This is a genomic window from Cellvibrio sp. ATLC23 (assembly GCF_057196725.1).
Window position 1 is genome coordinate 115343 of the sequence record NZ_JBXUOS010000006.1, and the last position, 115343, is coordinate 230685.

Sequence of the window (115343 nt, forward strand, 5' to 3'; positions counted from 1 at the left end):
ATGTCACCCTGCAAACAGGTTTGGCTGCAGGTAGTTATTGCAACATAATCAGCGGTGATTTTGTCAATGGTGCCTGCACCGGCGCAAGTATTACCGTTGCTGCCAATGGCACCGCTACATTCAATGTTGCAGGCAAAAGTGCTGCTGCTATTCATGTGCAAGCAAAAAATGGCGGCGTAGTTGGCAACAACTGTGTGTATTCTTCAATGAAATTGCGCGGCACATTTAATAATTGGGCAAGCGCTGATATGTCCTGCACTACTGGCACCTGGGTTGGCACTGCAACATTTTCCGGTACTAGCACCGGCCGCTTTAAATTTGATGCTTACGGCAACTGGGTTAACAACTGGGGCAATAACAACAATGATTTTATTGCCGATGCCAGCGGTAACGATATTCTTGTTGCCACTCCAGGCACTTACACCATCAGCTTTAACGATGCGAGCTTGCAATACGCGATTACACCAAACAACACCAGCAGCTCCGCAGCAAGTTCTATTAGCAGTGTTTCAAGCATTGCATCCAGTTCCGCAGCAGCCACTGTCAGCGTGAATTTCACCTGCAAGAATGGCACTACTTATTCAGGGCAAAGCGTGTACGTGGTGGGCAACAATACTGCATTGGGTAATTGGGCAACCGGTGCCGCAGTTAAGTTAAACCCGACGAGTTATCCAACCTGGACAGGCACCATTCAATTGCCCGCCAATACGGCAGTTCAATGGAAATGTTTAAAGCGCGAAGAAAATAATCCGGCTGCTGGTGTCGTCTGGCAGAGCGGCAGTAACAATACACTCAACACCGGAAGTGCGAGCAACACGCAGGGAACCTTTTAACTGCGTACTAAACGCTGTTTAACAACGGCGACATCAAAAAAATTAAACCAAGTCAAGGCGACTGAATAATTCAGTCGCCTTTTTTATAAAACGAAAGTCACACCGTCAAATTAATTTCTTGCACCACACCCACTTTGCCATCTTCGGTTAAATAAATGCCGGAGTTTGCCACTTCACCGAGCGAATTATTTTGTGGATCTTTTAATTGAAACGGTGATGACACATGGCCGAGAAAAATCGCGCCGATATTTTTATCACCCAGCGCCGCTAATTGCGTCGAGCCATCTTCATTGATCATCCAGATACGCAACTGCTGATAAATGCTATCGCCTTCATCGATAAAATGATTGCCATCTTCATCGTATGCCGCCAGCTCGGCAAAACCGCGACCACTGCTGGGGCCAAATAATTCACTGCCGTTATTGATGTTGCCATCGCCATTGCGATCCAGCGCCAAATAACCGCTGCCGGGGCGCAGGCTAGCAATTTGCTCGGTAGTGCCGTCATTATCCAAATCAAACGCAAAACGGGTCTGGCTCAGGGATGCACCCAGCCCATCAAAATTAATCACCAAGGGGTCGACTTTTTTGCTGCCCGCTTCAATGGTGATATTGGACTCTTGCACAAATTCGCGGCTCATGTTCATTGCGACAGTGAAATCGATTTCACGGCCATCGGCACTACGCACTCGCCCTACCGCCTGAAAACGCATGGACTCCTGCTCCTGATATCGTTCATGCCGTTGATAGATTAAACCGGGGCCGGCACTGCGCGCGGTAACTGCCTGCGCAGGTGGGGATGAATCTACGCTCAAGGTTTGCGTTTTGCTTTCCCGGCCAACTTGAAGATCGGCCGGAGTACTCATATGCAGATCTTTGCCGGTGATGGATTTATACATCGCCTCAATAATCATCTTATTCAAGCGATCACGGGAATCCATTGGCGTGCTTAGATCCAGCTGCTCTGCTCGGCGATGCATCGCCAGTAAAGAACCAGCGCGCGATAAATCCACCTCTACGTCAGGCGTTTCTGGTAGCTCCGCCTTAACGGGAGCAGGACGCTCCGGTTGATCAAACCAAAACTCCAAATGCTCTGTAACACTCTGTTGTTCGCGATAATCCCGCTGTGCAGCCATGCCAATCAAGGCGTTAGAAATAATCATAATGCCGTCCGTCTTTATCAAAACCAAAGAAGAGCCCCATACAAAAGAGTGAGGGCTAATCTCTATAGCGGCAAAAGCGTTGTTTTTTTGAGCGGAATTTATCGGAAAAATTAGGCGGGTTGGTTATGAGCGGGAATCGCCTCACCACTGGAATTGTATAGACGGTTAATTGCGCGCAAGCGCCAGTTGGTTTTTATAACGCTGATGCAGGATGTTTACACGAAATACGTAGGTTTTGGTTTCTTTGTAAGGCGGCACACCGCGATACTTTTCTACAGCACCCGGCCCGGCATTGTAAGCGGCGGTCGCCATAGTAATACTGCCGTCAAAACGCTCCAGCATGCGCGCCAAATATTTCACTCCACCATCGATATTCTGTGCTGCATCAGAGGCATTGCTTACCCCCATATCTTTTGCCGTTCCGGGCATCAATTGCATCAACCCCATAGCGCCCTTGCGTGAGCGTGCCAGCGGATTGAAATTGGATTCGGCGTGAATAATCGCGCGCACCAATGAGGGATCAACTCCGTACCTGCTCGCAGCTTGAGTAATCAAATAGGTAAATTCAGTCAGGTAGAGTTTGGTACCGCGCCAATCCACCCGCGACAAAGGATTACAGGCATAACAGGAGTTGTACACAATCACTTCGTAAGCCGCTTTTTTGGGCTGACGGTCTGAGTAGGCGACAGTGCCGCCTTTCTGATATTTAAAAAAAGTAAAGGGTTGCACGGACTTTTTGCTCGCCGCAGCCTCCGCCGCTAATCGCTCTTGCTCCTTGCGCGCTTTTTCTTCGGCGGCAGTTTTTTCTGCAATGCGCCGGACATGGGCTTCAAAATCCGCAAGGCTGGACTCTTGGGCAGTATCCTCAGCTGTGGTGTTAACTGCATCTACCGCCCATACGCCCGCGCTGGACAAAGCCAGAATCAGGGAAGCAGATGACAACCAAACTCTATACACAACAGACACCATCACCAAGAACTGGGCAGACAAGACCACAATAAATCTGGCCGGGAGATTGAGTGTAGCCCAATAAACGGGATGCTTTTGTCACCAAAATCCATTTTCGTGACTTAATCCAACTTCTCAGCCCATCTCAAATCAGGATTCAAGCCATACATCACGCACCCAGTGCCAAACCGAGGGCCAAGTCTCATCGGTCAATTCACCATCGCGCCAGAACACCACTTCTCCGTCTTGCTCGACACAATAGTAAGTGCCATTGACTTCACACAGCGGCATTAAATAGCGCGGCACGCCCTGTTCCCAGGCCACTGCCGTCACTTCAGGTAAATAGGTATGTGAATAGGGGTCAGCAGCGGTAACTGGCTCGATGGAACCGTACACCACATCGCTCGCTTCCAGTAAAAAGGTGCGCATTTCACGGGGGATTGGCAATAACAATTCTTCTTCAATTTCGACCAGCCGATCTTCATCGGGCAATTCCAGCGGCACTGGCACCATTTCATTGTGATCACGCAGCAACTCAAGAACTTCATCGATATCGGAATTGGAACCGGACATAACATAACCTGAAGATGACAAAGGGAGGGGGAATATAGCCCGAAGCGATTCTTGATAACAAGAACTTAGCATTAATCCAACTGACTCACGTGGCGATTAAGCGGCATCTACACTAAGGTTTATTAGATATTTCGCTACCCAGTCGCTATCCTCCAGCGCAGCCGCTGCGCGCCACACGGAACCCTGTTATGTACACCCGTATTTTTGATCGATCAATACTAACCGGATTATTTATTGCACTTGCACTGCTACAACTTCCGCTTAGCGCGCATGCACAAAACAGCCGCAGTGGCTTTTTGGATTTTAATGTCTACCCCTATTTATCCGATGTCGATGACGACAGCGTAGCCACCATCAATGCCGCCGCGCAATTGCCCAATCGCTTTGAATATTTCAGTCTGACCAATTTTGGCAATCAAAAAACAGCGGATGAATTGAGCGATACCACGACCTATTACACCGAACAAAATGTGCGCTGGCGGATCAGCGAACAATCGCCATTGGATTTAACGCTGCAAATGAATTTTAGAACCGGTGTCGACAATGATCGCCACCGTTTAGGCGTGCGCTGGCGCTTAAACGACAGTGCGTATTTAAAAACATTATTTGAGCGCATGAATTTAAAATATGCGATCAATGCTCATGTAATTCAATTTGACGATCAACCGGGAAATGCCTGGCAACTTGAACACAGCTTTATGATGAAATTCCCCTGGTTATCACCACGTTTATATCTCGCCGGTTTTATTGATCACACCTTTGGCGAAACACTTGCGGGTAACATTCCTGATGACCCTGTAGTAGCCGAAGCACAACTAGGGTTTAACATTATTGAGCAGCTTTATTTTGTTACTGAATACCGCATCAACCAATATCGCCGTTCCGACGTCAATAATCTCGCGGTGGGCATGCAATATAAAATTGTATGGTGATTACTATTGTCTCGCGAATGGTATTAGTGCGCATCAAACAGCGACATTTGGTTCTCCACCAATTGCCCTAGCGACTCATCCATAAAATGCAAAATACTGTCGGCGACGGGGGCGAGCTGTTTGGTCACATAATGTTGATAATCAAACGGGCTCTGGCGCAAGTTCATATCCACCTCATAGGAGCCAACCGGCTCCGGCCCATTAGTGGTAATCACATAACTGATCCAATCGCCACGGCGCAAACGCACACCAGTTAACTGCTCGTATTTGCGCGCTGCCTGCACATGGGGAGGCACATTTTTTTGGTATTCATGCAGATGACGGCGCAACCGCTTGCGATAAATCAATTCCACATCGCGTTTCCCCGCCAACACTTCAGCGTTAATCGCGCGCACAAAATCCAGATAATCTTCACCATCAAATACTTTGCGGTACAGCGTCATTTGAAATTCTTTGGCCAGCTGGGTCCAATCGGTACGCACATTTTCCAGCCCTTTAAACACCATATCGCGCTGACCATTCACCTCTATCAAACCCGCGTAACGTTTTTTAGTGCCTAATTCAGAGCCGCGAATAGTCGGCATTAAAAAACGCAGGTAATGGGTTTCGTATTGGATTTCCAAAGCACTTTTGATATTAAATTCAGCACGCAAGGTCTGCTGCCACCAGGCATTTAATTCTTTGGCTAAACGCGCGCCGATCTTATGGCACTGCTCCGGCGCCTTAGGCGTTTTACCCACGCAGTTATTTTCCAGCCAGACAAACAGTGAATCCGTATCGCCATAAATCACCGCATAGCCCTGTTGCTCAATCCAATCGCGGCTGCGCTGGATAATTTCGTGGCCACGCAGGGTGATGGAACTGCACACACGGGGATCAAAAAAGCGGCAGCCAGTAGAACCCAAGACACCGTAAAACGAATTCATAATAATTTTGATGGCGTGGGAGAGCGGCGCGTTTTTATGTTGCTTGGCACGATCGCGCGCCGCCGAAAGCTGCTCAATCACTGCCGGTAAGATATGCCCCTCGCGGGCAAAATAAGCCTCATTAAAGCCGGCCAGTGTTTCAGTTTCATCGAGCTGATTGTGCTGCGCTAACCAAAATGCACAAGGGTCAATTAAGAACGTGCGGATAATGCTCGGGTACAGACTTTTAAAATCCAGTACCAATACATTGTCATAAATACCGGGGCGGGAATTCATCACATAGCCGCCGGGGCTGATAACATCAGATTCCAACTCGCCTAAATTGGGCGCGACATAACCGCGCCTATGCAAACGCGGCAAATACAAATATTCAAATGCCGCCACAGAGCCGCCGATACGATCCAACAACAAGCCCGTTAATTGACTGCGCTCCAGCGCAAAGGCAAGCAACTCTTGCTGGGCAAAAATTTTCCACACCAATTCACAGTCGTGCAGGTTGTATTCAGCCAGCGCTAGCTTATCGGTTTTAAACAACTGGGTAATATCACCGCCGCGATTACTGCCAGTAATTAATTTACTTTCGCCCAACAACTCCTGCGAAATATTTTGCAGTGAATAACTTGGAAATTGATGATTAGCCGCTTTAAGTAATTCGATACCGTCGAGCGCCACACGCCCCGGAATTACCACAAAACTGCGCCCGCCATCGCCTTCTTCATGGCGCCAGTGAATGGATTGATTAGCGCGACCTAACTGCAGTTCCATTTTTAAGCGCTGGCAAATATTTTCCAACACCAACAAATCAAACTGCACCAGATTCCATCCGATCAAAATATCGGGATCGACCTGTTGCAGAAATACAAAAAATTGCTGCAAACAAGATTTTTCATCTGCACAAAAAATCACCAGCTCCGTATCAGCGCCCTGCCCCACCATAAACACCCGCTTGCCCTGCTCACACCAAACGCCGATGGAATAGAGCTGTTTGGCATCCATAGAGGTTTCAATATCAAGCGAGAGCATGCGCAAAGCGGGTCGCCAGAGTGATTGTTCATCGGCCAACGGCGTAATGCGAGGGTTAAGCAGCGGCTGTGGTAGTCCAGCGGAATGAGTAGAGGCAGAGTGAACAGAGGGCGATTGATCCGGCAAACCCAACTGCGCACCTGCGGTTACAAACCGCTCCATCAAATAGCGCTCCGGCGGGCGAATATCGCTCTCCCAAAATGCAATCTCGTTCTGCCGAAAAATATCTTGTGCATCACGCGCAGTGCGGTGATTTTTAAAATAGAGCGCGTTAACCGGTTTATTCAGAAAGGTTTTTAATTCAACTTCCGCCATACGCCAGTGGCGCAAACGCTTAATCAACACCTGAATTTGCGCTGCATCTTCACGCAACACAAAAAACACTACCTCCTGCCCGGTCACCTGCGTCCAACAACTGCCGGTTTCTGTCGCCCACCACAAATCGAGCACAACCCCCTCACGGGTATCGCGCCATTGGCGGGTTAATAAAAAGACGTTGATCATAAAAGCACAGAAACTGGTTAATTAACCAGTATTATCCTGCATTAGAGGATGGGGATGCAATCGGGATTAAAAATGCAGAAATGAATGGGTGATGTTTTTATCTGGGATACAAATCAAACATCACCGATCTTTTAATAACTCCTGACGTTGTTGTTCATAAGTTTGGTAGTCAGGGGCTAAACGATCCAAACACTCTTTGCGTTGAACTCCACTCAAAATTTCGCATTCGTTGCGATTACTCACTTGAACCGAGTTATAAATTTGTCGCTGGGAACAAGCTGCAAGGGAAAGCAGGGAAAAAATAATGAAAATTTTCATGATGACGACACCTCTTTCAGTAACTTATGAATGATGCATATCGACACAATGGATTTTAGACAGTTCACTAGCAGATACGATTTGTTACAAACCCACGCTTAAAGTAATCATAGGCACTCCCAAGCAAAGCCTGGGAGTAATAGGAAAACAGCGGGAAGCTATTTTAATACGCGGCTTGAACTTGCAGGGTGCCACGGTTCTGGCACGTAACGGGTACGGGCGAGGAATTGGTAGTAGCCCAAATCGTGTTTTGGTTTTTCATAACCGACGGGAATGGGTTTGCCGGAGAAGGTTTGGAAATAGAGCACACAGGAGTCGCGCCAAATTACGGCGTCGCGCTCCTGTACTTGTAAGAGCGCTTTTACTTGTGCAAAACGTTCAGCATCAACAAATTGTTCTTGCTGATCCCAATCGCGTTGCATGCTGCGAACCTGTTCTACACCTTCATAATATTTGTGGACTAATTCATCCCACAAGCTGCGGCCAGATTGCATTTTGTGATCCCAACTTACGTGATGAAACCAAAGCAATAGATCTTCTGGAACCGCATTTACATCGCCGTATAGTTTTTCCAGCGGCGCAGGATATTGCGCAATTGCGTTAGAGCCGGTTTTAGTGCGATCAAAACCAATGCCGTCTTTGGCTGCGCGATGATAATAAATTGCAGTCCAATCTGGGCGTTCTAAATTAGCTGTCCAAGGTGCAGGGCCATAGTGATCACCTTGCGAGTACAAATGAGTCAACCCTAACGGTGAACGATAATTTACGCCAGCTTCGCGCGATATCATCATCATATTCTTAACGGGTTCGATAAATTTTTTATCGTTCGAAAAAGTCATGCGCAACCATTCTTCTGCGGCCGATTCTGCCGAAATAGTGTGATCCCACGCCATACGCCCAAACGCATACCAGCTGGATTGCACAAACGGATGCCCTGTCCAGTTACGGTCAGTGCCGGGGTTAATGACTGCGGCCATACCGGTGCGCTTGCTATTAAATACTTTTCCTTCAAGGATATTGCCGATAGTTGAACCCTCGCCTTTAGCAAAAGTTTCAGTGCGTAGTGACTCTTCAAACAGCGGGCCTTGATACGCAAGGTGTGTGGCAAAACCAAAATATTCCTGGGTGACTTGGAACTCCATCATCATATTGGTTTTTTCCATCGCAGAAAAAAGTGATGAATAGGGTTCGCGCGGTTGGAAATCGATGGGGCCATTTTTAACTTGCAAGATGACGTTATCCGCAAATTTTCCATCAAGTGGTTTAAATTCATCGTAAGAACCACGGAAGCGGTCGCCAATATCCGGGCTGTATACAAATGCGCGCCAGAAAACTACGCCACCATAAGGCTTTAATGCTGCGGCGAGCATGTTAGCGCCGTCGGCGTGATTGCGGCCATAATCTTGTGGGCCAGGTTGACCTTCTGAGTTGGCTTTTACCAAATAGCCACCAAAATCGGGAATGTATTGATACACTTTTTTGGTGCGCTCTTTCCACCAGTTTTGCACGCGTGGATCGAGCGGATCGGCTAAATCCAAATCGCCAAAAGCGCGCGGTGAATTGTAATTAATCGATAAATACACCTTGATCCCGTAAGGGCGAAACACATCGGCAAGAGCCGCAATTTTTTGCAGAAATTGATCGCTCAATAAGCGCGGGTCGGCATTTACATTATTAATCACCGTACCATTAATACCGAGCGATGCATTGATGCGCGCATAATCGACATAACGCTGGGATTTATAATCCGGCAATGTGCCCCAATCCCACAGCGATAAACCGGCATACCCGCGCTCAACCAAGCGATTCACGTTATCCCAGTGATTAACTACACGATGCTGCAATTTGGGCGCACTGGCGATGGACACTTTTTCAACTGACTGCTGTGTTTGTAGCAAGCGCAATAAATGAAAACTGCCATAGAGCACACCCACATCAGTATTCGCAGCAATAATCGTTACTACGCGCTTATTGATGTGGGTCCGCTCGATCAAATATCCTTCATCGCCTAATGCCGCCAAACGCTCGCCTAATTGCAGCGATGCAATAAGGGGGGAATTGGTAGGTGTACCCAGCACCACTGCATACTTGGATAACTTTTTATTGCCAATCGCGATAGGTCTAGCCAATAACTCACTTAATCCGCGCTGTAGCTCAACAGTTGCTACACTCAAGCTTGGCGAATCACCTTCTGCCAGAATCTGGGTAAATTGCTGCTGGTAGGTTTTGCGTAATACCTCATCTGCCACCGGCTGATAGCGCAACCACATTTCATAACCGTCTTCGGCACGGCTGACTTGTGCTGCCCCAGCAAGAAAGAACAGCCACAAAATGAATAAATTGGTAAAGAATCGTCTGGACACGTGCATCTCCGCATGGATTATTTTTAAATAGCTGCTATCTTATAGTCACATCAAATATAACACTTGTATACAAGAAAACAATTTAATAAATGTAAAGGATAGCTCCAGACTAAAAACACTAAAGTCATCCTAACAATCTATCTCGGTCAAAAAAAATGATAAAAATTATTTCTTTATGCTTTATCTCTCTCGTTAGCCTTCAGGCCTTTGCGGCCGATAAAAATATCCGGGTGAACAATTTTAGTGATCCCAATGCAGCCTATGCGATCAAAATGCTTAAGCTGGCCATCGCTCATAGTGACAACCCGAATTACACCATCGATATATCCCAGGAAGACCTGACTCAAGCGCGAGTCAATGAAGAAGTCCGCTCGGGCGGTCTATTGGATTTATGTTGGGCTTCATCTGATTCAGAAATTGAATCGCAATTGCGCCCGATACGTATCCCACTATTTAAAGGTTTACTGGGCTATAGAATTTTTATTATCAATAAAAATAATCAGCGCCAATTCGACAACATAAAAACCCTCGCAGACCTTAAACAGCTCACACTCGGTCAAGGGCGCACCTGGGCTGATGGCCGCATTCTTGAAGCCAACGGTTTTACAATTATCAAAACCAACAAGTACCCCGGTCTATTTTATATGGTAGAAGGTGAGCGATTTGACGCTTTTCCCCGTGGGGTGCATGAACCCTTCAGCGAACTGGAAGCGCGGCCTGAATTAAATTTAGCCGTTGAAGAAAATTTAATGGTTTATTACCGCATGCCCTTCTATTTATTTGTTTCACCCAACAATCAAAACCTCGCCAAAGATTTGGAGATAGGTTTTGAACGCGCAATTGCCAACGGGGAATTTGACAAAGTTTTTTACGGCGACAAATCCATTCAGGATGTTATGAAAAAAGCCAATATGAAAAAGCGAAAACTATTTAAATTGGATAATCCACTACTTTCCAAAGAAACGCCAGTGAACCGCCCTGAACTTTGGTTTGATCCGCAATCGATTCCGGATGAAACCACTACCAATAGTCAAATCACCCGTATTGAATAATCAACTGATGCAAGAGGAAAAAAAATATGAATATCTCACGTAGAAAACTACTCGCCATGAGTAGCGCCACTGCGGCGCTACTCACAACCGCTAAACTGCAAGCCGCAGAAAAAGCTGCCGCCGCGACCGGATTAAAAGATGCCTACAAAAATGATTTTCTAATCGGCGCCGCATTAAGCGCAAGCATCATCGGCAAACAAGACCCGAAGCTGACAGCATTAATTACCAAAGATTTTAATTCCATCACTGCTGAAAACTGCCAAAAATGGGGCGAAGTGCGCAATGAAGATGGTAGCTGGAAGTGGCAAGACAGCGATGCCTTTGTAGAATTTGGTACCCGGCACAATATGCATATTGTTGGCCACACACTCGGCTGGCACAGCCAAATTCCCGACAGTGTGTTTAAAAATAAAGATGGCAGCTACATAGCGAAAGAAGCACTAGCAAAAAAACAGCAAGAGCACATCACCACTTTGGTTAACCGCTATAAAGGCAAGATCGCAGCGTGGGATGTGGTAAATGAAGCGGTGGGTGATGACAACAAAATGCGCCCTAGTCATTGGTACAACATTATGGGCGACGACTTTCTCGTCAACGCATTTAATCTCGCCCACGAAGTCGACCCCAAAGCGCATTTGATGTACAACGATTACAACAATGAACAAGAAGGCAAACGCAACGCGACTATCGATATGTTGAAGCGTTTACAAAAACGCAAAGCGCCCATTCATGGTTTGGGCATGCAAGCTCACGTAGGTCTGGAATCGGATATGAAAAATTTCGAAGACAGTATTCTCGCCTACTCCAAATTAGGGCTACGCATTCATTTAACGGAATTGGATATTGATGTATTGCCATCGGTGTGGAATTTACCGGTTGCGGAAATTTCGACTCGTTTTGAATACAAGCCCGAGCGTGATCCTTACATTAATGGCCTGCCAAAAGACATAGATGAGAAATTGGCAAAAGCCTATGAAACCCTGTTTAAAATTTTAATCAAACATAAAGACAAAGTAGATCGCGTGACCTTCTGGGGTGTGAGCGATGATGCCAGTTGGCTCAACGGCTTCCCGATTCCCGGTCGCACTAACTACCCCTTATTGTTTGATCGCCAACAACAACCCAAATCCGCTTATTTCCGGCTGCTTGATCTGAAAAAATAAATGACTATCCGCTGCGGATTGTTGTAACCAGAGTTGTGCTGTAGGCTTGCGCCAATCACAACAAGGCTTACAACAATTCGCATGCACAAAACACCTCAGGCAAAACATCTTCCGCCAGTATTTCGCTGGTCATTTTTAGCCCCGCGCTACTGGCTCACCTGGATCGCTCTCGGCTTTTTATTTCTCATCGCCCATTTTCCTCTGCGTGTTAATTTGTTGCTGGGCAAAGGTCTGGGCTTTTTATTATTTCATTTGGTTCCCAGCCGCAAACGCATCGCTGCAACCAATATAGCCTTGTGTTTTCCCGAGTTGAATTTGCTAGAGCGCGACCAATTAGTGCGCCGCATTATTAATTCCTGCGCAATCGGTTTTTTGGAAACGACTATGGCATTGTGGGGACCAGCAGCGCGCTTACGCCGTCGCTTTAGCATTAAGGGAATTGAGCACCTACAGGCAGCGCAGGCGGCAGGAAAAGGCGTACTACTGGTAGGCTGCCATATGACCACATTGGATATGGGTGGGCGCATGCTCGCTTTTCACACCAAGGCCGACATGCTTTATCGCCAAGATCCCAATCCACTGCTTGCCTATATGCTAATCAGCGCGCGTGAACGTTATCACGGTGAAGCTATCATCAGTGTTGAAACTCGTAAACTAGTGCGCAACCTACGCGCGGGTCATGTGGTGTGGTACGCACCGGATCAGGATTACGGCATCAAGCACAGTATTTTTGCCCCCTTTTTTAATATTCCCGCCGCTACAGTGCCTGGCACAGCGCGCTTTGCAGCCTTAAGCCATGCGCAAGTCATGACCTTTGCACACTACCGCACAGCCAACGGCAAGTATCAACTTGAAATCAGTGCGCCGTTAAAAAACTTTCCAACGGGTGATGACCTTGCGGATACCACACGCATCAACCATTTACTTGAACAAATAATACGCCAGCAACCCGATCAATACTTGTGGGTGCATAGGCGCTTTAAGACGCGGCCAGAGGGCGAAAAAAGTGTTTACACCACAAAACAAAGATAAGCCGACTCACTTGTAAGAACACCAACCAATCGCTCAGCATTAGCAAAGAGTTTTTTCTTGTTATTGACGTCTTGTAACAAATCTTTATTAATGCATGCTCCTTTAATATCGATACATGGAGTATGTATTGGTGGTCATAGGTTTTGTACTCTTGGTAATTCCCGGCATTTATTTGGTAATTGCTTACGCATTGGCACTGCCACTATTGGTCGATAAAAATCTTGGCATTTGGGAATCACTAGAAACTTCCCGCAAAGGCATCACCCGCTGCTGGTTCCGTTTTTTTGGATTTGGAATTATTAGCTTTGTGATTGTGCTGATCAGTGCCATCCCACTGGGCATAGGCCTGATTTGGACATTGCCCTGGCTATATGCAGCCATGGGGATTGTTTACCGCGACGTATTTGGCGTTAGCTCTAACTAAGCCCTGAAAAAAGCCAAAAGGATTTTTCCTTTTGGCTTTTTAATTGCTGTTATTTGAACACCCTGCACCACAACGTACCAATCACTTACCAATTCATTTTCTGCTTAATAAACGCCGTTAACTTTTCTGCATTGGCTTTGTGTTGTGCAATGCGCGGGTGGCCACCAAAACCGGTGAACTCAAAGAAAATAGTATCGAGTTTGGTATCTTTATTTTCTTTTTTCATCCGCTCAACCGCCACGGTAATATAACCCGGCCATTTTGGTGATGCAGTTGCATCCATACTACCCAGCGCGCAGATAATTTGCACATTGGGGTATCGCGCGCGGATACTGCGCACAAAATCGATATAAGCTTGCACACGCTGCGCATCCGTAGGCATAGGTTGCAAACGTTTTTCACGGTCGATCAACCAACTGTCGTTCTGCAATAAATTGATCACCACCACGTCCGGCGTCCATTGGCTAAAATCCCATTGACTGTCGTTATCGCCCACCGCACTTAATTGATCGTAAAACTGCGGCATAATAAACGGGAACCAGCTAATCATAATGCCAATACCACTTTGCGAAATAGTGTGTAATTCAGCATTGAGATTGCGCGCGGTAATCGCACCATAAGCCCAGTAATTATTTTTCTCGCTCAGCAGATGATCCACACCATTATCAGCCCCTTCATTGCCCGCACCCGATGTAATTGAGTCGCCATAAATCTCAATGCGACGAGTAGGTCTCGCAGGCGGCGCCAACAAGGTAGCTCCTTTATCTAACATCAATCCTTTAAACGCAGTTGCGCCCTCTTCACCCTCGGTACGCTTGTAAATTTCTACAGCGTGATTACCGGGTTTTAACGCAGTAGAAATCACATAAGTCTGCTCACCCTTTTTAGCCTCCAACACATAGGGATGCTGTGTTTCCCCATCTACAAAAACATTAAAAAAGTTTTTACCGAGCTGATCATCCAAGGTAATCGCCAGCGACGTGCCAGTGAAATTCGCCTTGATGCTAGAACCCGGCCAAGAAAGCTCTGGCGCTTTTTTATCGCTAAAATCAATGCGACCAGTATATAAATATTGCTTACTATCAGCACTGATCGTCTGCACCGGCTCGGCAATCACCCAGCTCGAAAAATACAATGCACTAAGCATTAGCGTGTGGATTATTTTCATAGAAAAGCTCACATTAGGAGTTGACTTTAGGTTCCTGCCACCCAATTTTCGATAGGTGAACTTGTTATATTGTTTGTTATAGTTTCTGTATTCCACAGCTTCGAAAAGGCTAATGCCCTTGGGCACTGACTATATGATTCCAACACCGTAACTAATATTGCCTGCAAAATTTTCGCCCTCTCATCTTGGTTGTATACCTCTAGCGCGACACGCTCAAACTCGGCATCAGACGTTCTAATAATTTTTATAGTTCCATTCACTCTGGCGCTTGAATTAATTCCAGGTATAAAAAAAATGAGCCCTACCTTTGGATTGCTTTCAAAATTTTCATAGGACTGGAAGAGTTTGTTCCCAGCGACATCTGGTATTAACAACTGTTTGTCTGATAGCACTTTTACAAAGCCAGGAATGCCGCCTTTGGGTGAGGCATCACAATCCCCAGCGCTGTTGCTCGTTGCCATAACCATAAAGGGTGAATTTTTAATAAATGATTGGACCCAATCCACCATGTACGGACGAACTTTTGCAGCCGCTTTTTCTGAAGGTACACCAAAAATACTCTGACATTGATTCATATATATCCCTTAAATTTCTCCGCAACGAAGCCATATGGTTATTGGTACTCATCACAATACAGCTAAGCGCACACTAGAAATGTATATTCATAAGGCGACGCAAGCATGGCCTAATTTAATTATGGCTTCAACCCAAAATCAGCTTTTGAAGAAACCTAAATCTGCGCTGTTAAACCGCGCCAAATTCGGGAATACATCGGCAAAATTACCGGCGGGTAGACCGTACCAACTGGCGAGGGTTGCGGCGTATTGATCCATGCTGGTGGTGGGAATAATTCTGCCTTCGCCTATATCGTCTTTACCGCCAACAATTAAATCAGGGAATTGGCCGTAAATATTTCCACCCTTAATTGCGCCGCCCATAATCATTTGATGACTGCCCCACCCGTGGTCCGTGCCATCACCATTGCTGGTAAGCGTGCGACCAAAATCGGACGTGGTAAAAGTAGTCACTTGGTCGGCAATGCCTAATTCAACAGTAGCCTTATAAAATGCATCCAAGGCTGCACTTAATTGCGCGAGTAACACATCATGGCGACGCAACTGATCGCCGTGGGTATCAAAATCGCCCATGCCGATAAAAAAGGTTTGGCGAGAGACTTGTAAACTACCGCGCGCCGAAAGCATCTGCGCCACCATTTTTAAATTGGCAGCGAGTGGATTGCCAGCGGGGAAAACCGTTTTTAATGGTGCTTGCGCATCCAGTGCGGTTTTTACTTCGCCTGCTAGCTCCCACGCAAGGGTTTGGGTGCGCGCGTATTCGCGCTGAAAAATATTCTCTTGTTGCTGGGCTAACAACGCTTGATAAATTTGAATGCGGCTCAGCTCCCGTGCATCACTGGATTTTTTATTGAAATTCTCTAACTCTTTAATGCCCGCGGAATCTACTGAATAAGGTGCGACGCTATTGCCGCTCTGCCAAATATTTGATCCGCTGAGTGAAATATTCATCGACAATTTTTTATTGGCATTCATCGATTGCATTGCGTCGGCCGCGCGCCCTGCCCAACCGTTGCGTCGCGCTGTGGATTGCAAACTCTGCAAAAACGTTTGCTGATCATTATGGGAAAACAATTGCGGCGGCAAAAGGGATTTATTGCCTTGGTAATTTGTTTTTGTTGTTGGTTCAATCAGCGCACCCGCATTAGTCAGCAAAGCCAACTTGCCTGAATTAAATAATTGCTGTGCATGACTCATGGTGGGGTGAAAGCCAAGCGTAGTACCTGAACCGGATAAGTTCGATAAAGGCAACAATCTATTTTGCTCTATCGCCAGGGTTTGGCGCGATGCTTTATAACTGGCATATACCGCATTGTCGGTAGGAACAACCATATTAAAGGCATCGTTACCGCCAAATAAAAAAATGCACACCAAGGCTTTGTAAGAATCGTTAGGTTGTACCAATGCATTGGCTAATTGCAAACCCGCACTGGTGGCGTAAACGGTGCTACTGCCCAACGCGATACTGGCAGCTTGTTTCAAAAAATAACGGCGATTATGGGTAGTGTTTTTCATAGGATTATCTCTGCACCGCATATTCAGGTGATGCCATAACCAAAAACATAGCTTCGTAAACCAGCATGTCACGCGCCCACATTTGCCCGGTTTCATCCCAATTGGGATTCACTTTATTCGCATTAAGATGATTCAAAATAAGCTCATACATAGGCTGACTCATTTGCCCGGCCATCAGCAGAAGATTTAAATGATCCAACAAGTCTGCCGGATTTTTGCTGAGCTCACGCTCGCGGTCTAGATGCAAGCGCGGAGAAAACGTATCCCACACACCCTCAATTGTTGGCTCCAACCAATCGTGAGGTGTATCACGCCAGAAGATTGCGCTGCTTAACGTAGAGACTTTAGACATGATCATGCTTTCAGTGAGAATCTGAAATTCTGGCGAATTCATATTGGCATTTTTTAATTCGCCAGGGTGCTGATAATCTGGACGATAAAAATTAAATACCGAATTAGAACCAAAAGGCCGCTGCCCCATTAAGCGGCTAGAACCTAAAAACCGGATACGCGGAGGCGTGACAGTGCCGTTAGCTAATTTGGTGGGCACGCCCGTGCCTTTAAAAGCACGCCATAAATGCGCTGTTTTTAAAATAGGTTCGCGCAACTTACCAAATGTGGCGGGTGCAGTTTGATAGCCATTTTGCGCCTCATCGTCCATTACTATTGCACGCACCACTGCTTTCATATCACCTTTTACGTTATTGCCATTATTGTTAAACACCTTGGCAACGCGGGTAACATACGCTGGCGATGGATTACTGGTGACCAATCGCTGAATTAATTGTTTGCTAATAAAAGGGGCAATATTGGGATGGGCAAATAAAATATCCAACGCAGCATCTATATCTTGCTCGGGGGTTTTATTTGCGGTTATGTGTTGGTCGCCAAATAAAACTTTTGCGCCAAAATCATGATAGCTGTCGAACGATTTCATTGGCAGAGTTTCGCTGGCGCCACTCTCAGTCCACTCCCACCAATTATTGATAGTCGCCATATTCCAGCCGGTGAATACGCGGGCCAATTCTTTTACGGTAGTTTGATCATAGGTGGGAATCGGATTGTTTTGCGCATCCAATTTAATGCTGCCATCCAAATTTAATTGCACTAAACCAATCGAAAATAACTGCATAATTTCACGCGCGTAATTTTCATCTGGGCGGATATTGCGATTAGCATCAGCCTTTTCATTGCGCACCATGCTCAGGTATTCACCCATCATCGGGTTGAGCGTGACTGCTTTTAATAGATCGCGATAGTTGCCAAAGGCATGTTGCGCAAGTATGTCCTGATAATTGGCGATACCGCGAGTATCGTTGTACAGCACATCAGACACATTGGAGATGACCAGAATCTGGCTGAGCGAATAGGCAACACGCTGGCGCAATTGATCGTCACCCCAAAGTGCAACCTCCCACCAAATATCGCTGCGTTGCAAATCACGCAGATAACCTTCTTCGTTATCATCCTGTGCTGGCTCAACCACAAAACCGATTTGCTCAAAACGCTTATCTAACAAGGCCAAATGTTTGGTTTGCGGTTTGGCAAATTGCTCATCCAACCAAGCTGATTTGCCCATACTGACAACACGCGCAATGTCTTTAGCGGTTGCACCAAAGGTTGTCTGCGCCAAAAAACGCCCTGCATCTTTCGCGCTGGTGTAATTGGGGCTGCCTTTGATTGGCAAGGAAGGATCAGCGGTTAAATCTGGCGCAGGTACTTTTGCTACAGCGATGCTTGACGTAGAGGATGATTGAGCTGAAGACAGTGTTGAACTGGCGGCCACACTGGCCAAAGGCGCACTTGAAATTAATGGCGTGCTGGATGCCACAGCCAGAACCGAAGATGCAGCGGGATTATTTCCCCCGCTACCTCCAGTGCCACTACCACCGCAGGCAATCAGCAGCGCCGAAGCACTTGTCACAGCAATACGCAGCAACCCGCACATAACACCAGCAGACATGTATTTCATAACAGCCCTACATAAAATGTACATTATTGTTTTGCAGACTGTGCCCAGACTACAAACTTTTTATGTATTCCACCAGCGCCCAGCGCTGCTCATCTTCAAGATGTGTACCGTATTCATGCCCAGCATTGGAATTGCCGCGCAGACGAGTATCAAAAAAACTGGTGTTGGGAGCTGCGCTATACACATGCCCTACTTTCACTAAATCCAAATCTATATTGCCGACATAAAATGTTACTGGGCGTTCACTGGCGGGCAATAACAAATCATAAATGCTAGGCACTGAACCATTATGCAAATAGGGTGCGGAGGCCCAGACACCGTTGATAGGACGCGCTTTGTAGCTGTTAAATACGGTTTGTGTGGGCGGGTCATCATTGGAGCGATATTCTTTCACAATCGCTTTAATCGTTTGCCAAGGTTGATTTAACAATGCGCCGGTCGCCACATGCGTGACCAAATCTAACGGTGTTGTTTCTGCCGGTAATTTATCGCCAAACAATACCATGGCTTTATCGCCCTCCAGCACACCGCTTTTTACTTTGCGATTGATAAAATTTTCTACCACCAGCGGATCAGTGCCCACTTGCTGATAAGGAACTAATACCGCTTGCAGCTTGCGCGTTTTATTTGTTGGGTCGGGAATGCTATGGCATTGCACACAGTGCTGGTCATAGAGTTTTTTTCCCGCTGCCATTTTTTCTGCATTTAGTTCACCTGCAATTGCTACAGGCCATTGCGGCGCCACTAATTGATAAAACTCTTTTTGGATCTCGCCTAAATTGTTGATGCGGATAGAGGATCTATAAGTGAGTTTATTTTTAGGTACGATGACAGTACCGTACACCGCCAATGCAGTAATTGCATTTTGAAACAGTGGTCCGGGCTCTTTATTGGGAGCCGAGGCATTCCACTGCACTACATTTAAATGCGATGCATCCCAGAGCACCGGATAACTTGTGGGGGCATCCGGTGCGTGAGTATTTTCCGGAAGATTAAGTGCCTCTACCGCGATAGCATTAAAGATTTGGCCAAACGCATCGAGCCGCCCATGCCCATAGGCAACTTCACTGGCATTCACCGCATAATGTTTTTCCAGCTCTTCAATACGGGTTTGCACTTGTGTTGCCACCGCATCTTCCGTTAGCGTTTTATCAGCGGCAATCAGTGGTGCAGAAAAACGTAAAAACTTATCACTATCCGCTAGCGTGGCTTTTAGTGCTGCCAGTACTTTTTGTTCAAACTGTGTGTAATCAATTAGCGCTTGGCCACCATCAATACGAATACGTTTGCCATTAATGCGCACTTGGCCGGTGTGGCAAGCAGCGCAGGTTAACCCGAGATAGTCACCATTTTTTTTATCCGCATCGCGCACCAAACCAACCGGTAACCCATCGGGATTGTATTCATCTGCCGCGGTGGTGACAAAACCCAATGCCGCCATATGATTATTATCGCGGAAGGCGATGGACGAATCTGGCTGTTCTAAAACAAGAAACCAATCGTAGGGAATAAAACGGGAACCAAACGAGGTGAAGGATAATTGCTGGCGGGTTTGATGATCCCAGCCTTGCTCCAAGTAGACCGGATCATCCGCGCTTGCCTCCTGACTCACGACACCACACAGCAACACAGGGAAAAACTTGTGCACTATCTGCTGCAGGAGGGAGGGGGCACCTCTAGTGGAGATCATTTGCTTCATGCTGCATCCTCAACATTGTACGGCTGCACTTAATCATCCACTAATTAACCGCAGCCATATTCATATAACAAATGCTTTTGTTTCCTTGCAGACCTGGATTTTGCTACCTCACTACTATAGACGATGAATCGAACAATTATATTACGCGCCCTAACGCCGCCCTCCGAGGAGTGAGCCCAGAATACCGCGCACGATTTGTCGCCCAAGATTGCTGCCAATGGCACGGGCGGCGCTTTTAGCAAATGCATCCACCGCAGAATCGCGTTTGGCACTGGTGCGCCCTGCTGGTTGTTGCGCGCGCGCCTGCTGTTTTTGTTGCTGCTCTTGAGCTTTTTGCTGTTGTTTAAAAATCCGCTCCTGCTCAACGCGCAACTGCTCTTGAATTTTTTGTTGCTGTTCCGTTTGTGTTTGCTGGGCGACGCGGCCTTTTAAAATTTCATAGGCCGATTCACGGTCAATCATTTGGTTGTAAATCGCTTTATAAGGCGAACGCGCCATCACCTCACTGCGTTCTTCATCATTCAATGGGCCAATGCGCGATGCAGGTGGCGCTACCATTACCCGCTCTACCGGTGTCGGCGAACCTTTTTCATCTAATACTGATACCAAGGCTTCACCTATGCCCAATTCGGTAATCACGTCTTCAGTTGAAAATGCCGGATTCGCGCGAAAGGTTTGCGCGGCAATTTTTACCGCTTTTTGATCCTTAGGGGTATAGGCGCGCAAGGCGTGTTGAATGCGATTGCCTAATTGGCCGAGCACGGTGTCGGGAATATCTGCCGGGCTTTGCGAGACAAAATAAATCCCCACACCTTTGGAGCGAATCACACGCACGACTTGTTCTATTTTATCGACTAATAATTTTGGCGCACCGTCAAATAACAAATGCGCTTCATCAAAAAAGAACACCATTTTGGGTTTGTCGGCATCGCCCTGCTCGGGCAAGTTTTCAAACAATTCGGAAATTAACCAGAGTAAAAATATGGCGTAGAGTTTAGGTTGGTTAACGAGAGTGGTGGCATCGAGAATATTGATCACGCCAGTACCTTCCAAGGTAACTTGCATCAGATGATTTAAATCTAATGCTGGCTCACCAAAAAAATGTTCGGCGCCCTCTTGCTCTAACATCATCAACCGGCGCTGGATGGCTGCGATGCTGGCCTCACTGATTCCGCCGTATTCATCCTCCAAGGCTTTGCGCTCATCCTTCATCCAATTCAGCATGGCTTGCAGATCTTTTAAATCCAGCATCAACATGCCTTGGTCATCGGCAATTTTAAACGCAGCATAGAGTACGCCGGTTTGAGTTTCATTGAGATCAAAAAAGTTCGCGAGCAACAGCGGGCCAAAGTCGGAAATAGTGGCGCGCACTGGATGACCCTTTTTTGCGTACAAATCCCAAAACACACAGGGGAACAAACGCTGCTGGTAATCGCTAATATTCATTAGCTGTACGCGCTCATCCACCTTAGGGTGAGGTTTGCCCGCTTTAGCGAGACCGGACAAATCGCCTTTGATATCTGCCATAAACACGGGCACACCGGCTTTGGCAAAACCTTCGGCAAGTACCTGCAAGCTCACCGTTTTACCGGTACCGGTTGCACCTGCAATCAGACCATGACGATTGGCCATGCGCAAATTTAACGCTACTGTTTGTGTGCCGTTGCCACCGATAAGAAATTGATTGCTCATCACAACTCCTGAAAAATTGTTTTATTGCTGCTGTTTTTATACCGCTACCGCTGCTGAAACTCTGCAAACACCTCAAGCGCAACTGCATCACCAATTGCGGGAATTAAATAATCGACACCAAAGGTTGAACGATTAAACGTACTGGTGGCTGAAAAACCCAAGGTATAAAAACCGGTGAGCATATTATTAGCGCCACCATTAAAGATGACCGTTAAATCAATAGGGGCAGTTACGCCGTGCAGGGTTAGCTCACCAGAAAATACAGCAGAATGTTGATCGATTAAATTGACGCTAGTGGTTTTGAAAAAAGCTTGCGGATATTTTTCTGCATCAAACCAACTGCTACCGCGCAAGGTTTCTTCCAGATCGGGATTATTGGCATCGAGACTGGCGATATCGATAATCGCTGATAATTTTGCGGCGGCAATATTGTTGGGGTCAAATTCCAAGGTTGCATCAACTTTATTAAAGCGCCCCACAAAAGTCGACAAACCCATATGATTAATTTTAAACAACACCGCAACATGGGTTTGATCGAGTTTGTACGAGCCCTTTTCTAATTGCACTATGCCAGTTTTTACTCTGGGTTGAATCAGTGTGCCGCAACTCACCAAAAATACACTGACAACCAACACGATTATTATTTTTAGCCAATGATTGGGCATAACAAATAACTCCTTCCGCTTAGGTTAAACCTGCTTTACATAATAGCCGATGCCGCGTTGTGTTTAGCGTAGAACTGACGCAACTGGTGCTTCGGGGTTTTGGTCAGCGCATGCATAAAGCCAAACGACAATTCATTCACCGCATGCTGCTCGCGCAATTCGTTTAATAAACTCAACCACAAATGCGCAGTCACTTCGGCATCGGCCAATGCGCGGTGATAAATCCCATCGCTAGGCAAATTTTTATACTGTGCCAAAGTTGCCAATTGATGATTGGGCGCCTGCTGAAAAATACGGCGCGCGGCCAACAAGCTGCACGCGATACCCGCTGAAAACTGCTTTTTAATTCGCCGCAGCTCTGCACGTAAAAATCGCTCATCAAAACTAGCGTTATGTGCAACCAGATTGCGACCGGCGATAAAATCACAGAAGTCGCTCATCACCTCGGCATTATTGCGCGATTCTTTTACCATCCCATTGGTGATGCCGGTAAGATTTTCAATAAATAATGGAATGCGCATACCCGGGTTCATTAGCTGTTGAAAACGATCGGTAATTTTGCCGTTTTCAATCAACACTGCACCAATCTCAATTGCGCGGTCGCCCAGATCGGGAGATAGACCGGTGGTTTCAAAATCAAACACCACCAATTGATCGGCAGGCAAACGATGATAATCAATATTCATAAAACAACAGACCGCTTGAACAATAAAATTGTGCACAATAAAAAAGGGATGCACTGCAGTCAGCGCATCCCTTTTTAGCTGCTAACAACTAACAGCAACATGGGTTAATCCGGCAGAGTGATGTTCAACTCCAACACCGAACAGTTATCGGAGTTGTCGAGGTTGACAGTCACCTGATCCGAATCAATATTGATGTATTTGCGAATGACTGCAATGATTTCCTGCTGCATTTGCGGCAAAAAATCCGGCTGATTCAGATTGCGTTTGGTGCGCTCGTGCGCAACGATAATTTGCAGACGCTCCTTGGCAACCGATGCCGACGAGGGCGCGCGCTTCTTGCGCAGGTAGTCAAAAATACTCACGGCTTATACCCCCAGCAAACGCTTCAGAAAACTTTTCTTTTCCGCTTCCAGGAAGCGGTGCGGTATTTCCTTGCCCAACAGGCGATCAACTGCATCGTTATAGGCTTGGCCAGCAGCGGTGGTCTCATCCAGAATCACCGGAGTACCTTGGTTAGAGGCTTTTAATACCGCTTCTGATTCAGGAATTACACCGAGCAGTGGAATGGCCAAAATTTCTTCTACATCGTTCACACTCAGCATTTCGCCGGCTTCAACCCGCACAGGATTGTAACGCGTCAACAACAGATGCTCTTTAATGGGCTCGAGGTTTTGTTCAGCGCGACGGGATTTGCTTTGCAATATGCCGAGAATGCGATCTGAGTCGCGCACGGAAGATACTTCCGGGTTGGTTACAACAATGGCGATATCAGCAAAGTACAAAGCCATTAATGCGCCCTGCTCAATACCCGCCGGTGAATCGCAGACTATGTATTCAAAATCTTTAGCTAACTCGTTGATAACCGCTTCAACACCTTCGCGGGTCAGCGCGTCTTTATCGCGGGTTTGCGAGGCGGGCAATACATACAGGCCTTCGGTGCGTTTATCTTTAATCAGCGCTTGATTGAGAGTGGATTCACCTTTCACCACGTTGACAAAATCGTATACCACGCGGCGCTCGCAACCCATAATTAAATCGAGGTTACGCAGACCCACATCAAAATCGATCACCACAGTTTTATGGCCGCGCATCGCCAAGCCAGTACTGATTGCTGCGCTGGAGGTGGTTTTTCCCACTCCGCCCTTACCTGATGTAACAACGATAATCTTGGCCAAGGTAGGCTCCTGTAAAATATTCAAAGTCTAAAAAATCAATGCGTGGATAAAATCATTATTTGATAAATATCAAATCCACAGTGTTAATTGCTAACCAGTGCCTCAAGGATAACTTTTTCACCACTGAGTGATGCTTGCACCGGCTTTTTAAATAATTCTTTGGGTAGTGAATCTTGCAGCACAAAATTACCGGCAATTGAAATCAGCTCCGCTTCCATTTGCTGACAAAAAATTCGCGCGCTTTCATCGCCTTTGACACCGGCGAGTGCACGGCCGCGCAGTGTGCCGTAAATATGAATATGGCCATCGGCCAATACTTCTGCCCCTTCACTCACTTGCGCCAGCACAATCAAATCCGCCCCTTCGGCGTAAATTTGTTGACCGGAGCGTACCGGGCGGGTAACCACCTTGCTCTGGCGCTGCACCAAACGCTCTTCAATAACGGTTTCTACCACCGTTTCTACGACGCGCTCGATCACCGTTTCAACCTGCGGCGCGGCTTCTTGTTTGGGGAGTTTAAGCGCGCGTTCGCTGGGCGTTGGTAGCACCGCCAAACCGGTTTTATTAACGGCTGCTAACAATACCTCAGGTACACCGCTAAAACCTAGTGGTTGTAAGTCCAGTTCGCGGCAAATTGCCAGCAAATCAGCGGGTTTTTTCAGGTTTTCGGGGTTTTCCAGGCGGTCCAGATTGATCAACACCGGTGAGTTGGTAAAGAACTGCGGCGCCTGCACAATTTTCTCTTTAAGTTCCGCTAACAAACTCTTGGGTTCATAGCGCACAATCGCCAGTACCACCACGGTAACAGCACTGCCTTTTAGCTGGAAATTCACATCGATCATGCGCGGCTCTCTGCTTGCTTGCATCATTACAAAAGTGCGCCATTATCGGGTCACTAGTTGATTAGTCAAGCGAGAGGCTCTTTACAGTTCAGCTCGGGTTAAGCGCGCGGCTCTTATAAATGAACCAATGCTACCTATCCGCCCTCTTAAGGGCACACTACGGCGCTCAAGTGAGAACCATCATGACTAGCCAGCTTCTGCAACGCCCCACAAAATTTGCGTTAATGATCAGTCTGCTAATGCCATTACTGGTGGGCTGTACAACAACCCAAGCGGTCAGCCAAACCAGCTACAGCACCACAGCCGCGCAAGCGAGTTTTAGTGAGGCGCAGCTGGATTCACTGCTGGCGCCCATCGCACTTTACCCGGATACGGTTTTATCCCACGTGCTAATCGCCGCTACCTATCCGTTGGAAGTAGTCGAAGCTGATCGCTGGGCGCGCAAAAATAGCCGTTTAAAAGGTGATGACGCGGTCAATGCGGTCGACAATCAGGATTGGGACCCGAGTGTTAAAGCGCTGGTGGCCTTCCCCGATATTTTGCAGCGCATGAGTGAAGACTTGGATTGGACCCAGCAGCTGGGGGATGCTTTTCTCGCCAGCGAAGAGCGGGTGATGGACAGTATTCAGAAGCTGCGCAACCGCGCTTATGCCTCCGGCAACCTCGATAATGTCGAGCATGTGCGGGTAGTGCGCGAAGAAAAAATCATTGTAATTGAGCCTTCGGTCGAACGTGTCGTGTATGTACCGGCTTACGATACCCGCGTGGTGTACGGCAGCTGGTGGTGGGCAGATTATCCACCGGTGTATTGGCATTACCCCAGCAGCTATGTGTTTGTATCCGGTTTTTATTGGGGGCCGCGCGTTCATATTGGCCCGCGTTTTTATTTCAGCGGTGTTCATTGGGGGCATCGCCGCGTTGTTGTAGTTGACCATCACCATCACGGTCACCGCTTTTACGATAGCCGCAGCGTAGTGCGCCACAACACAGCCAAACACTGGCACCACAATCCGGTGCACAGACGCGGTGTTGCCTATCACGATAACCACACGCGCGAACGTTTTCACAGCCCGCGCGAAAGCGTACGCGACACCCAGCACTATCGCGCCAATCTGCGTGATAACAATAATAATGGTAACAACAATGGCAATCGTGGCGGCTACCTTGGCGATAGAGGCAGCAATCGCATAGCGCCAAATAGCGCACGCGATCAACGCCAAGGGCGCGATGATGCAGCGTTGCAGCGCTTGGATCGCCGTCAGGCAGGACAAATCACCACTAACAGCGCCAATGTCAGCAACGAGCGCGCCGTACAAAACCCACAACCTCGCGCGGAACAATTGCGCGAGCGAATGAACACCCGCAATGGGCGCGACCTGGGCAATCTGCAAAACCGGGAACAAGGCAATCGCACTGAGCGCCAAGGTTCCGATATTCGTCAAACAGAACGCAGAACACAGACCGAACAGGGCGAAAATCGCAATTGGGAAAATCGTCTTAACCAGAGCCGCACTGAACGCACCGGGACTCAACAGGCACAGCCCGTACAACGGACTGATTCACGGATCCAGCAGGCGCAACAACAAAGCCGCCTTGAGCGCCCTGCCATCCAGCGTTTAGAGCGCACACAATCGGTAGAACGCCCCGAAGTTCAAGCAGTAGAGCGTCGCGACGCACCGCGGGTAGAACGAGTGGAACGTAGCGAGCGCCCGCAACGAGTTGAGCGCTCTGGCGGCGGCAATTCTGACCGCCAAAGTGGCAACCGCACAGAAATGCGTGGCGGCCGCGAGCGCTAAATACTGAAGATTCACCCCCTACGTAGCTCCCACTAATAGCCTCAAACCAATAATTGGTTTGAGGCTATAACTTTTCAATAGTATTCAAACTGCATCGCAGCCTGTGCATTGAGCGCGCAAACTTTTATACTACTGCAACAATCTTACGTCACACTTGTTCACCAACCTTCGCATTGAGCCCACTCTTGTTTATGCAGAAAATCGCACCTCTAACCCGATTTATGGCCGCTTTACTGCTGGTCAGCAGCCTCTTTGCCTGTAGCAGTAACAAAATTGTTCGACAGGCCGATGCTTGGCCGAGCGAAATGCCGTCCCGCGCTTACTTTCTCAAAATATATGCAGCCGATGAAACCAATAAAAAAATCCAGACCCAAGACGAATATCTGACTTGGATTGTGCGCTTTTACAGCGGCTGGGAATTGTATCGTCGCGGCTGGATCAAAATGACCAATGAGTTGGTATCGCAGGTCCAAGACCCAAATCAAGTCACAGAGATTCGTTACAAAATCGATCGTATCGGGCGCTTGGTATCGGGCGAGTGGGCGAAAAAAGCAGATACGCGCACCATTTATTTGCGCCACGTTTCCATCTGGGGCAATGCGCTATTGGAATCGCTAGATCGCAACGAAGCCTTACCGCTAATTAACCGCGTAAATAAAGATGTAGACGATTTGCTCGCGCACCGGATTAACGCCGATGTCATCACCGCCGAACGCTACTTCCCCGCCGATGAAGACGATCCATTTTTATAAAATCGTTTTGTGCAGCACATAAAAAATCCCCGACACTTCTCACAGCGTCGGGGATTTTTTATGGCTCATGTTTATGTAAATAGATATTTATACGGATAGAGAACTTATGAAGCCAATACCTTGAGCGCAATTTCCGAACCAGGCAAAGCATCTTGTGCGATTAATAAAATCATCCCCAAAAACAGCGCAACCACCACCAGATACCACAACACAGAAAACCAAATGCCGTAGGTTTTAAGCGGCGTAATATCTTCGGCCAACCCCACACGCCAACCGGCCACAATGTCCACCACCCCCAGCACAATAAAAAAGGTGATGAAATACAAACCCAATTTCCAAGTTACAACAAAACATAATGCAGAGATAATCAGCAGCGCAATCAATGCCAAATAATTGCGCCCGGAAAATACCAATGATTTCACCACCCGCCCACCATCCAATGGATACACTGGAATTAAATTAAATAGATTTAATAGCGCGCTGGTGGATGCCACTAAACCGGCGAAATGACTTTCGGTGATGAGATACACGATATAAAACGCAACGGTCATGATCAAACCGTACACCGGCCCCATCATGGAGATATACACATCCTGCCAGCGGGTTTTTGGCATATCGCCCACCGCAAGACCGCCGACAAAGGGAATCAAATACATTCCCTTGGTGGGCAGACCAAATGTTTTCATCGCGCGCAAATGACCATACTCGTGAAATACCAACACCCCAATTAATGCCAGCGCAAACTCCACGGTAAACATCACGCTATAAACCGCCACTGAGGCAGCGAGCAGTGCAACCTTAACCACCTGCACCGCTTTCAATAATTTAAACGCAACCAAACCAAGCGATAACCAAGAGTTGGTTTTTGCTGGCTTGCCTGCAGGCGCCGCCAGAGCGTTAGCGGTCGCCGTTGTTTCATCGCGATGAAAATCTTGCCCGGTAAGCGCGACTGGCGATGCGGCCTCCAGCACTCGTTCACCATTGACCCACAACTCATAATTCACGTCTGCCGCGCGCAGATTGAGCACATAGATCAGTTTTACTTCACCCAAACTCTCTACGCTAAACCCATGTTCACTGGTAATACTAAAATTGCGCTGCTGCGACACCACCACACCATCGACGGCGACAATCTCTTCACCGCTTGCCGGCGTTGCATCGACAGTAAACACACGGTCGGCATAATCAAACGAAAATAACTGCATAAATAACGGCTCTATATTGATACAAAAAAACAAAAATCTGCGGGTGCAGGGGTTTTACTGGCCTTAACCCACCCTTGCTAATAAACTGTGCGCTATTGATGCAACCGTCTTATCTGCATATAACCGCGAGAACGAGTTACCTATGTTACACATTGGCCGACAAAACCGCTTAACCATCGTCAAACACACTGATTTCGGCATTTTTCTCGATGGCGGCAAGTTTGGCAACATATTACTGCCCAAGCGTTACGTGACCGCTGATATGAAAATTGGCGGCATCCTGGATGTATTTATCTATCTGGATTCCGACGATTGTATTATCGCCACCACCCTCACCCCCAAAGCTATGGTTGGTGAATGCGCGTTTCTCGAAGTGAAAGAAGTGAACAATGTCGGCGCATTTCTCGATTGGGGTTTGCCAAAAGATTTGCTGGTGCCCTTTGGCGAGCAACACAAACCTATGGAAGCTGGCCGCTCTTATGTGGTGTGTATTTATCAAGATGAATACACGGGCCGCATTACCGCCTCATCGCGTTTAAGCCGGCACCTTGAAGAGCGTGCAGATGGCTTGCGCGCAAAACAGGCGGTGGATTTAATCATTTGTGGCCGTAGCGATATGGGTTACAAAGCGGTGATTAATTACACCCATTTAGGTTTGATCTTCCGCGACGAAGCGTTCCGCACCTTACTGTACGGCGAAAAAGTAAAAGGTTATATCAAAAGCATTCGCCCCGACCGCAAAATTGATTTAAGTCTGCAAGCACAAGCGCGCGACAGCAAAGAAGATCTAGCCGAAAAAATTCTTGCCGATTTACAACGCCAAGGCGGCACTTCGTTTGTAACCGACAAAAGCGAACCTGAATTAATTTACAAAATATTTAATGTGAGCAAAGGCAATTACAAAAATGCCCTGAGCCTGCTCTATAAACAACGCAAAATCCTAATTGAAAAAGACAAAATCACACTCGTTGAACAAGGACAATAAAATGTCGGCTGCAGGAAAAACTATTCGCTGGGGCATTATTGGCGTGGGCGATGTGTGTGAACTAAAAAGCGGACCAGGTTTTTATAAAGCGGAAAATTCCCAACTGATTGCGGTGATGCGCCGCAACGGCGAAAAAGCGAAAGATTTTGCTGCACGACATAATGTAGATCTATGGTACAACAATGCCGAAGCACTGCTCGCCAATCCCGACATCAATGCCGTTTATATCGCCACACCACCTGCGCAACATAAAGATTACGCAATCGCCGCGTTAAATGCGGGCAAAAATGTGTATATCGAAAAACCCGTCACCCTTAACGCCGCAGAATGCGATGCAATTATCGCTGCGGAAAAAGCCAGCGGTAAAAAAGTCAGCGTTGCGCATTATCGCCGCTATGTGCCCTGCTTTATGAAACTAGCGGAACTCATTCGCAACGGTGCCATCGGCGAGCCATTAATGGTGCGGCTGGATATGCTGCAACCGGCTAAATCCACAATCATTACCGAAACCGAAGACAATTGGCGAGTAAACCCGGCACTATCCGGCGGCGGCCTATTTCACGACTTATCTCCGCACCAACTTGACCTGATGATTTATTGGTTTGGTACAGTTATTCAAGCAAGCGGCTTCGGCTACAACCAACGTCAGTTCAATACCGCCGATGACTGTGTACTGGGCTGGGCAAAATTTGATAGCGGCGTGGTATTGCAAGGCCGCTGGCATTACGCGGTTGCGCCAGAGCAAACCCGCGACCTGTGCGAAATTATTGGAACAGCAGGAAAGTTGACGATCAACTTTTTTGGCCAGCAAGTGATTTGTTTAACCAATGGTGATGACGAGCAAGAAATTATCATCCCCAACCCGCAACATATTCAGCAGCCAATGATTGAACAGGTAAATAATTATTTTCGCGGCGAGCGAAATAACCCTTGCAGCGTAACTGAAGCAAAAGCGGTGATGGAATTGATTGATTGTTTTAGCAAGCCTATTTAACCCGCTAGATTTAGTTGAACAAATAGGGGATAGCGGTCAATTAAATCGTCGTCACTCCCGTTTGCGGGAGTCCAGATTTAAACATTAAAACCTATGGATCCCCGCACGCGGGGATGACGCTCTGACACTACACGCCGCTGAACTAATTGGCATTAAATAAATGGGGAAACAATTGTTGTTTTTCTTCTGCCGTTAAACCTTCCACGCGTGTTTTATTCACTTCTGGAATTTCTTCCACATCCGCAAAATACTCCAGCGCTTTTTCCAAACTGGCTTCGCGAATAATGTGCAGAATGGGATAAGGGGCACGATTGGTGAGGTTTTCGGCATCATCCGGTTCGGCGTGGGCAAAACAATAGTGCGGGTGAAAGGTGGCGAGCTGATAAACGCCCACCCAGCGGTTGCGTTTAAGCAGTTGTTGGGTCCATTGTAAAAACTGGTTGTAGTCAAAAAAATCCTGCAGGTGATTGGGCACAATCACCAAGGTGGTTTCAATCTCGCTTGCGGGTTTTTCGTCGAGCAATTCCATTTCTTGTTGCAGGTCTTGTAGCAGCAATTCGTCGTCAGTGGCGTGGCTAACAAAAAAGCGCACGCGATTTTCGCGGGTGGGTTTGCCAGAAAACGGGCAGAGGTTTAACCCTATCACCACCTCGTTTAACCAGCGGGCGACATCGGCTACTATTTTTTCATCGAGGATTTTTGCATCAAGATCCTGCGCACTCATGCAATCAGACTCCGGCTTTTTTCTGTTGCAATAACAAACCTATGCCCTCGATAAAATCCAGCACCAGTTCATCGTCACAGGCTTTGTACTGTTCATGACCGGCTTTGCGAAATAGCGCCGCCAGATCAGACTTGGTCAGTTCAATCGTCACCAATTTCAGTGCATCGCGCAGATCCTGCTCATGCAAGACAAAAGCAATACGCAATTTTTTCAACACATCGTTATTGGAAATTTTGGCGTGTTTTTCGATCACCTCAACATCAGCATCGGCTTTTTTACCGCGCTGTTGCTCAATCAAATTATTCAGAAAAACAATCAGAATATAGTCCGGCATGGCGGCAAAACCGGGTTGATAATCCGTCTTGAGCAAATTGGCGACGTCTTTATCGCTCAGGTCGATATCCGCGCGGGCAAACAGGGTTTGAATTTGTGCTGTATCCAATTGCAAGGATTGCATCAGTTTGCGAAAAATATCGTTGGTTCTCATAGGGTGGCTCTTTGATGAAAGCAAATAATTGAGGCATTCTACCGCAAAGCCCGCGCCGCCTGAGAGTGAATCCATGCATCCGTTTACTGAAATCAATCCGTTTGCGCCTGAGTTAGTCGCCGCGCGCAAACGCGCCAAACAACTCTGCCAGCAATTAAATGCCCTGCGCGCCGATCAAACCAAAGCGCGCAAGCCGTTTTATCAGCAACTTTTTGCGCAAGTAACACGCGCCTATATTGAACCGAATTTCTTTTGCGATTACGGCAGCAATATTTATTTGGGCGTAGAATTTTATGCAAACCACAATTGTGTGATTCTGGATGCAGCCGAGGTGCGCATTGGCGACCGGGTGATGCTGGGGCCGAATGTACAAATTTATAGCGCCAGCCATCCACTCGATCCGGTTGAACGCGCCAGCGGCAAAGAGTGCTGCGCGGCAATTGCGATTGGCGATGACTGTTGGATTGGCGGCGGCGCGATCATTCTAGCGGGTGTCAGCATCGGCGCAGGCACAGTGATCGGCGCAGGCAGTGTGGTAACTAAAGATATCCCAGCCGGTGTAGTGGCGGCTGGCAACCCCTGCCGAATCATTAAAACCATTCACCAAACGGTTAATTGATCACCCGATATTCCCTGAAAATAAGCTGAATATGCGTATTTTACTTGCCGGATTGGCTCATTTTTTCTATGGTGTCCGGCTGTGCCTGCAATTTGGGCTTCATTTTTGCAGAAACAGACGATAAATCTGGTCAAAATAAGACCACCCCAAACCACAGAATGTGCCTGCTGGTGACCAAGTCACTGCTCCTCTAAACAGAATAAGGGCACATTTTTCACGACATGAGAGGAAGTATCACTATGCAACCTACCTTGTTCGAGCAAGCGCTCGATCTATTAGTATTTGGCATGGGCACAGTCTTTGTGTTCCTGGCGATTTTGGTAATTGCAATCAATCTGATGTCGCGCTTTGTCGGAACTTTTTTCCCTGAAGCTATAGTGCCCGAGGCCACTTTTGCTCCGGTAAAACCCAGCTCCGGGGAGCTGGATAAAACCACCCTCGCCGTGATACAGGCTGCTATCCGTCAACACCGCGACCGCCAAAATAGCAACAAGTAGCCGCCCGCCTAATTCTGGAGTTAATCAATGTCTAACAATAATCCACTCGGTGTTACCGATGTAGTTTTGCGCGATGCGCACCAATCTTTGTTTGCCACCCGCATGCGTCTCGATGACATGTTGCCCATAGCCTCCAAACTCGACAGCGTCGGCTTCTGGTCACTGGAATCCTGGGGCGGAGCTACCTTTGATGCCTGCATTCGCTATTTGGGCGAAGACCCCTGGGATCGCATTCGCGAGCTGAAAAAAGCTATGCCCAAAACCCCGCAGCAAATGCTATTGCGCGGCCAGAATCTGTTGGGCTATCGCCACTATGCCGATGACGTAGTAGAAGCCTTTGTTGAGCGCGCTGCAGTTAGTGGTGTGGATGTATTCCGTGTGTTTGATGCGATGAACGATATGCGCAATATCGAAATCGCCATGAAAGCGGTAAAACGTCAGGGCAAACACGCACAGGGCACACTCGCCTACACCATCAGCCCAATTCACACTCTGGATGGCTGGGTCGCACAAGCAAAACAAATTGAAGATATGGGCGCTGACTCTATCTGTATCAAGGATATGGCTGGCCTGCTGAAACCCTACGAGGGTTTTAAGCTGGTTAAGCGCTTGAAAGAAGAATGCGATATTCCAATTCATATGCAGTGCCACGCCACCACCGGCCTCGCCCACGCCACCATTTTGAAATGTGTAGAAGCTGGGATCGATAACGTGGATACCGCAATTTCCTCTATGTCCATGACCTATGGCCACAGCCCGACCGAAACCCTGGTCGCCACCTTGGAAGGCACCAACCGCGATACCGGTTTGAATTTGGTCTTGCTGGAAGAGATAGCCGCTTATTTCCGCGAAGTCCGCAAAAAGTACGCAAAATTTGAAGGCTCACTGACCGGTGTGGATGGGCGCATCCTGATCGCGCAAGTGCCCGGCGGCATGCTCACCAATATGGAAAGCCAACTGCGCGAGCAAGGTGCCCTGGATCGCTTTGATGAAGTATTAAAAGAAATTCCCCGCGTGCGTGAAGATTTGGGCTTCATCCCGCTGGTTACCCCCACCTCTCAAATCGTCGGCACCCAAGCGGTGCTCAATGTACTCAGTGGTGAGCGCTACAAAAATATTTCCAAAGAAACTGCAGGTGTATTGCGCGGCGAATACGGCGCAACTCCGGCACCGATGAATGCCGAACTGCAAGCCACCGTGCTGCAAGATGGCGAGCAGCCCATCACCTGCCGTCCAGCCGATAACATCGCACCCGAACTTGAGCAACTGCGTTCCGAATTAGAAAAAGAAGCCGCTCTGCGCAACATCACCCTGCGTATTCATGAGCAGGAATTGGATGATGTACTCACCTATGCCCTGTTTCCGCAAATCGGTTTGCGCTTTTTAGAAAACCGCAACAATCCCACCGCGTTTGAACCGGCGCCTACCGGCAAAGAAAGTGCAGTGGTAACCAGCGCTGCTGGCGAAGAAATTTATACCGTCGAAGTCGAAGGTAAAAAGTTCACCGTTACCGTATCCAACGGTGGCGATATTACCGGCATTAAACCACTGCAAGCCACCGGCACTAACGCTGCCAGCGTCAAGCCTGCATCCACTGCTGAAGCGCGCAACTTACCTGCGCCACTGGCAGGCAATATCATCAAAGTGTTTGTAAACGTTGGCGATGAAGTGAAAGAAGGCGATGTGATCATGCTGCTTGAAGCCATGAAAATGGAAACCCAAATCAGCGCGCCTTGCACCGGCACCATCAGCAGTATCGATGTAAAAACCGGCGATTCTGTTCCGGTTGGCAAACAATTGCTCTCTATCGTGCCAGCAGGAGAATAATTGATGGATACCCTGCTCAACCTTTGGTACTCCACCGGCATCTACCACATAGAGTCCGGCCAACTGATTATGCTCGGCATTTGTCTGGGCTTATTATTCCTCGCCATTCGCAAAGGTTTTGAACCCCTGTTGCTGGTGCCGATTGGTTTTGGTGGATTGCTCGCCAACCTGCCTTCGGCTGGCTTGGCATATTCGGCCATCGAGCAAGCGCTAATAAACGGCACCCCGGAAATTGGCGCGGCGCTGGCGCAATTGGCGGGTTTAAGCCCAACTGACCCGGACTCGCTGATTTATAAAACACTCTATGCCAGTGAGCCAGCGCTGTATCAAACCGCCGTGCACATGGCACAGGTGGCAGGCTATAACGATGGCATGCTCTACACCTTTTACAAAGTCTCCATCGCCAGTGGCGTGGCACCGCTGATTATTTTTATCGGCGTAGGCGCCATGACCGACTTTGGCCCGCTGCTCGCCAATCCCAAAACCCTATTGCTCGGCGCGGCGGCGCAATTTGGTATTTTTGCCACGGTGATGGGTGCAATTGGTTTAAGTTATTTCGGGATGGATTTCTCCATCGCCGATGCCGCTGCCATCGGGATTATCGGCGGCGCCGATGGCCCTACCGCGATTTACGTTGCCAGTAAATTAGCACCAGACTTACTCGGCGCCATCGCCGTTGCCGCTTACAGCTATATGGCATTGGTTCCCCTGATCCAACCGCCAATCATGCGTTTGCTCACCACCAAAGCAGAGCGCGGCATTGTGATGCAGCAATTGCGCACCGTAAGCAAGCGCGAAAAAATCGTCTTCCCGATTGTGATGCTGGCGCTGGTTGGCCTGATCCTGCCCGATGCCACACCGCTGCTGGGTGCATTTTGTTTGGGTAATTTGATGCGCGAATGCGGCGTGGTGGATCGTTTATCCGATACGGCACAAAACGCGCTGATCAATATCACCACCATCTTCCTGGGTTTATCGGTCGGCTCCAAACTCGCCGCCGACAAATTCCTCGACCCCAAAACCCTCGGCATTCTCGCCCTCGGTATTGTCGCCTTCGGTATAGGCACAGCAGCAGGTGTACTGATGGCCAAGCTGATGAATGTATTCAGCAAACACAAAGTGAATCCACTCATCGGCTCCGCTGGTGTATCCGCCGTACCTATGGCCGCACGTGTATCCAACAAACTCGGCCTGCAAGCCAATCCGCAAAACTATTTGCTGATGCATGCAATGGGGCCAAACGTTGCCGGTGTAATCGGCTCGGCGATTGCAGCCGGTGTGATGATTACCATTGTGAGTAACTTGCCTGCGGGTTAATCACTCAACTATTACAGGAGCTGCCTATGGATGCGAATATGGTCATAACAGCGCTCGGCGGCCTTGCCATGTTTTTGTTGGCAATGCGTTTGATGACCGAGGGTTTGACCCTATTCGCAGGCAGCCGCCTGAAGCTACTACTCAGTAATTGGACCTCAACACCCTGGCGCGGTGTCGGGGTCGGCATTCTAGTCACCGGACTAGTGCAATCCTCCAGCGCTGTCACAGTTGCCACCCTTGGTTTTGTCAACGCCGGGGTGCTCAACCTGCGCCAAGCCATCGGCGTAATCTTTGGCACCAATCTCGGTACCACCATCACCGCATGGCTCGTCAGCCTAATGGGTTTTGGTTTCAAAATCGATGCATTGGCCTTACCCATACTGACGCTCGGCATCATGCTGCGCCTAATGGCCAGTGATACACGCACCAAAGGCTTGGGCGATGCGCTAACCGGATTTGGATTGTTTTTTCTGGGGCTGGATCTACTCAAAGATGCCTTTGACGGGTTGGCCACCAACTTCAGCGCCAACTTGGGTGAAGGCAGCGGGCTGGGAAGCAGTTGGCTCAGCATGATTCTGATCGGCTTCGTCGCTACCTTGCTCACCCAATCCTCCAGCGCCGCCATCGCCATTATCCTCACTGCTTCTGCAGGGGGAGTCATAGGCTTTGAAGGCGCCGCTGCCGCAGTGATAGGCGCCAACCTGGGCACAACATCCACCGCGGCTTTTGCCAGTTTTAAAGCCACTCCAGCCGCAAAACGGCTCGCTCTGAGCCATATCCTCTTTAATCTGGTTGCGGCTATAGCCGCGCTCTGCCTCTTGCCATTGATGCTGGGTTTGGTAACGCTTTTAGGCAATTTACTCGAATTAGGCAGTAGCCCTACGGTGTTGCTCGCGCTGTTTCACAGCCTATTTAATCTGCTCGGCGTGATCATCATGCTGCCGTTGACAGGCCGCTTGGCTACATTATTAGAGCGGTTGTTTCACAGTGCCGAAGAAGATATGGGGCGAGCACATTATTTAGATAGCACCCTCAGCGGCACACCAGCGCTGGCAGTGGCCGCACTCAATCAGGAAATGGCGCGCTTGTCCGACATACTCAGCAGCCTGCTGCGCGATGCACTCAGCGGCGCCAGCCATACTCCCGAACTCACACGCCGCACCGAGGCCATCCATACACTGGGTAGCAGCATCAGTAGTTTTATCACCAGTATTCGCCCCGATGTGATGGAACCCAAGACCGCCAATCAACTCGCAGGGGCACTCTATGCAACGCGCTACTCGCAGGAATCCGCACGGCTGGCGCCGGGCTTGCGCCGCTTGGCCAAAGAACACGAAACACTGATCGACAAATCTATCCGCGCTGCCTTGGAACAACTGTTAAAACAAGCTGCTCACTGTCTGGATGCCGACCTATCAGCCAACAACCAGCAACTCAGTGAACTGGTTGAGGGGCTGCGGAATGCCCATCGGGATGCTCGGCGCCAACTGCTGGAGTCTGCCGTCAACGGCGTATTGTCAGCGAGCGATTTGGAAAGTTTATTGGAAGGGTTGGATTTCAGCCGCCGCGCGATAGAACTGCAAGTAAAAGCCAGACGCCTGTTACACGCGGGCGATGAAGCGGAAACCATCGCCACACAGTCAGGCCCATTGCCGCATTTAATTTCTGCACAAGAACTTGATGAGATCAACGCCGCAAACAGACAAGAGTAGACTCGTCATAGAATTCACCGCGACAAAGGAGTTATCGGATGAAAAAAAACACCACCATCGACTTGGCTGACTACCTTATCCCGACTAATGCCCAGCTGGATTTACAGCAACGGGCCACGCATGTAGACCCGCTCTACCAATCAAAAGACGACTACAAAACGCAGCTCAAAAGCAGCACCAAACAGCTGCAAAAACTGCAGGAATTACTCTACGCCCACAACCGCTATTCCCTGCTTATTATTTTTCAAGCGATGGATGCCGCAGGCAAAGACGGCGCGATTCGCCATGTGATGTCTGGCATCAACCCGCAAGGCTGTCAGGTGCACAGCTTCAAACATCCGAGTGCCACTGAACTGGAACACGATTTTCTCTGGCGCAGCTATTGTGCGCTGCCCGAGCGCGGCCGGATCGGCATATTCAACCGCTCCTATTACGAAGAAGTATTAATCGTGAAAGTGCGCCCGGAATTACTGAAGGCGCAAAACTTGCCCTGTGAACATATCAACTCAGAAAATTTTTGGCGCGAGCGTTATGAATCCATAGTGCAATCAGAAGCCCATTTAACGCGCAACGGCATGCGCATTATTAAATTCTTTTTGCACATATCCAAAGAAGAACAATGCCAACGCTTTATCGACCGCATCGACAACCCGGACAAACACTGGAAATTTTCCGATGCCGATATAGAACAGCGTCAGCACTGGGACACCTACATGAACGCCTACGCCGATTGCCTAAGTAACACCAGCACCGATGCAGCGCCCTGGTATTTAATTCCCGCTGATGACAAGAAAAACGCGCGCCTGATTATTTCAAGTGTGATCAACCAAACCCTGAGCGAATTGGATTTGTCTTACCCAGAAACCAGTGATAGTCGGCGTAAAGAATTGGAAGGTATTGGACTAAAGCTACGCCAGGGGAAACTTTAACCCTGACGTAATGCCACTGCCTATTAAAAAATTAACATTTCAAACGCACAAAAAAATACCTACAAACAAAAGTTTGTAGGTATTTTTTTATTAAGTGCACCTAATCTTTAAAATCTCAGCAAAAAGCTTTGACTTCTATACTTACAGTGAATCACGAGAAAAATTAATGATATTTTTACCAAACTTATTAATAGCGCTTTCCTGAAGCCGATTCAGAAGTAGCCGAAGCTCGATTAGGTCATTCCCTACATCCGCGACCTCATCTTCATCGCTAGAAACAGAACAAATGTTCTCCATTCGAGCATCCATTTCCGAAAGAGCCTCTAAAATAATTTTCAATTCCGATTCAGCCACCTCCAATTGAAAGTTACTCATACTACTTTTCCTTCTTTTTTGAAAACGCGGGAAGCGTTAAGAGTCATTACCTCTAGCAATCGCTTGTATTTTTCAACGGGCATATTTTGAGCAGGCGCTATACAAAAATGATGTGGTTTATCTTGCACCAACTTCAATCCCAGTGGAGGTCGTGTATTCGGGGGGAAACGCCACACCCAACCAGCCATAGGTGACTCGTTAATACCCAACCTATCAAAAACACTAACTCCTTTGCCATTAGCCTTTATTACCAGCACTCCATCTATTTCAACCGTATCAATATCTCTTGACCTGACATTAGAAAGCCTAGCGCTTTCTGAATTTCCCAATCTAAACAACTCTTCAGGCAGAATATAAAATTCCTTCGGAAACATTTCTTACTCCTTAAATAATTTACAACAATAGACTACTGGACTGCGCCACTGTAAGTTCATCTATCATCGCATTGAAAGCGCTATTTCACATTTAAATTGCCAATCGAAAAGTTTCGCGACACATCATCACCGTTTTATTAAGTAATTCACAAAACATAGCTCAATCCAAAATAATATGCGGTAAAAACCGCGATGAATCTTTGGTGATTAAGCTGGCGTCTTCACGGATACAAATTCCTGCAGCACTATCGCCCACCACCCAACTGCCGAGCATGGCGTAGGTGTCAGCGTTGCGATATTCATCGCGGAATTTTGGTAAAGCCTGAAACGCTTGGCGAATGTAGCGACCATCGTTATAGGGGCCTGCAGCGGAGAGTTTTTCACCGTTGGCGGTAATCAAATCCACATTGGCGCCTTCTCGGGAAAATAAGGGTTTACGCACCCAACCAGCTGCCAAAGGTTCGCTTGATGTTGTCTCAAAAAATGCAGGTAACAAATTCGGGTGATTGGGGTAGCGCTGCCAGAGCAGTGGCAAAATTCCTTTGTTGGATAACAACATTTTCCACGCGGGTTCGACCATTTGAGTATTGGCGGCGGTGATGGCTTTGGCAAAATCTTCCCGCACCATATGCTCCCAAGGATAGAGCTTGAATAAACCCTTGATCGCTTGATCGTCCAAATCCACAAACTGTTCGCTGCCCTGCGCATCCGTGATTACGCCGATATCTTCCAGCGCGATATAACGCACATCTACACCGGCTTGGGCGGCTATATCCATTAAATAATCGACAGTGCCTTTGTCTTCTATGCTTTCACGCACACTGGAAAAATAAAAGGGTTGCGGCAGATTGAGTTGCGCAAAGGCGGCTTCGATTTTGTCGTGCAGGGAATTAAATTGATCAGCATGTTCAGGCAACACGCCATTTTTAATTTGATCTTCCAGCCACACCCATTGGAAAAAACCGGTTTCAAATAATGAGGTGGGCGTGTCGTAATTTAATTCGAGTAACTTGGCGGGGCCGAGGCCGTTGTAGACCAGATCCATACGGCCATACAAATGCGGTTCACCTTTGTTCCAGGAATTCCAAATATAACTCCAGAATTCGCGCGGGATATTCAGCAGCGTAAGCATCTCTTCGCTGCGGGTGATATCGCCGACCATATCCATGGTCATTTGATGCAGTTCTTCGGTGGGCGCTTCCAAATCGTTTTCGATTTGATGCAAATTAAATTGATAGTAGGCAGTTTCATCCCAATAGGGTTCGCCGTCGAAGGTGTGAAAATGAAAGCCTACTTCTTCGGCGTAAGCGCGCCAATTAGCGCGCTCGGCAACACTGATACGTTTCATTCATTAACCACCAAAACTATTGCGCGCAGCCGCTTGCTGGCCAAAACCGCCGCGGCGAACTACTTGCCCCACTTGCGGTTTAACTTGCGATGGCTTGAGCGTGATAGGGCCAATGCCACCGGCGACGGGTTTGTTGGTGGCGGTGCGGAAAGTGCCGCGATCATCGCGGGATTTGTACAGCGGTTGGGTAGGCACTTTTGATGCGGCGCCAGCACCGGCTGCTGCGGGCTGTTGGAAATTACTGCCGCCGCGATTCATCATTTGCCCCATCATGTAGCCCATCATCATCGGCATAAATACGCTGCCGCCCGAGGTGGTCTGCTGTGGCGCGGTTTCACAATTACCTGCGCCAAAATCGACTTCGCATTCGGCTTTATCTAAATATTTTGGCGCGACTTGTGGGTGCAAGGCTTTTGCCGCGGCAAACTCAGCATTGCATTGCGCTGTGTCATTTAAACCAGCGGCGCTGCATTCACTCGGGTCGCTAAATACCAGCGCCTGTTGGCTTTCTTCACCGCAACCGGCAAGCAACAGGGTGGCGACAGGAACCATTAATACCAAAGCGGTTTTTTTACTGCGTTTCATTTTTTGTTTCCTGTAAAAAATTAATAACTCATGCACGCGGCGTTAATCAAACCAACGGCAATTGCAGCCGCTGCCGAAAAAGTACCGGTGGCGATTTCACCTTGATTAATGCGCTCGGGCAATTGTCTGATGGCGATGCGCAACACTACAAAAGTCAGCACTTGTACGATCAATGCCACCGCGCCCCAAACCGCGCAATCGAGCAGTGACAGTGAGTTAGTAATCGCACTGGAGAGCGGCAAAGCAAAACCAATCAGTGCGCCACCAAAGGCGAGTGCAGCGGCAGCATTGTTAGCTTTAATTAAAGCCAACTCATCTTGCGGCGTTACCCAAGTGTAAATACGTACAAAAATCAGCACTAATACCATCGCCACCGCAAAATAGGCGAGAAAAGGTGGAATGCCGTTTAAGGATGACAGCGTAGTTGCAAGCATGGAGATGTCCTTTAGTGAGTAAATTGAAGCGATGAAAGCTTAAAAACTGGAGCGGATTCTGACACAAAACCGGTAGCGGCTCTATCTTGTTAGATATGCATCAATAACACATAGATTTTTAACAATTTTTTAACAACCATTTCTGGCACACTCGCCAAGTGAAATTGTTGGCTGATATTAAAAGCTCAGGGGCTTGTATGAAATTATTTCTGTGTTGCGGCCTCGCGCTAGTGCTGGCTGCACAACTTACCGGCTGCAGCGACAAACCTACCAATCTCGCCTTGGGCACGCTGGAGCGCGACCGCATTGTGCTCAAAGCAACTGCCGCCGAGATCATCACCCAACTGCCGATTAGCGAAGGCAGCGAGGTGCATGCGGGGGATTTGCTGCTGCAGCTCGATGATCGCCGCCAACAAGCGTTAGTCGCCAAGGCCGATGCCAATCTCGCCAGTGCGCAGGCCAATCTCACTAAATTGCAAAACGGCGCACGGCCGGAAGATATTGCCGCCGCCCGCGCGCAGGTAAAAGGCGCGGAAGCGCAGTTAGTTGAAGCGCAAAAAACCTTTGCCCGTTCGGAAACGCTGGTGAGCAGAAAACTCGTCGGTGCCGCTGAGCTGGATAGTGCCCGCGCCAAACGCGATTCTGCGCAGGCCACTTTGGATAAATCTCACGACAATTTATTACTGCTCACCAACGGCACCCGCGAGGAGGATTTGCAGCAGGCCGAAGCGCAAGTGGCGCTCGCCCAAGCCGCACTGGAATTGGAACAGTACAATTTAGGCGAGCTGAGCATTCGCGCCACTGGCGCTGCGCGGCTGGATCACCTGCCTAAACACTTGGGTGAGCGCACCAGTATCGGCGAAGCGGTGGCGACACTGCTGGCCGACAAAGCGCCCTACGCGCGGATTTATGTACCGGAAACTCATCGCCTGAATCTCAGCGCCGGGCAGGAATTGGTTGTGCATGTGGATGGCCTCGACCAGCCACAAACCGGCAAACTGCGTTGGATCTCCCAAGACGCCGCCTTTACGCCCTACTTTGCACTTAACTCCAACGATCGCGCTCGCTTGGTGTATCTGGCGGAAGTGCAGCTACCCGACTCGGCAGCCAACTTGCCCAGCGGTTTACCCGTACAGGTTGAGCTGCCCCATGACTGATCCAGCGATGAGCAACACCGAGAATCAGTGGGCGATAGAAACCCGTGGTATGACCCGCCGCTTTGGCGATTTTGTCGCCGTCGACCAGCTGGATTTGTGCATCCCCTATAAAACCATTTACGGTTTTCTCGGCCCCAATGGCTGTGGCAAATCCACCAGCATGCGTTTGATTACCGGCCTGCTCACACCGAGCGCGGGCGACATTCGTGTCTTGGGCATGGAGATTCCGGCGCAGGCAGAATTACTGCGCCGTCGCCTCGGTTATATGACGCAAAAGTTTTCCCTCTACGACGATTTAACCGTGCAGGAAAACCTGCGTTTTATGGCGCAGATCTACAACCTTGAAAGCCGCAGCGTAAAACAACTGATCGACAGCCAACTCAGCCGCTATCAACTCAACGAGCGCAAAACCCGCCTTGCCGGTTCTCTCAGTGGCGGCCAGCGCCAGCGTTTGGCACTCGCGGCGGCGACTTTGCATCAACCGGAGTTATTGATTCTGGATGAACCCACCTCGGCGGTAGACCCGGAAAACCGGCGCGACTTTTGGGAAAAACTGTTCGACCTGTGCGATGGTGGCACCACGATTTTGGTTTCCACCCACTATATGGACGAAGCCGAGCGCTGCCACGGTTTGGCGATTATGGAGAGCGGCGTCAAACGTGCTGACGGCGCACCCGCACAGCTAATGCGGGAGCTGGGCGCCCGCGTGGTAGAAATCGACGGCGAGAATTTGCGTCAACTCAAACAACAATTAGGCGAGCTGCCAGAAGTAGTCTCCACCGCACAGCAGGGAACCCATTTGCGTGTGCTGATTAAAGAATCAATCGAAGACCCCGCGCACTGGCTGCGTGAGATGCACCCGCAACTGGTGCACGACCGTCAAATCCACGCCGTGCGCCCCAGCCTTGAGGACGTCTTTGTGCACTGCACCGGCAGCCACGCCAGCAGCGGCCAGGGAGCGCGGCAATGAATGCATTTTTAATGGAAGGAAAGCGGCAATGAATGCCTTTCGCCAGAGCTTGCAGCGCATCGGCGCGATTATCTTTAAAGAACTGCGCCAACTGACCCGTGACCGCCCTACCTTTGGCATGGTGGTGATGGTGCCGCTGATCCAGCTGTTGCTGTTTGGTTTTGCCATCAATACCAACGTGCGCGATTTACCCGTGGGGCTAGTGGACTTGAGCCATACCCAAACCGCGCGCGCCTTGGTGAGCGACCTTGGCGCCACCCAAGTGGTGCGTTTTAGCCACACCTATCAAACCCCGGCGTTGGCCGAAGAGGCGATACGGCGCGGCCATGTGCATGCAGTTTTGGTCATCCCCGAGGATTTTGGCCAGCGCCTGCAAGACCAGCGCCCCATCGCCCAATGGCTGATTGATGGCTCCGACACCATGGTCAGCAACGCCCTGCTCGCCCTGCAACAAATGCCCTTCGCCAGCGGTTTTGAAGCCCAGCCCAGCAGCCGCAAAAACACCTTTGAAGTGGCGCTGTTTTTTAACCCTGAGCGGCGCTCGGCAATCAATATTGTGCCGGGGCTGGTGGCGATTGTGCTCACCATGACTATGGTGATGTTCACCTCGGCAGCGCTGGTGCGCGAGCGAGAGCGTGGCAATTTGGAACTGCTCATTACCACGCCAGTGCGCTCCAACGAGATTATGATCGGCAAAATTGTGCCCTATGTATTTGTTGGGCTAATTCAAATGGCGATTATTCTCGGCCTCGGCCATGTGATTTTTGCTGTGCCGATTAATGGCCGCCTCGACCAGCTGGTGCTCGGCGTATTTGCTTTTATCAGCGCCAGCCTGACCCTCGGTTTGTTGGTATCCACTATCGCCAAAACCCAATTGCAGGCAATGCAGCTCACCGTGTTTTTACTGATTCCCTCTATCCTGCTCTCCGGTTTTATGTTCCCCTACGAGGGCATGCCCCCAGCGGCGCAGTGGATTGCCGAGGCACTGCCGGCAACGCACTTTATCCGCATGGTGCGCGCCATTGTGCTGCGCGGTGCAACACTGGAGGATTTACAGCCAGATTTGTGGTGGTTAATTGGGTTTACGGTGCTCGGTGTCATCGCGGCGGCAAGTCGGTTTAAAAAGCGGTTGGACTGACAGATCCTTAAGATCAGCACATCGTCTGAATTAATACGGCTTATAGCTAAACAGATCAGTTTTGACGTCAAATTCACCTTTTAGATATAACAATTCAAAGTAAAAATTAATTTTGTTATATCTATTACCTTGTGATTGCACATAAATCAACCTAGACTACACAGCATCAATTATGTGAACTGGTTCGCACTTATGCTCAAGCACGTTTCTGCGGTTTTAGCGCTGATAGTCTCCACCCAAGCTAGCGCGATTAACATCGATCTGGGTCCGGCCACTGGCTATAACATCTTTATTAAAGAGAGCTTCAGCCAGCCGGGCGCTGACTCCCAGGGCAAAATCGCCGTGGGTGGCAACGCCAATATCGGCCAATACGATGTAGGTGTGAACTATGAGCCGGGCACCAAGCGCGATGGTTTGCAGTTTTGGACCGAGCCGGGCAAATACTCCGATGTGTTGGTAGTGGGCGGCAACCTGACTACCGGACAATGGTCTTGGGGCAACGTTAAAGGTAACCTGATTTTGGGCGGCGAGTTAACCCCAGGCTCAAGCAAGAATTCCGTATTAGGCACCACCACCAAAGCCAAGCCGATTGACTTCAATACTGCGTTTGAACAGTTCAACCTTTTGTCCCAAGAGTTGGCTGGGCAAGCCAATACCGGGGGCTTGGAATTTAAATACAACAACTGGCTGTTGCTGGATGGCAGCGCCAATAACGATGTTTACTTCACCAGTATCACCGGCCAAATGCTCGCTAACGCGACCGATCTGACCGCACCGGGGCTAGATAAAAACGATACGCTGGTGATTAACGTCCGCGGCAAGAATATTAATTTCGACTCACTCAATTACGGCAAGCGTGAATCTTTTGCCGCACTGGATATGTCGGCCAGCCATATTTTGTATAACTTTTTTGAAGCAGAGAACATCACCTTCAGTGGCGGAATTAAAGGCAATATTCTGGCACCCAACGCCAACTTCACTTTTCTACAAGGCGATTTAAGTGGTCAGGTAATTGCCAAATCCTGGACCGGTGGCTGGGGCGCACAAGCGAATTTATGGGACGGCTTTTTTGTGCCGCCGGTCGATATTCCACCTCCCACAACACCGCCACAAGTCAGTGTGCCTGAGCCCTCCGCCGTACTTTTGCTCTTGGCAGGACTACTCGCGTTGGTGCTCATACGCCGCAAACGTGTATAAGCTGATTCCATAACAATCTCAAAGCCGCTACCACCACTGCTTGGTAGCGGCTTTTTTTATTATCAGTATTCGCTACACTGTGTCCCGTCTATCAACGTTTGCAGTCGCAAGCCACACCGAATAGGGATGCATATGAAAGTCGATAATATTCTACAAACCATTGGCAACACCCCCCACGTTCGCATCAACCATTTATTTCGCGATGACATCGAAGTCTGGATGAAAGTCGAGCGTTTCAACCCCGGCAGCAGCATCAAAGACCGTATCGCACTGGCGATGATTGAAGATGCCGAGGCCAAAGGCCTCATTAATAAAGACACTGTGATTATCGAACCCACCTCGGGCAACACCGGCATCGGCCTGGCGCTGGTGTGCGCGGTAAAAGGCTATCGCCTGATTCTCACCATGCCGGAATCCATGTCGGTCGAGCGCCGCAAAAACATGAAAGCACTGGGCGCAGAATTGGTACTCACGCCAAAAGAGCTCGGCATGGGCGGCTGTATAGCCAAGGCCAATGAGCTGCTCGCAGAAAACGCCAACAGCTGGATGCCACAACAATTTAACAATCCCGCCAATGTGGAAGCCCATCGCAACACCACGGCGCGGGAAATCCTCGCCGACTTTCCCGATGGTCTAGATTATATGATTACCGGTGTGGGCACCGGCGGCCACATTAGCGGCTGCAGTGAGATCTTGAAACAGGCCTACCCTCACTTTCAAACCTTTGCCGTAGAGCCGGAAAAATCGCCAGTAATCAGCGGCGGCGAAAAAGGTTTGCACCGTCTACAGGGGATCGGTGCCGGTTTTATTCCGCAGGTATTGGATAGAGAAACTCTCGACGGCACGATTCTGGTTAGCGAAGCGGACTCATTTGAAATGGCTCGTCAATGTGCGCTCAAAGAGGGGATTTTTGTGGGTATCTCCTCCGGTGCGACACTTGCAGCCGCTGCTCAAAAACAAGCTGAAATGCCCTCCGGCAGCCGCGTTATTATCTTTAGTTACGATACCGGCGAGCGGTATTTGTCGATTGAGGATTTGTTTTAACTAGGGCTAGCACTGTCAGGAGATAAAGCCCACGCAGGGGAAATACCCTTCCCCTGCGCAGCCCTCGTAATACGCACCGCTAAGTATTGCTGCAAAAACGTATTATTGGGCTATGTTTACTGTCTAGGTCACTTAAAAAATATCCCTATACAAATCAATAACACGTTCAGGTATCTACTTTTTGCCTCAATGGAATGATCGCTTTTATAAGGTGGTTAAATGCGGGTTTGCAAAAAAATACAACAACGTCTACCCACCCTGTTAGTGATACCACTAACATTACTATCACCCACCGTTTTTTCAGCCGATTATTTTGATCTGAGTCTGGATGAATTATTACAAGTTCGGATTACCGGCTCGACATTAAAAAATGAATCCTACAAAACCGTTCCCTCGCCAGTCACCGTATTTGAACGCAAAGAAATAGATAATTTGGGAGTTGATTACCTCTACGAATTAATCAACCTGGTGCCAGGCTATCAATTCAACCGCAATGCCGATAGCCCTTCGGGATATACCATGAGTTCAAGAGGGCGCCGCAACAGTTCCGAGGCGCGAGAAATTTTGCTGCTAGTGGATGGCCGCGTTTTTTCCGACCCGCGCACCGGTGGTGCAGACGGCTCGCTACCACTCTTTCCCGTAGACCAAATCGAACGGGTAGAAATTTTGCGCGGCCCAGGTTCCGCACTCTACGGCTCCAACGCATTAAATGGCGTTATTAATATCATCACCCGCAGCAAAGAAAACAGTGTGGCGCTGCAAGTTGGTTCAGAAAATAGAGTCATGGTTTCCGCAGCGGCGGCCACCACATTTGAATCGGGCGATGGAAATTTACTCGCGCGGTTTTATCAAGATTCTGGACAACACTATTTAGCAGAAGACGCGTCAACCGCAGCACAAGTCGCAACACAAGACCCACGCCAAACTTACGATATAGACGGTTCTTGGCGCTATCACAACACCCAATTGCGCGTAGCGTTTCACACTGCCGACTCGGAAGATTTTTATACGGGTGGCAACATCGACAATGACATTAATCAATACACTCAAACATTGCGTCAAATGAGTTTAACGCAACAATTTTCTGTTTATGACCAATTAAAATCGACCATATCCATTAGCTACTTAGATATTGCCCAAGAAATAACTTTTCCCATCGCCCCACCAGGAGCGTTTTACAGTATCAGCTCCCCAGCGAGTAATGATAGCTTCATCATAAGAGCAAAACTGGCAGGTTCTACCTATCGCATCAATACCGATCATGATCTATGGTTAAGCGAATTGGGCAGCATGCAATTTGGTTTGGACTGGCATAAAAATATTGAAACAGATGCGTATGTAAAAAATAATTTTGATCTTCTGCAATTATCCAATCAACAATTCCCGATTGCTTACTACGGAGACTTCACCCACACGACGCCGGTTGGTGCCAAACTATCGCAAGAAGCGTTAGGTATCTACACCCAATACCTGCGCAACATTCATAACACTAATTTAACCTTGGGGTTAAGGTTTGATGACTATGAAAATGTGGGCAGCCATATAAGCCCACGGCTTGGCATAGTTCACCAATTAAATGCAAACCAAACATTAAAATTACTTTATGGTGAGGCCTATAGAGCACCTTCACTCAGCGAGCAAGGATTAATTAACAATCCGGTTCTAGTGGGCAATGCCGAATTGAATTACGAGGTAGTTAAATCGATTGATGCCATTTGGTTGCTGAACGGCGACAATAGCAGTTTCTCAGTGGATTTTTTTCAGCACCGCTATAAAAACCCGATTGAAACTGTTTCACAAAACGGGCTTAGAACCTACCTCAATACTACCAGTGAAACCACCAACGGCGCCGAGCTGGAATTGAAATATGGCTTTTCGGAAAATTGGTTATTAAATGCAAACTTCACCCGAATTTTTTCCTTATTGAAAGGCCAATATCACGAAGCAAGCAACCTTGCATCGGTCACATTAAATTACAGCGCTCCGCACTGGAATATTAATTTCTCCGGTATATACCACGGCGAAAAACAATTTTTGACCCCCGCCGGAACCTACGCAGAAATTAGCCCTAATACTAATCTGAACATTAAATATCGCTACCTGATCAGCAAGGATTACGAAATCAATGTAACCGCAAAAAATGTCTTGGGTACGGCGTTTGATACACCAGCCCAAGGTTCTTCGTTATCATCTCCAGTACCCAATCGCGAAAGGGAGCTGGCGCTCGGCATTCAATGGCAGTATTAGCTCACCACACACTCAACAACATCTCACCCTGAATAAAAGCCCAAAAAAGACGCTTAAGCGCTGTTTTAGGGCGCCACAGAAATGTCATCGCATATATGCTAGAGTCCCACCATGTCCCCATTATTTTTAAGGAATTAACCATGAGCAATATCCATTTTATCGGCGGCGAAAAAGGTGGGGTGGGAAAATCCATGACCTCACGTTTGCTGGCACAGTATTTAATCGATGCCGGCAAGCCATTTATTGGATTAGACTCGGACCAATCCCACGGCACTTTTTCGCGCTTTTACAGCGAGTTTGCCCATCCGTTAATCATTGACGATTACGACAGCCTCGATCAATTGGTTATTCTTGCGCAAGAAAATCCCGAGAGCGATTTAATCATTGATTTAGCCGCACAAACCTCAACCCGCCTCGGAAAATGGATCGACGAAAGCGATGCCCTCGTGCTGTTTCAAGAGTTGGGTAGCCAAGTCTACTTATGGCATGTTATGGATGACGGTGCAGATTCGGTCAACTTGTTAAACGGTTTATTAAATCGCTACCCGCAGGATTTTATTACATTTGTGGTGGTGAATAATTTGGGGCGCGGCGAATGCTTTGAACATTTTGAGCAATCAACCACTTACCAAAAAGCCAAAGAGCGCGATGCGATTTTTATTACCTTGGCAAAACTGCAACCACAATTAGCCGCGCGTATCGACTTCGCCAATACCAGCTTTTGGGCCGCCGCCAACAATACCGACGTGATGAATATTATTGAGCGTTCACGTGTGCGTGTGTGGCTGAAAAATAATTATTTGCAGTTTGATAAGTTGGAACAAGAACCAGCATAAAAAAGGGCGCGATTGATCGCGCCCTTTTATTAAGTGGTATTCCAACAATAACTACTCTACCGCAACCACTACCACTGCTTTAGCTGGAATCTCCAGCGCCAGCTTGCCATTGATTGCTTTTGCACTAAATGGAGCAGGCTTAATAGTCTCGGGGGCAGAAAAGGTATTGTGTGCATCCATCGCTGATGCCGTTAATACTTGCCCGCTAACACCCGTAATTTGTACCCCGGCTAAATTAACATCCACCGTTTCCGCTTTGTGAGGGTTGGCATTTACCAGCGCCAGATAAATTTTTCCATCTTTGGCGCGTGCAGCGGTCGCACTGATCGCAGGAATTGATGCATCGCCCAGTGTGTATTGCGGAACATTGTTTAGTTCCAGCGGTAGCGATGTAGCATCTTGAAACGGTACATACATTTTAAATACGTGATAGGTCGGCGTCAGAACCATTTTGTCTTTTTCCGTCAAGATCATCGCCTGAAGTACGTTAACCATTTGCGCAATAATACTCATGTGCACGCGGTCGGCGTGTTTGTGGAAAATATTCAAATTTAAACCAGCAACAACTGCATCACGCAAACTGTTTTGTTGATAGAGGAAGCCGGGATCATCATCGCCCGTTACGTCGTACCATGTGCCCCATTCATCGACATAGAAGCCGACTTTTTTCTCGGGATCGTTTTTATCCATTACTTTTTTGTTGTTGATAATGAACTCATCCATTTTCAACGTATTGACCATAGTAGACATCCACTCAGCTTCAGGGAATTTCAGTGCAGCGCCTTTTACTGACCAATCACCGGTAGGCAAGGTGTAGTAGTGAAAGCTCACCGCATCCATTCGCAAACTCCAATTGGGTTTTACGTTGGCAGTGAGATGCTCCGCCCATTCGGTGTCTTCAGTATGGCCACCGCTGGCTATCAATACCGGTGTGTTATCTTTTGGTGTCTTGAGAAAGCTGGCGTACTGCTTGTAGAGATGGGTGTAAAACTCGGGGGTCATATTGCCACCGCAGCCCCAGGCTTCATTACCAATCGCAAAATAATGCACGCGGAACGGTTTATCGCGGCCATTTTTGCGGCGCAATTCTGCCAAGGTAGATTTGCTATCCGAGGTCATGTACTCCAACCACTCCGCCATCTCCTGCGGGGTACCTGTGCCCAAATTGCCGTTTACATAGGCCTCTGCGCCAAGCATTTCCACCAAGTCAAAAAATTCGTGGGTTCCTACTGCGTTATCTTCGATCACGCCGCCCCAGTTGGTGTTCACTCGCGCTGGGCGCTTACCACGCGGACCGATGCCTTCGCGCCAGTGATATTCATCGGCAAAACAGCCACCCGGCCAACGCACCAGCGGCACTTGCAATTCTTTCAGCGCGCCGACTACATCATTGCGCCAACCTTTGGTATTGGGGATCTTGGACTTGGGGCCAACCCAAATACCTTCGTAAATACCGCGCCCCAAATGCTCGGCAAATTGGCCATAGATATTTTTATTGATGACGGGACCAGGCTTGGTGGTATCAACACTGATCTGGGTGTCGGCCAAGGCCGTGAAACTAATGCTTAGGCCAAGGGCGGCAATAAGCGGCTTGATGACTCGCATGGATGTCTCCTATTTGTTGTTATGGAGTAGTGATTGATCGGTGAAAATCTAATACTAGCCCATGCTAGATCATATTGTCATACAAGTTAACCTTATTTAACTAGCGAGCTGACAACCTCTGTCAGCTCAGTGATTGAATTAATCAGGACACTGCTGCGATTTACGCAATACTGTGTTTAAATACAGTATCAACCACCAATCACCAACCTCTATGCGTAAAATTATCCACTGTGATGCAGATTGTTTTTTCGCTGCAGTTGAGATGCGCGACGATCCCAGCCTCGTCAATCGCCCGATTGCAGTGGGCGGCAGTAGCGATCGGCGCGGAGTTATATCAACGTGCAATTACGAGGCACGACGCTACGGCGTGCACTCGGCTATGCCCTCCAGCACAGCAAAACGTCTGTGCCCGGATCTACTGATATTGCCGCATCGCATGGAAGCCTATCGCGAAGCATCGGATAAGATGCGCGCTATTTTTTACGAATACACCGAACTGATCGAGCAGCTCTCATTGGATGAAGCTTTTTTAGATGTGAGCGATGCAAAAATTCATCGCGGTAGCGCAACATTCATTGCACAGGAAATCCGCCAACGCATTAAAGATGAAATCGGTATTACTGTGTCTGCCGGTATCGCACCCAATAAGTTCCTCGCTAAGATCGCTAGCGACTGGCATAAACCCAATGGGCAATTTGTTATTCCGCCCAATCAGGTTTCCGCATTTGTTGCGCAATTGCCCGTAAAAAAAATTTATGGCGTCGGCAAGGCGATGGCGAACAAACTGGCAGAAGCGAATATTTTCACCTGTAGTGATCTGCAAAAGTTTTCGATCTTTGACTTATCGCAGCGCTACGGCCAAATGGGTTCAAGGCTTTACAAGCTGAGCCGCGGCATTGATGAACGGGAACTCACAGTAGACCGACGCCGCAAATCCTTGAGCGTGGAAAACACCTTCTCGCAAGATCTACCCAGTCTGGAAAACTGCCTGCACGAGCTGCCGCCACTAAGCCAACAATTAGCAATACGCTTGCGCCGCGTAGATGATGACTACAAAGTAGTAAAACTTTTTGTAAAACTTAAATTTGCAGATTTCAGCATCACTACTATCGAGCGCAGCGCCAGTGCGGTGTCGTTAATAGAATTACAAAGTTTATGTGCAGAAGCTTACCAGCGAAAAAACTTGTCTGTGCGGTTGATCGGTGTAGGAGTGAGGTTTATTGATTTGCGGGAGAAGAATGGTTTTTTTCAATTGGAACTATTTAATAACAACAATACCTATGCCGCAGAAAAATCCTGCTACGAGCTGAATGATGTATTCAGAAAACCTAATAGTCTAGTCTTTAATAGTGGAATGGCCTGAGGGTGAGCCAGATACTCGTCAATTCCCATCAACTGCCAACACTGGCCTTCACTACCAAATACAATTGCATCAATTTCAGCCTGTTGGCCTTCGGCAACAAAGAAAAATGAATATCCGGTATTTAAATAATCGGGGACTTTTTTCTTAAACAACAAGCGTGATTCGACTAGCGAAATTCCGAATTCCTCCTGTAATTCACGGAGCACGCACGCCTCAGGCGATTCACTTCCCTCTCGTCCCCCACCGGGAAAATCCCACAAGTTAGGGAAAGGAATATATGGAAAGTCATCGCGTTTATAAACGAGCAATTGCCCGTTAAATAAATAGGCGAGCTTACAGCCGGTAAATGCATCACTCATTTCATTCGCCTCGCCTACTTATTTTGCTACGGATTCTTAGGTTTTATTAATTTTCATACAAAGTTTCGATTATTGTTGCGGTAATCCGCCCTTCTGCTTTCAGTTGACCGCTATTTACATTAGCGAGAAATATAACGTTTATATTATCTTCAGGAATACGCAACATATCTGACTGGAAGCCGTACATTCGGCCAGGGTGCCCGATGGTATGGCGCCCTCCAACATCCTCTATACCTACACCAAAACCATAGCCAACAAAAGGCACAAAACCATTGGTAAATTTATGTGGTGTGATGAGCTGCTGATAAGACTCGCTACTGATAATTTTTCCATTATGTAGCGCCTCGCTCCACAGCAACAAATCCTCAACCGTTGAATACAATGCTGCGGCACCTTTGTAGGTAAACATATTTGTATCAATTTCTTGATACGGTTTTTCATCCCTTATGCCATAACCTGTCGCGCCATGTTTATATTGAGCATTGTTGCCATAGAGCCCAGAGTTTTCCATTCCCAAGGGAGAAAATAGGTGTTTTTGCATGTATGACTCAAGCGGCATGCCAGCGATTTTTTCTACAATAAGGCCCAATACAAAATAACCATTATTACAATAATTCCATTTCTCGCCTGGATCAAAATAGGGTTTATTTTTTTGAATATAGGAAAGATGCGCATCGACAGGAACTTCTTGATCAACAGGAAAAGGAAAATCTTCGTCTTTTTCCTGCTCCCATATTCCGGATGTATGATCTAACAAACTTCTTATGGTAATTTTCTCGGCATTAGGCAAGGCCGGGAAATAACTATTTAATTTATCATCTAGCGACAACTTCCCCTGTTCAACTAACAGCAATATGGATACCGCCGTAAATTGTTTGGTAATAGAGGCCGCCCTAAAAACGGTTTGCGTATTATTGGGAGTATTGCTTTCTATATTGGCGAGACCAACACCACCTTTCGCGATTATTTTTCCATCCTTTGAAATCAAGTAGGCAAACCCAGGCATATTCTCGCTTGATAAAGTCCCCAGGTATTTCTCCACCTCCGCCGCATGGTATTGATTCTTTATTTTTTCACTCGCCACAGAGTTATTTTTATGAATAGTACAAGATGCGAGAAATACCACAAGGGATACCACTAGAGACACAATGACTGGCGAACACTTTCTTACTGTATTTATTTTCATAACCCGATCCTATGGTTGTAATTAGCCCGCATATTAAATCACCATCCACTAGTTAACATAATAAATACAACGTAAAACTACCGCTATACGACAATGTTGACTTGAAAAATATAAAAAATAAGGCGGCTTATCGCCGCCTTATATAATTATTGCTAACACCACCGGAAAACTATTTTCCATTCACATCCAATGTGCGGGCGGGCAACTTCACTTTTACGCTGGTTTGCGATTCGGCAGTAGATTTTGCGAGGATTACTTCATATTCACCTTTGGCGATTTTCCAGGTTTTGTCTTTGCTCTGATACATCGCCAACAAACGTGGATCAATATTAACGGTCACACTAGTCGATTCGCCCGGTTTTAAATCCACCTTATGAAAAGCACCCAAACGTTTAGGCGCTTCCCACTTCGCACTTTTTGGCGCTACGTAAACCTGTGCTACATCTTTACCTGCAACAGCGCCGGTATTTTTAACGCTGAAGCTCACACTTAGTTGGCCATTTTTTACTGCAGTTTTTAAATCACTGTAGGCGAAATCGGTGTACGACAAACCGAAGCCAAATGGAAAGAGCGGCTGATGATTTTTTAATTCGAACCATTTGTAACCGACTGCCGCACCTTCAAAATAATTTACATCAAAACGCTCATCCGGTTTTTTGGGGTCTCCGTCGACCAAAGTGCGAGGCAATTGATTTTCTGCAGCGGGAAAGGTAATCGGTAGATGACCTGATGGATTGACCTCGCCGGATAACACCCGCGCAATCGCTTCACCACCATTGGTGCCGGGGTACCATGCCTCCAATACGGCACCAACGTCATTTATCCACGGCATTAATACCGCACCGCCAGTTTGTAACACCACCACCGTTTTTGCATTAGCTTTCGCAATGCTGGCGATGAGCGCGTCCTGATTATCGGGCAGCGATAAATCAGGCACATCAACGGACTCTGCAGCCCACTGATGTGCAAACACAATTACCACATCACTGTCGGCCGCGAGTGTTGCAGCCGCTTGCAGATCAGTACCTTCATCAAAACTGATGCGCGCATTAGGGTAACGAGTTTCAAGTGCTTTCATGGGCGATGAAGGGTAATACACCATTGGGCCTGGAAATGCTTTCGGGCCAAGGTCTTTTATTGCGATACCGCCCAGAGGATAAACCTGTGATGAGCCGCCACCGGACAGCACACCAACATTCGCGTGTGAACCGATGATGGCAATTTTTTTTAGTTCTTTAGCCAGCGGCAATAATGTTGCGCCATTTACTTTTTCGTTACGCAACAACACCATGCCCTCTTCCGCATCTTTTTGCGAAATCAAACCGTGTTTTTTGAAATCAATATTATTGCTAGGTTGCGGTACAGGATTGTCCATGACCCCCTGTTCAAACAATGGCTGCAATACACGACCAGCCATATCATCCAGACGCGCCTGCGTCACCCAGCCATTGGTTACCGCTTCTTTGAGCGGCTCTTTAAAATAAGCGGCCTGATCAAATGGCAAGCCAGATTGTTGATCCAATCCATTATTTGCTGCGGGAATTGTGCTGTGGGTTGCGCCCCAATCCGACATCACCCATCCGTTGAAGCCCCAATCTTTTTTCAGCACTTCGTTGAGTAGATAATCGCTCTCACAAGCGTACACACCGTTAACACGATTGTATGCACACATTACCGAACCGGGATTGCCAATCTCATTGGCGATTTGCAGCGCAAGCAAATCGGACATGCGCCCTGCGGCCTCGTCGATCACCACATTGAGCTGCCCGCGCCCGGTTTCCTGATCGTTATAGGCAAAATGTTTTAAGGTCGAGACAATCTGATTGGACTGCACGCCTTTAATTTGCTCACCCACCATAACACCAGCCAATAAGGGATCTTCGCCAGCATATTCAAAGTTGCGCCCATTGCGGGGCTCACGTACAAGATTCACGCTGCCTGCGAGCAACACGTTAAAACCAGAGAGTCGCGCTTCTGCTCCAATCATGGCACCGCCCTCAAAACCAATCTGCGGATTCCAGGTGGCGGCAGTATTCATGCCCGATGGTAACGCAGTACGTTCACGGACATTAGGGCCGCCTTGGGAGGCAACACCAAGCCCTGCATCGGCCAGCCAAATATGCGGAATACCCAAGCGTGGTACACCATAGACAAAACCTGCTGACTGAGGATGAGATTCAACCGGACGGGTGAAGTTTTTCCACGGCGCATCAGTACCAAAATAGCTCACCACTAGCTGTAATTTTTCATCCAGCGTCATTTCTTTAAGCACTAATTGTGTGCGTTCAGCCGCGCTTAGCTCAGCTTTCATCCAAGGTTGAGCCTTTGCATTAATGGTCTGCGCATTACTAGCGGGAATACCGCATAAAGCGCAGGTGATCGCTATAGCGCTGAGTTTTTTGGAAAATGTCATGATGGAGCCTCTTGCTGTTATTTATCGGAGAGAGTGGATCTAATTGTTATCTGAATAGCCTAGTGGCGATTTTGCAGTGATGTCGAAAAAAGAGCATCAAGTGAAGGCGGGAATACTAACCAGATGGATTGAAGAGGACGGCAACTTAACGGATTTTTACCTTAGCTGAAACAAAAAACGGCCTTCAACAAAGACCGTTTTTACTATTGAAAACTCATTATTTATTTAATGCGTGTTTCGATGTTATACACACCAGAAATATCGCGATTAAACGCGGTGAAATCATCACTATAAAACGCGCGAAAATCATCCAATGTGCCATTGCTGATATTTTCTTCACGGTTGGCAGGAACCCAGTAATGCGGGACATTTTTACCCTCGGGGCCGGGAACGCCTTCCGTTGCATTGCGCCATGTCAGTAAAAAAGCGATGGTGCGCGCATCGGCATCGGCTTTTAAACCAGCGATCAGTTTGCGATACCACTGATTATCGTATTTACCTGCTTCGATATCTGGCGCGCGAATACCAATTTCGGAAATCACCGGAATTTTACCGCGCTCATCTGCCATACGCGCAACCAGCGCAGCATTGGCGACCACATTTTTAAACCAGTTTTCATTGTTTTCTACTTCGCCGTAAGTATCAAAACCCAACACATCCACATAGGCATCACCAGGATAGCGCTCCAAATAATTTGCCTCTGTTACCTCCCAAAAATTATTGGGCGAATAGGCGTATAAAAAATTGTGCACCCCTTTGGTATCGCGCAAATATTCAACTGTGTATTGGTACAACTGCTTGTACTCTTCTGGAGTGGATTGTTTATCGCCCCACCAAAACCAGCTGCCGGTATTTTCATGAAGAATACGGAAAATAACGGGGATTAAGGTGCCATTATCATCTTTAAGATTATTCGCCCAGTCTGCGAGTTGATCCAGGTAAGCTTTGTAAACCACATTAGCTTCACCACCGGGCAAGGCCGCCACTACGGCAGGTGTGGTATCCCACGAAGTGCCAACCGGCCATACACCTTTTTGTTTATCTGTAAGGGGATTATCAAAATGCGAGCTCACAGTGATGATGCCACCGCGCGCATAGGCTTTTTTAATTTGTTCGACTACATCGCCCTCTAATTTGGGGGCAACAATAGATAAAGTGTCCCAGCCATATACCGCGGCAAAATCACCTACCGCATTAAAGGTATCAGATTGTGTACCATCGGTGCTGGTAATGGTTAATCCCTGTGTCGTTTCATGCTGATGGCCAAACATAATCGACTCTTTGCGCTCTTGCTGCATAAACGCGAAAAGTGAACGGGTTTCAGCGGTGGCCTTTTTATCGACAATATTGATATCGACAACAGCCGTATTGCGTTCGACGCTGGCTTGACTGGCAACCGGCTCAACTGCCGCGAAAGATGACGTTGATGCACTCTCATTGGATTTATTGCAACCAATCATTGCCGCTGTTATTGCAACGATAATCACGGCCAAAAGTGAACTGCGCGCAAACACCGGCATTGATGCCGGGATGTAATTGATGCTCATAGTGATCCTCGGGAAGACGTTTAATTATTTTGGTATCGCACCCGAATTCCCAAATCGAAGGAGAGACGCAGCTCATCAGCCGTTATTTCGCGGGGGAAAAAGCAACCGGAAATATGGGCCTGACAAAAACTCGCGCCTTCCAACTGGGCAGTGCGGAAATCAATACCACGCAAATCGGCACCGCGAAAATAGGCATCACGCAAATCCAAACCACTTGCATCCAACTCACGCAAATCCAAACCACGAAAATCGCCACCACGCAAAATATCCACTTTTACCTCACCGCGGGCTTTACGCTGATTGAATTCAACCACGCGCTCAGCACGCAATAAATCGTAATAAGGATTGTGATGCACAATAGGTTTAGTCATGGCTGGCTCCATTTGGCTGGCTAGGTAATTTCAACCATATTCCCTAAGGGATATGTGTTTTGACTATAGCCCAGCAGTGGAGTTTTGCTTAACCGATTTCAGTGCCGGCGACATTATACTGTAAACGGTTACATTCGAGTTTAAGAAGTGTAATTAGCGCGTTAAAAGCTTTACTTGCCCGGTTGGTATTTTGAGTTGCGCAGGTTACACTTGCGTACAAGCTGCAACATAGTAGCGCGCCCAATTACCTGGTTATTGTTGTTTATCAATCTAGCCTTTGGGCAGGCAATCCTCGGTCAAACTTATCCCTTCCGGCATATAGCGCCTGTTGGAATAACAATCTTCAGCCAGTCTCCCTTTAACAAGGTTTAGCTACTCGCATTGCGAACTATGCTAAAGACATGCGTTGAGCGTAAAAAATTATCTTGCCATCGCACAGCCTCACGCGGATCTGCTGTCGCTTCGGCATTATTGAGGAATTGTGAGAATGAGCTTTATCCACGACGACTTTTTGCTCGACACTGAGCAGGCGAAAATACTCTTTCATGAGTACGCCAAACACATGCCCATCATTGATTACCACTGCCACCTTCCCCCTGAACAAGTAGGTCAGAATAAGCAATTCAAAAACCTTACTGAGGTTTGGCTAGCCGGCGATCATTACAAATGGCGCGCGATGCGCTCCAACGGCGTAAATGAACGTTTCTGTACGGGTGATGCGAGCGATTGGGAAAAGTTCGAGCAGTGGTGTGCCACTGTGCCCAACACCTTGCGCAACCCGCTCTACCACTGGACTCATCTGGAACTGCGCAAACCATTTGGTATCACCGACCGCCTGCTCGACAGCAGCAACGCCAAGCGCACGTGGGATGAATGTAACGAGCTGCTTGCAACGCCCGAATTCAGCGCGCGCGGTTTGATGACCCAGGCCAACGTGAAAATGGTGTGTACCACCGATGATCCAATTCACGATCTCGCCCACCACAAAACCGTTGCGGCAGATAAATCCTTTAAATCGGCGATGCTGCCCACCTGGCGCCCCGACCGCGCCATGATGGTGGAAAACACCGAAGCCTATAACAAATACATGGATCGCTTGGCGGTTGCAGCCGATGTCAACATCAATACTTTTGATGATTTGATGAAAGCGCTGAATGTTCGCCACGATTATTTCCACGCAAATGGTTGCCGCTTGTCGGACCATGGTTTGGAAACTGTGTATGCAGCCGATTACACACAAGAAGAAATTAACGCGATTTTCTTGAAAATTCGCAGCTATAAAGATCTGGATGCGGTGGAAATTGAAAAATTCCAATCGGCGATGATGGTTGAGTTCGCCCTGCAAGATCACGCCAAAGGCTGGGTGCAGCAATTCCATATAGGGGCGATTCGCAACAACAACCCACGCCTGTTCCGCACCTTAGGCCCAGATACCGGTTTTGATTCAATTGGCGATCACAACTATGCCAAACCATTGGCCAAGTTTTTAGGTCGCTTGGACGATCAAAACAAACTCGCCAAAACCATTATTTACAATTTGAACCCGCGCGATAACGAAATGATCGGCACCATGATCGGTAACTTCCAGGACGGTTCAGCCGCAGGCAAAATTCAATTTGGCAGCGGCTGGTGGTTCCTCGATCAAATGGAAGGCATGACTCGCCAGATTGAAGCACTGAGCCAGTTGGGCTTGCTGAGCCGCTTTGTGGGCATGCTCACTGACAGCCGCAGCTTCCTCAGCTATTCACGCCATGAATATTTCCGCCGCATTCTGTGCGGAATTTTAGGGCGCGATATGGCCAAAGGTTTAGTGCCTAACGATCCTAAAATGGTCGGCAAGATGATTCAGGATATTAGCTTCAACAACGCTAAAAACTATTTTCCGTTTGTAGTTCCTGAATAACAGTCCGAGTAAGTTAAAATAAGCCCGGTTCGCCGGGCTTTTTTATACCCCCCCCTTGTTTCGCGCCTCTTTTTGGACATCCACTTTGCTACAAAACGCACTCAATACTTTTCTCTTCGCTTTTAATATCACAGCTCCTATTTTTGTGATGCTCTTTCTCGGCATCTGGCTGAGAAAGCGCAATATGATTAACGACGACTTCATCAAAACCGCATCACAATTGGTGTACAACATTGGCTTGCCGGTGATGTTATTTATCACCAGCGCCACCACTGATCTATCGCATATTAGCGATTGGAATTTATTGATTGCCTTCTGCTTAATGACTGGATTAGTTTTTATTGGCAGTTTGATGACGGCGCATTGGCACTGCAAAAACCCGCGCGATGAAGGCGTATTGGTGCAAGGTGCCTTTCGCGGCAATTTGGTTATTCTGGGGCTGGCATTTTGTGCCAACGCTTACGGCGAAAAAGGTTTGGCGCTGGCCTCCCTACCCGTTGCTATGACGGTAGTGTTGTACAACGTATTATCGGTTTACGTGTTGAATCGCAGTTTGCACCATGCCAATAACTCACTTGTGCCGACACTGCTGGGCATTGTGAAAAACCCTTTAATTCTCGCTATATTTTCTGGCTTCGCAGTAAATGGAATTGGCCTGCAACTGCCCAATGTGATTATGGATAGCGGAAAATATTTGAGCCAGATGGTGCTGCCGCTGGCGCTGATTTGTATCGGTGGCTCGCTGAGTTTATCCCGACTGGCACGCATAGACGCTACGACCTTAAGCGCATGCCTATGGAAATTAATTCTTTCGCCGATTATCGCCTGTGCTATCGCGATTAGCTTGGGGCTCAATGGCGATGCCTTGGCCGTGTTATTTTTATTGGCTGCATCGCCCACAGCAACCATCAGTTTTGTGATGGTGCAAGCCATGAAAGGCAATAGTGAATTGGCGGCCAATATAGTGGCTCAAACCACCCTTTGGTCGCTTATCACCGTGACCTTGGGTTTATGGGTGCTGCAAATACTGAAGGTGGTTTAACCAAACCAAACTTCTGGCAAACCGGTAGCAGTGGTTTTAAAAATAAACAGATTGCCCGCGTCTGGTTGCTGGGCAAGCGCGTCATGGCTCAACCCCACACGCGCGCTAGTGACCGCCAATAAATTAAAATCATTGCCGCCAAATGCCACGCAGGTTGGTTGCGATACCGGCATATCCCACACCAAATCTTTAGTGCCGTCGGGCGCATAGCGCACTACTCGGCTACCGCCCCACTGGGCATTCCACACATAGCCTTGCGCATCGACACATGCACCATCGGGCTCCACACCAATTTCTGTGTGCGCAAAAATTTCCGGATTGGATAACTCGCCCGTGTGCGCGTCAAAATCATAAACGCGAATGCTGTGGGTTGGCGAATCAGCGTGATACAACTTGCGCGAATCTGGGCTCCAGCAGAGTGAATTGGAAATCATCAAGCCACTAAAATGTTGGCTCAACGTAAGATTGTGGTCCAAACAATAGAGCGCAGCGCTTTGCTCCGGTGAGTTTTTTTGCTCGACAACTGTGCCCATCCAAAAGCGTCCCTGACGATCACAGCGGCCATCGTTGGCGCGATTGCCAATTACATCGACTTCCGGTTTTGCAATCCACTCAACTGCGCCGGTTGTGATATCAAACCAGGCAAAACCTGATTCAAACGCCGCGAGAATACGCGCATCATTTTTTGCAAACGTAAAACAACCAAGACGCCCGGGTAAATCCCGATGGGTTAAATGTTTATCGCTGATGCGGTAGCGATACAGTTTTGCAGCAAGAATATCGGTCCACCAAAAACAACCGTCCTGATGATTCCACTGCACGCCTTCGCCGAGCAAATTGGCGCAGGGAACTGTATCGATAAGAGTCAGTGCAGTCATAGTATTCACTTTTTGTTGTTGAATTAAATAAAGCAGATTATAACAGTTAAAAAAAATGCCTCGAACAGAGGCATTTTTTTGATCAGTGACAGCGACTACGCAACTTACCACCAAGTAGCATAGATGGCGACTAGGATCAGGATTACACCAACCGATGCAATATTAAACCCTGAGGTAGTTTTAAAGCTCACATCATCCAAATGAATGGCATTGGCTTGCTCTTTGGCACCGCCCAGTAAAGTTACTACCGCAGCTAAGACACAGCACAGTATAAACACCACGCCCACGCGATCCATAAAGGGGAACTCAGGCAAAAACTTGTAGAACATTGCCGAAAACAAAACTGATGCAATTGCAGCAGCCAAAGCGGAGTTGGCCGAGGCTTTTTTCCAGAAGAAACCAAACAGGAAAATCACCACAATGCCTGGGGTAAAGAAGCCAGTGAATTCCTGAATAAATTGGAAGGCTTGCTGTGACTGACCGACCAGAGGTTTGGCCAACAATATTGCAATCACCATGGCAATTAAGGCAGTTGAGCGACCAACAAATACCAACTTATGTTCTGTGGCATTAGGGTTGATCAATTTTTTGTAGATATCCATAGTGAAAATGGTGGAGATACTATTGCTCATAGAACTGAGTGAGGATGCAATCGCAGCCACCAGTGCGGCAAATGCAATGCCGAGCAAACCATGCGGCAATAGTTTCATCATTTCTGGATAGGCTTGATCTGGCTTGCTTAAATCCGGCGCCAGTACCACCGCGCAAATACCTGGCAGCACTACAATGATAGGAACAAATAATTTTACGTAAGCCGCAAACGCCATGCCTTTTTGCGCTTCTTGCAAACTTTTTGCTGCGAGCGCGCGCTGAATAATATATTGGTTAAAACCCCAGTAGCTGATATTCATAATCCACAAACCACCAATCAAGACGGATATACCCGGCAGACTAATGTAGTTGGGATTATCTTGCGCCAAAATCATATCGAATTTTTCTGGTGCTTTCTCCACAAGCGTTGCAAAACCAGAGATCACACCGGTATCGCCAGAGATTTGGTTGAGCGCGAGATAACTCACAAACAGACCGCCCAAGACCAGTAAAACAACTTGAATAATATCAGTCATAGCTACCGCTTTCAGGCCGCCATAAACCGAGTAAGCCATAGAGAACATTACTAAAAAAATCATGCCGTACAACATGTCGATACCCAAAAATTGGGAGATCGCCAACGAACCTAAATACAAGACCGAGGTGAGATTTACGAAGGTGTAAAGGGCGAGCCAGAAAATCGCCATGATGGTGCGCACGCGCCCGTCATAACGATTCTCTAAAAATTGCGGCATGGTGTAGATGCCTTTGGCGAGAAAAATTGGCAGGAAATATTTGGCGATCACGATCAAGGTGATGGCTGCCATTAATTCGTAAGCGGCGATGCCCATACCAATCACATAACCGGAGCCAGACATACCGATAATTTGTTCGGCGGAAATATTGGCGGCAATTAAAGACGCGCCTATCGCCCACCAAGGCAGGGATTTACTCGCGAGAAAATAATCGTTGGCATTTTTTTCGTGGCCTTTTTCGTCGCGCGACACCCAGTAAGCAACAAATAGCAAAATCAGGGTGTATGCAACCAATACCCCCATATCGAGTCCGTTTAAAATCATGATTGACCTCTATGTAGTAGTGCGTATCGTGAGCGCACTTTGTTATTAAAAAATTTTGTTTTTATGAGTGGGAACAGCGCCTCTAACAATTTCGCCCGCTATTTAAACAAGAAGCATTCATCAGGCTGACTAATGAATGCTTCCGGGTTAAGACTTGTCGCAATGCGCGTGCAATTACTCGCAATACTTCAATAGTGCAAATTAAATTCTCCCACCATCGACAATAAATTCTTGCGAGGTGATCATGGCTGAATCATCTGCGGCCAAAAATAACGCCAGATTGGCCACATCGTGTGCGCCCAAACGTTTTTTAAGGCACACACGCTTCATCAATTCTTTTTCTTCATCCTCACTCAACCACTTTTCCAGTTGTTTGGGTGTTGCCACCCAACCGGGAAGAATAGAATTTACGCGAATATTATCCGGGCCATAATCCGTCGCCAATGCTTTGGAAATACCCAAAATACCGGCTTTGGCAGTGATATAACCGGCCAGTCGCGGTGGACCAAATTGCACATTGATCGAGCTGATATTAATGATCGATCCACCACCTTGCGCGGCCATCATCGGCTGCACGGCTTGTGCAGCAAAAAATACCGGATGCAAGTTAACCGCCAAACCGCGGTGCCAGTCCGCCTCGGTAACGCTTTGGGTATCAAAGCGCTGGTCGTTAGCGGCATTATTAATCAACACCTGAATATCGCCCTGAGCTTGTTGCGCTTCCACAATACTGCGCTGCAATGCACTTATATCGCTCACATCACACACTTTGAACCAAGGCCGGACATAACCTTTTGCCATCAACTCTTCGCATAACGCCTGGGCGCTCGGCTCATCTATATCGACAAAGGCTACCTTGGCTCCCTGTGCGGCAAAGGCCTCCACCAAGGCAGCACCTATACCAGTAGCGCCGCCAGTGATAAACACACTGCGATCCTGCAAGCTCGGGTAGCGGGTATACCCGGAATGGGCTGAGTAGCTATACATGTTGAGTTCTCTCTGGGTTTATACGCCATTCGTTATACACATAGGCACCTTTAAGCATAGGCAGCAGTTTGAGACCTGCACTTGCTATTTAGGTTTAACCAGAGACACATTGATCAACTGCATTACTTCTTGCAGCAATGTTTTTACTGCTTTACTCGCTTCCTCTTGATCGCCCGCACAGATCGCATCATAAATTCGCTTGTGATCGTCATAATCTGCAGTGAGCACGCCTTTTAGCTGATTGGTGCTGGCGATACTGACGCGCAGCGCCACTTGAATAAACTCGCGCAGCTGGAAGAAGAACCGGTTGTTGCTCGCCGCCAAAATCGCACAGTGAAACTCTATGTCAGCCGAGAGAGGATCATCCAACCCTTCATCGGCGCGTTTCATCCGCGCCAAGGCGTCGCCAATCAGCTTGATTTTGGCTTTATCTTGCTTGTTTTCTGCCGCCAGTACCGCTGCTTCCGGCTCTATCGCCATACGCAATTGGGTGAATTCACGCAGCAGCTCCAACGACGGGCGCGCATTGAGTGTCCAACTGAGCACATCGGCGTCAAACATATTCCAATGGGTACTGGGCATAACCCGAATACCCTGCCGCGGGCGTGAGGCAATCAGCCCTTTTGCCGTTAGCATTTTTACCGCTTCGCGGGTCACGCTGCGGCTGATATTAAATTGTTGTGATAACTCCGCCTCAGTAGGGAAAGATTTATCAATCGCATATTGACCCTGAACAATTGCCGCACCCAATTGATGGGTTAACTGGTGAGTAAGGTTACGCCCTGTATCCAGCATAGTTATTTAGCCTATTTATATTATATATTTACAGGGTATCCGACAAGACTTAATTTGCCGTTGCTGTCATCTGCTCAAGCCGTGGGAGGATAACGGATACCACTGGTGTTTGACCTGAAAACGAAAAAACCCGCGCCTGCTAACAGGCGCGGGTTATTTAACAAGAGGATGTCGCTTTAGTCACGCAAAAAATACGCAACCGGGGAAATCACCGGCTTATTCCTTGTTATTAACGTTTTCAGCGATCTCTTCAAGATTCGAGTGGCGCACATCTTCACCGTTGACCAGATAAATCACGTATTGCGCCAGATTGCGTGCATGGTCGCCGATGCGCTCTAAAGCGCGCAACGACCACATGATATTCAGTACCCGCGTAATACTGCGCGGATCTTCAATCATAAAGGTCACCAACTCGCGCATCGCCGTGCTGTATTCCATATCGACTTGTCTATCGGTTTGCACAACAGTCAGCGCCAGATCCATATCGAGACGTGCAAATGCATCGAGCGCATCCTGTAACATGCGCGCCACATTGCCGCCGATATGGCGCACTTCAATGTAACCGCGCGGCGCCAAACCATCTTTATGCATCGCAATCGCTTGACGGGCAATTTTTGTTGCCTCATCGCCAATACGCTCCAAATCGGTAATCGCTTTGGTGACGGCAATCACCAAACGTAAATCGCTGGCGGCTGGCTGACGACGGGCAAGAATGCGAATGCACTCTTCATCGATTGCCATTTCCATCGAATTCACTTTTAAATCTGCGCGGACCACTTGCTCGGCGCGTTCCACATCCGCATCGATCAACGCCTGAATTGCATCGTTAACTTGACGCTGCGCCATGCCGCCCATTTCCGACAAATGGGTGCGAATTGCTTCAAGCTCAATATTGTATTGCTGCGAAATGTGATGTGTGTGACTCGTAATGTCCATAACCATGATGCGCCTCCGCATTAACCGTAACGGCCGGTGATGTAATCTTCAGTTTGTTTTTTGCTGGGGTTTGTAAAGAGCGTGTCCGTTAAACCGTGCTCGATCAAATCGCCCATATACATAAACGCGGTGTAATCTGAAACGCGGGCGGCCTGTTGCATGCTGTGCGTTACGATCACGATGGTGTACTGGTGTTTCAATTCGTTGATGAGTTCTTCAATTTTCAACGTGGAAATTGGATCCAGCGCCGATGCCGGTTCATCCAATAAAATCACTTCCGGTTCAATCGCAATTGCTCGTGCGATTACTAAACGCTGTTGTTGACCGCCGGATAAACCAAATGCGTTTTCGTGCAAACGGTCTTTTACTTCATCCCACAGCGCGGCGCCTTTCAATGATTTTTCTACTACTTCATCTAATACACGTTTAGATTTCACGCCCTGTAAGCGTAGACCATAAGCCACGTTTTCATAAATGGATTTTGGAAACGGATTGGGTTTTTGGAACACCATTCCTACCTGGCGACGCAATTCCGCCACATCGACACTTTTATCGTAGATGTTTTGACCATCGAGTAAAATTTTTCCTTCTACACGGCAGGAGTCAACCAAATCATTCATGCGATTGAAGCAGCGCAACAGCGTAGATTTACCGCAGCCAGACGGGCCAATAAAGGCGGTGACTTTTTTCTCCGGTATTTTTAAGCTCACGCTATTTAATGCGCGCTTTTGATCGTAGTACAAGTTGAGATTGTCTACTTCAAGCTTGATCGGTTCCACCAATGCTATCGGACTCATATGTTGTGCCTGTCTTTAAAAAACCAAAAGAGAATTCGCTGAATTGTTTCAATTTAATGACAAATTTATTGCAGCGGTTTAATCCGATGCGCCACGATATTTTTCGCGCAAATTATTGCGGATTTTGATCGCGGCAATATTTAATACGATGATCAACAGCACCAATGTCAATGAGGTTGCATAAACCAATGGACGCGCCGCCTCTACGTTAGGGCTTTGAAAGCCGACATCGTAAATATGAAAACCCAAATGCATAATTTTTTGATCCAAATGCAAGTAGGGGTAATTGCCATCGACCGGTAATGCCGGCGCTAGCTTCACTACCCCCACCAACATCAGGGGCGCCACTTCACCCGCTGCACGGGCAATTGCCAAAATCAAACCAGTCATCATCGCCGGAGTGGCCAGCGGCACTACCACTTTCCATAAAGTTTCCGCTTTGGTTGCACCCAGTGCGAGACTGCCTTGGCGAATGGTGCTGGGAATACGCGACAGACCTTCTTCAGTGGAGACAATCACAATCGGCAAGGTCAACAGTGCCAAGGTCAGCGATGCCCAAAACAAACCGGGCGTACCAAACGTTGGCGATGGCAATGATTCGGGATAAAACAACTGATCGATATTGCCGCCGAGGATGTAAACAAAAAAGCCCAGACCAAATACGCCGTACACAATTGAAGGCACACCAGCGAGGTTGTAAACCGAGATGCGAATAATCTTTAGCACTGTGCCCTGTTTGGCGTATTCACGCAGATAAATCGCCGCCAGTACACCCAGTGGCGTCACCATGATCGACATCACAATCACCATGGTGACTGTGCCGAAAATGGCCGGAAAAATCCCGCCTTCGGTATTGGCTTCGCGGGGTTCGTCGGTCAGAAACTCCCAGAAGCGGTCGCCGTATTGCACCAGCTTGCCCAGCACACTCATTTCATTGGGGCGAGTGATGCGCACAATGTGGTTAAACCCAATCACCGCTTCTTTGCCTTCGCCAGTGCGCACTTGCAATTTGTCGCGCGTGGCTTGCGCAAGAATATCGTCGCGGCGCGTTTTAATGATGGCGTACTCCGCTTCCAGTGCCGCGCGTCGCTCTGCCATATCAGCATCGGCCAAAGCCATCGCCTCGCCTTTAAGGCCATCCAATTCCAAACGGCGACGCTCAAGGCGCAAATCATCCATACGTTTGTTAATACGACCTATATCAATCTTTTCGATGCGGCTTACTTGCTGATGCAAATCCAGCGCGCGGCTCAACCGGCTTTCCAACTCCTGCCAAAAGCCCGTATCACCCAATTTGGAAACGACTGCACCGCCCTCTTGAATCGCAACGGGAAAACCGTAAAAGTTGCCCCACTCGCGGCGCTCAATTGAAATTGCATCGGCGGGATACTGCCACTCATCCATGCCCATATCCAAAAACCAGACGAAATCGCGACCACTAATGTCGCGGTTGCCCAGTTTGAACAGATGGCGAGTAATCAACTCCACATTCGCAGGAACTTCATAACCGCCGTCGCGCGCGACCGCGGCCGGAATAACCTCATCACGGACAAACTCACCCATCACAATGTGCTTCTCGCCACTGCGATCCGTAATGGATGTTTGCAAAATATCGGCAGGCCAGAAGTGGCCAAAGCCGCGTACCGCAATTAGCCCGAGCAGGCCGACTACCATAATCATGCACAGGGCGACTGCACCACCATTGAGCCAAACCCAAGGTGAGCCGCTTTGAAACCAGGAAGTCTGTTTACTTGATAATTTTTTCATCGAAACATCACCCATTACAGATTGCTATAACGTTTGCGGAGCCGTTGACGAATCACTTCCGCCAGCGTATTCACCACAAACGTCAGCGCTAACAGCACCAAGGCTGCAAGGAAAAGCACACGGAAATGGGTACTGGCGACCGCCGTTTCTGGCAACTCCACCGCGATATTGGCGGAGAAAGTACGCATACCCTCAAAGATATTGAAGTTAACAATCGGGCTGTTACCGGTAGCCATAAGCACAATCATGGTCTCGCCCACGGCGCGCCCAAAACCCATCATCATCGCGGAAAAAATACCTGGGCTGGCGGTGGGCAATACCACCCCGACCACTGTCTGCCAGCGGGTGGCGCCGAGCGCCAGAGAGCCTTGAGTAAGATGGCGCGGCACACTAAAGACCGCATCTTCAGCGATGGAGAAGATGGTGGGAATTACCGCAAAACCCATCACTATTCCGACCACCAATGCGTTGCGCTGGCTGTAATCGATCCCGTTTTCGGTAAACCACTGGCGCATACTGCCGCCAAATAACCAGATTTCGGTAAAGGGACTTGCCGCAATACACAGCCACACAGTGATGATAATCGGCACAATTAACATCGCCGCTTCCCAACCCTCGGGAACTCGGGTGCGCCAGGATTCAGGGCAGCGGCTCCAGAGATAGCCCGTTATTAACATCACCACAGGTAGGGCAATCAAAATAGCAAACACGGCAGGCAGATGGTTCTCTACAAAGGGAGCCAACCATAAACCGGCCAGAAAGCCGAGGATCACCGTGGGCAACGCCTCCATAATCTCGATTGTCGGTTTGACCAAACCCCGCAGCTTGGGTGTCATAAAGTAAGCGGTATAGATAGCACCTGCCACCCCCAAGGGGATGGCGAACAACATAGCGAAAAAAGCGGCTTTTAAGGTTCCAATAGAAAGCGGGACAAAACTCATCTTGGCTTCAAAATTGTCACTACCGGAGGATGCCTGCCAAATGTACTCTGGCGACTCACGCCCCTCGTACCACACTTTTTGCCATAGGGAACTGAATGATACTTCCGGGTGTTTATTCCAAACATCGGCCACCGCCAACTGGTTACTCTCATCGAGAAGCAACACGCGATGATGTATCGGCGAAACGGCTATCTGGGTGATGGGCTTATCGGCCAGCGATTCAAGCAGCAAGGTGCGTTCAGAGGTACCGTAATAAATGCCGATATTGCCTTTATCGTCACTCGCCCAAAAACCGCGCCGCGCATGTTCGGGCACCACACGGGTAACAGCTCCAGCGAGAGAATCGAATGCGCGAACAAACTTAATTTCATAGACATTGTCGCTATTGCGCACCAAAAACCACTGGCTCACCTGCCCTTGGTCAGTTCCTATCACCAGCGACGCAGTCCCCACTAAGAACTCCATCGCAGTAATCTTACCGCCGGGAACGGCGACTGGCGCCTGTAGTACAGGTGTACTGGGATTGATGATGTTGTACAGCCACAACTGGGCGTTATCGTCAGCAATAATCAAATGCTGCGCACTTTCATCTACCTGAATCGCGACAGGTGTCACGCCCTCTGGCAATGCAGGCAAGGTAAACACATCCTGGCTGAGTGTCTCTTCGCCGGTAATCATATTAGTATTGCTGCTGAAAATACCCAGCAACAAACGTTTATCAGCGGTGAGTGCACCCATCAAAATACCGCTGGAGGTGTCTTGCACCGCCAGCTGGCTGATCGCGGAGCCCTGCTCATCTAACTGCAATGGCGCATCACCCAGGGGGTATACCAAGCTGGGAACGATCTGACGCTTGTCCTGCGGATAACTCAGGGCATAGTTAACCTTGATCAAGGTTACCTGGCCATTGCTGTAACCATAGGCGATCAGACCCTGATCCGGCGTACTGGTGGCTAAGCGGGTAAAAGTAGCACCTTCAGCGCGCGGCACCTGTGCGTTCAAAACCGGGCTGCCATCATTGACGGCGAAGAAGTTCACTGCACCACTGCGCTTAAAGCTGGCACCGATCTCTTCATAACGCTCCAGGATCAAATACTCAGTCGGATCTGCCTCAAGTTGCTGCAACTGCACAGGGGTAAAACGCTGGGTGATATCGACCGACGCCCCGCGAAATAAGGGCGCGATTTCAGAAAAAAGATAGAAGAAAATTAAACCCAAGGAAAAGACTACCGCCAGACCAGCTGACATTACGCCATAGCGCGATAGCTTGTCTTTAAATTGGCGGATACGACGCAGGCGGCTGCGCTGCTCGGTTGTTGGCATCAGGCTTTGCATTGGCTTAGCCACTAGGACTGGTTCGGACATGGTCTACTCACCTGAAATTGTCTGGCGTGTAAATGATGCTAACAGGCAAAAATGACAGTTTTGTTACAAAGCAAAGACACTGTCACATTAGTGTCATATTTTTAGTTGCAACCATAAAAAACGCCGAACAAGTCGGCGTTTTTTCAAGCAACCTTGCAGATTACTTCAGCTCGGCAAGAGCCTTAGTCACCATAGTTGCGGGCAGCGGGATGTAACCATCACGCACTACGGTTTCTTGACCTTGTTTGGAGAGAATCAATTTGATGAACTCCAATTGGATCGAATCCAATGGACGATTAGGGTGCTTATTGATGTACATATAAAGCACGCGTGACAGCGGATAAGAGCCATCCAGCGCATGTGAAGCTTCAGCGGTCACAAACGGCTGACCATCTTTCTTAGACAAAGGAACCGCTTTAACACCAGAGGTGATGTAACCAATACCCGAGTAGCCAATACCGTTAATAGACTCAGAAACACCCTGAACTACCGAAGCAGAACCTGGCTGTTCAAGAATGCTAGCTTTGAAATCGCCCTTACACAGCGCTTCATCTTTAAAGTAACCATAAGTACCAGACACTGCGTTGCGGCTATACACAGTGAAATCACGGTTTTCCCAAGCACCGGTCAAACCTACTTCACCCCAACGGGTTATATCCTTAGCACCACCACACTTGCGGGTTGCAGAGAAAATGGCATCAACTTGAGGAATACTCAAACCCTTGATCGGGTTATCTTTGTTGACATAAACAGCCAATACATCAATCGCCACAGGTACAGCTGTAGGCTTATAGCCATGTTTAGCTTCAAATGCCTGAATCTCTTCTGTTTTCATCATCCGGCTCATAGGGCCGAAATTAGCAGTGCCTTCGGTCAAGGCTGGTGGCGCAGTTGAAGATCCGGCACCTTGGATTTGAATATTGACATTGGGGTAAGACTTTTTGAAGTCTTCAGCCCAAAGAGTCATCAGGTTGTTGAGTGTATCTGAACCAATTGAGTTCACATTCCCTGATACACCGGTGACCACCTTGTACTCGGGTAACTTAGGATCAACTGCCGCTTGCAGTGCAGCTGCACACACCATAGAGCCGGCCAATGCCAACCCTTTAATAATTTTCATAGCGTTCATAGAGCGCTCCGTTTAGTCATTCGTGAATAATGAATTCATGCTTGTTGATGGAAAGACTTGCCTCTCCATTGGTGATTACTTTATCCAGCAAATATGACAGTAATATGACTGAGAGAAACTTTTGTCACAAATTTGTCGCAGAATCGTCATATCTTTTTTGATTCCATCCAAATAAAAACACCCGCCGAAGCGGGTGTTGATGAGGCTATTTTACAACTCGTAAACCGGGGCGTTTAGGCGCAGCGCCAGAAGGCGATACGGGCTCTGGCGCGGGAGCGTTTGGCGGGGATGTCGGCGCAGGCGGCTCTGGGTTTTGCTCAGGCTCAAACATCATGCCCTGACCATTTTCACGGGCGTAAATACCCAGAATCGCCCCGCAGGGAACATAGAGATTATTCACAACACCACTAAAACGCGCATTGAACGAGACGGCAGTATTATCCATAAAAAAATCTTTAATCGCCGAGGGAGATATATTCAAGATGATCTGCCCATCTTTATTAACGTGCTGTTGCGGCACTTGCGTACCCTGCACATGCGCATCAACCAAAATGTGTGGGGTGCAATCATTGTCCAATATCCATTCGTAGATGGCACGCAGAAAATACGGTCGACTGGATGTCATGGACATAAAAGTTTCCTTTACAGATCAAATGAAAAGCGGCGACAAATTACAGGTTTTTTCTTCGAGGCTCAATTAATTGGGTCTCAAACAAAACGGGCGACCTAAGCCGCCCGTTTTGTTATCAGTGAATATCTCTCCAGAATTCGCGATTCAGGAAGTACACAAAGACAAACAAGATCAACAGGAAACCCAACACGTAATAACCCAGTGTTTGCCGCTTCACTGCCATAGGCTCTGCCACATATTCAAGGAAGTTAACCAAATCGTAAACGGCTTGATCAAATTCAGCAGTAGACATACTGCCTTTGATTTTGCCTTCTTTAAGTGCGCCGCAATGCTCGTCCACTACCACTTCACCCACATCGTTACGTAATGCGCCGCCGTGATGGTTGAGCTTAGGACCCGCACCGCATTCGAGCAGCCCTTGTGGGCCAATCAATACATGGGGCATACCTACATTAGGAAATACACGGTTGTTAACACCCCAAGGGCGAGTTTCATCGCTGTAGAAGTTGCGCAAGTAGGTGTACAACCACTCGGGTGAACGTGAACGCGCCACCAGTGTTAGATCCGGCGGAACCACACCAAACCACACTTTTGCCTGCTGCGGCTTCATCGCAATATCCATCAACTGGCCGATACGCTGATCGCCAAAAATCAGGTTTTGCTCCATCAGACTGTGAGGGATATCCAAATCGTCAGCCACACGCTCATAGCGCGAAAACTTGGCTGAGTGACACCCCATGCAATAGTTGACGAAGTATTTCGCACCGCGCTGCAAAGACTCTTTGTCATTCAAATCCGGCTCCATGTGATCACAGGGAACCGCACCACAATTAAACGCACCTTCAGCAGCAACCGCTTTAATAGGGACAACGGTAAGGATGACAAACAAAGCAAAACCGGCAAGCACAATCAGCTTCGGCAAGCCTTTAGCTTGAGTACGAGTAGGCTCAACCAGATCTTTATCGCGCGCAGCTAAGATTGGCATTGCTGCAAAAATCGCCGCCAGCAGGAAGCAGAGGATTAACAACAATACTGGAACATCGCCACCAATGTATTCGAAACCCATCCAGGTGAAGACCACTACAAACACACCACAGAGAACCCAGGAAATTTTGGATTTGGCTTTTTCCGGGCTGGTCGTTGTCCACACCGGCATAGTCAGGAAATAAGCGAAATAAAACGCGGTGGCAATTTGCGACAACAGGGTTCTACCTTCTGTCGGCGCCTTAACGCCCAAGTAGCCCAGCACCACAAACATAGCCGCAAAGGCGATTAGCATAATGCGCGGAATATTGCCGCGATAACGCATAGATTTTACTTTGCTGCGATCCAACCAAGGCAGCACAAACAGCAACGCAATTGCCGCGCCCATAGCGGCAAAGCCGAGCAGTTTTGCCGTCAATACCAACGGGCCAATCTCGATTGGCATAGTCACTGCGCGCAGTACCGCATAGAAAGGGGTGAAATACCAAACTGGTGCAATATGCAGCGGGGTTTTCAGGTTGTTAGCTTCTTCAAAGTTGGCGTACTCAAGGAAGAAACCGCCCATCTCTGGCATAAAGAACATGATGAAGCAGAAAGCAAACAAGAAAACAGTCACACCAACCAAATCGTGCACTGTGTAGAACGGATGGAAAGGAACTCCGTCGCGCGGAATGCCGTTTTCATCTTTGTTCTTTTTGATCTCAACACCATCGGGGTTGTTTGAACCTACTTCGTGCAACGCCAGAATATGCATCACGACCAAGGCCAATAACACGATCGGCAAAGCAACCACATGCAAAGCAAAGAAACGGTTCAGGGTAATGCCGGAAATAAGATAATCACCGCGAATCCACTGCACCAAGTCATCGCCAATACCGGGAATAGCACCAAACAAGGAAACGATTACCTGTGCACCCCAGTAAGACATTTGCCCCCAAGGCAGTACATAGCCCATAAAGGCTTCGGCCATCAGCACCAAATAAATAGTCATGCCGAAAATCCACACCAGTTCACGCGGGGCTTTATAAGAGCCGTACATCATGCCGCGGAACATATGGAGATAAACCACAATAAAGAAAGCAGAGGCACCGGTGGAGTGCATGTAGCGCAACAACCAACCGTAATCTACATCACGCATGATGTACTCAACTGAAGCGAACGCACCCTCAGCGGAGGGGTTATAGCTCATAGTCAACCAAATACCGGTAACCAATTGGTTCACCAATACCAGCAGAGAAAGTACGCCGAAGAAATACCAAAAGTTAAAATTCTTGGGGGCATAGTACTTGCCCATGTGCGTATCCCATGCACGCTGCACCGGAAGACGCTTATCAACCCACTGCCACAAATCAACCATCCAATTCATATTAAGCCCCTTGATCTTCGCCAATCACAATTACGGATTCGCTCTCATAACGATGAGGAGGAACTTCCAGATTCAGTGGTGCAGGTACAGCAACGTAAACACGGCCAGCAAGGTCGTATTTAGAGCCATGGCACGGACAAAAGAATCCACCCTGCCATTTTTCACCACCCAAGTCTGCCGCACCCACGTCCGGACGAAATGCAGGCGCACAACCTAAATGCGTACAAATCCCCAAGAGAATGGCGAATTCTTTGTTAATCGCACGCTCGGCATTTTTGGCGTATTCAGGCTGCTGGGGCTCATCGGAGTTAGCATCCAGCAAAACACCCTGCTCTTCTACTTTTTTCAAGCTATCCAAGGCTGCCTGTGTACGGCGCACAATAAAAACCGGTTTACCGCGCCACTCAACCGTGACCATTGCACCCGGTTCGATTTTGCTGATGTTGTACTTGACTGGCGCACCGGCAGCTTTCGCTTTGGCGCTAGGATTCCATGACCCCACAAATGGAACTGCGGCACCCACAACACCAACCGCACCCACTGCACAAGTGGCTCCGATTAATACGCGACGGCGCGTTTGATTTACTGCGTCATTACTCATGACGATTTTCTCCCCTAAACAGCTTTAACGGCTAGCAAATTGCCTAAAATCGCCCCAAGACTCAATACAGGTACTGATATACAGATCTCTGATAAAAAGTCCGGCGAAATAAGGAATATGGGTGACACTAAGAAAAGGCGGGCAATGTTAATGAATTAACGCATTGCTTACAAGAATAACCACATATAAAGAGTGGGTTATAAGCCGGTAATATTAGACGTAAAAAAACGCCCAAGCCAGTAAAGACTTGGACGTTTTTTGATGATCGTCGACCAGCCAGTACAAAACCAGCTGGAGAAAACCATTAACGCTTGGAGAATTGTGGCTTCTTACGAGCTTTACGCAGACCAACCTTCTTACGCTCAACTTCGCGAGAATCGCGAGTAACGTAACCGGCTTTGCGCAAATCGCTACGCAGAGACTCATCATATTCCATCAGCGCACGGGTCAAGCCGTGACGAATAGCACCCGCTTGACCGAAACTACCGCCACCGGCGACAGTGACGTTAACGTCAAACTTTTCTACCAAACCAACCAGCTCCAATGGTTGACGAACAACCATGCGCGCAACTGGACGGCCGAAATACTCATCCAACGGACGATCATTTACGGTGATAGTACCAGTACCTGCGGTGATAAACACGCGCGCGGTAGAGGTTTTGCGACGGCCAGTGCCGTAAAATTGTGTAGCAGACATGTCAGCTCCCCTTAGATGTTCAGTTCTTTAGGTTGCTGAGCAGCATGTGGATGCTCATTACCTGCATAAACTTTTAGTTTTTTGAACATAGCGCGACCCAGTGGACCCTTCGGCAACATACCTTTAACGGCAGTTTCGATGGTGCGCTCTGGTGCTTTTTCAATCAACTTCTGGAAGCTGATAGATTTAATGCCACCCACAAAACCGGTGTGAGAGTAATAAATCTTGTCAGTTGCTTTACGGCCAGTCACGCGCACTTGAGCGGCATTGATTACAACAATGTAATCGCCGGTATCAACGTGTGGAGTGAATTCTGGCTTGTGCTTGCCACGCAAACGCGAGGCGATTTCCGCAGATAAACGGCCGAGTGTTTTTCCCGCCGCATCCACGACGAACCAGTCATTAACGACAGATTCAGCTTTGGCAATATAGGTCTTCATGTTATTCCTGCCTAATTGGATGTGGAACTAATATCTAAATGAATAAAACAGCCCCTAAAATAGGGAGGCGGCATACTACACAGCCAATGTTTGATTTTCAATCATAATTTGCGGCTGAATTACTATTCAGGTCGATGCGGACGCGCCAGATACTCATGGCTTTGCATTTCCAACAGTCGGCTCACGGTGCGCTGAAACTCAAAATCCAGCTTTCCGGTAGAATAGATCTCTGCCAAAGGGCGCTCAGCGGAGATGACCAGCTTCACCTGACGATCGTAAAATTCATCCACCAGATTCACAAAGCGCCGCGCCTGATCGTCATTGACGCGCCCCAAACCCGGTACATTGCTCAAAATCACCGAGTGATACTCGCGCGCCAACTCGATGTAGTCATTTTGTGAGCGCGGGCCATCGCACAACTCAACAAAATCAAACCAGGCAATGCCTTCACTCAAGTAGCGCGCGCGAATCAAACGCCCCTCCACTTCAATGTCGGGATTTTCATCAACTTCGGCAGCGACGGATAACAAGCTTTTAAAACTGCACATTAGGCTCTGATCAGCCGCCGCATCCAAGGGAGAATGATAGAGCTCAGCCTGTTCAAGGGCGCGCAGGCGATAATCTACCCCACCATCCACATTCACCACCAAGGTGTGCTGATTCAGCAAGGCGATGGCAGGCAAAAAGCGCGCGCGCTGCAAACCGTCTTTATATAGACCATCCGGCACTATGTTCGAGGTAGCCACCAGCGTGACGCCGCGAGCGAACAACTCCTCCATCAAGGTGCCGAGAATCATCGCATCGGTAATATCCGAAACAAAAAACTCATCAAAACAAATGACTCGCGCCTCATTGGCGATGATATCAGCCACTTTTTTCAGCGGGTTTTTCTGACCATCGAGCTTTTTAAGCTCTGCATGCACACGCCGCATAAAACGATGAAAGTGCGCGCGCAGCTTTTGCTCAAAGGGCAGGCTTTCAAAAAAATTATCCATCAGATAGGTTTTACCACGCCCTACCCCGCCCCAAAAATACAAACCGCGCACCAGTTGGCGCGGCTTGGCGCCAGTTAAGCGCTTGAAAAAACCGCTCAACCCAGCTTGCGCTTGCTCATCCTGCCAAACGCGAACCAATTCTTGATAAAGATGCTGCAAATGACTCACTGCCGCAGCCTGCGCGGCATTGCGGCGAAAATCCGGGCGCAAGAGATCGCGCTCATAGCGCGCTAAGGGAGAGAGGGAGATAGAAGTCGTCATAAATACCGGTCGGCTCACTAACAATGGACGCCACTTTAGCGATAAGCCGGTAGCGACGCCATCAAATTCACATACAAAACCAGGTTTACTGCGGGATCTGGTGGAGCAGTACTTGAGTCAAATCATTTTTCATCTGGGTTAGATAACCATGGAAAAAATGCCCTGCATCAGGGTAACGCAAAAGCTCAGTGGCGCCGCGCAATGCGGAAACCCACTGATACACGCCTTCAGCAATAACACGCTCGTCTTTATCCCCCTGAATAACCGCCAACGCACAGGGAAATTGGCCGTCGCGATCATAAGCGTAACGCTCCACTGGCGGCGCCACCAAGGTGAGATGTTGCAGCGCACCCACTTGATAACTCGCCTGCGCGGCTATAGCAGAGCCAAACGAAAAGCCCGCCAGCAATAGCGACGCATGGGGCAACGATTGCTTTGCCCAAGCGACAACCGCAAGCAAGTCATCCAGTTCGCCAACTGCATTATCAAAAACCCCTTCACTATTACCCACACCGCGAAAATTAAAGCGCACCACATGAATTCCCAAGTCGCGATAGGTGCGCATCAAAGTCGTTACCACTTTATTATCCATGGTGCCGCCATGCACCGGATGCGGGTGCGCAATAACCACCAACAAATCGCGCGGAGCAAAGTGCCCCGCGTCGTCGCCCCGATGAATCACTGCCTGTAACTGACCGGACGGGCCGGAAATAAAAAGCGCCTGCTCTTTATCAAATGGAAAATTCATGAATTACCTCTGTAATAAAACGCAAACACGCACAAGTCCGATAATTTTTGCTCATTTTAATGAGAAAATGGACTTATAATAGAACTATCAATGACCTTGGTCGTATATCGCTCGCGTAACAGTGATGCTTAGCAGGAGAATTTTGTGTATTCATTCAGTGCAGTAGTTATTACCGGTTTGATTTGTTTGCTCGCAGGAGCGGGTCTTGGCGTTTTAATCGCTTTTATCTTCCGCGCCAAAATTCTTGGGCACGACCTTGAGCAGCGCCTGCACGAAGCCGAAGGTTCACTACAGGGCTATCAGCGCGATGTTGCCGAGCATTTTGCGCAAACCTCACAACTGGTCAACAACCTGACCCATGCCTACCGCGAAGTGCATGAGCATTTGGCAAACGGAGCGCTGAAATTGGCAACACCTGCAATTAGTCGCCAAATTCTGGATTCAGCCAACACCAATCTCGGCAGCGGCACCAAAGCCTATGTCGCCGAACAGCGCATTGAGCCACCGCGCGATTGGGCACCCAAAGCCCCAGGTGCTAAAGGGTCGCTGAGTGAAGATTACGATTTACGCGACGACACACACAACAATGCGCGCATGCCAACTGAGTCTGCCGATGACTATGATTTTGATGGCAAGGCCAATCGCTACTAATTAATACGCGACATTGCTCCACTAGTTAGATTGCGCACAGGACGTCGAAATAAATGCACAGCCCCGCACTGCGGGGTTTTTGTTGGCCAATAACAATATCGACGGAGACGCTTCGCATGTTTTTACAACGCTTGCTGCAGTTTGTTGGCTGGCCCATTACCGCAGGCGTTATCATTGCGTTACTCGCACTACTACTGTTTCCCCAGTTACGCGGCCAACAACAGCAAACTAGCAGCCCTGCAAACAATGCGCGCTATGGCGCAGTCTCTTATGCCGATGCAGTAAGCCGTGCTGCGCCCGCGGTAGTAAACGTGTACACCGAAAAACGCGTGGTACAACGCAACCAAAATCTCTCTAATAACCCGTTCTTTCGCCACCTTTACAACAACTCCAATACACCGCAACAAGAGCGTATGCAAAAAACGCTGGGGTCAGGTGTGATTGTTGATAGCGCTGGCTTAATTCTCACCAACAACCACGTTATTAACGGTGCCGACCGCATTGCGGTATTGCTTTACGATGGCCGCGTGACAGCCGCAGAACTCATTGGAATTGATAAAGCAAATGATCTGGCGGTATTAAAAATCCAATTGGATAATATTTCCGCCATCACCCTCGGTGTGTCAGACAATATTCGCGTAGGCGATGTGGTATTGGCGATTGGCAATCCGTTTGGTGTTGGGCAGAGCGTTAGCCAAGGCATTGTCAGTGCAACAGGGCGCTGGAATCTCGGTATTAATAGCACCGAAAACTTTATTCAAACCGATGCCGCGATCAACCCGGGCAATTCTGGCGGGGCATTAATTGATGCCTATGGAAATCTGATCGGTATCAATACCGCCATGCTGGATGAAACCGGCGCATCGTTTGGTATTAGCTTTGCTGTGCCAGTCGATAAAGCGATGAACTCACTCAAACAAATTGTTGAATTTGGCGGAGTAAGGCGCGGCTGGTTAGGTGTGGGAATTAATTATTTGTCCGCAGAACAAATTCGAATACTCGGAACCAACGGTTTATTGGTCAGTGAAATTGAGCCGAACAGCCCCGCCGAAAAAGCCGGGTTCAAACTGAACGATGTAATTACCCATATCGACAACATCGCACTGGTCACCGAACAATCGCTCAGAAACTCACTCGGCAATATTCAACCCAATGCGGAAATCACCTTCCGCATTATTCGCGACGGCAACGTAATAGAGTTGAAAGCCATAGCCGATTTCCCGCCCAACAGCCGCACCAAAACTTGATCAAACAACACAATACTCCAGACAAAAAAACGGGCGCCTGCTGCGTCCGTTTTTATTTTCTTGGCAGAAAAAGCTAATCGATAATGCGATATTCCGCCGAGCGTGCATGGGCCTCAAGATATTCGCTGCGCGCCAATACCGAAGCGGTTTTTGATAGGGTCGACGCACCTGTCGCCGAACACATAATGATCGAACTTCGCTTTTGAAAATCATACACACCGAGCGGCGATGAAAAACGCGCAGTACCCGAGGTTGGCAATACGTGGTTAGGGCCTGCGCAATAATCGCCAAGCGCTTCCGGGGTAAAACGTCCCATAAAAATCGCGCCGGCGTGACGCACGTTGGGCAGCAGCGATTCAGGGTCAGCAACCGACAATTCCAAATGCTCAGGCGCAATACGATTACTCAGTGCAATCGCCTGCTCCATATCGGCCACCTTAATTAAGGCTCCGCGATTTTTTAACGACACACTGGCGATAGCTTCACGCGCAAGTGTCGGCAACAAACGCCCAATAGATTCTTCCACTTTATTTAAATAATCGGCATCGGGGCACAATAAAATCGATTGGGCTTGCTCGTCATGTTCCGCTTGGCTAAACAAATCCATGGCAATCCAATCCGGATCGGTTAAGCCATCGCAAATCACTAAAATTTCCGATGGCCCCGCGATCATATCAATCGCCACCTGACCAAATACCGCACGTTTGGCAGTGGCCACATAAATATTGCCCGGGCCAACAATTTTATCGACTTTGGTAATGGTTTCAGTACCGTAAGCGAGTGCGGCAACGGCCTGCGCACCGCCAATGGTAATAACACGATCCACACCGGCGATAGCGGCGGCGGCCAATACCATCGGGCTAATTTCACCATCCGGTGCAGGCACTACCATTGTCAGTTGATCAACACCGGCCACTTTTGCCGGAATTGCATTCATCAATACCGATGATGGATATGACGCTTTACCACCTGGTACGTACAAACCCACGCGCTCCATTGCCGAAATTTGTTGGCCGAGCACAGTGCCGTCGGCTTCGGTGTAGCGCCATGAGCTTTGCAATTGATGTTGGTGATAAGTGCGAATGCGCTCCGCCGCAATTTCCAATGCGGTGCGCTGCTCCGGTGAAATTTGCGCAAGGGCACTTTGCAACTGCGCAGGCGAAATGACATATTCATCAATGCTCTGCGCATTGCGGCGATCAAATTTATTGGTGAATTCCACTACCGCTGCATCACCGCGTGTTTTTACTTGATGCAAAATATCATCGACCACTGCGGCAACACGGGTATCGCTTACTGATTCCCATGCGAGTAGCTGATCCAAACGCTGATTGAAATCGCTTTGGCTTGCATCCAAACGGGTGATGATTGATTCAGACATGGTATTACTCGTATTAATAAAATTTAACGAATTAACGGGTAGCTGATGGGTATCGCTGCGCTCCACCCATCCTACATAACGACCTGAAGGTGCCAGTATCAAACATTAAGCACACTATTACTGATTGGCATTTACAATTGAGGGTATAAAAATTTAATCCGCCGCAACTGCCTTGGCGATATGGTCGATAATGGTTTGGATTTGCACGTGTTTCATTTTCATCGACGCTTTATTTACGATCAAACGCGAACTGATATCAGCGATAAAATCGCGCTCTTCCAAACCATTGGCGCGCAGGGTATTGCCGGTATCAACAATATCTACAATTTCGTCGGCCAAATTCATAATCGGTGCAAGCTCCATCGCACCGTAGAGCTTGATGATGTCAGTCTGACGCCCTTGTGATGCGTAATATTGTTTGGCGATATTCACATACTTGGTCGCCACACGAATACGGCCCGATGGCAATGATTCACCTTTGACACCGGCGGTCATTAAACGGCAGCGGGCGATATTTAAATCGAGCGGCTCATACAAACCTTCCGCGCCGTTTTCCATCAGCGTATCTTTGCCGGAAATGCCCATGTCGGCCGCACCAAACTGCACGTAGGTGGGAACATCGGCGCCGCGCAATAACAACAAACGCACATGGGCTTGGGTGGTATCAAATACCAGCTTGCGGCTCTTTTCCATATCTTCCAGCGGCGCAATTCCGGCCGCCGCCAGCAATGGCAAAGTCTCTTCCAGAATGCGCCCTTTGGTGAGTGCGATGGTTAGCGTGTGACTCATGGAATTTACCTTCTTACGCGCCTTTTACACGGCGCACACTGGCACCCAGGCTTTGGAATTTTTGTTCGATTGCTTCATAACCGCGATCGATATGGTAGATGCGGTCAATTAGCGTTTCGCCATCGGCCACCAAACCGGCAATCACCAAACTCGCTGAAGCGCGCAAATCCGACGCCATCACCGGCGCGGCTTTCAAACGCTCAACACCGGTGACAATTGCGGTGTTGTGCTCCAACTCAATATGCGCGCCCATACGGTTCAATTCCGCAACCTGCACCAAACGGTTTTCGAAAATCGTTTCGGTAATATGGCTAACGCCTTCGGCGACTGCATTCATCGCCATAAATTGCGATTGCATATCGGTGGGAAATGCCGGGTAAGGCGCAGTACGCAAGCTCACCGCTTTGGGGCGCTTGCCGTGCATATCCAGTGCGATCCAATCCTCGCCGGTGGTGATATCGGCGCCCGCTTCCTGCAGCTTCAACAACACTGCTTCGAGAATATCGGCGCGAGTATTGGTTAATTTGATCTTGCCGCGTGTGGCTGCCGCAGCCACCAAGTAGGTGCCGGTTTCGATGCGATCCGGCATCACGCTGTACTCACAGCCGTGCAGCTTATCGACACCATAAATGGTCAGGCTAGAAGTACCTATGCCTTCAATTTTTGCGCCCATAGCGACCAGCATATTGGCCAGGTCAACAATCTCCGGCTCGCGCGCGGCGTTTTCCAGTACGGTTTTACCTTCGGCTAATACCGCTGCCATCAGCAAGTTTTCAGTGCCGCCAACGGTAACCATATCCATCAAAAAGTGACAGCCTTTCAAACGGCCATTGGAGCGCGCGCGAATATAGCCGCCGTCGATCTCAATGGTGGCGCCCATAGCTTCCAGGCCGCGCAAATGAATATCCACCGGGCGCGAACCGATTGCACAACCGCCGGGGAAAGATACATTCGCCTCACCGTAACGCGCGAGCAAGGGGCCGAGCACCAGAATCGACGCACGCATGGTTTTAACCAGCTCGTAGGACGCGGTATAAGAGCTGATGGTATTTGGATCAACTACCACCACATGCTCGCCCTGAATCTCAATGGTCAAGCCCAAAGTGCGCAACAACTGCACCATAGTGGTCATATCTTTTAAATGGGGAACATTGCTTAAACGCACTTCGCTATCGGCCAAAATCGTCGCCGCCAACAAGGGCAAGCCCGCATTTTTAGAGCCGGAAATACGCAATTCGCCGGTGAGCGGGCCACCGCTCGCAATCAAAAACTTATCCATCACAACCCTGAAAGCAAAAAGAAAAATAGATGCCAGCGCCCTCTTGCAGAAGCGCTGGCGATAGAAGAATTACTGTTGCTGTTGCGCTTGCTGCCACTGCTCCGGCGTAAACGATTTGATGTAATCCACCGCGTGAATACTGCGGTCAGCAAATTGCGCGCTCAGGGTAGACAGCACCAGCTGCTGTTTTTTCACGGGAGTCAAACCGGCAAATGCCGGACTGACCACAACCAGACCAATGTGATCGCCCATCACTTCGACAGATTTCACATCGCACTCGGGAATTTGGCTTTCAATCAGCGCTTTGATTTGTTCAGATTGCATAGATTTCTCGATAGGGAGTCAGGCCACCTATGCCCGCGCAAAAAGCCGGACATAATATAGCGATAAGTAAATAAGGCGCGCAGTTTACCGGAATGTCACCCATATCGCACCCACAACCCCGATGCAATCCGCAATCGCTAAACGCCACCCCCTATAACGCAAAACCCCGGCGCTGGGCCGGGGTTTTGCAAACTGACGGTTTTAGATCGATTTAGGCATCTGCAAGCCAGTTGGCGATTACCTTGTCGATATCGCCGTTGTATTTCTTCAGGCTGGCCTTGAACTGACCGCTGAACGATTGCCCCAGATTCACGCCGTTGAGCACCACGTTAATCAGTTTCCATTCGCCCGATTTTTCTTTGCGCATGGTGTAATCCAACTTGTGCGTAGCACCTTCAATTGCCACTTCTTGTTTCACCACATGCCGAGCCGGGTTTACTTCGTTCACACCCGCAATAGTCACCTTGCTATCGGCATAACCCAACACGCCTTTGGCGAGCGACTTTACCATGCCATCTTTAAATACTTTCTGGAATTCTTGGCGCTGGGCAGGCGACGCTTGTTTGTAGGCTTTACCCATCACCGAGGCGGCGATAAAGGGGAAATTCACTACATCATTAAGCGCACCTTCTACTTGTTTGAAATAGACATCATCGGCAGTTTTAGCCGCATTTTTAGCCTTGACCAAGTCAAACAATTGTTGCGCAACAGACTCTACAATCACTTTGGGGGATTGCGTTGCCGCAGGCGCTTGCGCAATAGCAGACAAGCTAAACAGCATCGCTAAACCAAAAACAACACCAGAGACTTTGGTGAGTAAATATTTCATCGTAAAACCTTCCATTAATTGATGTGTGGTCATTAAGTCAGAGATGGCCTTATGCCCGGACTTGCTGGTTGAAGACAGCCAGCAAAACCAAAACTCAGACAGCGCGACTTCCTTATGGTGCCATTCTTTATGCGTTACTTATTGGATGTGGCGGTTTATTAAACCGGAGGCGCTGCGATCAGGCTTGCGGCGCGCACTATAACACCCCCGTTTTGCCGGTATAAGAAACTTGCTAGAAAAAAGACGCAAACTTCCCTCGCCATGCAAACCCTGAAAGCTATAATGCCCGACCATGATTAACCGGAGATGACCAGCGCTATGACTGATGGCGTTAAAATCCCGGCTCCACCACTTTGGAACGCAATACTATGACCGCTTTCGATTATGTTGGCTCTGCGCTGCGCACCATCCGCCTCGAAGCGGAAGCGGTGACTGCGTTAGCTGAACGTATAGACGGCCAATTCACCACCGCCTGCGAACTTATCCTCAATTGCAGCGGCCGCGTGATTGTCACAGGCATGGGCAAATCCGGCCATATAGGCAAAAAAATCGCCGCTACTCTCGCCAGCACCGGCACTCCGGCATTTTTTGTTCACCCGGGCGAAGCTAGCCATGGCGACTTGGGCATGATCACCCAAAACGATATAGTGCTCGCCATCTCCTACTCGGGCACCTCAAGCGAAATAGTTACCCTGCTGCCACTGTTCAAACGCGCCGGCATCAAGATCATCAGCATGACGGCAAACAGCCACTCCACACTCGCCGAAGTCGCGGAAGTGAATTTGGATATCAGTGTCGCCTTCGAGGCCTGCCCATTGGATCTCGCGCCCACCTCCAGCACGACCGCCACCCTGGTCATGGGCGATGCACTTGCCATTGCACTGCTGGAAGCGCGCGGTTTTACCGCCGAAGATTTCGCCTTTTCTCACCCCGGCGGCGCACTCGGGCGCAAACTCCTGTTGCGTATCGCCGATGTGATGCACAGCGGCGATGACATTCCACGCGTCAGCGCTAGCACCCCCATGCTCGATGCACTGATGGTGATGTCAGACAAAGGTTTTGGCATGACAACGGTAATGGAAGGCGATGAATTGCTCGGGATTTTCACCGATGGCGACTTGCGCCGCAGTATCGACAAAGGTGTCGATATCCGCATTGCCACCGTGGGTGAACTAATGAACACCACACCCAAAATGCTGCGCGAAAACACCTTGGCAGCCGAGGCACTGGCGCTAATGGAGCAGGCAAAAATTAACGTATTACTGGTCACTAACGAACAAAAAAATCTTGTTGGTGTCGTAAAAATCAATGACCTGCTGCGCGCAGGCATTATCTAACCACGGAAGCACTGCATGAACCATGAATTGAGCCCTGAATTGCGCAAGCGCGCCGCGCGCATTAAATTGCTGTTGTTAGATGTAGACGGTGTACTGACCGATGGCCGACTCTTTTTTGGCAACAACGGTGAAGAACTTAAATCCTTCAGCACGCTGGATGGTCAGGGGCTGAAAATCCTGCAAAAAAGCGGGGTAAAAGTAGGCATTATCACCGGTCGCACCAGCAATCTGGTCGCCCGCCGCGCGAGCGATTTGGGCATCAACATTCTGGTGCAAGGGCGCGAAGATAAGTGGGAAGCACTGCAAGAGATACTGCAGGAACATCCGTTTGATTTGAATAACATCGCCTTTATGGGCGATGACTGGCCCGACTTAACCGTGATGACCCGCGTCGGCCTCGCCTTGACTGTTGCCAATGCTCATCCAAGTGTTGTTAGCCGCGCTCATTGGCAAAGCACCGAGCGCGGTGGCGAAGGCGCAGTGCGCGCCGCGTGCGATTTAATCATGCAGGCACAGGGTACATTTGATGCGGCTTTAGCACCCTTTTTAGCCCCTAACAGTGAAGTTTAGGTGATGGCTTTTTTGCAACGGATCTACAAAATCCACGAATATATTCCGGCGCCTTGGCTAATCGCCTTTGCACTGGTGATCTGTTTTTTTGCTTTCTCATTGCGCCAAAAAGCTGAGTTGGCAAACCACGAATATGACCCCAGTGGTTTTCCACAATTTTATATGCAAGAGGTAAAAACCCGCGAATTTGATTCACAAGGCCGCCTGCATTATCAGTTATCGACCCCACAAATCACCCACTACCAATTAAATCCCGATGGCCCGTCAGATCGCGATTACACGCTGATCCAGCTTCCGGATATGGCTTTTTACGATGCTGAATCCGCAGCGCCCTGGTTAGTCACCGCTGAAACTGGTCGCAGCGAAGCCAACGGTCAGCTTATTCGCCTGCTGGATAATGTATTAATTCAACAGCAGACGCCGACGCAGGGATTGATTCAAATCACCACTAGCGAGCTGCGTGTGCGCGCCAGCGAACAATTCGCGGAAACCGACAAAGCTGTTAAGATGCGCAGCGCTAAAGGTCAGATAGATGCGATTGGTATGGATGCCGACCTGGCGCAGAGTCGGCTTCAGTTAAAGTCCCAGGTTAAGGCTGTTTATGATCCCCGCTAAATTTCGTTTTGTTTTATCCCCAATTGCAGTGGCAATCGCTGCATTTATCGCCAGCTATAGCACCACCAGCCTGGCTCTACCCAGCGACAAACATGAAACCATTCGCGGCTCAGCGGACAACCTTACTGTCGATCAAAAAAATGGGGTGGCGACCTATACGGGCTCGGTAAAAATTCAGCAGGGCTCGCTAGTGATTACTGCGGAGTCGATTGTGATTCACACCAACCCTGACAGCAGCGTGGAAAAAATGATCGCCTCCGGCAACCCGGCGCGCTTCCAGCAGCAGCCCGAAAAAGATCAAGGTGTCGTCACCGCCGCAGCCAAACAAATTACTTACACCCCCAGTAACGAGCATCTGCTATTAATCGAAGATGCATCAGTTGAGCAAAACGGTGCAGTGATGAGCGGCCCCCATATTGATTACGATTTAGTGAAAGAAGTGATGAAAGCAGCTGGCAATACCAGCGCATCCGGCACCGGCCAGCGAATCGAAATTGTGATTCCGCCGAAGACGAACAACACCGACCCAAGTGCTCCCACCTCATCATCCAACGCTGCGCAATAATACCTATGCCTACTCTGCACGCACGCCATCTGGCTAAAAGCTACAAAAAACGCAAAGTCGTTATCGACGTATCCATCACCGTTGAAAGCGGCCGCATTGTTGGTTTACTCGGCCCCAATGGCGCGGGTAAAACCACCTGTTTTTATATGATTGCCGGGCTGGTAGCTGCCGATAACGGCACAGTGTTGATTGACGACCGCGACCTTACCCAGCTCCCAATTCACGGGCGCGCGCGCGCAGGTATTGGCTATTTGCCGCAAGAGGCATCGATTTTCCGCAAGCTGAGCGTTGCCGATAACATCATGGCGATTCTGGAGACACGCAAGGATTTAGATAGCTTTCAACGTCAGGCAAAGCTCGAGTCGCTGCTGAGCGAGTTCCATATCACCCACATCCGTGACAGCTTGGGCATGGCACTTTCGGGCGGTGAACGCCGCCGGGTAGAAATCGCCCGCGCGCTGGCCACCGACCCTAAATTCATTCTGCTCGATGAACCCTTTGCCGGTGTTGACCCCATCTCTGTCAACGACATCAAAGAAATTGTGCGCCACCTTAAAGATCGCGGCATCGGCGTGTTAATTACCGACCACAACGTGCGCGAGACGCTGGATATCTGCGAGACCGCTTATATTGTCAGCGAAGGCCACATTATTGCCGAAGGTGATGCAGACACTGTGCTCAGCAATACTAAAGTGCGCGAGGTCTATCTGGGTGAGCATTTCCGCTTGTAAGCGAGTCAAATCCCTGCGCTAAGAGTGTTACCAACTGCCTTAATGGCACCACCATAAGCAACACACAAAAAACTTGACAAGTAACAATCTTTATCCATTAGGCATAAAGCTTGCTTAACTGTATTGCTTGCGCGCCAAACCCTGACTAAACTCCCCTTATCCGATGTTTTCCATCCGCGTTATAAGGGTTTGTCGTTCACATAATGAAGCAATCTCTCCAGCTCAAACTCGGTCAACAGCTGACCATGACCCCACAATTGCAACAGGCTATTCGCCTTTTGCAACTATCGACCTTAGATCTGCAACAAGAAATCCAGGAAGCGCTCGAATCCAACCCAATGCTGGAAATGGAAGAAGCCTTCGATTCGTCAAACTCAACCAATGAGTATGAAGGTAGCGAGCAGGACAAAGCAGATTACACCCGCCAATTGGAAATCGCCGCGGAAGCGGGCGCTGATCACGGCAGCGACTTTACCGCAAGCGAAAACTTTTCCTCTACTGGCGATAATTACAGCGAGACCAGTAACACCAGCGATGGCGATAGCGATGTCTATGGCGAAGGCGAAAGCTTTAGCGCAGACAGCGGCGATTGGAGCGACTCCATTCCCAGCGATTTGCCAGTAGATACCAGTTGGGATGATGTGTACCAATCCTCCTCTAGCGGCAGCTCCAGCAATTACGACAACGAAGACGGTGATTTCGAGAGCCGCCGCGCAGTGACAGATTCGCTCTACGACCACCTGATGTGGCAATTGAATCTGACGCCTATGTCGGACCGCGACCGTGTACTGGCCATGGCAATTATCGATGCAGTGGAGCCCAGCGGCATGCTGTCCATCAGTATCGAAGAAATTTTTGAAGGTATGCGCGGCGATTTTGAAGAGCTGGAACTGGATGAAGTCCAAGCCGTTCAACACCGTTTACAGCAGTTTGATCCCTGCGGCGTGTGCAGCCAAAATCTATCTGAATGCCTGCTGGTACAGTTGCAACAATTTGACCCCAAAACACCGTTTTTGGAAGCGGCAAAGTTAATTACCAAACAATACTTGCCAGTGCTCGGCAGCCGCGATTATCGCCAGCTAATGCGCCGTACCAAATTAAAAGAAGCAGAGTTAAGCCAAGCGGTAGCCTTAATTCAAAGTTTAAATCCGCGGCCGGGCGATATGATTGCCAATGGCGATACCGAATACGTTGTTCCCGATGTATTTGTCGACAAACGCGATGGTCGCTGGATAGTTGAACTCAACCCGGACATAGCGCCGCGCTTGCGCATCAATTCCGATTACGCCTCCATGGTGAAACGCGCCGACTCCAGCACCGACAACACATTTTTAAAAGATAATCTGCAAGAAGCGCGCTGGTTCTTAAAAAGTTTGCAAAGCCGCAATGAAACCCTGCTGAAAGTGGCGAGCTGTATCGTAGAAAAACAGCGCGGCTTTTTAGATTACGGCCCCGAGGCAATGAAGCCATTGGTGCTGCACGATATAGCCGAAATTGTGGAGATGCACGAATCGACTATTTCGCGAGTCACTACGCAAAAATACATGCACACACCGCAGGGTATTTTTGAATTGAAATATTTTTTCTCCAGTCACGTCAGCACCGACAGCGGCGGAGAGTGTTCATCGACTGCAATTCGCGCCATCATCAAAAAATTGGTCAGTGCTGAAAACCCGAAAAAACCATTGAGCGACAGTAAAATTACCGACCTGCTCGGCGAGCAAGGCATTCAAGTGGCGCGACGTACGATTGCCAAATATCGTGAGTCGCTCAACATTCCGCCATCGAATGAGCGCAAAACGATTTAGCAATTAATGCTCAAAATAACTAGATTAACAGTGTGAGTCTAATGTAGGTTGTATTGTGAGGCTGCTCTAGTAACAGCCGTTTTGTTTCCAGCGAGAGGAAGTACTTATGCAATTAAATATCAGCGGTCACCACGTAGAAGTAACTGATTCAATGAGAGAGTATGTCTCCAGTAAATTGGAGCGACTGAGCCTGCACAACGACCGCATCACCAGTGTTAATGTCATCCTCTCGGTAGATAAACTGATTCAAAAAGCAGAAGCCACTATTCATGTAAGCGGTAAAGATTTATTTGCCGATGCCACCCATGAAGACCTGTATACCGCTATTGATGCACTATCCGACAAGCTTGATCGTCAATTGATTAAACACAAAGAGAAAATGCGCAGTCATCGCTGAGTGCATGGCAGCCAGCCATCGTTAATTTGAACCTATGCCGCCATTGCTAGTATGCGATGTCGGCATCACTTGTTGAGAGATGCACAGCATCACCTTGTTATGCAAATTCAATCCCTGATTAGCCCCGGCCGCACACTTTGTGGCGTTGAAGGTGGCAGTAAAAAACGTGCACTGGAGTTGCTCGCCAACACCATCGCACAAGATATTCCCGATATCGATGCCGATGAATTATTTCGCCGCCTGATTGGCCGCGAGCGTCTGGGTTCTACCGGCATAGGCCACGGCATTGCGATTCCCCACTGCCGGGTTGAGCATTGCAGCGGCACCGTAGGTGCGCTGATCACTCTGGCTGCGCCAATCGACTTCGATGCCATAGACTCGCAGCCAGTCGATATTTTATTCGCCATGCTGGTGCCGGAAGATGCCCATAGCGAACATTTACAAACCCTCGCCGCGCTTGCTGGTGCATTAAATAACGCTGAATACCGCCAGCGTTTGCGGGCGGCCAAGAGCAACGAAGCGCTTTATCAAGCAGCGCTAATCACTTAAGCAGGATTTTGTTATGCATCTGGTGATCGTCAGCGGCCTGTCAGGGTCGGGTAAAAGTACAGCGCTTCACGTTTTGGAAGACGTGGGTTTTAACTGTATCGACAATCTGCCGGTGAGCCTGTTGCCCGCACTGGTTGCCCAGATCCAGATCCACAAAGACGACCAGCACCGGTTTGCGATTGGCATAGATGTGCGCAATGCCTGGCAGGATCTGGCCATCTTTCCGCAAATGATTAGCACCCTAAAGGAGGCTCACCTACCCTTCCAAACCCTGTTTCTAGATTCACAGCCATCTGTGCTAATCCAACGCTTTAGTGAAACCCGACGCAAGCATCCACTGTCCGATAAACACACCAGCTTGGAAGAAGCTATTAGCGCAGAAGATCAGCTACTTGAACCTATTCGCGACTGCGCCGATCAAGTCATCGATACCAGCCACCTGAACCTGCACGAATTGCGCGATTTAGTAAAAGAGCGTGTGGTGGGGCGCAGTGAATCGACTATGGCTATTTTGTTTGAATCCTTTGGGTTCAAGCACGGGGTTCCGGTTAATGCCGATTTGGTATTCGATGCGCGCTGCCTGCCCAATCCTCATTGGAAACCTGCATTGCGACCCCAGACAGGCAGAGATCAGGACGTGATTGAGTTCCTTGAAGAACAAATAACGGTAAAGGAAATGTACGACGATATAGAACATTACCTGACCCGCTGGTTGCCGCGCTACCAAGCCAACAACCGCAGTTACATTACTATTGCGATAGGCTGTACCGGCGGCCAACACCGTTCGGTGTATTTATCCGAACGGTTACAAAAACATTTCGATCACAGTTTTAGCGATGTACAAGTTCGCCATCGCGACATTAACAAACACAAAAAACCCTAAACCATGCACATCGAAATACTCGACATCATTAATAAACGCGGCCTGCATGCACGTGCTGCAGCTAAACTTGCCACCCTTGCCAACCAGTATCAGGCCAAGGTGCAAGCGCGTGTCGGCGAAGGCCACTGGGCCGATGCCAAGAGCGTGATGTCATTGATGTTATTGGCTGCAAGTCAGGGAACCGCTTTGCAAGTCAGCGTGGAAGGTGAGGATGCCGAAGCCGCACTTTGTGCGATCCGCGCGTTGATTGCCGACCGCTTTGAAGAAGGCGAATAAACCAACTATCGTTATAGTCAGCCATTCTCCAACAGACATTCTGGCAAAAGCGGTTGTTGTTGTTGCTTTTCTGCACTAAGCTGCGCGACCTTTTCCGGCACCATGTATTACACGCTTTTGCCGGTTTAGCCCTATATTCATTTGCGCTTTGCGCACCAAGTACAGTTATTCTTATGGTTTACAACTACGACGACATCAATCCCGATGACTACATCCTCAGTAAATCGCAGGTTAAACGCGATATGCATGCGCTGCAGGCACTGGGTGAAAGTTTTATCACCATGAACGAAAAGCAACTCGCGCAGATTCCGCTGAGCGAGGAAATGCTGGACGCCATCTACATCGCGCGCAAAATGCCGCCCAAAGAGGCGCGCCGCCGCCAGATTCAATATATTGGCCGCTTGATGCGCGAAGGTAATCACGAAGAAATTAAAGCCGCTGTCGATAAGCTGCAAAACCGCAGCGACCAGTATGTACACCGCCAACATCAAGTAGAGCGCTATCGCGACTTGCTAATTGAAGGTGACAAGCAAATCTTCCAAACCTTGGTGACTTCTTGCCCAGGCATTGATGTACAACACTTGCGCCAGTTAATCCGCAGCGCGCAAAAAGAGCGCGAAGAAAATAAGCCGCCGGCGAATGCGCGCAAACTGTTCGGGTTTATTCGCGAGCAACTGGACGCACAGGATTAGTCATATATTCCGCTGCGAATCACACACAAACAATAAGGGCGCCCAGAAGGCGCCCTTATTGTTTCTTGCGAGTGCTATTTGCTGAAGGCTTGTCGGGTGGCAAGGCTTCCTCTTGTTTTTCATTTACGCTATCACGCAAACTTTTTTCACTTTCAAACAAGCGGTTAAAACGCATTTTCGGCTCGTCCCAACTGCCTTTAATCGTGTAACTGACACTAGTCGCCTGATCTACCTGCTTTTTGAATAGTTTGCTAATCAAATAAACACCGGCAGCGGCGGGCAATCCGGTTGCAAGGGCAGCATAGAAAGTTACGTTCCCAGCCACAGGCAAGGTGGCAACCAGACGGGTATTGAGGGTTTCATTGCGCAGATCAATACTGCCCGCCATTTGCATACCACTGGAGGGTGTGCGGACGATTAAGGGTTCTTCAAACACCATTGTTCCCTGATTGAAACGCACCTTTCCGTTGATAGCGTCATAGGCGAGGCCACTTTTGTAGAGATCCGAAAAGTCAAAACGCAATCGGCGCGCTAGCGTATCGAAGTTAAGAATCGACATCAGGCGCAGAATGCCGTCGCCCGCATTGGCTTCACGTTTAAAACGCCCGGTTTCAATTGCGATACTCATCTCGCCATTGAGATTTACCAGATTAAAGTCTTGCGGTGAGCCTGCCCAAAACAGATCGGCACTAAAGTGTGCAGTTTCGCTTTCTATAGTGTCTGGCTTACCCCACGCGCGCAATACGCCGCCCAAGTCAGCCGCACTTAAGTTGCCGATAAAACGTGTCTCTACTCCTGTTGGCGTGTTTTGCCAAATCAGACGGGCACCTTCCTGTGCCTCATCAACGGCGCTGACCGTAACACCTCTAATGCTGCCGCGAATATTATCGATCACCACCCCTTGCTCATTCGGGCGCAGTTGCAGCGACCAATTGCCATAGTTGTTATCGTCCAGCAACAAGGATGCAATACTGATGTTCGCCAAGGGTAATTTACGTGGATCAATAATCTGCACCGGTCTGGCTGGTGCAGCAGCACTGGTTTCTCCCGTTGCCTCGCCGGCACCATCCACTACCGCGATCTGATCTGCCTGCCCCAACATGTTCTGGGTGAGCGATAAGCGAGTCAAATCAACTTGCAATGGGATAAACGGACTGTCCGGCACTAACAACCTGCCTGCAACCACCGAATTCTCTACCTCCAGTTGCCAGCCAAGCGGCGCTGGTACGGCAATCACATTCAGATTTTCAAGAACAGTGGAGCCAAGCTCATACTGCCCCAACATCAACTCCGCACGAAAGGGCAAACCGGCGACCAGCCCTGCGGGCACTTTCTGTTCAGGCTCATATGACGTCGCGGCTTGCGACGATGACAAGGCCTGAGCAATAGCGGGAGTGAGTCGCTCGGTATAGGTTTTGTAGCGCGCCTGCACCTCTTTCCATGCATCCAAATCAATGCCGGGTAAAAATCCAGAAACTAAAAATTGCGGTTGCTCGCTGAGTTTTGCATCACTGGCAAGGGCGATATTAGCGTTGAGTAAATTATTGTTGCGCGCTCGATCCGTGCGCAGCAAGGCTTGGATGTCATTGTTATAGCGCACATCTATTTGCGCCTGATTTTCTTGCAGCCAGAGTTTGAATTCAAATGGCCGCTCTCCCTTGGCGGGCTTGCCATAAGGTGCAGGCAAGTTGACACTAACGTTCTCCAGATTGCTGGTAATGGTCACTTCGGCAAACGCTTGCTCCGTAAATACAGCAGCGGATTGCACAGTATCCAGAGGCTCTTCCGGACTCAGCTCAATCAGATTTTTCAGGCGCGCTGGGCGATGATGTAATTCTACGCGCGCGCGATAGGGTAAGTTGCCGCTGAGAAACAGTGCTTCAGGTCGCTTGCTCCAGTAGGCAATTTGGTGCGCGTCGACCACACCATCCAGTTCAATCAGCGTTTTACTGTAACTATCGAGCTTAACAGTACCCAGCCTGGCCTCAATCGGCTCATCAAAAAAGTGAGCATGAAGTGTGTCGCTGCTAATTCCTGTATCACTGTTGTAGCTGATGTGACCGGTTAAATCATTCAAAGCCAAATTCAGGTTTTGCAATTCAAACCTCGGTACATCAAGCGCAACATCTACCTGTTGATGCGCCCCTTCCGGTTTATCCTCACCAGTTCCAATGGGGATATCCAAGTCGAGCTGCGCCTTCATTTCACCCTGCATAGACCAAGAGTCCATACTGTCGCCCAAATATTGGCGTAGCATACCTTCGCGCAACACTCGGACGCCGTCGCTGGCAGCCCCGCTGATTTCACCATCCACCTGCAGCAGTGAGCCCTGCCCTCGCGCACGCGGATTCACTCGCACTTCTGCACGGTTCACCTTACTCGTATAGAGTTTGGCATCGGTCACGCTAGCAAAAACCTGAGCATCGCTAACCAGAAGACGGCCATCCAGTTGCGTTAAAGCTGGCCAACCGGGGTGATAGTTAAGCTCTGCCTGCTCTATGTCGAGATACAGCTGGAAAGTGCGCGCCATAGGATTTTTGGTATTGAGCGTGCCGCGATAAACAAAACCGGCTTGTGTGGCTATACCCGAATTTTTTCCGCCAATACTCTGTTCCAACCAAGCGAGAAGCGATTGAGGTGCCAAAGCAGGGGTGTATTTTTGATAAAGACTGGCATTCAGCTGGCGAGCTCCAATTTGTAGGTAGAGATCAATATCACCCGTATTGCGCTGCCATGGCAGGGATAGCCACATATAACCGTGCGCTAACTCCTCCCCCTGCTGGAACTCCAACTGGCCGCTATTGACATAAATCTGGTTATTTTCCGGTTGCAAATGCCACGCGACCTGACCTTTGGCGCGGTCGTATTTCATAGGCGCCGAATAGGTAGGGGAATAGTGCATGGTGAAGTGTTGCTGCACATCTATATCGACAAATCCACCCTTTTGACCTGCTTGCAGGTAGCCCTCCACACCGGTAAGAGCAGGCACGCCACGCCAGGCATCGTTAGCCACCTGCGCAAGATTGGCGCGCAGCTGCCACTCTTTCGGCGCCTGTAAGGGCAAGGTCAATTGCAGGTTGCGTACTTGTCCACGCAGGTTGAGCGCTGTTAATACCTTTTGTAACTTGCCATCGCCCAATACCCCTGCGCTATCTAACATATTGCTTAAACGGCTAAGATCCAGCTGATCCATGCTGATTTGCAAGGGTTTTTTAAACCCGGTAGAGGCCACCGCAATATTTACATCGGTGATCTTTTGCTCATTCATGGCGGCGTTAATTTGCTGTAGCCCCAACCGCCATTCACCGCTGGGCGCCCAATAACCAGTCAGTTCAGTGGCAAAATTATCCAGCGACAGGCGGCGCTCCCCCAGCGGAAGTGATAAACGCTGCAGCCCCAAGCGTCCAACCAAATCGTAACCTTGTTGACCAACGCGACTTTCAAACCAGATATTGGCATCGATCATTCCCTCGCTCTGCACACTGGCTTTACTCACTCCATTGAGCAAAAACGCACTGGTTGCGGCGATGGGTTCACTGGTGGGAAAACGATTCAGCTGCAGATAGCCTTTGCTACGAAAGCTGGCCTGATCCCGTGGATCACCCTGTCCTTCCATGATCAGATAGACACTGCGCGGCTGCTCATCCACATCGATTTGCAGAGCAAGGCGATGGAAATCACCGGCATTTTCCAGCAGCAAATAAGGTGAAGCCAACTGCATTTGTTTGCCCGAAGCAAACTGAAAACTGAGGTGACTGCGCTGAAATTCAATCTTGGTGGAGAGCAGCAGCATATCGAGCAGCGCGTCCAACTGCACACCCGGTTTATTGGCGTCGGTGCGCTTCGGCAGACCGGGAATTTGCCAAAAACCATCGGCGGTCTGGGCAAAGCTCATATCCACTTGGCGGAGCGATAGATTGCTCCACACCAGGCGCAAGTTGACGAGCGACTCCAGCATATCGAGCCGCAGGCGGGCTTGTTTTAAGGCAACTATAGGTTCGTCAGTCTGACTCTTAATGCTGAGATCGCGAATCAGCAAACTCGGCTTCAAACCGTCCCAATCAGCTTGAATCTGACCTATGGCCACCTGAGCATTGAGTTTGGAAGAAAAATACTCAGCAATGCTGTGATTGTAATCGCCCAACAAATAGGAAAAGCTACGCCCGGATTGCACCAACACCGCCAATAAAATCAGCGCGAGGGCAACCAGAAAGTACGACCATTTCACCAGTTTGCGAAAAGCACGAGTCATTGCAGCGATCTATTCCGGGCTAGGGGTTGCTGAGTAAATGTTGCATTGCACATCAGACCAACACGATATCGTACTGCTCTTGTTGAAAGAGCGCCTCAACCCTGAATTCGATGGTTCGGTTAATAAAAGCTTCCAGATCGGCCACATAGGCGGCCTCTTCATCTAGCAGGCGGTCAACCACCAACTGCGATGCCAACACCAAAAACTTTTGGTTGTCATAAGTGCGTGCCATGCGCAAAATTTCACGGAAAACTTCATAACATACAGTCTCCGCCGATTTCACCTGCCCGCGCCCCTGACACACAGGGCAAGGCTCACATAACATCTGCCCGAGAGATTCACGGGTACGCTTGCGCGCCATTTCCACCAAACCCAGTTCCGAGACACCCGTAATGCGAGTTTTGGCGTGATCTTTTTCCAGCGCCTTTTCCAGGGTGCGCAATACTTGCCGCTGATGCTCAGGGTCTTTCATATCGATAAAATCGAGAATGATAATGCCACCCAAATTGCGCAGCCGCAGCTGGCGGGCAATCGATGAAGCTGCTTCCAGATTGGTCTTGAAAATTGTCTCTTCCAGATTGCGATGGCCGACAAAAGCGCCGGTATTCACATCCACCGTAGTCATGGCTTCGGTCTGTTCGATAATCAAATAACCGTTGGATTTGAGCGGCACGCGCGGTTCCAGGGCGCGGTGGATTTCCTCTTCCACGCCGTAGAGCTCCAGCAATGGGCGATCACCGCTGTACAGCTCAATTAAGTCCACCAATTGCGGCGCATATTGGGCAGCAAATTCCTGCATTTGTTGCCAGGTCAGCCGCGAATCCACCCGCACCCGGTCAATCGGCGCACGCGCCATATCGCGCAGGGCGCGCAGATAGAGCGGCATATCGCGATGAAGTTCCGCAGGCACCCCCAAGGTAGGCAATTTTGCGGTTAAATCCTCCCACAGCTGGCGCAAAAAGGGGATGTCCGCATTGATCGCTGCGGCATCGGCGCCTTCCGCCACGGTGCGCACAATAAAACCACCACTAATACCCTGCTCTGCAACCGCGGTTTCCACCGCTTGGCGCAAACGCTCGCGCTCGGGTTCATCCTCAATGCGGGTAGACACCCCTATGTGACTGGAGTTAGGCATGTACACCAGATAGCGAGAGGACAGCGTGAGATGGGTGGTCAGGCGCGCACCCTTGGTACTAATAGGATCTTTGGCCACCTGCACCAATAGCGTTTGCCCTTCGCGCACCAGGGTGCGTATATCCGGCACTTCGCTGCGGCGAACCTCGCCCTCGGGAGGTTCGGGCATCATATCGGCAGCGTGGATAAAACCGGTGCGCTCCAGACCAATCTCGACAAAAGCCGCCTGCATACCCGGCAAGACTCTGACCACCTTGCCTTTATAGATATTGCCAACGTAACTTTCGCCGTGGCTGCGCTCGATGTAAAACTCCTGCACTACACCATTTTCCACCAGCGCTACACGGGTCTCCACCGGGGAGACATTGATTAGAATCTCTTCACTCATAGCTCTACTCCGGCAGTCCACCAGGCAATACCGAACTCCTTCAGCAACTCACAGGTCGCTTCGATCGGCAGGCCAACAACAGCGGAATAGCTGCCGCGGATTTCGTTAACAAACACTGCGCCCAAACCCTGAATCGCATAACCGCCCGCCTTATCCTGCGGCTCGCCCATTGCCCAGTAAGCGGCAATTTCGGCATCGCTTAATTCGCGAAACGTCACATCAGTGATAGACACACGCAGCGCTTGCTGGGTAGATGAATGAAGCGCGACGGCAGTAATGACTTGATGGGTGCGACCTGATAGCTGCCGCAACATCTGCTGGGCGTGGGCTTGATCGCGCGGTTTTTCAAGAATGGCGCCATCCAATAAGCCGAGTGTATCGGCCCCGAGTACAGGCGCGATGGGCAATTTTTGTTGGAGCAATTGAGCAAAACCGGCAGCAGCTTTCTCACGAGCGAGACGCTGAACATAATCCAACGCGGTTTCACCCGCCGCAGGCTGTTCAGGAATGGAGGCGGAAATCACCGCATGGCGCACACCAATCTGGCGTAAGAGTTCGCTCCTGCGAGGCGACTGGGATGCAAGATACAAATCTGGAACAACATCGGAAACAACTGCGCTCACGCTGAAAACTCCTGATACCGCAAAGGGCAGTTAATGATGGTAGCGATGCGTTATACCGTTTAGCCACCAAGAGCAGACGGGCCATAAGAGCGCGCTGGTGATTGCCGGATATAAAAATTGAATACCCGACAACTGGCGCCCGGCCATGCCCTGCACCCAGTTATCCGTTAGCTGGGCGATACCAACCAGCACAAAGATCCAAGCTGATTGACGGCCAATTGAAAAGTTGCGCACCCGCTGATACGAAAGAATACAAATATAGGCAACGATTATCAGGCCGAGACTGTGCTGGCCAAAGGGCACGCCTTCCAGCAAATCCTGAAACAACCCCAGGGCACAGAGCAGCGTAAAGCTGATCGTTAGCGGCATAAAAAAGATCCAGTAGATCGCCACTACCAACACAAACTCAGGGCGCCACCAACGCATATCCATTGGTAACGGATAGACCGACAAGATTAATGCCGCCAAAAAACTCAGCGCGACAATAAAATAAAGATTCAGCTGCGGGCTGAGCATCAGCGCGCTCCGGTGGCCGAGCTGGAAGAAGACGATCCAGCGGAAGCAGCAGGTTCGGTTGCCGGCAGGCTTAAGGCGCCCGGCACACTGGCCTGATCGCGGTTTTCAAAGACTAATAACAAATGACGACTGCGATCCAAACGCGCCATAGGTTTGGCAATCACTGTGAGAAATGCTTTGCCCGGATCACGCACCACTTGCAGCACCTCGGCAACCGGATAGCCAACCGGGAAGCGCGCGCCCAAACCGGAACTGACTAGCAAATCACCTGCGCGAATGTCGGTATTGGCCGATACGTGGCGCAGACTAAGGCTATTCAAATCGCCTGTACCTTCAGCAATAGCACGCACGCCATTGCGATTAACCTGCACTGGAATCGCGTGGGTCGAGTCCGAGATAAGCAGTACCGTACTGGACGCTTCACCCACCTCAATCACCTGCCCCATCAAACCAAACGCATCCAAAACCGGTTGCCCCTTAAACGCACCATCTACCGTACCGCGATTGATAACAACCTTATGACTGAGTGGGTTGGGCGACACGCCGATTAATTCGGCAATCAGCACTGTATCCTGCAGCATCTGGCTGGCATTGAGCAGTTGGCGCAAACGCACGTTTTCGGCTGCCAATGAAGCCAACTGTTGCAGCTTGCGCTGATGAATCAACAATTCGGTTTTAAGCGCTTCATTTTCGAGCTTGAGATCAGAATGAGAAACAAACGTATCCTTGCGCCAATCGTTTACACGGCTGGGCAGGTCGGTAATCTGGTAGAAAGGTGTTACCACTTGGGCGAGCTTTTCGCGCAGCGGTTCAAGGCGATCGGTATAAAGCCCAACAATCACCAGCGCCATGGTAATCAAAATAAAAATAAAAGCGCGACTGGTGGCTGATGAGCCTCGGGCAAAGAGCGGTTTAATGGCGAGTTCTCCCCTGGAGTTGAAGCCCGTTAATCACGGGCTACAAAACAAATCAGGACGACAGCAGGTCAATATTGCGCTTGTCATTCATCTCCAGCGCAATACCACCACCACGAGCCACACAGGTCAGCGGGTCTTCAGCAACAATAAAGGGCAGACCGGTTTCGTTCGACAGCAGGCGATCAATATCACGCAGCAAAGCGCCACCGCCGGTCAAAACAACACCGCTTTCAGCGATATCAGAGGCCAATTCCGGTGGCGATTGTTCCAGCGCACTTTTTACTGCTTGAACAATACCGGCTAATGGATCTTGCAGGGCTTCGAGAATTTCATCGCTGCTCAGGGTAAAGCTGCGCGGCACACCTTCGGCCAGATTGCGGCCGCGCACATCGATCTCGCGAATTTCACTACCGGCAAAAGCACAGCCAATTTCTTGCTTGATCCGCTCAGCAGTTGCATCACCAATCACGCTGCCGTAGTTGCGGCGCACGTAGTTAACAATGGCTTCATCAAAACGGTCGCCACCGATACGCACGGAATCGGAGTACACCACACCGTTCAAAGAGATAACGGCAATCTCGGTAGTACCACCACCTATATCCACTACCATCGAACCATTTGCTTCCGATACTTTCAGGCCAGCACCAATTGCCGCTGCCATTGGCTCTTCAATCAAACGCACTTCACGCGCGCCAGCACCTAATGCAGATTCGCGAATCGCACGCTTTTCAACTTCGGTAGAGAGACAGGGAACACTGATCAGAACGCGGGGGGATGGGCTAAACCAGGAGTTTTCGTGCACTTTGCGGATAAAGTGTTGGAGCATTTTTTCGGTGACCTGGAAGTCGGCGATCACACCGTCTTTCAGCGGGCGGATGGCGGTAATGTTGCCCGGTGTACGGCCCAGCATACGCTTTGCCTCAACGCCTACGGCTTCCACAATTTTGGTGCCGTTGTGATGGCGAATCGCCACCACCGATGGCTCATTAAGCACTATGCCGCGACCGCGCACATAAATCAGCGTGTTTGCTGTACCAAGGTCGATTGAGAGATCGTTAGAAAATGCTCCACGCAAAAGTTTCATCATGACGGGACGAGGCCTTAAATTAGAATGTGTTAAATAGAATTCGGGTTGTTTTGTGTTGCTAACAACGGTTGCCTACTATTGCGACGGCGCGCTCATGGCAATCAGGATTCAATTCTGCAAACGCAGTTCCCTGAATATTTTCTCCGCAACTTATTGCTTATGAGACGGAGAATCCCTGCAAATTTTTAAGAAGCGCGCAGTATAAGTGAATTTTCGCTTTTTATCCGACCTAAATTAACCGCAAAGTTCAAATAAATCGCTAATATCGCCGACGTTTGCGGCTACTTTTTGCGCAATGCGCGCAGCGCTAAAAACATTTACCTAGCAAGGTTAAAAACTCGCCGCACTCTATCAACCACAAGGGTTCAGGGCAAGGCGCAAATGTGGTACCTTTGGCGCCCGTTTTTAGTGGTATAGCCAAGCTTCGCTGCCGTTCGCCACACTTTTACTGTTTACGTTTTTTGCTTTTTCACCATTCTGTTTTCATGTTTCATTTGCTGGAGCTAAGACCCCATGGCTGTAGACCGTTCCGATATCGCCAAGCTCGCCAACCTGGCGCGCATCCAGATTAGCGATGAAGCCGCCGATGAAGCGGCAAAAAGTATCTCCGATGTGCTGGCACTGGTTGATCAGCTGCAAGCGGTCAATACCGATGGCGTATTGCCCATGGCGCACCCACTGGATGCCGTACAGCGCCTGCGTGCGGATGTAGTGACAGAACCCAACCAGCGCGACGCTTTCCAAGCGATTGCACCCGCCACCCAAGACGGCCTGTATTTGGTGCCGCAAGTTATTGAATAAAAATGTAGGGGCGCCGCTTGCTGCGCCCAGAGAATGTAAGGGCGTCATTTGCTGCGCCCCTACGTTTGCATTGACGGAAATGGGCGCGGCAAGCAGCGCCCCTACAGTAAAAATTTCAGGAATTTTTTGAATGCATCAATTCACCATTGCCGAACTGGTCAAGGGTCTGCGCAACAAAGACTTTTCCAGTACCGAAGTGACCCAACATTATCTCGACCGCATCGCGCGTCTCGATAGCACTTACAACAGTTATATCACTGTGACTAACGACATAGCCCTGCAACAAGCCGCTGCTGCCGACAAACGTTTAGCCGCTGGCAACGCCCCCGCACTGTGCGGTGTGCCAATTGCACACAAAGATATTTTTTGCACCACCGGTGTCCGCACCTCGTGCGCATCGAAAATGCTCGATAAATTTATCGCGCCCTACAACGCCACTATCGTAGAAAATTATTTAAATTCCGGTGTGGTGATGCTGGGTAAAACCAACATGGATGAATTCGCCATGGGTTCATCCAATGAAACCAGCTGGTACGGCCCGGTAAAAAATCCCTGGGCGATTGATTGTGTACCCGGCGGATCTTCAGGTGGTTCTGCTGCGGCAGTGGCTGCACATTTAGCACCGGCGGCGACTGCATCGGATACGGGCGGCTCTATTCGTCAACCCGCCGCATTGTGCGGATTAACCGGCATTAAACCAACCTACGGTCGCGTATCGCGCTGGGGCATGATTGCGTTTGCCTCAAGCCTCGACCAAGCGGGAATTTTGTCGCGCACTGCGGAAGACGCGGCGATTTTGTTAAACGACATGGCGAGCTTTGATGCAAAAGATTCCACCTGCGTTGAGCGCGACGTACCGGATTACACCGCAGACTTAAACAAATCATTAAAAGGTTTGCGCATCGGTGTACCAAAAGAATATTTCGGTGAAGGTTTGAATCCACAAACTGCAAAATTGGTTGAAGATGCCATCAAAGTCTACGAAGGCTTGGGCGCAACCATTCACAGCGTCAGTTTGCCACACACGCACTTGGCAGTGCCCGCTTACTACGTAATCGCACCGGCAGAATGTTCAGCAAACTTGTCGCGTTTTGACGGTGTGCGCTACGGTCATCGCTGCGAAAACCCTATGGATTTAAATGATCTTTATATGCGCTCGCGCAGTGAAGGTTTTGGTGCAGAAGTGAAGCGCCGTATTCTCGTTGGTGCTTACGCATTGTCTGCCGGTTATTACGATGCTTATTACAGCAAAGCACAAAAAGTGCGCCGCCTGATCAAACAAGATTTTGTCGATGCATTCGACAGTGTCGATGTGATTCTCGGGCCAACCTCGCCATCGCCCGCATTCCAATTTGGTTCAAAAAGCAAAGATCCAGTGGCCATGTATTTGGAAGATATTTACACCATCGCCACCAATTTGGCGGGTTTGCCCGGCTTATCGATTCCTTGCGGATTAGTGGATAACAAACCGGTTGGCTTGCAATTGATTGGTAACTTTTTTGCTGAAGGTCAATTGTTAAATGCTGCACACCAATTCCAGCAAACAACTAACTTCCACCAACAATCCGCCCCTGGCATTGAATAAGAGAGGAATACAAAAATGCAATGGGAAACCGTAATCGGCTTGGAAGTTCACGTACAACTGGCCACCAAAACTAAAATTTTCTCCGGCGCCAGCACCGCGTTCGGCGCTGAGCCAAACACTCAAGCTTGCGCGATTGATTTGGCACTGCCCGGCACACTGCCAGTCGCCAACGAACAAGCTTTTCGTTTCGCCACTATGTTTGGTTTGGCGGTAAATGCAGAAATCGGCAAGCGCTCCGTGTTTGAACGCAAAAATTATTTCTATCCTGATTTGCCAAAAGGTTATCAAACCACACAATTAGCTGAACCAATTGTCGGCGCTGGTTTTGTAGATCTCGAATTGGAAGGTGGCCGCACCAAACGCGTTCGCATTCACCACGCGCATTTGGAAGAAGATGCAGGTAAATCCCTACACGAAGATTTTGCGGGCATGAGCGGCATCGATTTAAACCGCGCCGGTACACCGCTGATTGAAGTAGTAACCGAGCCAGATATGCGCAGCGCCGAAGAAGCTGTTGCCTTCGCCAAAAAATTGCACTCTATCGTCACCTCGCTGGAAATTTGCGATGGCGAAATGAGCCAAGGCTCAATGCGTTTTGATGTGAATATTTCTGTGCGCCCCAAAGGCCAGGAAAAACTCGGCACACGCACTGAAACCAAAAATTTAAACTCATTTAAATTTATGGAAGAAGCCATCGCACTGGAAGTTGAACGCCAAATTGATGTATTGGAAGACGGCGGAAAAATTCGTCAGGAAACGCGCCTGTACAACGGCGATACCAAAAAAGCCCGCAGCATGCGCAGCAAAGAAGATAGCAATGACTACCGCTACTTCCCCTGCCCTGATTTGTTGCCGGTGATTCTGGACGATGCGTACATCGAATCGGTACGCGCACAAATGCCGGAATTGCCCGAAGCCAAACGCGCGCGTTTTGTTGAGCAATATGGTTTGAGCAGCTACGACGCTGGCCAAATCACCATGGATAAATTCGCCGCAAGCTTCTTCGAAGCATCTACCAAAATTTCCGGCGAAGCCAAACTCACTGCCAACTGGATCATGGCGGATTTAGGTGCTTACCTGAATCGCACCGAACAGCGCATTGACCAATCGCCGATTACACCTGAATTACTCGCTGGTTTGGTTCTGCGTGTAAAAGACGGAACTCTCTCCAGCAAAATCGCCAAGCAAGTGTTTGAAGCTATGTGCAACGGCGAAGGCGATGCCGACACCATTATCGAAACCAAAGGGTTAAAACAGGTTTCCGATACCGGCGCGCTGGAAAAAATTATCGACGACATTCTCGCCGCTAACGTCCCACAAGTAGAAGGCTACCGCGCCGCGCCAGAAGATAAACGCGCAAAAATGCTCGGCTTCTTTGTGGGCCAGGCAATGAAAGCATCCAAAGGCCAAGCGAATCCGCAAGTGCTGAATGAGTTGTTGGTTAAGAAATTGAATGGCTAATTAATGTTAACCGCAAGGTGGGTGGAGCCTAATAGCGATACCCGCCGCGTTGTTGGGTATCGCTACACTCCACCCAACCTACAAAAAAGTAGAAGAGAACTAAACATGAGTTTACGTAAAGACAAAGAAAAAGTCCTCGGCGAAACTTTCGACGATGACCGCATCAAAACCTTTTTAAACTACCCAGCTCCCGCTGGCGTAAATGCCGATTATCACCTGCTAGAAAAAGCCTATCGCGGCATGCTCGGCGAAAACTTCAAAACCTTCGTGAAGTTTTTTGTTGAAGCAGGAAAAGATATAAACGCAGTCGGTCCGGAAGGCAAAACTTTTCTGCAAGTGGTAAAAGCTCACCGCAATGGCGAAGAATATGCACTTGCACTGGAAGCTATCGGCGCAAAATAGTTTTTGTCTACGTTTGGAAATGAAAAGGTCAACACACGCAAACACCTTTTTCATTTCCAACCGTTTTGGGATTGGAACGCTTGCAACAATATTTATCATCAAGAATGTTCTTGTAAATCCTGGTTGTAACACTTCATCTTTACTCACGGCAATACCTGCTTCCTCCTCACGTAAATTCTATGTATGACAGCGCACGGAATCGTTGTCAACGCATCGTAATACTGCTGACTAAAGGGTCGTTCTAACTTGGGGTTAGAACACGTAATCGCCCTATTTCACATGCTTGCGAAAGTTCTTGGAGGAACACATGAAAAAAAACCATATCTCGGCTGATAAAAAACAATTTAAAAAATTGCCCAACACGTTTCGTTATGGGCTACTCGCCCGAGCAATTGGATTGACGACAATGCTCGCCAGCCCACTCGCCTTTTCACAAAGTGACGAACTAATCGATGAGGGTTTTAATTTTCGCGCCGAGCCCTCGCACTGGTATATCGGCGGCAATTATGGTCGTACCGTTGAAAGTATTGATGATGGTGAAATTGCCAACACCATCATTGGTGGAGGCTTAACCGGTATAGAAGATGGGGACTCAGATCGAGGCTACAAATTTTTTGTTGGCTACCAATTTAATCATTATATTGCGGTTGAAGCCGGTTACGTTGACCTAGGTGATTTTGGTGTCCGAGTCGCGCGCGATCCAGAAGTAGGTACCTTAACCGGAGATACTAGCTATAAAGGCTACAACTTGGATGTTGTAGGTACTTGGCCGCTGACGCAACGGCTATCAGCGTTTAGCCGTGCAGGTGCTTTTCATTATGAAACCGAAGAAAACTTCGTCGGAACGCAAAGCTTGGCTGCGTCACTTTCTCGCGATGATAAAGACACAGGTTATAAATTTGGTGCAGGTTTGGAATATTCCTTTACTGAACGTTTATCTGCGCGTGTTGAAGCCGAACGCTATCGCATTGAAGATATGCTGGGTGATAACGGCAGTGTAAATCTCTATTCAATTGGCGTTGTATATCGTTTTGGAGACCGAGCCGCTCCACTAAAACCCACACCGAAAGAGCCGGTTGTTGCGCAGCAGGAATACTGTAGCAATATGGAAATTCACTTTGACATTAATCGCGCTGATCTTCCACGTGCAGAATCCGAACGTTTATACGCAGCCGGGGCATTTCTGAAAAAATATCCTGACACCAAAGCGATCATTCAGGGTCACACCGACAATGTCGGCAGCAATCAATACAATATGCAACTTTCGCAACGCCGCGCGGAAAGCGTGCTGCAATATCTGGTTGATCAACAGATTGACGAGTCACGCATTTCCACCGTCGCACGGGGTGAAGAAGACCCGATCTCCACTAACGACACCGAAGCAGGTAAACGCGAGAACCGGCGCGTAAACACGATCATTGATTGTGTAAAAGACGTTGAGGGCATTTCTCTACCGGAAGCGCGCATCACTCTAGCTGCACTGGTGGAGTTCGATGAAAATAGCGTAACAGTGGATAACAAATATCACAGCGATCTGGAAAAAGCGGCGCAATATTTACAAGACAATCCAAAAGTTACTGCTCATGTGGAAGGTCATGCTGCAGACATTACGTCAACTAACAAAGCACAAGAAATATCTGAGCGTCGCGCAGCAAATGTAGTGGATTATTTAGTAGAAAAATTCGGCGTAGAACGTTCACGCCTAACGGCAGAAGGGTTTGGTAAACTTCGTCGCGTGGCCTATAACACTACGGAAGCGGGCAGACAACAAAATCGTCGCGTCAATATAGTGTTGCACTACCCACGGTAGATAGAGCAAAGCAGTTTAGCGACGATACACCTTGGGAGAGCCCAAGTATTTTCACAAAATTGTGATGGTACTTGGGCTTTTTCGCCCCCCTCCTTTTTATCAGAGTAGCGTGATATGCCCCCTACAACACCCCCTCCACGTTTCCATCATGTCGCCAAAATAGGATACCTCGCTCGGAGCATCGTTTATCTGGTAATTGGAGGCCTAGCTGTTTTGACGGCGCTTGGTATGGGAGGAGAAACTACGGATAGCAAAGGTGCGATCGTGGAAATAATGCAACAACCTTTTGGTAATGTTTTGCTCGTGTTACTTATTATTGGTCTAATCGGTTTTGTAGTATGGCGGTTGGTTCAATCCATCAAAGATACCGATGACCACGGCACGACTGCAAAAGGTGTAGTGATACGGACGGGCCTTTTTGCAAGCGCTCTCAGTCACGGCTTTCTGGCATGGTGGACAATAAAATTATTAATGGGGAGCGAAGATCGCTCGCAAAGTGGACAGCAGCTTTTATCCTCCAACATTGGGCAAATTATCATAGGTTTAGCCGGGCTTGTATTTTTAGGCACGGGCTTAGCGCATATCTATAAAGGTTGGAGCGCCAGCTTTCAACGCTATATGAACATTCCCCCAGATATACAGAAATGGGCGAAACCACTATGTCAATTTGGCTTAATATCGCGTGGGGTTGTGTGGTGTATAGTGGCATGGTTTTGTTTCAGCTCAGTTATGTCAGCCCAAAGCGGTGAAATAAAGGGATTAGTTGAAGCGCTGGAATTTGTACGCGCAAGTGACTATGGCGTTTGGTTTTTCGGCATTATTGCTGCTGGTTTATTCGCGTTCGGTTTGTACAGTTTTCTTCAATCACTGTATCGAAAAATTAAGCCCCCCTCCCTCTCGTCACCCTAAGGGCGACAATAGCCTCATCAACGCAAAAAAATCAGCGGGCGCCGGTGTTTCGAACGTTAATTCTTTGCCAGTTTTTGGATGAATTATTTTTAAACGCAACGCATGCAAACCCATGCGATTACCCTTGGTGCCGTAGCGTTCGTCGCCTACTACTGGATAACCCAACCAGGATAAATGGGCGCGAATTTGATGCTGACGACCCGTGTCGATTTTTACTTGCAACAGCGTTCGCGCATTGCTGGTGCGCTCGGTTTTGTAATGAGTGATGGCAGATTTTGCATCTGGATGAGCGCCTACGTGCATGCGGTATTCCACCTCATCCAAACGCAGGGGTTGATCAATGGTTCCCTGCGTGGGAGTTGGGCAGCCTTCTACAATCGCCAAATAGGTTTTTTCGGCTTGATCCCACTTGTCCATCACCGCTTCACGTATTTCCCGTGAAGTCGCGAATAACAAAACGCCGGAAGTGTCGCGATCAATCCGGTTTACTGGCCACAACTTTATGGCTTGTGTGCGGTGGGATAATTGCTTGCGCAAAATAGCCAGCGCGTGTTGTTGCGTTTCTTTGGGGTTTCCTACGGATAACAAACCCGCGGGTTTATTAATCGCAATCACATCGCGATCTGAATATAAAATTTCCAATTGTGATGGGGAGCTATTGGCTGTTTTAGCGGTTGCGCCAACCTCCACCAAATCACCTGCATTAAGCGCGTAATCGTGCTGGGTAGTGGATGAACCATTTACGCTGACACAGCCAGTTTGCAAGCGCTGTTTAATTTTACTGCGCGCCCAACCCTGCAGTTGTTCACTGAGAAACGCCATAAGCCCGGCAGGCTTTTTAACGTGCAATTTTTCCGACATAAGCTTGGCTCTGGCGTTAAGCTCTAAGGCGCGCGGCGCACAACAAGCTTAAAAGGAATGGTCAAGAATGCTTGACCATAGTCGGAAGAGCCGAAACGGACGCTCATACGAAAAAGGAAAAATATTCAGTAGGCCGCCACAATAACACCCAACTGCACCCTATTGCCAATTAACTAGCGCGTTCACCCATTTGCATTAATTAACATCACCCCTGTAATAACGAGTAATAGCTATGCCCCATAGGGTTTGCTACTAATTGCCAAATCAACGAAAAAGTATAAGATCAATCTGGTCTGTCGCTGTTTTATTGTTGTTGTCCGTCACGATAGGGAAAAACAATATGAAACCAAATACGCAACTACTACATAACGTATGGAAAAATTCGCAAGACCTCATCACCCAAAAAGATATTGCCCTTGATAAGTTCCAACTGGATGAGCTAATTTCATCCGCCTTTAGTGCCGGTCCTTACTATTTTTACATCGTTGATTTTTTTGACTTTTCAATAAAATACATGAGCCCTTTGGTCGAAGGTATTCACGGGGTAGACCCTGAGACCACCAGCTTTCAGGATATTCTCGATCAAATGCACCCTGACGATATGGACTTTGTCGCCCGCGCCGAAGCCAAAGTATTTGATATCATCGGCGGCCTGGGGCCAGACAAAGTCAAAAAATACAAAACCTCTTATTGTTTCCGTTTCCGAACCGCCGATGGCAGCTATCAACTATTCAACCACCAAGCCATCATCCTCACCACCGACGAACATGGACGCATTGCCAAATCCCTCAACATCCACACCAACCTAAACCATTTAACCAATAAAAATAATTTTAAAGTATCAGCTATAGGTATGTTCGGTGAACCATCTTATCTCAACATGGACGTTTTAAACGACACACCCGCACCAGCATCAAGCACTCCCGCCCTCAGCAAACGCGAAAAACAAATCATCCAATTAATGGCCGACGGTTTTACCAGCAAAGAAATCGCCGAAAAACTTTTTATTGCCGTAAACACGGTGAAAAATCATCGCAAAAACATCTTCAAAAAATCCAACTGCAAGAATGTTGGGCAACTGGTGGTGAGGTGTGTGATGGATTGTTTGGTGTAACGAATTTTAAAAATAGCTCTTTGGGGCTATAGGAATGTCGAAAAACCACACTTAGTATCACTTCATCTATTAAACAACTAACACAATATTCTAAATACTCCGACTGACATATACATCCATAAAGGGTATTGATAAGTAAACGTGCGTTTTTCTTGGGGCAACGGAATGAGCATCTCGAAATATTCTTTTACTTTAGTTATCTGTGTCATTTTAATGGCGCCCTCAAAATCATCTTCTTCTGAAAACATTCACGAGAAAGAAGTGGCACAACTCAAAGAGTTTGGACTAAAGCATAGATCTTTGGGCAATGAATTTGAGTTAAAAGTTCGTAAAACAGAATTTGTAATTCTTAATTCCCAAAATGGCAATATAATTCCATTTACTGAAGAATATGTCGATCTCCTTAAAAATGAGGGAAAAGTCATCTTGCCAGATGACTCCTCGGCTACAGAATCTTTAATAAATTTTTACGATCAGCCATCGCTCAAGAATATTCTCGGCACTCTTGATTATCAGTTTAGAACACAAGATAAAGATAGCGTTCCTGTCGTTGCACTTTCAAAAACACCTTCAATTGAAAACAAAAAAAACCAAGATGAACTAATAGCTAGTATTTCGTCTCCGGAGGCGGAGAGATGCAAACAATTAATTCCTGCGATCACTGGGCACTTATCAACAATGTTTGAAGAACGGGCTAGCAGGGATCACTTTAAAGAATACAAAGAAAAATGCGGGCTTAAATCACTAAAAACATTTAAATCAGACTATATAAGTGAAATAGAAAGTAGGTTATCTGCAATTGTAGATGAGGATGGAAGGGTTATTTGCAGCGGATTTCTTATTGCAACTAATTCTGTAATTACTGCCAGACATTGCTTTAACAGCATTAATATAAAAAGCACAACCGACTACAAGGTAATGATAAACAATCAACAAAAAACCATTACTGGCAACATTAGGGTTGAAAACATTGCTTGCAATAAACTACAAAAAAATAATAGTATTTTTAGAAGATTATCTTTGCAGCCATGCGATTATCTTTTAGTGAAATTGAAAGATACAGTTCCCATTGAGATTGATAAATTTCCGGTTTCGGATGAAATTGATTTTATGGATAAGATAATTGTCGTTGGTTATCACTCAATTAATCATTCGTATGAAAATTCGGCTTATGGGAATGGATTAAATTGGATAAATGGGGTAGTGGTATCTGACCACGCCATGTGTGTCATCTATAAAACAGAAAAAATAATTATTAATGAAAGCGAAGAAAAATGTTTTTCTCATGGCTGCCAAACGATTAAGGGAATGAGTGGAGCTCCGATATTTAAGATCATTAATAATAAAGCATATTTTACTGGAATACAGATTGGAACCACAAAGTTCGATAATACTAACTGGTTACAAAACGCTAATTCATACTGCAAATTTATACCCGATATGGGACAAGATAGTGTTGTTAATAACTTAGCAATTAAAACAAATTTAAGCAGCATCTAACCAAAGGAAATAATTATGAAATTAAAAGTATTGGCAATATCAGCGCTATTGGTTTATTCAAACTTTTCAGCAGCAGCAAACAAAGAGGCAACTGTTTCTACTGCAAGCCTTGGCGGAGAATGCAAATCTGTACCTAGAGATGAAGATGAAAACACGGCTGAAAATGCTCTAGTTGTTGGAATGATAGCATCAGCTGTTGTATCTGAATCAATTTCGTATATTGCAAAATGGCTAACTGATTTTAAAGACACATTCAAAGGCGCAGACTCTGCAACAAACGTAGGTTACTTTTTTTGCTCAAACGAAGGCACCAAAAATGACATTGGAATTCATGAATATTTAATCTACAAAAGATCTGATAGAAATTCAAACAAAACCTTAATAGAAATAAAAAGTAAAATTGAAATACTAAAAGGAATACAAGGGTCAGTCGGATTTTTTACAATAACTCCTGATTCATTAAGTTACCTCAAGCCAATTGCTAAAAATGGA

107 protein-coding genes and 1 pseudogene (2 of these 108 running past the window's edge) are annotated in these 115343 nt (G+C 48.6%); 49 read left to right on the top strand and 59 right to left on the bottom strand.

Annotated features, from left to right (window positions below):
- Nucleotides 1-833, top strand: the 3' end of a protein-coding gene (locus tag AC2CG4_RS11430) for a carbohydrate-binding module family 20 domain-containing protein (protein ID WP_484486375.1). It extends 1174 nt beyond the left edge of the window; 833 of the gene's 2007 nt are visible here — the last part of the coding sequence; its start codon lies off the left edge, out of view; the stop codon is at nucleotides 831-833.
- A gap of 97 nt (nucleotides 834-930) precedes the next feature.
- Here the strand turns inward: AC2CG4_RS11430 and AC2CG4_RS11435 are convergent, their stop codons facing one another.
- The 3 genes from AC2CG4_RS11435 to AC2CG4_RS11445 all read right to left on the bottom strand — a co-directional run bounded on the left by AC2CG4_RS11435 (nucleotide 931) and on the right by AC2CG4_RS11445 (nucleotide 3516).
- Nucleotides 931-1995, bottom strand: a complete 1065-nt coding sequence (locus AC2CG4_RS11435) for a hypothetical protein (RefSeq protein ID WP_484486376.1) — start codon at nucleotides 1993-1995, stop codon at nucleotides 931-933.
- A gap of 165 nt (nucleotides 1996-2160) precedes the next feature.
- Entirely contained in the window at nucleotides 2161-2952 is a 792-nt protein-coding gene (locus AC2CG4_RS11440; protein WP_484486377.1) for a lytic transglycosylase domain-containing protein, read from the bottom strand.
- Between the two features lie 141 nt (nucleotides 2953-3093).
- A complete protein-coding gene (locus AC2CG4_RS11445) occupies nucleotides 3094-3516 on the bottom strand; it encodes an SMI1/KNR4 family protein (RefSeq protein ID WP_484486378.1) in 423 nt (140 codons plus the stop codon).
- 188 nt (nucleotides 3517-3704) lie between these two features.
- On the opposite strand from AC2CG4_RS11445, the gene AC2CG4_RS11450 reads away from it, so the two are divergent.
- A complete protein-coding gene (locus AC2CG4_RS11450) occupies nucleotides 3705-4448 on the top strand; it encodes a hypothetical protein (RefSeq protein ID WP_484486379.1) in 744 nt (247 codons plus the stop codon).
- Nucleotides 4449-4471: 23 nt separating this feature from the next.
- Here AC2CG4_RS11450 and AC2CG4_RS11455 read toward each other — a convergent pair whose 3' ends face one another.
- The 3 genes from AC2CG4_RS11455 to AC2CG4_RS11465 all read right to left on the bottom strand — a co-directional run bounded on the left by AC2CG4_RS11455 (nucleotide 4472) and on the right by AC2CG4_RS11465 (nucleotide 9588).
- Complete coding sequence (locus AC2CG4_RS11455) at nucleotides 4472-6901, bottom strand: DNA polymerase II (RefSeq protein WP_484486380.1); 2430 nt, start codon at nucleotides 6899-6901, stop codon at nucleotides 4472-4474.
- A gap of 120 nt (nucleotides 6902-7021) precedes the next feature.
- The gene (locus tag AC2CG4_RS11460) at nucleotides 7022-7219 is read right to left on the bottom strand and encodes a hypothetical protein (protein ID WP_484486381.1); all 198 of its coding nucleotides are present in this window, start codon (nucleotides 7217-7219) and stop codon (nucleotides 7022-7024) included.
- Nucleotides 7220-7377: 158 nt separating this feature from the next.
- A complete protein-coding gene (locus AC2CG4_RS11465) occupies nucleotides 7378-9588 on the bottom strand; it encodes an alpha-glucuronidase family glycosyl hydrolase (RefSeq protein WP_484486382.1) in 2211 nt (736 codons plus the stop codon).
- Between the two features lie 149 nt (nucleotides 9589-9737).
- Here AC2CG4_RS11465 and AC2CG4_RS11470 point away from each other — a divergent pair, with 149 nt between their 5' ends.
- The 4 genes from AC2CG4_RS11470 (at nucleotide 9738) to AC2CG4_RS11485 (ending at nucleotide 13253) form a co-directional block, all read left to right on the top strand.
- Nucleotides 9738-10634 (top strand): diguanylate cyclase, encoded by an 897-nt coding sequence (locus AC2CG4_RS11470; RefSeq protein WP_484486383.1) that lies wholly within the window; start codon nucleotides 9738-9740, stop codon nucleotides 10632-10634.
- A 26-nt stretch (nucleotides 10635-10660) separates the two neighbouring features.
- Entirely contained in the window at nucleotides 10661-11797 is a 1137-nt protein-coding gene (locus AC2CG4_RS11475; RefSeq protein WP_484486384.1) for an endo-1,4-beta-xylanase, read from the top strand.
- Nucleotides 11798-11878: 81 nt separating this feature from the next.
- On the top strand, nucleotides 11879-12829 hold the full coding sequence (lpxL, locus tag AC2CG4_RS11480; RefSeq protein ID WP_484486385.1) for an LpxL/LpxP family Kdo(2)-lipid IV(A) lauroyl/palmitoleoyl acyltransferase: 951 nt from the start codon (nucleotides 11879-11881) through the stop codon (nucleotides 12827-12829).
- Nucleotides 12830-12944: 115 nt separating this feature from the next.
- Nucleotides 12945-13253: a hypothetical protein gene (locus AC2CG4_RS11485; RefSeq protein WP_484486386.1), complete on the top strand. Its 309-nt coding sequence runs from the start codon at nucleotides 12945-12947 to the stop codon at nucleotides 13251-13253.
- A gap of 85 nt (nucleotides 13254-13338) precedes the next feature.
- On the opposite strand, the gene AC2CG4_RS11490 is transcribed toward AC2CG4_RS11485, so the two are convergent.
- The 11 genes from AC2CG4_RS11490 to minC form a co-directional block, all read right to left on the bottom strand.
- Nucleotides 13339-14421, bottom strand: coding sequence for an SGNH/GDSL hydrolase family protein (locus AC2CG4_RS11490; RefSeq protein WP_484486387.1), 1083 nt, complete (start codon nucleotides 14419-14421; stop codon nucleotides 13339-13341).
- A 26-nt stretch (nucleotides 14422-14447) separates the two neighbouring features.
- Nucleotides 14448-14996, bottom strand: coding sequence for a pyridoxamine 5'-phosphate oxidase family protein (locus AC2CG4_RS11495; protein WP_484486388.1), 549 nt, complete (start codon nucleotides 14994-14996; stop codon nucleotides 14448-14450).
- A 138-nt stretch (nucleotides 14997-15134) separates the two neighbouring features.
- Entirely contained in the window at nucleotides 15135-16511 is a 1377-nt protein-coding gene (locus AC2CG4_RS11500; protein ID WP_484486389.1) for a DUF1501 domain-containing protein, read from the bottom strand.
- A gap of 4 nt (nucleotides 16512-16515) precedes the next feature.
- Nucleotides 16516-18483 carry a DUF1800 domain-containing protein gene (locus AC2CG4_RS11505; RefSeq protein ID WP_484486390.1) on the bottom strand — a complete coding sequence of 656 codons (1968 nt, stop codon included), beginning with the start codon at nucleotides 18481-18483 and terminating at the stop codon, nucleotides 16516-16518.
- 49 nt (nucleotides 18484-18532) lie between these two features.
- Nucleotides 18533-20182: a di-heme-cytochrome C peroxidase gene (locus AC2CG4_RS11510; RefSeq protein ID WP_484486391.1), complete on the bottom strand. Its 1650-nt coding sequence runs from the start codon at nucleotides 20180-20182 to the stop codon at nucleotides 18533-18535.
- Between the two features lie 150 nt (nucleotides 20183-20332).
- Nucleotides 20333-21874: a helicase HerA-like domain-containing protein gene (locus AC2CG4_RS11515; protein ID WP_484486392.1), complete on the bottom strand. Its 1542-nt coding sequence runs from the start codon at nucleotides 21872-21874 to the stop codon at nucleotides 20333-20335.
- A gap of 44 nt (nucleotides 21875-21918) precedes the next feature.
- Nucleotides 21919-22539 carry a YceI family protein gene (locus tag AC2CG4_RS11520; RefSeq protein WP_484486393.1) on the bottom strand — a complete coding sequence of 207 codons (621 nt, stop codon included), beginning with the start codon at nucleotides 22537-22539 and terminating at the stop codon, nucleotides 21919-21921.
- A 35-nt stretch (nucleotides 22540-22574) separates the two neighbouring features.
- Nucleotides 22575-23225 carry a 3'-5' exonuclease gene (locus tag AC2CG4_RS11525; RefSeq protein WP_484486394.1) on the bottom strand — a complete coding sequence of 217 codons (651 nt, stop codon included), beginning with the start codon at nucleotides 23223-23225 and terminating at the stop codon, nucleotides 22575-22577.
- Nucleotides 23226-23329: 104 nt separating this feature from the next.
- Nucleotides 23330-23587 carry a cell division topological specificity factor MinE gene (minE, locus tag AC2CG4_RS11530; protein WP_062066546.1) on the bottom strand — a complete coding sequence of 86 codons (258 nt, stop codon included), beginning with the start codon at nucleotides 23585-23587 and terminating at the stop codon, nucleotides 23330-23332.
- A gap of 3 nt (nucleotides 23588-23590) precedes the next feature.
- On the bottom strand, nucleotides 23591-24400 hold the full coding sequence (gene minD, locus AC2CG4_RS11535) for a septum site-determining protein MinD (protein WP_484486395.1): 810 nt from the start codon (nucleotides 24398-24400) through the stop codon (nucleotides 23591-23593).
- Between the two features lie 83 nt (nucleotides 24401-24483).
- Nucleotides 24484-25269, bottom strand: coding sequence for a septum site-determining protein MinC (gene minC / locus AC2CG4_RS11540; RefSeq protein WP_484486396.1), 786 nt, complete (start codon nucleotides 25267-25269; stop codon nucleotides 24484-24486).
- Between the two features lie 155 nt (nucleotides 25270-25424).
- Here minC and AC2CG4_RS11545 point away from each other — a divergent pair, with 155 nt between their 5' ends.
- Entirely contained in the window at nucleotides 25425-27038 is a 1614-nt protein-coding gene (locus AC2CG4_RS11545; protein ID WP_484486397.1) for a DUF3300 domain-containing protein, read from the top strand.
- A 191-nt stretch (nucleotides 27039-27229) separates the two neighbouring features.
- The gene (locus AC2CG4_RS11550; protein ID WP_484486398.1) at nucleotides 27230-27790 is read left to right on the top strand and encodes a hypothetical protein; all 561 of its coding nucleotides are present in this window, start codon (nucleotides 27230-27232) and stop codon (nucleotides 27788-27790) included.
- A gap of 104 nt (nucleotides 27791-27894) precedes the next feature.
- On the opposite strand, the gene AC2CG4_RS11555 is transcribed toward AC2CG4_RS11550, so the two are convergent.
- Complete coding sequence (locus tag AC2CG4_RS11555) at nucleotides 27895-28995, bottom strand: site-2 protease family protein (RefSeq protein WP_484486399.1); 1101 nt, start codon at nucleotides 28993-28995, stop codon at nucleotides 27895-27897.
- 142 nt (nucleotides 28996-29137) lie between these two features.
- Here AC2CG4_RS11555 and AC2CG4_RS11560 point away from each other — a divergent pair, with 142 nt between their 5' ends.
- Both AC2CG4_RS11560 and AC2CG4_RS11565 read left to right on the top strand, forming a co-directional pair.
- Nucleotides 29138-29980, top strand: coding sequence for a CvfB family protein (locus AC2CG4_RS11560; protein WP_484486400.1), 843 nt, complete (start codon nucleotides 29138-29140; stop codon nucleotides 29978-29980).
- A 1-nt stretch (nucleotide 29981) separates the two neighbouring features.
- Nucleotides 29982-30974 carry a Gfo/Idh/MocA family protein gene (locus AC2CG4_RS11565; protein WP_484486401.1) on the top strand — a complete coding sequence of 331 codons (993 nt, stop codon included), beginning with the start codon at nucleotides 29982-29984 and terminating at the stop codon, nucleotides 30972-30974.
- Between the two features lie 142 nt (nucleotides 30975-31116).
- Here the strand turns inward: AC2CG4_RS11565 and AC2CG4_RS11570 are convergent, their stop codons facing one another.
- Nucleotides 31117-31698, bottom strand: coding sequence for a DUF1415 domain-containing protein (locus tag AC2CG4_RS11570; protein ID WP_484486402.1), 582 nt, complete (start codon nucleotides 31696-31698; stop codon nucleotides 31117-31119).
- 4 nt (nucleotides 31699-31702) lie between these two features.
- Complete coding sequence (locus AC2CG4_RS11575; protein WP_484486403.1) at nucleotides 31703-32185, bottom strand: DUF1456 family protein; 483 nt, start codon at nucleotides 32183-32185, stop codon at nucleotides 31703-31705.
- A 73-nt stretch (nucleotides 32186-32258) separates the two neighbouring features.
- Here AC2CG4_RS11575 and AC2CG4_RS11580 point away from each other — a divergent pair, with 73 nt between their 5' ends.
- The 6 genes from AC2CG4_RS11580 to AC2CG4_RS11605 all read left to right on the top strand — a co-directional run bounded on the left by AC2CG4_RS11580 (nucleotide 32259) and on the right by AC2CG4_RS11605 (nucleotide 39086).
- The gene (locus AC2CG4_RS11580; RefSeq protein ID WP_484486404.1) at nucleotides 32259-32804 is read left to right on the top strand and encodes a sugar O-acetyltransferase; all 546 of its coding nucleotides are present in this window, start codon (nucleotides 32259-32261) and stop codon (nucleotides 32802-32804) included.
- Between the two features lie 239 nt (nucleotides 32805-33043).
- Complete coding sequence (locus tag AC2CG4_RS11585; RefSeq protein WP_484486405.1) at nucleotides 33044-33301, top strand: OadG family protein; 258 nt, start codon at nucleotides 33044-33046, stop codon at nucleotides 33299-33301.
- Nucleotides 33302-33328: 27 nt separating this feature from the next.
- Nucleotides 33329-35128 (top strand): sodium-extruding oxaloacetate decarboxylase subunit alpha, encoded by a 1800-nt coding sequence (oadA, locus tag AC2CG4_RS11590; RefSeq protein ID WP_484486406.1) that lies wholly within the window; start codon nucleotides 33329-33331, stop codon nucleotides 35126-35128.
- 3 nt (nucleotides 35129-35131) lie between these two features.
- On the top strand, nucleotides 35132-36445 hold the full coding sequence (locus AC2CG4_RS11595) for a sodium ion-translocating decarboxylase subunit beta (RefSeq protein ID WP_484486407.1): 1314 nt from the start codon (nucleotides 35132-35134) through the stop codon (nucleotides 36443-36445).
- 26 nt (nucleotides 36446-36471) lie between these two features.
- On the top strand, nucleotides 36472-38157 hold the full coding sequence (locus tag AC2CG4_RS11600; RefSeq protein ID WP_484486408.1) for a Na/Pi cotransporter family protein: 1686 nt from the start codon (nucleotides 36472-36474) through the stop codon (nucleotides 38155-38157).
- Nucleotides 38158-38195: 38 nt separating this feature from the next.
- Complete coding sequence (locus AC2CG4_RS11605; protein WP_484486409.1) at nucleotides 38196-39086, top strand: ADP-polyphosphate phosphotransferase; 891 nt, start codon at nucleotides 38196-38198, stop codon at nucleotides 39084-39086.
- 141 nt (nucleotides 39087-39227) lie between these two features.
- On the opposite strand, the gene AC2CG4_RS11610 is transcribed toward AC2CG4_RS11605, so the two are convergent.
- The 5 genes from AC2CG4_RS11610 to AC2CG4_RS11630 form a co-directional block, all read right to left on the bottom strand.
- On the bottom strand, nucleotides 39228-39461 hold the full coding sequence (locus tag AC2CG4_RS11610; protein ID WP_484486410.1) for a hypothetical protein: 234 nt from the start codon (nucleotides 39459-39461) through the stop codon (nucleotides 39228-39230).
- Nucleotides 39458-39835 carry a Tse2 family ADP-ribosyltransferase toxin gene (locus AC2CG4_RS11615; protein ID WP_484486411.1) on the bottom strand — a complete coding sequence of 126 codons (378 nt, stop codon included), beginning with the start codon at nucleotides 39833-39835 and terminating at the stop codon, nucleotides 39458-39460. The genes AC2CG4_RS11610 and AC2CG4_RS11615 overlap by 4 nt, the downstream gene beginning before the upstream one ends.
- A gap of 160 nt (nucleotides 39836-39995) precedes the next feature.
- Nucleotides 39996-41183 (bottom strand): glutathionylspermidine synthase family protein, encoded by a 1188-nt coding sequence (locus AC2CG4_RS11620; RefSeq protein WP_484486412.1) that lies wholly within the window; start codon nucleotides 41181-41183, stop codon nucleotides 39996-39998.
- A 3-nt stretch (nucleotides 41184-41186) separates the two neighbouring features.
- Nucleotides 41187-41768: a DUF1190 domain-containing protein gene (locus AC2CG4_RS11625; protein ID WP_484486413.1), complete on the bottom strand. Its 582-nt coding sequence runs from the start codon at nucleotides 41766-41768 to the stop codon at nucleotides 41187-41189.
- A 20-nt stretch (nucleotides 41769-41788) separates the two neighbouring features.
- A complete protein-coding gene (locus AC2CG4_RS11630; RefSeq protein WP_062066587.1) occupies nucleotides 41789-42202 on the bottom strand; it encodes a DUF350 domain-containing protein in 414 nt (137 codons plus the stop codon).
- 197 nt (nucleotides 42203-42399) lie between these two features.
- On the opposite strand from AC2CG4_RS11630, the gene AC2CG4_RS11635 reads away from it, so the two are divergent.
- The 8 genes and pseudogenes from AC2CG4_RS11635 (at nucleotide 42400) to AC2CG4_RS11670 (ending at nucleotide 50791) form a co-directional block, all read left to right on the top strand.
- Nucleotides 42400-43359 (top strand): HlyD family secretion protein, encoded by a 960-nt coding sequence (locus tag AC2CG4_RS11635; RefSeq protein ID WP_484486414.1) that lies wholly within the window; start codon nucleotides 42400-42402, stop codon nucleotides 43357-43359.
- A gap of 49 nt (nucleotides 43360-43408) precedes the next feature.
- Nucleotides 43409-43948: pseudogene (locus tag AC2CG4_RS11640) on the top strand (ABC transporter ATP-binding protein); the annotation flags it as partial.
- 51 nt (nucleotides 43949-43999) lie between these two features.
- On the top strand, nucleotides 44000-44329 hold the full coding sequence (locus AC2CG4_RS11645) for an ATP-binding protein DrrA1-3 family domain-containing protein (RefSeq protein WP_484486520.1): 330 nt from the start codon (nucleotides 44000-44002) through the stop codon (nucleotides 44327-44329).
- Nucleotides 44330-44357: 28 nt separating this feature from the next.
- Nucleotides 44358-45467, top strand: a complete 1110-nt coding sequence (locus AC2CG4_RS11650; protein ID WP_484486415.1) for an ABC transporter permease — start codon at nucleotides 44358-44360, stop codon at nucleotides 45465-45467.
- A gap of 192 nt (nucleotides 45468-45659) precedes the next feature.
- Nucleotides 45660-46664, top strand: coding sequence for a choice-of-anchor A family protein (locus AC2CG4_RS11655; protein WP_484486416.1), 1005 nt, complete (start codon nucleotides 45660-45662; stop codon nucleotides 46662-46664).
- Nucleotides 46665-46796: 132 nt separating this feature from the next.
- Complete coding sequence (gene cysK, locus AC2CG4_RS11660) at nucleotides 46797-47708, top strand: cysteine synthase A (protein WP_484486417.1); 912 nt, start codon at nucleotides 46797-46799, stop codon at nucleotides 47706-47708.
- Between the two features lie 219 nt (nucleotides 47709-47927).
- Complete coding sequence (locus AC2CG4_RS11665; protein WP_484486418.1) at nucleotides 47928-49955, top strand: TonB-dependent receptor plug domain-containing protein; 2028 nt, start codon at nucleotides 47928-47930, stop codon at nucleotides 49953-49955.
- A 140-nt stretch (nucleotides 49956-50095) separates the two neighbouring features.
- Nucleotides 50096-50791 carry a P-loop NTPase family protein gene (locus AC2CG4_RS11670; RefSeq protein WP_484486419.1) on the top strand — a complete coding sequence of 232 codons (696 nt, stop codon included), beginning with the start codon at nucleotides 50096-50098 and terminating at the stop codon, nucleotides 50789-50791.
- Nucleotides 50792-50842: 51 nt separating this feature from the next.
- Here AC2CG4_RS11670 and AC2CG4_RS11675 read toward each other — a convergent pair whose 3' ends face one another.
- Entirely contained in the window at nucleotides 50843-52396 is a 1554-nt protein-coding gene (locus AC2CG4_RS11675; protein ID WP_484486420.1) for an alpha-N-arabinofuranosidase, read from the bottom strand.
- Nucleotides 52397-52607: 211 nt separating this feature from the next.
- Here AC2CG4_RS11675 and dinB point away from each other — a divergent pair, with 211 nt between their 5' ends.
- The gene (dinB, locus tag AC2CG4_RS11680) at nucleotides 52608-53759 is read left to right on the top strand and encodes a DNA polymerase IV (RefSeq protein WP_484486421.1); all 1152 of its coding nucleotides are present in this window, start codon (nucleotides 52608-52610) and stop codon (nucleotides 53757-53759) included.
- Here dinB and AC2CG4_RS11685 read toward each other — a convergent pair.
- From AC2CG4_RS11685 to AC2CG4_RS11705, 5 genes are all read right to left on the bottom strand, one after another.
- A complete protein-coding gene (locus AC2CG4_RS11685; protein WP_484486422.1) occupies nucleotides 53696-54118 on the bottom strand; it encodes an NUDIX hydrolase in 423 nt (140 codons plus the stop codon). The genes dinB and AC2CG4_RS11685 overlap by 64 nt on opposite strands.
- Before the next feature lie 46 nt (nucleotides 54119-54164).
- Complete coding sequence (locus AC2CG4_RS11690) at nucleotides 54165-55304, bottom strand: serine hydrolase domain-containing protein (RefSeq protein ID WP_484486423.1); 1140 nt, start codon at nucleotides 55302-55304, stop codon at nucleotides 54165-54167.
- Between the two features lie 169 nt (nucleotides 55305-55473).
- Nucleotides 55474-57717, bottom strand: a complete 2244-nt coding sequence (locus AC2CG4_RS11695) for a glycoside hydrolase family 3 C-terminal domain-containing protein (RefSeq protein WP_484486424.1) — start codon at nucleotides 57715-57717, stop codon at nucleotides 55474-55476.
- A gap of 221 nt (nucleotides 57718-57938) precedes the next feature.
- Nucleotides 57939-59264 carry a glycosyl hydrolase gene (locus AC2CG4_RS11700; protein WP_484486425.1) on the bottom strand — a complete coding sequence of 442 codons (1326 nt, stop codon included), beginning with the start codon at nucleotides 59262-59264 and terminating at the stop codon, nucleotides 57939-57941.
- Between the two features lie 20 nt (nucleotides 59265-59284).
- On the bottom strand, nucleotides 59285-59635 hold the full coding sequence (locus AC2CG4_RS11705) for a pentapeptide repeat-containing protein (RefSeq protein WP_484486426.1): 351 nt from the start codon (nucleotides 59633-59635) through the stop codon (nucleotides 59285-59287).
- 487 nt (nucleotides 59636-60122) lie between these two features.
- On the opposite strand from AC2CG4_RS11705, the gene uxaC reads away from it, so the two are divergent.
- Complete coding sequence (gene uxaC / locus AC2CG4_RS11710; RefSeq protein ID WP_484486427.1) at nucleotides 60123-61538, top strand: glucuronate isomerase; 1416 nt, start codon at nucleotides 60123-60125, stop codon at nucleotides 61536-61538.
- An 85-nt stretch (nucleotides 61539-61623) separates the two neighbouring features.
- The gene (locus AC2CG4_RS11715; RefSeq protein WP_484486428.1) at nucleotides 61624-62580 is read left to right on the top strand and encodes an AEC family transporter; all 957 of its coding nucleotides are present in this window, start codon (nucleotides 61624-61626) and stop codon (nucleotides 62578-62580) included.
- On the opposite strand, the gene AC2CG4_RS11720 is transcribed toward AC2CG4_RS11715, so the two are convergent.
- The 16 genes from AC2CG4_RS11720 to AC2CG4_RS11795 form a co-directional block, all read right to left on the bottom strand.
- A complete protein-coding gene (locus AC2CG4_RS11720) occupies nucleotides 62577-63458 on the bottom strand; it encodes an SMP-30/gluconolactonase/LRE family protein (RefSeq protein ID WP_484486429.1) in 882 nt (293 codons plus the stop codon). The two genes, AC2CG4_RS11715 and AC2CG4_RS11720, sit on opposite strands and share 4 nt — an antisense overlap.
- A gap of 104 nt (nucleotides 63459-63562) precedes the next feature.
- On the bottom strand, nucleotides 63563-65128 hold the full coding sequence (locus tag AC2CG4_RS11725; RefSeq protein WP_484486430.1) for a sodium/sugar symporter: 1566 nt from the start codon (nucleotides 65126-65128) through the stop codon (nucleotides 63563-63565).
- Between the two features lie 201 nt (nucleotides 65129-65329).
- Complete coding sequence (locus AC2CG4_RS11730; RefSeq protein WP_484486431.1) at nucleotides 65330-66115, bottom strand: SDR family NAD(P)-dependent oxidoreductase; 786 nt, start codon at nucleotides 66113-66115, stop codon at nucleotides 65330-65332.
- A gap of 84 nt (nucleotides 66116-66199) precedes the next feature.
- Complete coding sequence (locus AC2CG4_RS11735) at nucleotides 66200-66910, bottom strand: FadR/GntR family transcriptional regulator (protein ID WP_484486432.1); 711 nt, start codon at nucleotides 66908-66910, stop codon at nucleotides 66200-66202.
- Nucleotides 66911-67126: 216 nt separating this feature from the next.
- Nucleotides 67127-67846, bottom strand: coding sequence for a phosphate signaling complex protein PhoU (gene phoU / locus AC2CG4_RS11740; protein ID WP_484486433.1), 720 nt, complete (start codon nucleotides 67844-67846; stop codon nucleotides 67127-67129).
- A gap of 20 nt (nucleotides 67847-67866) precedes the next feature.
- Complete coding sequence (gene pstB, locus AC2CG4_RS11745; protein ID WP_484486434.1) at nucleotides 67867-68643, bottom strand: phosphate ABC transporter ATP-binding protein PstB; 777 nt, start codon at nucleotides 68641-68643, stop codon at nucleotides 67867-67869.
- Nucleotides 68644-68721: 78 nt separating this feature from the next.
- Nucleotides 68722-70410 carry a phosphate ABC transporter permease PstA gene (pstA, locus tag AC2CG4_RS11750; protein WP_484486435.1) on the bottom strand — a complete coding sequence of 563 codons (1689 nt, stop codon included), beginning with the start codon at nucleotides 70408-70410 and terminating at the stop codon, nucleotides 68722-68724.
- A gap of 14 nt (nucleotides 70411-70424) precedes the next feature.
- Nucleotides 70425-72716, bottom strand: coding sequence for an ABC transporter permease subunit (locus AC2CG4_RS11755; RefSeq protein WP_484486436.1), 2292 nt, complete (start codon nucleotides 72714-72716; stop codon nucleotides 70425-70427).
- 160 nt (nucleotides 72717-72876) lie between these two features.
- Nucleotides 72877-73845: a PstS family phosphate ABC transporter substrate-binding protein gene (locus AC2CG4_RS11760; RefSeq protein WP_484486437.1), complete on the bottom strand. Its 969-nt coding sequence runs from the start codon at nucleotides 73843-73845 to the stop codon at nucleotides 72877-72879.
- Between the two features lie 205 nt (nucleotides 73846-74050).
- Complete coding sequence (locus tag AC2CG4_RS11765; RefSeq protein WP_484486438.1) at nucleotides 74051-74476, bottom strand: ClpXP protease specificity-enhancing factor; 426 nt, start codon at nucleotides 74474-74476, stop codon at nucleotides 74051-74053.
- Between the two features lie 115 nt (nucleotides 74477-74591).
- Nucleotides 74592-76826: a ubiquinol-cytochrome c reductase gene (locus tag AC2CG4_RS11770; RefSeq protein ID WP_484486439.1), complete on the bottom strand. Its 2235-nt coding sequence runs from the start codon at nucleotides 76824-76826 to the stop codon at nucleotides 74592-74594.
- A gap of 1 nt (nucleotide 76827) precedes the next feature.
- Nucleotides 76828-77427 carry a ubiquinol-cytochrome c reductase iron-sulfur subunit gene (gene petA, locus AC2CG4_RS11775; RefSeq protein ID WP_484486440.1) on the bottom strand — a complete coding sequence of 200 codons (600 nt, stop codon included), beginning with the start codon at nucleotides 77425-77427 and terminating at the stop codon, nucleotides 76828-76830.
- A gap of 304 nt (nucleotides 77428-77731) precedes the next feature.
- Nucleotides 77732-78124, bottom strand: coding sequence for a 30S ribosomal protein S9 (rpsI, locus tag AC2CG4_RS11780; protein WP_484009065.1), 393 nt, complete (start codon nucleotides 78122-78124; stop codon nucleotides 77732-77734).
- A gap of 11 nt (nucleotides 78125-78135) precedes the next feature.
- A complete protein-coding gene (gene rplM, locus AC2CG4_RS11785) occupies nucleotides 78136-78564 on the bottom strand; it encodes a 50S ribosomal protein L13 (RefSeq protein ID WP_062066674.1) in 429 nt (142 codons plus the stop codon).
- Between the two features lie 122 nt (nucleotides 78565-78686).
- Nucleotides 78687-79820 carry a cell division protein ZapE gene (zapE, locus tag AC2CG4_RS11790; RefSeq protein ID WP_484486441.1) on the bottom strand — a complete coding sequence of 378 codons (1134 nt, stop codon included), beginning with the start codon at nucleotides 79818-79820 and terminating at the stop codon, nucleotides 78687-78689.
- A gap of 85 nt (nucleotides 79821-79905) precedes the next feature.
- A complete protein-coding gene (locus tag AC2CG4_RS11795; RefSeq protein WP_484486442.1) occupies nucleotides 79906-80568 on the bottom strand; it encodes an alpha/beta hydrolase in 663 nt (220 codons plus the stop codon).
- A gap of 144 nt (nucleotides 80569-80712) precedes the next feature.
- Between AC2CG4_RS11795 and AC2CG4_RS11800 the strand changes: the two genes are divergently transcribed.
- Nucleotides 80713-81219, top strand: a complete 507-nt coding sequence (locus AC2CG4_RS11800; protein ID WP_484486443.1) for a Z-ring associated ZapG family protein — start codon at nucleotides 80713-80715, stop codon at nucleotides 81217-81219.
- A 116-nt stretch (nucleotides 81220-81335) separates the two neighbouring features.
- Entirely contained in the window at nucleotides 81336-82466 is a 1131-nt protein-coding gene (locus tag AC2CG4_RS11805; protein ID WP_484486444.1) for a trypsin-like peptidase domain-containing protein, read from the top strand.
- A 73-nt stretch (nucleotides 82467-82539) separates the two neighbouring features.
- On the opposite strand, the gene hisD is transcribed toward AC2CG4_RS11805, so the two are convergent.
- The 5 genes from hisD to AC2CG4_RS11830 all read right to left on the bottom strand — a co-directional run bounded on the left by hisD (nucleotide 82540) and on the right by AC2CG4_RS11830 (nucleotide 87068).
- On the bottom strand, nucleotides 82540-83847 hold the full coding sequence (gene hisD / locus AC2CG4_RS11810; protein ID WP_484486445.1) for a histidinol dehydrogenase: 1308 nt from the start codon (nucleotides 83845-83847) through the stop codon (nucleotides 82540-82542).
- A gap of 153 nt (nucleotides 83848-84000) precedes the next feature.
- A complete protein-coding gene (gene hisG / locus AC2CG4_RS11815; RefSeq protein ID WP_484486446.1) occupies nucleotides 84001-84636 on the bottom strand; it encodes an ATP phosphoribosyltransferase in 636 nt (211 codons plus the stop codon).
- A gap of 13 nt (nucleotides 84637-84649) precedes the next feature.
- Entirely contained in the window at nucleotides 84650-85915 is a 1266-nt protein-coding gene (murA, locus tag AC2CG4_RS11820) for a UDP-N-acetylglucosamine 1-carboxyvinyltransferase (protein WP_484486447.1), read from the bottom strand.
- Between the two features lie 69 nt (nucleotides 85916-85984).
- Nucleotides 85985-86239, bottom strand: a complete 255-nt coding sequence (locus tag AC2CG4_RS11825; RefSeq protein WP_062066700.1) for a BolA family protein — start codon at nucleotides 86237-86239, stop codon at nucleotides 85985-85987.
- A 211-nt stretch (nucleotides 86240-86450) separates the two neighbouring features.
- Nucleotides 86451-87068 (bottom strand): MlaC/ttg2D family ABC transporter substrate-binding protein, encoded by a 618-nt coding sequence (locus tag AC2CG4_RS11830; protein ID WP_484486448.1) that lies wholly within the window; start codon nucleotides 87066-87068, stop codon nucleotides 86451-86453.
- A gap of 368 nt (nucleotides 87069-87436) precedes the next feature.
- Between AC2CG4_RS11830 and AC2CG4_RS11835 the strand changes: the two genes are divergently transcribed.
- The 11 genes from AC2CG4_RS11835 to yjgA all read left to right on the top strand — a co-directional run bounded on the left by AC2CG4_RS11835 (nucleotide 87437) and on the right by yjgA (nucleotide 95491).
- Nucleotides 87437-88405 (top strand): KpsF/GutQ family sugar-phosphate isomerase, encoded by a 969-nt coding sequence (locus tag AC2CG4_RS11835; protein WP_484486449.1) that lies wholly within the window; start codon nucleotides 87437-87439, stop codon nucleotides 88403-88405.
- 15 nt (nucleotides 88406-88420) lie between these two features.
- The gene (locus tag AC2CG4_RS11840) at nucleotides 88421-88975 is read left to right on the top strand and encodes a KdsC family phosphatase (protein WP_484486450.1); all 555 of its coding nucleotides are present in this window, start codon (nucleotides 88421-88423) and stop codon (nucleotides 88973-88975) included.
- Nucleotides 88976-88987: 12 nt separating this feature from the next.
- The gene (gene lptC, locus AC2CG4_RS11845) at nucleotides 88988-89590 is read left to right on the top strand and encodes an LPS export ABC transporter periplasmic protein LptC (RefSeq protein ID WP_484486451.1); all 603 of its coding nucleotides are present in this window, start codon (nucleotides 88988-88990) and stop codon (nucleotides 89588-89590) included.
- A complete protein-coding gene (gene lptA, locus AC2CG4_RS11850; RefSeq protein ID WP_484486452.1) occupies nucleotides 89577-90155 on the top strand; it encodes a lipopolysaccharide transport periplasmic protein LptA in 579 nt (192 codons plus the stop codon). The genes lptC and lptA overlap by 14 nt, the downstream gene beginning before the upstream one ends.
- Nucleotides 90156-90160: 5 nt before the next feature.
- Nucleotides 90161-90886, top strand: coding sequence for an LPS export ABC transporter ATP-binding protein (lptB, locus tag AC2CG4_RS11855; RefSeq protein WP_484486453.1), 726 nt, complete (start codon nucleotides 90161-90163; stop codon nucleotides 90884-90886).
- Nucleotides 90887-91089: 203 nt separating this feature from the next.
- The gene (locus AC2CG4_RS11860) at nucleotides 91090-92694 is read left to right on the top strand and encodes an RNA polymerase factor sigma-54 (RefSeq protein WP_484486454.1); all 1605 of its coding nucleotides are present in this window, start codon (nucleotides 91090-91092) and stop codon (nucleotides 92692-92694) included.
- Between the two features lie 106 nt (nucleotides 92695-92800).
- Complete coding sequence (gene hpf / locus AC2CG4_RS11865; RefSeq protein WP_062066721.1) at nucleotides 92801-93091, top strand: ribosome hibernation-promoting factor, HPF/YfiA family; 291 nt, start codon at nucleotides 92801-92803, stop codon at nucleotides 93089-93091.
- Between the two features lie 99 nt (nucleotides 93092-93190).
- Nucleotides 93191-93640 carry a PTS IIA-like nitrogen regulatory protein PtsN gene (ptsN, locus tag AC2CG4_RS11870; protein ID WP_062066724.1) on the top strand — a complete coding sequence of 150 codons (450 nt, stop codon included), beginning with the start codon at nucleotides 93191-93193 and terminating at the stop codon, nucleotides 93638-93640.
- A 13-nt stretch (nucleotides 93641-93653) separates the two neighbouring features.
- Entirely contained in the window at nucleotides 93654-94523 is an 870-nt protein-coding gene (rapZ, locus tag AC2CG4_RS11875; protein WP_484486455.1) for an RNase adapter RapZ, read from the top strand.
- 3 nt (nucleotides 94524-94526) lie between these two features.
- Nucleotides 94527-94799 carry an HPr family phosphocarrier protein gene (locus AC2CG4_RS11880; RefSeq protein WP_484486456.1) on the top strand — a complete coding sequence of 91 codons (273 nt, stop codon included), beginning with the start codon at nucleotides 94527-94529 and terminating at the stop codon, nucleotides 94797-94799.
- A gap of 173 nt (nucleotides 94800-94972) precedes the next feature.
- The gene (gene yjgA / locus AC2CG4_RS11885; protein ID WP_484486457.1) at nucleotides 94973-95491 is read left to right on the top strand and encodes a ribosome biogenesis factor YjgA; all 519 of its coding nucleotides are present in this window, start codon (nucleotides 94973-94975) and stop codon (nucleotides 95489-95491) included.
- Between the two features lie 55 nt (nucleotides 95492-95546).
- On the opposite strand, the gene AC2CG4_RS11890 is transcribed toward yjgA, so the two are convergent.
- From AC2CG4_RS11890 to AC2CG4_RS11915, 6 genes are read right to left on the bottom strand one after another with little or no spacing between them, the layout of a single operon-like run.
- Nucleotides 95547-99743: a YhdP family protein gene (locus AC2CG4_RS11890; RefSeq protein WP_484486458.1), complete on the bottom strand. Its 4197-nt coding sequence runs from the start codon at nucleotides 99741-99743 to the stop codon at nucleotides 95547-95549.
- A 52-nt stretch (nucleotides 99744-99795) separates the two neighbouring features.
- The gene (gene rng, locus AC2CG4_RS11895; RefSeq protein ID WP_484486459.1) at nucleotides 99796-101265 is read right to left on the bottom strand and encodes a ribonuclease G; all 1470 of its coding nucleotides are present in this window, start codon (nucleotides 101263-101265) and stop codon (nucleotides 99796-99798) included.
- Entirely contained in the window at nucleotides 101262-101888 is a 627-nt protein-coding gene (locus AC2CG4_RS11900) for a Maf family protein (protein WP_484486460.1), read from the bottom strand. Before AC2CG4_RS11900 ends, rng begins: the two co-directional genes overlap by 4 nt.
- Nucleotides 101889-101918: 30 nt before the next feature.
- Nucleotides 101919-102404: a rod shape-determining protein MreD gene (gene mreD, locus AC2CG4_RS11905; RefSeq protein WP_484486461.1), complete on the bottom strand. Its 486-nt coding sequence runs from the start codon at nucleotides 102402-102404 to the stop codon at nucleotides 101919-101921.
- Nucleotides 102404-103321 carry a rod shape-determining protein MreC gene (gene mreC, locus AC2CG4_RS11910; RefSeq protein ID WP_484486521.1) on the bottom strand — a complete coding sequence of 306 codons (918 nt, stop codon included), beginning with the start codon at nucleotides 103319-103321 and terminating at the stop codon, nucleotides 102404-102406. The genes mreD and mreC overlap by 1 nt, the downstream gene beginning before the upstream one ends.
- Nucleotides 103322-103373: 52 nt before the next feature.
- Nucleotides 103374-104408: a rod shape-determining protein gene (locus AC2CG4_RS11915; RefSeq protein ID WP_062066743.1), complete on the bottom strand. Its 1035-nt coding sequence runs from the start codon at nucleotides 104406-104408 to the stop codon at nucleotides 103374-103376.
- A gap of 513 nt (nucleotides 104409-104921) precedes the next feature.
- On the opposite strand from AC2CG4_RS11915, the gene gatC reads away from it, so the two are divergent.
- The 6 genes from gatC to AC2CG4_RS11945 all read left to right on the top strand — a co-directional run bounded on the left by gatC (nucleotide 104922) and on the right by AC2CG4_RS11945 (nucleotide 111376).
- Nucleotides 104922-105209: an Asp-tRNA(Asn)/Glu-tRNA(Gln) amidotransferase subunit GatC gene (gatC, locus tag AC2CG4_RS11920; protein ID WP_062066746.1), complete on the top strand. Its 288-nt coding sequence runs from the start codon at nucleotides 104922-104924 to the stop codon at nucleotides 105207-105209.
- A 130-nt stretch (nucleotides 105210-105339) separates the two neighbouring features.
- Nucleotides 105340-106794, top strand: a complete 1455-nt coding sequence (gene gatA / locus AC2CG4_RS11925; protein WP_484486462.1) for an Asp-tRNA(Asn)/Glu-tRNA(Gln) amidotransferase subunit GatA — start codon at nucleotides 105340-105342, stop codon at nucleotides 106792-106794.
- A gap of 15 nt (nucleotides 106795-106809) precedes the next feature.
- Nucleotides 106810-108255: an Asp-tRNA(Asn)/Glu-tRNA(Gln) amidotransferase subunit GatB gene (gene gatB / locus AC2CG4_RS11930; RefSeq protein WP_484486463.1), complete on the top strand. Its 1446-nt coding sequence runs from the start codon at nucleotides 106810-106812 to the stop codon at nucleotides 108253-108255.
- 105 nt (nucleotides 108256-108360) lie between these two features.
- Entirely contained in the window at nucleotides 108361-108657 is a 297-nt protein-coding gene (locus AC2CG4_RS11935) for a PA4642 family protein (RefSeq protein ID WP_484486464.1), read from the top strand.
- Between the two features lie 307 nt (nucleotides 108658-108964).
- Complete coding sequence (locus AC2CG4_RS11940; protein WP_484486465.1) at nucleotides 108965-110467, top strand: OmpA family protein; 1503 nt, start codon at nucleotides 108965-108967, stop codon at nucleotides 110465-110467.
- Nucleotides 110468-110581: 114 nt separating this feature from the next.
- Nucleotides 110582-111376 carry a DUF1206 domain-containing protein gene (locus tag AC2CG4_RS11945; RefSeq protein ID WP_484486466.1) on the top strand — a complete coding sequence of 265 codons (795 nt, stop codon included), beginning with the start codon at nucleotides 110582-110584 and terminating at the stop codon, nucleotides 111374-111376.
- On the opposite strand, the gene AC2CG4_RS11950 is transcribed toward AC2CG4_RS11945, so the two are convergent.
- Nucleotides 111368-112237, bottom strand: a complete 870-nt coding sequence (locus tag AC2CG4_RS11950; protein WP_484486467.1) for an RluA family pseudouridine synthase — start codon at nucleotides 112235-112237, stop codon at nucleotides 111368-111370. The two genes, AC2CG4_RS11945 and AC2CG4_RS11950, sit on opposite strands and share 9 nt — an antisense overlap.
- 340 nt (nucleotides 112238-112577) lie before the next feature.
- Between AC2CG4_RS11950 and AC2CG4_RS11955 the strand changes: the two genes are divergently transcribed.
- The 3 genes from AC2CG4_RS11955 to AC2CG4_RS11965 form a co-directional block, all read left to right on the top strand.
- Complete coding sequence (locus tag AC2CG4_RS11955) at nucleotides 112578-113351, top strand: LuxR C-terminal-related transcriptional regulator (protein WP_484486468.1); 774 nt, start codon at nucleotides 112578-112580, stop codon at nucleotides 113349-113351.
- A gap of 165 nt (nucleotides 113352-113516) precedes the next feature.
- Entirely contained in the window at nucleotides 113517-114851 is a 1335-nt protein-coding gene (locus AC2CG4_RS11960) for a trypsin-like serine protease (RefSeq protein ID WP_484486469.1), read from the top strand.
- A gap of 15 nt (nucleotides 114852-114866) precedes the next feature.
- Nucleotides 114867-115343, top strand: the 5' portion of a protein-coding gene (locus AC2CG4_RS11965) for a hypothetical protein (RefSeq protein WP_484486470.1). The gene runs 405 nt beyond the window's last position; only the first 477 of its 882 coding nucleotides appear in the window; it begins with the start codon at nucleotides 114867-114869; its stop codon lies off the right edge, out of view.

Coding starts and splice junctions, on each gene's coding strand:
- mreD (WP_484486461.1), bottom strand. CDS start 102,404: ATGCTCAGCCCGCAGCTGAATCTTTATTTTATTGTCGCGCTGAGTTTT.
- AC2CG4_RS11585 (WP_484486405.1), top strand. CDS start 33,044: ATGCAACCTACCTTGTTCGAGCAAGCGCTCGATCTATTAGTATTTGGC.
- minC (WP_484486396.1), bottom strand. CDS start 25,269: ATGATGCAAGCAAGCAGAGAGCCGCGCATGATCGATGTGAATTTCCAG.
- hisD (WP_484486445.1), bottom strand. CDS start 83,847: ATGTCTGAATCAATCATCACCCGTTTGGATGCAAGCCAAAGCGATTTC.
- AC2CG4_RS11825 (WP_062066700.1), bottom strand. CDS start 86,239: ATGCAATCTGAACAAATCAAAGCGCTGATTGAAAGCCAAATTCCCGAG.
- AC2CG4_RS11805 (WP_484486444.1), top strand. CDS start 81,336: ATGTTTTTACAACGCTTGCTGCAGTTTGTTGGCTGGCCCATTACCGCA.
- AC2CG4_RS11555 (WP_484486399.1), bottom strand. CDS start 28,995: ATGCAGTTATTTTCGTTTGATTATGCCGACCGTGTGTTTACTGTCGAT.
- AC2CG4_RS11490 (WP_484486387.1), bottom strand. CDS start 14,421: ATGAAAATAATCCACACGCTAATGCTTAGTGCATTGTATTTTTCGAGC.
- AC2CG4_RS11630 (WP_062066587.1), bottom strand. CDS start 42,202: ATGCTTGCAACTACGCTGTCATCCTTAAACGGCATTCCACCTTTTCTC.
- AC2CG4_RS11675 (WP_484486420.1), bottom strand. CDS start 52,396: ATGCGAGTCATCAAGCCGCTTATTGCCGCCCTTGGCCTAAGCATTAGT.
- AC2CG4_RS11570 (WP_484486402.1), bottom strand. CDS start 31,698: ATGAGTGCGCAGGATCTTGATGCAAAAATCCTCGATGAAAAAATAGTA.
- AC2CG4_RS11835 (WP_484486449.1), top strand. CDS start 87,437: ATGACCGCTTTCGATTATGTTGGCTCTGCGCTGCGCACCATCCGCCTC.
- AC2CG4_RS11625 (WP_484486413.1), bottom strand. CDS start 41,768: ATGAAACGCAGTAAAAAAACCGCTTTGGTATTAATGGTTCCTGTCGCC.
- AC2CG4_RS11690 (WP_484486423.1), bottom strand. CDS start 55,304: ATGAAAATAAATACAGTAAGAAAGTGTTCGCCAGTCATTGTGTCTCTA.
- AC2CG4_RS11695 (WP_484486424.1), bottom strand. CDS start 57,717: ATGACATTTTCCAAAAAACTCAGCGCTATAGCGATCACCTGCGCTTTA.
- hpf (WP_062066721.1), top strand. CDS start 92,801: ATGCAATTAAATATCAGCGGTCACCACGTAGAAGTAACTGATTCAATG.
- AC2CG4_RS11960 (WP_484486469.1), top strand. CDS start 113,517: ATGAGCATCTCGAAATATTCTTTTACTTTAGTTATCTGTGTCATTTTA.
- phoU (WP_484486433.1), bottom strand. CDS start 67,846: ATGGACATTACGAGTCACACACATCACATTTCGCAGCAATACAATATT.
- AC2CG4_RS11485 (WP_484486386.1), top strand. CDS start 12,945: ATGGAGTATGTATTGGTGGTCATAGGTTTTGTACTCTTGGTAATTCCC.
- AC2CG4_RS11670 (WP_484486419.1), top strand. CDS start 50,096: ATGAGCAATATCCATTTTATCGGCGGCGAAAAAGGTGGGGTGGGAAAA.
- gatB (WP_484486463.1), top strand. CDS start 106,810: ATGCAATGGGAAACCGTAATCGGCTTGGAAGTTCACGTACAACTGGCC.
- pstA (WP_484486435.1), bottom strand. CDS start 70,410: ATGAAAAAATTATCAAGTAAACAGACTTCCTGGTTTCAAAGCGGCTCA.
- AC2CG4_RS11765 (WP_484486438.1), bottom strand. CDS start 74,476: ATGTCCATGACATCCAGTCGACCGTATTTTCTGCGTGCCATCTACGAA.
- AC2CG4_RS11950 (WP_484486467.1), bottom strand. CDS start 112,237: ATGTCGGAAAAATTGCACGTTAAAAAGCCTGCCGGGCTTATGGCGTTT.
- AC2CG4_RS11650 (WP_484486415.1), top strand. CDS start 44,358: ATGAATGCCTTTCGCCAGAGCTTGCAGCGCATCGGCGCGATTATCTTT.
- AC2CG4_RS11435 (WP_484486376.1), bottom strand. CDS start 1,995: ATGATTATTTCTAACGCCTTGATTGGCATGGCTGCACAGCGGGATTAT.
- AC2CG4_RS11450 (WP_484486379.1), top strand. CDS start 3,705: ATGTACACCCGTATTTTTGATCGATCAATACTAACCGGATTATTTATT.
- AC2CG4_RS11880 (WP_484486456.1), top strand. CDS start 94,527: ATGCACATCGAAATACTCGACATCATTAATAAACGCGGCCTGCATGCA.
- lptB (WP_484486453.1), top strand. CDS start 90,161: ATGCCTACTCTGCACGCACGCCATCTGGCTAAAAGCTACAAAAAACGC.
- gatA (WP_484486462.1), top strand. CDS start 105,340: ATGCATCAATTCACCATTGCCGAACTGGTCAAGGGTCTGCGCAACAAA.
- AC2CG4_RS11470 (WP_484486383.1), top strand. CDS start 9,738: ATGATAAAAATTATTTCTTTATGCTTTATCTCTCTCGTTAGCCTTCAG.
- gatC (WP_062066746.1), top strand. CDS start 104,922: ATGGCTGTAGACCGTTCCGATATCGCCAAGCTCGCCAACCTGGCGCGC.
- hisG (WP_484486446.1), bottom strand. CDS start 84,636: ATGAGTCACACGCTAACCATCGCACTCACCAAAGGGCGCATTCTGGAA.
- AC2CG4_RS11700 (WP_484486425.1), bottom strand. CDS start 59,264: ATGAGCATCAATTACATCCCGGCATCAATGCCGGTGTTTGCGCGCAGT.
- murA (WP_484486447.1), bottom strand. CDS start 85,915: ATGGATAAGTTTTTGATTGCGAGCGGTGGCCCGCTCACCGGCGAATTG.
- rng (WP_484486459.1), bottom strand. CDS start 101,265: ATGAGTGAAGAGATTCTAATCAATGTCTCCCCGGTGGAGACCCGTGTA.
- AC2CG4_RS11510 (WP_484486391.1), bottom strand. CDS start 20,182: ATGAAGCAAATGATCTCCACTAGAGGTGCCCCCTCCCTCCTGCAGCAG.
- AC2CG4_RS11500 (WP_484486389.1), bottom strand. CDS start 16,511: ATGAAAAACACTACCCATAATCGCCGTTATTTTTTGAAACAAGCTGCC.
- AC2CG4_RS11705 (WP_484486426.1), bottom strand. CDS start 59,635: ATGACTAAACCTATTGTGCATCACAATCCTTATTACGATTTATTGCGT.
- AC2CG4_RS11725 (WP_484486430.1), bottom strand. CDS start 65,128: ATGATTTTAAACGGACTCGATATGGGGGTATTGGTTGCATACACCCTG.
- AC2CG4_RS11655 (WP_484486416.1), top strand. CDS start 45,660: ATGCTCAAGCACGTTTCTGCGGTTTTAGCGCTGATAGTCTCCACCCAA.
- AC2CG4_RS11945 (WP_484486466.1), top strand. CDS start 110,582: ATGCCCCCTACAACACCCCCTCCACGTTTCCATCATGTCGCCAAAATA.
- AC2CG4_RS11595 (WP_484486407.1), top strand. CDS start 35,132: ATGGATACCCTGCTCAACCTTTGGTACTCCACCGGCATCTACCACATA.
- AC2CG4_RS11955 (WP_484486468.1), top strand. CDS start 112,578: ATGAAACCAAATACGCAACTACTACATAACGTATGGAAAAATTCGCAA.
- AC2CG4_RS11465 (WP_484486382.1), bottom strand. CDS start 9,588: ATGCACGTGTCCAGACGATTCTTTACCAATTTATTCATTTTGTGGCTG.
- AC2CG4_RS11550 (WP_484486398.1), top strand. CDS start 27,230: ATGCAGAAAATCGCACCTCTAACCCGATTTATGGCCGCTTTACTGCTG.
- AC2CG4_RS11560 (WP_484486400.1), top strand. CDS start 29,138: ATGTTACACATTGGCCGACAAAACCGCTTAACCATCGTCAAACACACT.
- zapE (WP_484486441.1), bottom strand. CDS start 79,820: ATGACGACTTCTATCTCCCTCTCTCCCTTAGCGCGCTATGAGCGCGAT.
- AC2CG4_RS11840 (WP_484486450.1), top strand. CDS start 88,421: ATGAACCATGAATTGAGCCCTGAATTGCGCAAGCGCGCCGCGCGCATT.
- AC2CG4_RS11795 (WP_484486442.1), bottom strand. CDS start 80,568: ATGAATTTTCCATTTGATAAAGAGCAGGCGCTTTTTATTTCCGGCCCG.
- petA (WP_484486440.1), bottom strand. CDS start 77,427: ATGAGTAATGACGCAGTAAATCAAACGCGCCGTCGCGTATTAATCGGA.
- AC2CG4_RS11645 (WP_484486520.1), top strand. CDS start 44,000: ATGGAGAGCGGCGTCAAACGTGCTGACGGCGCACCCGCACAGCTAATG.
- ptsN (WP_062066724.1), top strand. CDS start 93,191: ATGCAAATTCAATCCCTGATTAGCCCCGGCCGCACACTTTGTGGCGTT.
- rplM (WP_062066674.1), bottom strand. CDS start 78,564: ATGAAGACCTATATTGCCAAAGCTGAATCTGTCGTTAATGACTGGTTC.
- AC2CG4_RS11525 (WP_484486394.1), bottom strand. CDS start 23,225: ATGAATATTGATTATCATCGTTTGCCTGCCGATCAATTGGTGGTGTTT.
- AC2CG4_RS11635 (WP_484486414.1), top strand. CDS start 42,400: ATGAAATTATTTCTGTGTTGCGGCCTCGCGCTAGTGCTGGCTGCACAA.
- AC2CG4_RS11495 (WP_484486388.1), bottom strand. CDS start 14,996: ATGAATCAATGTCAGAGTATTTTTGGTGTACCTTCAGAAAAAGCGGCT.
- AC2CG4_RS11735 (WP_484486432.1), bottom strand. CDS start 66,910: ATGCTGGATACAGGGCGTAACCTTACTCACCAGTTAACCCATCAATTG.
- AC2CG4_RS11860 (WP_484486454.1), top strand. CDS start 91,090: ATGAAGCAATCTCTCCAGCTCAAACTCGGTCAACAGCTGACCATGACC.
- AC2CG4_RS11610 (WP_484486410.1), bottom strand. CDS start 39,461: ATGAGTAACTTTCAATTGGAGGTGGCTGAATCGGAATTGAAAATTATT.
- AC2CG4_RS11545 (WP_484486397.1), top strand. CDS start 25,425: ATGACTAGCCAGCTTCTGCAACGCCCCACAAAATTTGCGTTAATGATC.
- AC2CG4_RS11460 (WP_484486381.1), bottom strand. CDS start 7,219: ATGAAAATTTTCATTATTTTTTCCCTGCTTTCCCTTGCAGCTTGTTCC.
- AC2CG4_RS11755 (WP_484486436.1), bottom strand. CDS start 72,716: ATGTCCGAACCAGTCCTAGTGGCTAAGCCAATGCAAAGCCTGATGCCA.
- AC2CG4_RS11890 (WP_484486458.1), bottom strand. CDS start 99,743: ATGACTCGTGCTTTTCGCAAACTGGTGAAATGGTCGTACTTTCTGGTT.
- AC2CG4_RS11575 (WP_484486403.1), bottom strand. CDS start 32,185: ATGAGAACCAACGATATTTTTCGCAAACTGATGCAATCCTTGCAATTG.
- AC2CG4_RS11520 (WP_484486393.1), bottom strand. CDS start 22,539: ATGCCCAATCATTGGCTAAAAATAATAATCGTGTTGGTTGTCAGTGTA.
- AC2CG4_RS11620 (WP_484486412.1), bottom strand. CDS start 41,183: ATGAAACGTATCAGTGTTGCCGAGCGCGCTAATTGGCGCGCTTACGCC.
- AC2CG4_RS11615 (WP_484486411.1), bottom strand. CDS start 39,835: ATGTTTCCGAAGGAATTTTATATTCTGCCTGAAGAGTTGTTTAGATTG.
- AC2CG4_RS11600 (WP_484486408.1), top strand. CDS start 36,472: ATGGATGCGAATATGGTCATAACAGCGCTCGGCGGCCTTGCCATGTTT.
- AC2CG4_RS11605 (WP_484486409.1), top strand. CDS start 38,196: ATGAAAAAAAACACCACCATCGACTTGGCTGACTACCTTATCCCGACT.
- rapZ (WP_484486455.1), top strand. CDS start 93,654: ATGCATCTGGTGATCGTCAGCGGCCTGTCAGGGTCGGGTAAAAGTACA.
- lptA (WP_484486452.1), top strand. CDS start 89,577: ATGATCCCCGCTAAATTTCGTTTTGTTTTATCCCCAATTGCAGTGGCA.
- AC2CG4_RS11665 (WP_484486418.1), top strand. CDS start 47,928: ATGCGGGTTTGCAAAAAAATACAACAACGTCTACCCACCCTGTTAGTG.
- AC2CG4_RS11720 (WP_484486429.1), bottom strand. CDS start 63,458: ATGACTGCACTGACTCTTATCGATACAGTTCCCTGCGCCAATTTGCTC.
- oadA (WP_484486406.1), top strand. CDS start 33,329: ATGTCTAACAATAATCCACTCGGTGTTACCGATGTAGTTTTGCGCGAT.
- dinB (WP_484486421.1), top strand. CDS start 52,608: ATGCGTAAAATTATCCACTGTGATGCAGATTGTTTTTTCGCTGCAGTT.
- AC2CG4_RS11915 (WP_062066743.1), bottom strand. CDS start 104,408: ATGATGAAACTTTTGCGTGGAGCATTTTCTAACGATCTCTCAATCGAC.
- AC2CG4_RS11475 (WP_484486384.1), top strand. CDS start 10,661: ATGAATATCTCACGTAGAAAACTACTCGCCATGAGTAGCGCCACTGCG.
- cysK (WP_484486417.1), top strand. CDS start 46,797: ATGAAAGTCGATAATATTCTACAAACCATTGGCAACACCCCCCACGTT.
- yjgA (WP_484486457.1), top strand. CDS start 94,973: ATGGTTTACAACTACGACGACATCAATCCCGATGACTACATCCTCAGT.
- AC2CG4_RS11940 (WP_484486465.1), top strand. CDS start 108,965: ATGAAAAAAAACCATATCTCGGCTGATAAAAAACAATTTAAAAAATTG.
- AC2CG4_RS11515 (WP_484486392.1), bottom strand. CDS start 21,874: ATGAGCAATCAATTTCTTATCGGTGGCAACGGCACACAAACAGTAGCG.
- AC2CG4_RS11565 (WP_484486401.1), top strand. CDS start 29,982: ATGTCGGCTGCAGGAAAAACTATTCGCTGGGGCATTATTGGCGTGGGC.
- pstB (WP_484486434.1), bottom strand. CDS start 68,643: ATGAGTCCGATAGCATTGGTGGAACCGATCAAGCTTGAAGTAGACAAT.
- AC2CG4_RS11830 (WP_484486448.1), bottom strand. CDS start 87,068: ATGAAATATTTACTCACCAAAGTCTCTGGTGTTGTTTTTGGTTTAGCG.
- AC2CG4_RS11730 (WP_484486431.1), bottom strand. CDS start 66,115: ATGTATAGCTACTCAGCCCATTCCGGGTATACCCGCTACCCGAGCTTG.
- AC2CG4_RS11505 (WP_484486390.1), bottom strand. CDS start 18,483: ATGAAATACATGTCTGCTGGTGTTATGTGCGGGTTGCTGCGTATTGCT.
- AC2CG4_RS11935 (WP_484486464.1), top strand. CDS start 108,361: ATGAGTTTACGTAAAGACAAAGAAAAAGTCCTCGGCGAAACTTTCGAC.
- AC2CG4_RS11760 (WP_484486437.1), bottom strand. CDS start 73,845: ATGAACGCTATGAAAATTATTAAAGGGTTGGCATTGGCCGGCTCTATG.
- AC2CG4_RS11685 (WP_484486422.1), bottom strand. CDS start 54,118: ATGAGTGATGCATTTACCGGCTGTAAGCTCGCCTATTTATTTAACGGG.
- lpxL (WP_484486385.1), top strand. CDS start 11,879: ATGCACAAAACACCTCAGGCAAAACATCTTCCGCCAGTATTTCGCTGG.
- AC2CG4_RS11445 (WP_484486378.1), bottom strand. CDS start 3,516: ATGTCCGGTTCCAATTCCGATATCGATGAAGTTCTTGAGTTGCTGCGT.
- uxaC (WP_484486427.1), top strand. CDS start 60,123: ATGAGCTTTATCCACGACGACTTTTTGCTCGACACTGAGCAGGCGAAA.
- rpsI (WP_484009065.1), bottom strand. CDS start 78,124: ATGTCTGCTACACAATTTTACGGCACTGGCCGTCGCAAAACCTCTACC.
- AC2CG4_RS11580 (WP_484486404.1), top strand. CDS start 32,259: ATGCATCCGTTTACTGAAATCAATCCGTTTGCGCCTGAGTTAGTCGCC.
- AC2CG4_RS11455 (WP_484486380.1), bottom strand. CDS start 6,901: ATGATCAACGTCTTTTTATTAACCCGCCAATGGCGCGATACCCGTGAG.
- AC2CG4_RS11770 (WP_484486439.1), bottom strand. CDS start 76,826: ATGAATTGGATGGTTGATTTGTGGCAGTGGGTTGATAAGCGTCTTCCG.